This is a genomic window from Pedobacter antarcticus, assembly GCF_900112985.1.
Taxonomy (GTDB): domain Bacteria; phylum Bacteroidota; class Bacteroidia; order Sphingobacteriales; family Sphingobacteriaceae; genus Pedobacter; species Pedobacter antarcticus.
Map to the genome: position 1 here is coordinate 1 of NZ_FONS01000012.1, position 110,268 is coordinate 110,268.

Consider the following 110,268-nt stretch of genomic DNA (forward strand, 5'->3'; position numbering starts at 1 on the left):
CTACTACGTTGATAGGTTATAGATGTAAAGCTGGTGACAGCATAGTCGAGTAATACTAATCATCCGAAGCTTTCAAAAGCAGAATACTGTTGTTTGTTCTTCATACTAACTTCTTTCAATAATATGTCATTGTTTATGCAGCGAATTAATCTATGATTGGTAGCTGTACTAACATTAAAAACATTTAGGTGCCTATATCGGTGGTGTCCACCTCTTCCCATTCCGAACAGAGAAGTTAAGCCCACCAGAGCCGATGGTACTGCGGTAACACGTGGGAGAGTAGGTCGGTGCCAAATCTTAAAGAAAGCCTGTAGTGAAAACTACAGGCTTTTCTTGTTTATCAGGTTTTTTTCTGATGAAGCATATTCATGCTACAGTTCTTCAGATACGTCGTTTTAGTCTTATCAAAAAGATTAGCCTCTGTTTATTTCTGTCAATTTCAATGAGCACCTGTTTCCCGTCAGACGATTTCAATAGCTCCGCAAGATCACTTAATGTATAAGCATTTACTGACTTCAGGTCTACGCTCAATAACTGATCGTTGGTTTGTATGCCAGCAATATCTGCAGGTGATCCTGGTTCTATCCTTCCAACGTAAAAGACAGTATTCACATCTGACACTGTGTAAATCTCAATGCCGGACATATCATGGTCGAATTTTGTGTTCAGCCTTTCACTGGGTTTCAGGTATATCTTATTATTGTTATAATCAAAGGTCACCAGATAATGCCTGAGGATTTCTGCACCTAAGGTACCATTTCTGTCAATCCCCTCCATTTCAGTTCTTTTTGGATTAAATTCTGGAAAACCCGTTAAGACATCTTTGAAATTATCGTTACCAATTCGCAGTGAATTTATTCTGCCCATAACCCCGTTAATAACCCCATTAATTCCAACACCCAAATTTGCTGGTATATGTTTGTCAGGAAGCGGGAAAATTCCTTTATGCAATGACTCCAGCAGAAGTGGATGACTTGAGCCATTGTCTACGAGAAGTCTTACAGAATCTGTTTCATTTTCGCCCGTTTGAACAGTGGCTAATATATAAGGCTTAGCTTTAACAATTCGCATAGGATATGGTCTCCCTTTATACTTGAACTTCGAACCTGGTGTATAAAAAGTTAGTCTGTTACTTTTATAGTTTATTCTAACTACAAAGCTATTGAAGAAGTAGTAGCCAAGAACCCCGTGTATTTTAAGGCCCAGGTAACCGGAGAGGTCGAAAAGGTCGTCTTTGAATATTGCGGTAGGGATAGCGGAAATTGTTGCTTTGCCCACTTTTGCAGTGATATTTCTCGTCATATATGCAGAGATACCTTCCCCGATTCCATAGCCTTGTATTTGTACAGGTTTGTGTTGGCTGACATCTACGTATTTAAGTAATGCGGTGTCAGTAATAATCATTTGCCCGACTCCGGTGTCGAGTAGGAAATTATAGGGGCCCTGCCCGTTAATGATTACGGGAATGACCACCAAATTTTTGACCTGTTTAAAACTAATGGTCTGACGGGTTGTGTTGCCCTCAAAAGTAAATACCTGTGCGGCAGATAATCTGGGATTAGCCAGTATCAGATACACGGAAGCGATGATAATATGATATAGTCTAATTCTCATGAATTCTATCATCATTATTGCGGCCGTTTTAGCCCCCGTTTAAATAATATGGTGTTTATATTGGTGTATTAATATACGTAATTATTAGGTTATCAACTGCTTAACAATTATATATTATTCCGACTCGTAAACACGTAATTTTTCGTATGTTTGTACCATCCAATAGAGACAATTTAACAGCCGCTTAATTAGCTGTTTCAAAATATTCAGGTGTCTATATCGGCGGTGTCCACCTCTTCCCATTCCGAACAGAGAAGTTAAGCCCGCCAGAGCTGATGGTACTGCGGTAACACGTGGGAGAGTAAGTCGATGCCAGATCTTAAATGAAAGCCCGTACAAATTGTATGGGCTTTCTTTATTTTAGCCCTTTTGGAAATCTAACCGCCTGGCATTCAGTTTCTATTTCATTCGACTTTAGAATCAGTATAATATGACCTTTATAACACAAGATTATAATTAGTTTTGTGGCACAAGACAAAATTAGAATGATTTTAGCAATTAATGGATTTGGCAGGATCGGTCGTACATTTCTACGTGCCGCACTGGAAAAAAACATCAATATAGTGGCTGTTAATGATCTTACAGATCCTGCCACACTCGCTCATTTATTTAAATACGATACAGTGCACCGCGGATTTAAAGGAACCGTGGAACATACAAGTGATGCCTTGATTATAAATGGAAAGAAAATCCAGGTATTCAGGGAAACTGATCCTTTGAATTTGCCCTGGGCAGAATTAGGTATTGACCTTGTAATAGAATGCACTGGTAAATTTACCTCGCGCGTAACCGCAGGTAAACACCTGGAAGCGGGTGCAGGGCAGGTCTTGATTTCTGCGCCTGCAGATAAGGACATACCTATGTATGTAATGGGTGTAAATGATAAAGATATTGATCTCACTGCACCTTTGATATCCAACGCCTCCTGCACGACTAATAATGTTGCCCCTATGGTGCGTATTCTCGATGATAACTGGGGTATACTCGATGGGTATATTACCACTATACATTCGATGACGGGTGACCAGAGTTTACATGATGCTCCGCATAAAGATCTGCGTCGCGCAAGGGCGGCATCAGCTTCAATTATTCCCACGACTACTGGCGCCGCAAAAGCAATTACGAGTATCTTTCCGCATTTGGAAGGGAAACTTGGCGGGGCGGGAATCAGAGTGCCTGTTTTGAATGGATCTTTGACTGATTTTACATGCATCTTAAAGAGACCTGCGACAATTGAAGAAATCAACGCAGCATTTCGTCATGCATCCAATGAAAGCATGAAAGATATATTAGAGTATACAGAAGACCCTATCGTCTCTGTTGATATATTAGATAATCCGCATTCTTGTATATTCGATGCGCAGTTAACATCCATAGTCGGAGATCTTGTTAAAGTTGTTGGTTGGTATGACAATGAATCGGGCTATAGTGCCAGGTTAGCTGATCTGGTACTTAAAATCCAAAACTTAAAGGATAAAGAGGTTTAAGTGTTGGAATTGGCGGGTGACAGGTTACTACGGACAACTTATAAATTTTGCATTAGATGAACTAAAATATTCAAGAGCTGCTTATATTTGGTGTAGTACCTGAACGAAGCAAGTGGTTTTCAGCGCAAGCTGTTCCACAATAATATGTATTTGCTGTTCTGATAGCGTCTGCTATTGGGCTACCTTAACCATAAATAAAAATTAATACGAATGAGAACAATTGACCAATGCGATTTTAAAGATAAAAAAGCGCTAATCCGCGTGGATTTTAATGTGCCTTTGGATAAAGACTTTAATATTACGGACGACAAACGTATGCGAGCAGCATTACCAACGATCACTAAAATTTTAAACGACGGTGGTGCGGTAATATTAATGTCTCACCTAGGACGCCCTAAAGGCGGGCCGGAGAATAAATATTCATTGAAACACATCTTAGGTGATTTATCTAGAATGCTGGATCTGGAAGTGAAATTTTCAGCTGATTGTATTGGCGATGACGCGGTTAAACAAGCAAAGAATTTAGAGCCGGGACAAGTTTTGTTATTGGAGAATCTGCGTTTTTACCCTGAAGAAGAAAAAGGTGACCGTGCCTTTGCTGAGAAGCTGGCCCGGTTAGGTGATGTATATGTGAATGATGCTTTTGGGACTGCACACCGTGCGCATGCCTCTACATCAATTATTGCAGAGTTTTTCCCTCAGGAAAAATACTTCGGATACCTGATGGCTGAAGAACTAACGAATGCTGAAAAGATTAATCACCATGCGGAGCGTCCATTTACCGCTATTATGGGAGGAGCAAAAGTATCTGACAAGATTCTCTTAATTGAAAGTCTGCTTGATAAAGTAGATAATCTGATTATCGGAGGCGGTATGGCTTATACCTTCTCTAAAGCTCAAGGCGGTGAAATCGGCACTTCATTATTGGAAGCAGATCGTATGGAACTTTGTCTTGAATTATTAGAAAAAGCAAAGGCAAAAGGCGTTAACCTTGTTTTACCAGTTGATACAGTTGTTGCCGACCGTTTTGCTAATGATGCAGATAAAAAAGCCGTTCAGGCAGGAAATATTCCGGCTGACTGGATGGGATTGGATATTGGTCCTGAAACCGCAGAATTATTTGCTGGTATTATTAAAGGGTCTAAAACTTTACTTTGGAACGGACCTATGGGTGTTTTCGAAATGGAGAACTTCGAAATAGGTACGCGTGCTGTAGCTGAGGCAGTTGTAACTGCTACTAAGGAAAATGGTGCATTTTCTCTGATCGGTGGCGGAGATTCTGCTGCTGCCATTGCAAAATTTAATATGGAAGATGAAGTGAGCTATGTTTCTACCGGTGGTGGTGCGTTGCTGGAATATATGGAAGGCAAGGAACTCCCAGGAGTTAAAGCGATTAATAACTAAAAATAATTCTTCATTTTGGGAGATTCTCCCACCTTAAAGCCGCTTGTTCAAGCGGCTTTTTGCGTCTCAAAAGGCTTAAAACACAGCTTCTTCGATGTTGAAAACTTTTTTGTGGTAGATTGTGGTAAAAAGTGGTATAAGTGTCTATTTTTACACTACATAAAAAGTGCAGATATCAGAATGGTTCAGCTACTAGGAGAATTTGATTGTAAACTAGATGCAAAAGGACGGCTTATGGTCCCTTCAAATCTGAAAAAGCAATTGCCAAACGTTGAGCAAGAGGGACTTGTAGTGAACAGAGGTTTTGAGAAACATTTGGTCATTTACCCTAAAAAAGTCTGGGAAGGAATCGTTGAAGAGTTAAGTAAGTTGAATCAATATGAGAAAAAGAATCGTGAATTTGTCCGGTTTTTTACTCGCGGTGCAACTGAATTGACACTGGATGCGTCCGGGAGAGTTAATCTTCCTAAATCTTTGATGGAATTTGCTGGTATTGAATCTGAAGTAGTTCTGGCCTGTCAGTTTGATAAAATTGAGTTATGGTCTAAAGATGCTTACGATAATCTGCTTGATTATGAGCCGGAAGATTTTGCTAATCTGGCGGAAGAAGTGATGGGTAATAAAAATAGGGGGGAAGATGGAAAATAATTATCATGTACCGGTTCTTTTACAGGAATGTATAGACGGTTTGAATATCAAACCTGATGGCGTATATGTAGATGTTACTTTTGGCGGTGGGGGACATTCCCGGGAAATTCTAAGTAAGCTTGGTAAAGATGGTGTCTTAATTGCATTTGATCAGGATCCTGATGCTCAGCGTAATAAAATTGATGATCCGAGATTTCTATTCGTTGATCAGAATTTTGCATTTCTAAAAAATAACCTTCGTTTATTGGGGTATCGTCAAGTTGATGGAATTCTCGCCGATCTTGGTGTTTCTTCTCATCAGTTCAATGAGCCGGAGAGAGGCTTCTCTACGCGTTTTGAATCGACACTTGATATGCGGATGGATAAGCAGCGCAAACTGACAGCAGCAGATGTTCTGAATACTTACGCGGAAGATCAGCTGCATAAAATTTTCGGTATTTACGGAGAGGTGAAAAATGCTAAATCACTAGCCAGAGCAGTTGTGACTTTCCGTGCCGGCCAGCCGCTATTAACCCTTGCTGATTTTAAAACAGCAGCGGCAGCGCATATCCCAAAAGGAAAAGAAAATAAATATATGGCTCAGGTATTTCAAGCACTCAGAATAGAGGTGAATGCAGAAATAGAGGTCCTTGAGAATTTTTTAGCACAGAGTGCTGAGGTATTGAAGACAGGGGGGCGATTAGTCGTTATGTCTTATCATAGTCTGGAAGACCGGCCTGTGAAAAATTATATTAATAAAGGAAAGTTCAGAGGTGAAGCAGATAAGGATTTCTTTGGAAACGAAGAGAAACCTTTTAAAGCAATTACCCGTAAAGCCGTTATAGCTGAAGGGGAGGAGCTGATTAGAAACAGCCGTTCCAGAAGTGCCAAATTAAGAATTGGAGAGAAATTATGAGCAACCAGTTCCGGGAAGACTTAGAAGAAGAAGATGACGAGTTACAGGAGCCTGTAATCCGGATCAAAAAACCTAAAAAGGAGAAGGAACCGGAAGCAGCAGGAATTTTCTTTAAAAAGCTTTTTCTGGATGGCGTGGTAACTAAAGAGTCGGCTACTGCTTTACTTCCGTTCTTGATTTTTTTATCGTTGCTGACTATGCTATATATCGCAAACAGTCATATGGCAGTTAAGAATATCAGGGACATTGATAAGTTAAACAAAGAGGTTAAAGAGCTAAGTTGGGAATATAAGTCGCTTAAAGCAGATCTTATGTTCAAAAGCAAACTTACAGAAGTAGCAAAAAAAGTTGATACACTTGGAATAAAGGAGTTAGTTGAACCTCCTAAAAAAATTATTATCAGTAGTAATGAACATTAGAGCTAATATATTATTACGTGTTTATCTGGCCTTCGGAATGATTGTACTGCTTGCCGTGGCGGTATTAGTCAGATTAGGCGATGTACAATTTGTAGAGGGGAATAAATGGCGTGCCATGGCCGATAGCCTCTCTACAAAGTATATCAATGTAGAGGCTGCGCGTGGAAATATTTACTCTAATGACGGGAGTTTGCTGGCAACCTCAGTTCCGGAGTATGAGCTTCGGATGGATTTGTACGCTGGTGGGATTGTAGAAAACAAAGTGTTCTATAGTAAAGTAGATAGTCTGGCAATGAAGTTGTCAGAATTCTTTGGCGATAAAACAGCGAAAGAGTATTCAAGGCAGCTCCGGACTGCGCGCGCAGATAGTGCAAGGTACATGCTGCTGAAACGTAAGATAAATTATCAGGACCTGAAAATGATCAGGTCTTTCCCATTATATAATATTGGGAAATACAGCGGTGGCTTAATCGCTATTCAGCAGAACAAAAGAATTTTGCCATTTAAATCTTTGGCGGCAAGGACTATTGGTTATAAAAATGTTAACGTAGACAACGGTGTTGGTCTTGAAGGTGCGTATGGCTCCTATATTAACGGAGAAAGCGGTAAGCGGTTGGTACAAAGAATTGCAGGAGGGGTTTGGATGCCTGTAAATGACGAGGCTGAAATCGCACCAAAAGAGGGTGCTGATATTATATCTACAATTGATATTAATATGCAGGATCTGGCGCAAAGTGCATTGGAAAAACAACTTATCGCAAGTAACGCTGATCATGGTACTGTGATTTTGATGGAAGTTCAGACCGGAGAAGTAAGAGCGGTTGCAAATTATACAAGGGAGAGTGAAGGGGTTTACAAGGAAAAGTTCAATTACGCTATTGGCGGCAGCCAGGATCCGGGATCTACTTTCAAACTCGCATCTTATATGGCATTGCTTGAAGATAATAAGGTCGATACAAATTCAATGGTGGAAACTGGAAACGGGGAATACAAAGTTTTCAGACATACCATCAGGGATTCGCATGGTGGGATAGGAACGGTAACCGTGAAAAAAGCATTTGAGCAATCGGCAAATACAGCTATTGCAAAATTGGTTTACACAAATTATAAAGATAACCCAAGGCAGTTTACAGACCATTTGTATAAAATTCATATGAATGAGCGTCTTGGTCTGCAGATTCCAGGTGAAACTAAACCGGTAATTAAAAATCCGTCGTTTAAATCCTGGAGCGGACTTTCTTTAGCCCAAATGGCTTATGGTTACGAAATGCAGATTACCCCACTCCAGATTCTTGCATTTTATAATGCTATAGCTAATGATGGGAAATATATCGCGCCGATCTTTGTGAAAGAGATCAGAAGACTCGGTAATCCGATTGAACAGTTCCATGCCAGGGTAATCAGTGAACAGGTTGCTTCACCCAAGACGGTTAAAAAATTACAGGAGATGCTGGAGTCGGTAGTTACGCAAGGAACAGGAAGGTTAATGGGATCTCCTTTCTACCGTGTCGCTGGTAAGACAGGAACCGCGCAAGTCGCGGATGGTAATAAAGGTTATAAAGCTAAACGAAGTTATCAGGCATCGTTCTGCGGTTATTTTCCGGCAGACAAACCGAAATATGCGATTATGGTGTCTATCAACGGGCCTAAAAATGGGTATTATGGTGCCACTGTCGCCGGTCCGGTTTTCAAAGAAATCGCAGATCGTATTTATGCAAGTGATATACAGATGTATAATAATGTAACAGACCGTCTTGTAGGGAATACAAAAAGTCCTGAAGCTAAGGCAGGACAAAGTAAGGCAGTGAGAAACGTATATAATGCGTTAGGTATAAAAACATTATATGCTGCAAAGTCAGCTTACTTTAATACAGTAGACACCAGTAATGGTATTGTTTACGAAGAATATAGTTCGGTTAAAGGGATGATGCCAAACGTTAAGGGTATGGGTTTAAAAGATGCCTTATACCTGTTGGGTAATGCCGGATTAAAAACACAGGTAAAGGGAAGTGGTAAGGTTTATAGTCAGTCAATTCCTTCCGGAATGAAAATCGGTAATGGATTGATAGTACAATTAGAATTGAAATAGATGCATTTGCAGGATATATTATATGGCGTTAGTATTCAGAACCTTGCAGGTAATACCGGCAGGGAAGTTTCTGCGCTGAATTTTGACTCCAGAAAAGTTGGGAAAGGTGATATCTTTTTCGCTGTTTCCGGTACACATACTGATGGTCATCTTTATATTGACCAGGTTTTAGCCGCAGGGGCAGCAGTAATCGTCTGCGAAAGAATGCCTGCTGATTTACAGCAGGAAGTTACTTACATACAAGTTGAAAGCACTGCTGAGGCTTTAGGCCAAATGGCTGCTAATTATTATGGGAATCCATCGTCCGCGTTAAAATTAGTCGGAATAACCGGCACAAATGGTAAAACGACGATTGCGACGATATTATTTAACCTGTTTCAGGCATTGGGCTACCACACTGGACTGATTTCTACGGTGCAGAATCAGATAGATGAACAGATTATTCCGTCGACACATACAACTCCAGATCCATTGGTGTTGAACGAGTTACTACGTAAGATGGTTGACGCTGGCTGCAGTTACTGCTTTATGGAGGTCAGTTCGCATGCTGTTGTGCAGCATAGAATTGCCGGACTGGAATTTAAAGGTGGTGTGTTTTCAAATATTACACATGACCATTTAGATTTCCACCACACATTCGATAATTATATCAAGGCAAAAAAAGCATTTTTTGATATGCTTCCTAAAAATGCCTTTGCATTAACCAATGCCGACGATAAAAACGGGCACGTTATGCTGCAAAATACAAAGGCGCAAAAGAAAACCTATGCTTTAAAACAAATAGCAGATTTTCATGCGCGAATTGTGGAGAATAGATTTAGTGGGCTCCATCTGGAAGTTGACCTTACAGATGTGTTTTTTAAACTGGTCGGTTCCTTTAATGCTTACAATTTATTGGCAGTATACGGAACGGCTTTACTACTTGGGCAGGACAAACTCGAAGTGCTCACACTTCTAAGTAATCTGAATGGTGCAGAAGGCCGTTTCGAAGATGTACCTAACCAGGCACATATTACAGGTATTGTAGATTATGCACATACGCCCGATGCTGTTCAGAATGTATTAACGACTATCCATGACATCCGCAAAGGGAATGAACAGGTTATCACTGTAATTGGATGTGGCGGAGATCGTGACAAAGGTAAAAGACCTGTTATGGCTCAGGTGGCCTGTGACTGGAGTGATAAAGTCATTCTCACATCGGACAACCCCAGAACAGAGGATCCCCTCGCGATTTTAAAAGATATGGAGGCTGGCGTATCTCCTTCCAATCTGCGTAAAACATTAATTATAGCAGATAGAAGAGAAGCTATCAAGACCGCCTGCCACCTTGCCAACCCTGGAGATATTATTCTTATCGCAGGAAAAGGGCATGAGAAATATCAGGAAGTTAATGGTGTAAAACATCATTTTGATGATAAAGAAGTATTAAGGGAACAATTAAATCTGATAGGCTAATGTTGTATCACCTGTTTGAATATTTAAGTGCACATTACGAATTTCCCGGACTGAGGTTATTCCAGTATATCACGTTCAGAACTTCCCTGGCTATCATCATCTCTTTGATTATTACTACAGTATATGGCAGGAGAATTATTAATTATCTGCATAAAAAGCAAGTAGGAGAAACTGTAAGAAATTTGGGCCTGGAAGGACAAATGCAAAAGCAAGGTACGCCAACAATGGGGGGTATTATGATTTTACTGGGAATTCTGATCCCTACGTTATTGCTGGCTAATCTTACAAATGTTTATGTATTACTCATGATCGTCACTACGGTATGGATGGGAGCTGTTGGGTTCGTTGATGATTATATTAAAGTATTTAAGAAAAATAAGGAAGGACTGGCCGGAAGGTTTAAAATCGTAGGGCAGGTTGGTTTAGCGCTGATTATCGGTTGGACAATGTACTTTAACCCGAATATTGTTGTAAGACAGACTGTTGATGAGTCAGGTGCGACAAAGAATGCAACGCCTATGGTATTGCGTCAGAAGGGAGAGAAGTTTTATTATACACAGGATGTGAAGTCAACTATCACCAATATTCCTTTTTATAAGAATAATGAATTTGATTATGCTAAGGTGCTCAAGTTTATCGGGCCAGGTTACGAAAAGTATGCTGTCTTTATTTTTATACTTTTTGTGGTTTTTATTGTTACCGCAGTTTCTAATGGGGCTAATATAACGGACGGGATAGATGGACTTGCAACCGGTACCTCTGCTATTATCGGAATAACACTTGGATTGCTGGCTTATGTATCAGGTAATACGGTGATCGCCGATTACCTCAATATTATTTATATCCCCAATTCCGGGGAGCTGATGATTTTTGCGGGTGCTTTTGTTGGTGCCTGTGTTGGTTTCCTTTGGTACAATTCGTACCCTGCCCAGGTCTTTATGGGAGATACCGGAAGTCTTGCAATTGGCGGTATCATCGCCGCGCTGGCGATTATGATCAGAAAGGAACTATTGATTCCTATTCTGTGCGGTGTTTTCGTAATTGAGCTGATGTCGGTAATGATTCAGGTTTCTTATTTTAAGTATACAAAGAAACGCTTTGGCGAGGGGAGAAGAGTTTTTCTGATGTCACCGCTGCATCACCATTATCAAAAGAAAGGATATCATGAGGCGAAGATTGTAACCCGGTTCTGGATTATCAGTATTCTGCTGGCTATTATTACTATTATCACTTTAAAACTACGCTAATGGAAAAGAAAAGAATTGTGATTCTTGGAGCGGGAGAAAGTGGTGTAGGTGCAGCAATGCTCGCTCAGAAAGAAGGTTTTGATGTCTTTGTATCTGATTTTGGTACTATTGCGGGTCAATATAAACAACACCTTGAAGATCTGGGTATTCGGTATGAAGAGGCTGGCCATACGGATGGGTTAATTCTGAATGCTGACGAAGTTATCAAAAGTCCCGGCATTCCTGAAAAAGCACCGGTTGTACAGGCTCTGCGTGAAATTGGTATCCCTATAATCTCAGAGATTGAATTTGCGAGCCGTTATACTTCGGCTAAAACGATCTGTATTACTGGTTCTAATGGTAAGACTACTACAACTTCACTAGTATACCATATTCTAAAGAATGCAGGTATTAACGTCGGGCTGGCAGGCAATATTGGTTTTAGCTTCGCTGCGCAGGTGGCAACCGGTAATTTTGATTTGTTTGTTCTGGAGATATCAAGTTTTATGCTTGATGATATGTATGATTTTAGGGCTGATATCGCAGTTTTGCTTAATATCACACCTGATCATCTGGATAGGTATGACTATAAATTGGCCAATTATGCGGCATCTAAAATGAAAATTACTAATAATCAGCGTAGCGTTGATTATTTTATATACTGTGACGATGACGAAGAGACACTGAAAGCAATGCAGCTAACAGCTATCAAAGCCATCAAATGTCCTTTTTCTATCCAGCATGAAGTAGAAAACGGGGCTTATCTGGATGGCAGCCAGATCGTATTCAATCTTCAATCTAAAGACCCACTTACTATGTCAATTTCAGAGTTAGCCCTACAGGGAAAACACAATATCTATAACAGTATGGCTTCGGGTATCGTAGCTAACGTTCTGGAGATCCGTAACGATATGATCCGGGAAAGTATGGGGGATATGAAGAACATTGAGCATAGGCTTGAGCATGTAGCCAGGATATCCGGGGTGGATTATATCAATGACTCAAAGGCAACTAACGTGAATTCTACCTGGTATGCACTAGAGAGTGTAAATACAGATGTGATCCTGATTATGGGTGGCGTGGATAAAGGTAATGATTATAATATGCTGAAAGATCTGGTTAAACAGAAGGTAAGAGCGATCGTCTGCCTGGGTAAAAACAATAAAAGAATTCATGAAGCTTTTGAGGACGATGTAGAAATTATAGTAAATACACACTCTGCATATGAAGCAGTTCAGGTAGCTTATCACCTGGCGAAAAAGGGAAATACTGTGTTGCTTTCTCCTGCTTGCGCCAGCTTTGATTTATTCCAAAATTATGAGGATCGGGGCAACCAATTTAAGGTTGCTGTAAAAGAATTATAGATAATGGGTACAGTACAGGTATTATTAGAAAAAACCAAAGGTGACCGCTGGATATGGTTAATTATTATCCTGCTTTCATTGATTTCTATTCTTGCCGTTTATAGCGCTACAGGCACTTTAGCTTATAAACAGGGTAAGGCAGTGGAGAAGCTCCTGCTGACGAAGCATTTAATTTTCGTTGTCATGGGGATAGGGATGATCTATGTATCACATTTACTGGACTATAAATATTATGCAGGGATCTCTAAGATTTTGATGATCATTACGATTCCTTTGCTCTTCTATACACTGGTTTTTGGAACCAACCTGAATGATGCGTCACGGTGGGTGAAGATACCAATTATTGGATTGACTTTTCAGACGTCCGATTTAGCGAAATTGGCGTTAATTACCTTTTTAGCCCGGATGCTTACTAGAAAGCAAGAGAATATTAAAGATGTTAAAACTTCTTTTATTCCAATTATGGGATCAGTTTGTATCGTATTCGTATTAATTGCATTGGCGAATTTGTCTACAGCGTTAATGTTGTTTGGTGTAAGTATTCTGCTTCTGATCATCGGCAGGATTAGTATTAAACAAATTTTGATTGTTTGTGCAGGCGGATTTTTTTTACTGTTGATTGTCGTGTTGCTGGGACCTAGGAGGGAAACGTATAAATCGCGGATTGATTCTTATCTGCATCCTGAATCACAGCACTCTGATAAGACTTATCAGGCAGATCAGGCAAAAATTGCATTGGCTTCAGGTGGCTTCTTTGGTAAGGGTCCGGGAAATAGTACGCAACGGAATTTTCTGCCGCATCCTTATTCCGATTTTATCTTCGCCATTATTGTTGAGGAATATGGTGCATTTGGAGCACTGATTATTATAGTTCTGTATCTGGTGCTGTTATATCGATGTGTCCGAATTGTGACGCAGAGCCCCAAGGCATTTGGGGCATTGCTTGCTGCTGGATTGAGTTTCAGCCTGACGATACAAGCTTTTGCGAACATGGCCGTTGCCGTGGGACTGGGGCCTGTTACAGGTGTTCCGCTTCCTCTGGTAAGTATGGGAGGTACATCAATGATTTTTACCAGTATAGCCTTCGGTATTATTCTAAGTGTGAGCCGTGATGTAGAAGAGAATGGGAAAAAACTACCAAATGATCCTACCGAGAGTAGTGCTCAGAAAAGTAATAAAGTAATTGTTGGTGAAATACCAGCAATGATATAAATAGAAAAAATGAGACCAACAAGAATAATCATATCGGGAGGTGGAACAGGCGGACATATTTTTCCGGCAATTTCTATTGCTAATGCGTTGAGACGTATGGAGCCAGGGTGTGAAATCTTGTTTGTCGGCGCTGAAGGCCGTATGGAAATGGAAAAAGTTCCAGCAGCCGGTTATGAAATAGTCGGGCTAAATATTAGCGGAATTCAGCGTGGCTCACTCCTGAAAAACCTGGGGCTGCCAATGAAACTTGCGGGCAGTCTTGTTAAGGCAGCTCAGGTGATTAGTAGCTTTCGTCCCGATGTCGTTGTTGGGGTGGGTGGATATGCTTCTGGTCCGTTGCTTATGGCTGCTTCCTGGAAGAATGTACCTTACCTGATTCAGGAGCAGAACTCCTACGCAGGTGTAACGAATAAGTGGCTAGGGAAAAATGCAGCTAAAATTTGTGTTGCTTTTGATGATATGGCTTCATTTTTTCCAGCTGAAAAGCTCTTAAAGACAGGCAACCCTGTTCGCAAAGAGGTTGTTGATATTTATAATAAACGGTTTCATGGCGCAGAGTTACTAAAGCTAGACCCACTTAAGAAAACAGTCCTGGTTACAGGTGGAAGCCTCGGTGCCGGAACATTGAATAAAAGTATCGAAAAGCATATACAGGAATTTATTAAACAGGATGTGCAGCTGATCTGGCAGACAGGTAAATATTATTACCAGGGTATTATGGAAAGACTGGGACAAGCTTTTCACCCTAACATTAGGATAATGGAATTTCTAAATCAGATGGATCTTGCCTATGCAGCTGCTGATGTAATTATTTCAAGAGCAGGTGCAGGTACCATAGCAGAATTATGCCTCATTAAAAAGCCTGTAATTTTAGTGCCTTCGCCCAATGTGGCTGAAGATCATCAGACTAAAAATGCATTGGCATTGGTTACTAAAAACGCTGCTTTAATGATAGCAGATCGTTCTGCTGAGGATACGCTGGTGCAATCGGCGCTTGAGTTATTAAACAATGAGGCTCGTTGCGAAGAGCTCTCGGAAAATATTGGTAAGATGGCTTTACGGGAATCAGACGATCTGATTGCGTATGAAGTCATGAAACTTGCAGCTAAAAGTTAATTGATATGGAACTGGATTTGATTAAGCGTGTGTATTTTATGGGAGCCGGTGGTATCGGAATGAGCGCACTTGCACGCTATTTCAAGAACCGCGGATGTACAGTGTATGGGTATGATAAAACGCGTACCACACTGACTATTGCGCTTGAGAATGAAGGAATCCTATTGAATTATAACGATGATTTGTCGGCGCTTCCCGAAGGCATGGAAGAGCCTGCTGAAGATCTACTGGTCGTTTATACACCAGCTATCCCTAAGACATCCGTGTTATTGAATTTTTTCAAAGATCGTGGGTTTGACTTGCAAAAACGCTCACAGGTTCTTGGATTAATCAGTAAAGGACAATTCTGTATCGCAGTTGCTGGAACGCATGGCAAAACGACAACCTCCTCTGTGATTGCGCATATCTTAACTGATAGTGGGTTTGGCTGTACAGCATTTCTTGGCGGTATAGCGACGAATTATCAAACTAATTTTCTTCTTGGAGATAATCATGTAGTTGTCGTCGAGGCAGATGAATATGATCGATCTTTCCTGACTCTTCATCCGGATATTGCGGTAATCACATCAATGGATGCAGATCATTTGGATATTTATGGTGATGCTGCACAGTTACATGAATCTTTTTACCTGTTTGCAGGACAGTTAAAAGAGAAAGGTCAGCTCTATTACAGGGAAGGATTGCCTTTAAGTAGCGGAGAAACTTACGCCGCTAGTGATACCGCTGATATCTGTGCTAAAAATATTCATGTTCAGAACGGTCGTTTTGTTTTTGATTATCAGCAGGGAGAATTTAAGATTGAACGGATTGAAATCCAACTTCCCGGACGGCATAATGTTGAAAATATTACTGCTTCTATCGCAGTTGCATTAAAACTGGGAATAAGCGCCGCGTTAATTAAACATGCGTTGGGTAATTTTAAGGGGGTTAAACGCAGATTTGAAACTATAGTCCGAACCGACTCACACGTGTATATAGACGATTACGCGCATCACCCCGAGGAGTTAAGGGCATGTTTTCATGCGGTGAGGGAATTATATCCGGGACAGAAGCTTACGGTTATTTTTCAGCCGCATTTATTTACCCGGACCAGGGACTTTGCAGCCGGATTTGCAGAAGTTTTAAGTTCAGTTGATGAATTGTTATTACTGGATATCTATCCGGCTCGTGAGTTGCCGCTGGAAGGGATTAATTCTGCATATTTATTAGCTAAAATAACGCTTGAAAATAGTGCCGTATATACCATGGCGGAAGTGCTAAATTATGTGGAGAATGAAAAACCAGGACTTCTGCTTACTGTTGGAGCCGGTAATATAGATACGTTGATACAACCACTTAAAAAAATAATGGAAAATGCTTAAACAGATAAAATGGAGGTTGGTGTTCAAATGTTTTGCCTGGGTAATTACCCTTGGTGGAATTGCTGCGCTGATGAGTTTTGTCTCAGTTAAGAAACAGTCTGTTAAATGTACCAATATCAAAATTCTGATACCTGGTGCGGACAATTTTATCGAGCGTGAAGAGATTGACGCAATTTTAAAGCAGAATGAAGGACAGTTAATCGGAAGGCATCTCACCAGTATCAATCTGCATGCTATAGAAGAAAAAATTAAGGCCAATCCCTATATCGCATTGTCTACTGTTTACGCCGATATGGATGGTGTCATTCATATTGAAATTAACCAGCGTCAACCACTTTTAAGAATTATTAATATGACTGGGCAAGACTTCTATATTGATAAATATGGATTGAAAATGCCTGTGTCTTCGAACTTTACGGCAAATGTCCTTGTGGCAAATGGCCGTATCATGGAGCACTTTACTGGTAAGGTTGATACACTGATCACAAAGATGGCTTCGGATTTGTATAAAACGGCACTGTTTTTGAAAAAAGACAGTTTATGGGACTCACAAATTGAACAGATTTTTGTTAATGATAAAGACGATATTGAATTCATTCCCAGGGTCGGTAACCAGCGGATCATATTGGGTAATGCAGATTCCTTGGAAACTAAAATGAGTAATCTGCTTACATTCTATAAAAAGGCGATGCCTAAAGTAGGCTGGGACACCTATAAAACAATTAATATTAAGTACACCAATCAGATTGTTTGTGAGAAAAACAACCTTGATTCTGTATCTTCCAGATTGTCGGGGGCAAATGTGCCAAGGCCAACACCGCTGACTGTCAGAAAGGTTATGGATTCTATTGTCAAAGCTGAAATCGCAGCTGAACTCAGAAATAACCCTGAATTTAAACCGGCTCCGGTTAAACCTCCCGCAGAGGTAAAACCTAAGACTGAGGTCAAAGTTGTAAAAAAGCCTGCAGCTAAGCCGGAAAAGGCTCCAGCAGTAGCAAAACCTAAGGCTGAGGTCAAAGTTGTAAAAAAGCCTGTAGCTAAGCCGGAAAAAGCTCCACAGGCAAAGAAAACAGATAAGAAGTAAAACAGATACCTGGAAAACAAATAGTATATAATTCGACAAATTAATATAGTTATGGGCAAAGAAAAATCTACCGCTCAATCCCCGATAGTAGTGGGGTTGGATATTGGTACCACAAAAATCTGTGTGATAGTTGGTCGCAGAACACAGCATGGTAAAATAGAAGTTCTGGGCATTGGTAAAGCTGAATCCGCTGGTGTCACCCGTGGTGTGGTTTCCAATATTCAGAAAACAGTTCAGGGAATCTCACAGGCCGTAGAACTGGCCAGCGGACAGTCCAACGTTGAAGTGCGTGTGGTGAACGTTGGTATAGCCGGGCAGCATATCAAAAGTTTGCAGCATCGTGGTATTCTGACAAGAAGAGAACTGAATAATGAAATCAGTAAAAAAGATCTGGATAAGTTAATTGATGATATGTTCAAACTGGTTATGCCCCCGGGAGAAGAAATTATTCATGTACTGCCCCAGGAATTTACTGTAGATAATGAACCAGGAGTAAAAGATCCGATTGGTATGGCAGGCGTACGCCTGGAAGCGAATTTCCATATCATCTCAGGTCAGGTTACTGCGGTTAAAAATATTATGCGTTGCGTGACCAATGCAGGGCTGCAAACTCAGGAGTTGATACTTGAGCCTCTCGCTTCGTCAGAATCTGTTTTGAGTGAAGAGGAGAAAGAAGCAGGTATCGCCTTAGTGGATATTGGAGGTGGTACCACCGATATCGCTATATTCCACGAGGGAATTATCCGTCATACTGCAGTGATCCCTTTTGGTGGTAACAGTGTGACTGAAGATATTCGTGAAGGATGTTCTGTAATGCGAAATCAGGCAGAATTGTTGAAGACCCGATTTGGTTCTGCCCTTGCTGAAGAAAACAAGGAAAATGAGATAATCTGTGTTCCTGGTCTGCGTGGCCGTGAACCGAAAGAGATTTCAGTTAAAAATTTAGCTTATGTGATCCAGGCCCGTATGGAAGAAATCATTGAGCATGTTTATTACGAAATCAAATCCTCAGGTTATGAAAAGAAACTGATCGGTGGTGTTGTGATTACCGGTGGTGGTGCGTTGTTGAAACACCTGGCGCAGTTAGTTGAGTATGTAACAGGACTTGACTGTCGTGTAGGTTATCCTAATGAACATTTGTCGAAATATGAGGATATGCCAAAAACGATCTATGATGATCTGAAAAGTCCAATGTATGCTACCAGCGTAGGTTTGCTGATCAAAGGGATTCAGAAAGCAGAAGAATTAATGGAAGAACTGAAACAGCCTGGTGTGTATGTTGAGAAACCGGCAGCTGTTAAAGATAAAGTAAAACGAAGCGGAGGTGGATTGTTTGATAAGTTGCTGGCGAAGACCAAAGACTTTATTAAAGATGATATGAACGTTAGTGATGAAGATTATATCAAACCGTAATGTTATCAACATCAAACAATTTTTCCACATTTTTAACAGTTGTGGAAAACCTATGTTGAAAAAGTGTTAATATTACGTTGAGAGATGAACAGGTAAAACCAATTTTTAAGTAACTGATTCATAAATATATGTATTTTGAAATGTTAAAAGATAAGTCATCAATCATCAAGGTAATTGGTGTTGGTGGCGGTGGTGGTAATGCGGTTAACCATATGTACCGTCAGGGAATTGCAGGAGTAGACTTTATTATTTGTAATACTGATGCGCAAGCATTGGAGTTTAGTCCTATCCCTAATAAGGTGCAACTTGGCGCTAGTTTAACCGAAGGAATGGGCGCAGGCTCAATCCCTGAAGTAGGAAAAAATTCGGCTATTGAAAATATAGACGATATCAAAAGCATGTTAGGCAGTACAACAAAAATGCTGTTCATCACTGCTGGTATGGGTGGTGGTACCGGTACAGGTGCTAGTCCTATTATAGCCCAGGCGGCTAAAGAACTTGACATTTTAACTGTAGCTATCATTACCACGCCTTTTTCTTTCGAAGGTAAAAGACGTAAGATGCAGGCAGAAGACGGTCTTGATGAGCTTAAAAAATATGTTGACTCTTATCTGGTTATTTCTAACGACCGTCTGCGGGAAATATTTGGTAACCTTACATTGGGTTCTGCATTTGCGCAGGCTGATGATATCTTAACAACAGCTGCCAAAGGAATCGCAGAGATTATTACCGTGCCGGGTTATATTAACGTGGATTTCAAGGATGTACGTACCGTAATGAAAGACAGTGGTGTCTCCATTATGGGTAGTTTTGCTTGTGAAGGTGAAAATAGAGCATTAAATGCAGTCGAAGGCGCATTGGCTTCTCCATTGCTTAAAGACAATGAGATTGAAGGTGCAAGATATATACTTTTAAATATCAGCTCAGGTGTCCAGGAGGTAACGATGGATGAAGTCGCCATTATTACTGATTATATTCAGGATAAAGCTGGATTAACTGCAGACTTAATCTGGGGTAACTGTATCGATGAGAATCTGGGTGAAAAAATCTCGGTTACTATTATCGCTACAGGATTTCAGACGACTGAACAAAGAGCTCAGGATAAAAAGAATGTACAGAAGAAAATATCTTTATTAACTCCTGAAGAAGCTCCTTTGGTAAAACCACTGGAACCAGCAAATTCATTTATCGAGCCAAGGAATAATATTTATTCCAATGAGCCGGTTATGAAGCTTAAGGACGATAAAAAGCAAAATGATCTGTTCGGTGACATGTATAGCGGTAATATGAGCCGCAGAAATGAAGACACTGAGAATGGAATCATCAGACATACTCTTGTCGAAGAGGAAACTCCTGTTACAGAGAACAGACAAGAAAATGGAGCAGATTTTGAACTCAAGGTTTCTGAAACTGATTTTGTATTCGAAAAACCTAAATCTTCATTTGCAGACCCATCTGCATCTTATCAGGAAGAAAGAACCGAACCAGGGCTTGATGATGATAAAAGCGATGAGTCCATCGAAGATCAGCTTAAAAAATCTAAAGAACGCATAATGCGCCTGAAGGATTTAAGTATGAAACTTCGTACGACTAATGGATTACAGGAATTAGAGAATGAGCCTGCTTATAAACGTAAGCAAACACAATTGCAACAGGTTCAGCACTCCTCGGAGTCACAAGTTTCGCGCTTCACATTGAGTACCGATAGTGAAGGTGGGACTGAGATAAGACCTAACAACTCATTCCTGCATGATAATGTAGATTAACATAGAACAAACTTATAAAAAGCCTTAACAGAATACTGTTAAGGCTTTTTTTTGAACTAAATGGTTGATAAGGTTGACTATTACGTAGCGTATCACCTTGTATTTAAGCGCTAGAAAGCTTAAATTTGCAACATTAATTAGAACTTAATACACATCACATTGGATATTTTTGAAAAGATAGCAAAACATATGGGCCCGCTCGGGCAGCATCAAAAATGGTCGCATGGATATTTCTCCTTTCCTAAACTTGAAGGAGCAATTGCACCTCATATGAACTTTCGCGGAAAAGAACATTTGGTTTGGAGTTTAAATAACTACCTAGGTTTAGCGAATCATCCTGAGGTTAGAGAGGCAGATATGAAAGGTGCGGCAGAATTTGGTATGGCTTATCCTATGGGAGCACGTATGATGTCAGGTAACTCCAAATATCACGAGCAACTGGAACAGGAATTGGCAGCGTTTGTCGGTAAACCTGATGCTTTCCTGCTTAATTTTGGTTATCAGGGCATGTTGTCTATTATTGACTGTCTTGTAGACAGAAATGATGTTATCGTTTACGATGGAGAATCTCACGCCTGTATTATCGACGGTTTACGATTACATCTGGGCAAACGTTTTGTTTACAAGCATAATGATATCGAAAGTGCGAGAAAACAACTGGAGCGTGCTACTAAATTAGTAGAGCAGTCGGGTGGTGGAATTCTCGTGATTACTGAAGGCGTGTTCGGTATGTCAGGTGCACAGGGAAAACTTAAAGAAATCATCGAACTTAAAAAGGATTTTAACTTCCGTTTATTAATCGATGATGCGCATGGGTTTGGTACAATGGGTAAAACCGGAGCAGGTACTCATGAAGAACAAAATTGTATAGAAGGAGTAGATATTTATTTTGCAACTTTTGCGAAGTCTATGGCTGGAATTGGCGCGTTTGTTGCCTCTACAGAAGAGATGACTAACTTCTTCCGTTATAATATGCGGTCTCAGACCTTTGCTAAGGCTTTGCCTATGCCAATGGTTGTTGGGCTTTTAAAGCGTTTAGAGTTGCTTAAAAACAATCCAGAGCTAAGAGAGCGTTTATGGCATATTGCCACTTCCCTGCAGAAAGGGCTAAGATCACGCGGATTTGACCTGGGGATCACAAATACCATGGTTACACCGGTTTTTCTTAAAGGTGAGTTACTGGAAGCAACAGCATTAACAATGGATCTAAGAGAGAATTATAGTATCTTTTGTTCAATTGTTGTTTATCCGGTAATCCCTAAGGGTCTAATCGAATTGCGTTTAATTCCTACTGCTATGCATACGATTGATGATGTAGAGCGAACCCTTGAAGCATTTAGTGCAATAGCAGAGAGATTGAACAGTGGTTATTATAGAGATAACAAATTAAATATTGAAGCTTAATATTTATTGTCCCGGATAAGGGAATACTTATTTTACCTAAAAAAGAGCCTGAATCACACATCAATGATACAGGCTCTTTTTTTAAATGAATTTTTGAATTGGGTTTCCATATTTATCGAGGATGTCTTTTTCTTGATTTATTGTGGAAAAAAAACTGGATATAGTAATTATATTTCGCACGCTAATTTCATTAAATTAGATTAAAGAACTAAATTAGTGTAAGTGTTATAATAAATCCTAAACCAAACCAAAAAATATCTAGAAATGAAAAAATTTGACGAATTGAAGAATCTCTTGGCTTCCATCGAAGCCGATGCTGATAAGTTTTACAATAAGGCGAACAGTGCTGCGGGAACGCGATTACGGAAAGGCATGCAGGACCTTAAAAACCTGGCTCAGGAAATAAGGTTGGAAATTCAGGAGTCTAAAAACAAAGCTTAACAAAAAGCGCATTGTAGTTATACAATGCGCTTTTTGCTTTTATAAAACACTTCAATTGCTGTCTTTTCTAGCTGATTCTGTTCAGCTCAGCAATTATTTGCTCATTTAATCCAGTCGTCGCAGAAACTAATGGCAGACGTACCTGGTCTCCACACACGTTAAAATGCTTTAATGCAGCTTTTATGCCTGCAGGGTTACCTTCCGCAAACGCCAGCCTGGTTAACTCAATTAAGCGCAGATGCAGGGGCAGGGCCGAACTAAAATCTCCCTGAAGACATAGACGTACCAATTGCGATACTGCAGCAGGCAAAGCATTCCCAACCACAGAGATCAAACCGGAGGCACCTAAAGCAATCATCGGAAGTGTGATAGGATCGTCACCTGAAATTAAGAGGAAATCTGCCGGTTTATCTCTCATAATCTGGTTGAACTGTTCGAAGTTCCCGGAAGCTTCTTTAATGCCTATTATATTCTTAAAGTCTGCCGCTAATCTGCATGTAGTTTCTGCACTCATATTACTTGCCGTTCTGCCAGGTACGTTATACAAAAGTATTGGAAGATGGCTAACGTCACTAATCGCTTTGTAATGCTGGTATATACCTTCCTGCGAAGGTTTATTATAATATGGGCTTGCTGAAAGGATACAATCATATCCTGCTGTATCAAAATTCTTAATGGTATCTACCACTGACGCAGTATCATTTCCGCCAATTCCAGCGATAAGAGGTAATCTTCCGTTATTAATTTCTGCAGTATATGCCCAGATTTTTTTCTTCTCTTCCTTATTAAGTGTGGCCGACTCACCTGTTGTTCCTAAAGACACCAGATACTCTACCTGGCCTTCGATCTGGTAATTGATCAGGTTTTTAAGCCCTGTGTAATCTACCGATCCATCTGCATTAAATGGTGTAACCAATGCTACACCCGTTCCATGAAATCTGTTCATTTTTTTGTATTTACTTCAATAGCTTTAATAACTCTTCCACTGTAAGAAATGGAATGTTTAGTTTCTGTGCTTTTTCTAGTTTAGAAGGACCCATATTATCGCCGGCCAGCAGATAATTCAGTTTGGCGGATATGCTGCTCAGGATCTTTCCACCATGCTTTTCAATCAATTGTTTGAGTTCCTCCCTGCTGTGCTGTTCAAAAACTCCCGAAATTACGAATGTTTTTCCAGTAAGTTTGTCACTTTCCAGTATCACAGCAACATCTTCCGCTACAAATTGTAATCCATGCGTTCTAAGCAGCTCAATTTGCTGAATATGTGCGGGATCACCAAAATATTCAAGAATACTTTCTGCTATTCGTTGCCCGATTTCGTCAATGGCAGTAAGTTGCTCGGCATTCAGGCCCATTAAGGTGTCAATATTACCGGTAGCGATAGCAAGTTTCCTCGCGACTGTTTCTCCTACATAGCGTATCCCCAGACCAAATAATACCTTTTCAAAAGGCATCTGTTTGGAAAGCTCAATCCCCTTGAGCATATTGGTGATTGATTTTTCACCAAAACGTTCCATTGTCTTAAGCTCATCCTGATGATCTTTTAGTGTATACAGGTCGCTAATATGCTTTACCAGGCCCTTTTGGTAGAAAGCAACAATAGTTTCATCACCCAGGCCATCTATATTCATCGCTTTGCGGGAGATAAAATGCTGTATTTTACCAACAATCTGTGGCCCGCAACCCTCATCATTCGGGCAATAAAACGCCACTTCACCTTCTTTACGGATCAATTCCGTTCCACATTCCGGGCAGTTCTGCGGATAAATAACCGGTAAAGCACCCGGTTGGCGGGCTGAGAAATTCACCCTTATGATTTTTGGAATGATTTCACCTCCTTTTTCCACAGCCACACGATCACCGATATGTAGGTCTAACCGTTGAATTTCATTAGCATTATGCAAAGTTGCGCGTTTAACAGTTGTTCCTGCAAGCAGTATCGGCACCAGATTAGCAACCGGTGTTACTGCACCAGTTCGGCCGACCTGGTAACTCACGCTGTTTAAAACAGTTTCAACTTCCTCCGCTTTGTATTTATAGGAAATTGCCCATCTCGGTGATTTAGCCGTAAAGCCCAATTCCTGCTGCTGATTGAAGCTATTAACTTTAATCACAATACCGTCGATATCGTAGCCGAGTTCATAACGGCGTTTCTCCCAATAATGGATGAATTCCAGAACAGACTCTATATCATTGCAGAGTTTGGTGTCCTGAGAAATATGAAAACCCCATTTTTTCAATTCCTGCAGGCTTTCATAATGTGTTTTAAAATACTCTTTTTCTGTATTCAGACTATAAAAAAATGCATCCAGAGGTCTTTTTGCCACCTCTTTTGGGTCCTGCATTTTAATCGTACCGGAAGCGAAGTTTCTTGGGTTAGCATAGGTAATTTCACCTAGTTCTTCCCTTTCGATATTTAACCTGTTAAATGCAGCTTTATGCATAAATATTTCGCCTCTTATTTCAAATAATTCTGGCGCTTCCGCTGACTTCAATTTATGCGGGATATTACTTATTGTCTTGACATTCGCAGTGACATCATCACCTTTTGTTCCATCGCCACGTGTCACAGCCCGAACCAGCCGGCTGTTTTCGTAGGTCAGGCTGATAGAAAGCCCATCAAATTTTAACTCGCAGACATATTCGAAATTGCTGCCGAGTGCCTTTGTGATACGTTCATCAAAATCCCTTAAATCCTGCTCATTATACGTGTTTCCCAGAGACATCATTGGCCAGCGGTGCTTCACTGTAGTGAAATTTTTGGTAATATCACCGCCAACTTTCTGAGTAGGAGAGTCGGGATCTGCATATTCCGGATGTGCCAACTCCATACGGTTTAACTCAGCCAGCTTCTGATCAAATTCGTAATCAGCAATGGTTGGCATGGCAAGAACATAATAATTATAGGTATGCTGATTAAGCTCGTTAACCAGTGCATCCATCGTGTCTTTAATAGCAGTTGATGACATAATATGCGAAGTTAGGAAATCAGTCTGAAAATAGAGGGCTATTACCTCTTGACGGTAATAATTGTTCTATCTCAGAGAAGATCTCCATAGAAAGGTCGGCAGTATGCTCATGGTAGGAATTTAATCCGTCTATGAGCAATTGACTTTGGTCCGCGGTGAAAGGATCCTTCCATATCCTTTTGCAGATCTGAGTAAGCGCATAACCCACATTTTTAGTTTCATTATAGCTGAACAGGTAACGGCTTGATATAAACTTTTGATAAAAATTGTCAAATTTTCCAATATCAGGAATTCCCGCTTTCCGGAGGAAATCATGAAGCATTGGGGTGTTTGCTTCCTGTAACTGATCATAGAAACGGGACGTATTTATTTTTTGATGATGAAGCAGTTGTTGATCCAGCATTAGTTCCACGCCGATATGTGCCAGAAAGAAAGGCTTTACGGGGCTGTCCTTTAAAGCTGGAAGTAGAAATTTTTTAAGATTAGCTGTCTGGAGGGTGAAATAGCTGGAGTTATGAAACAGCCTGTCTACTTCAAGATGTGTATTCCATCCAGTAAGCAAGCTCAGGTCAGTAAAAGACTGGTTAAACAGATATTCATGCTTTTCAGGATGTGGGTTCCAGGTTTTATCGGCGTTTCTGATCAGATCCGGTAATACCATTCCCAGGACAATGTAAGGATTATCAGTATGTCTCTCGAAGTAATAGTGGGAAAGGAAATTCATCATTTAAAAGTAGAAATTTTTTAACAAGGCTTTTCTTATCTTTGGCGAAAAGTATAGAACGATGACCAATTTTGTTGAAGAATTAAGATGGAGAGGCATGTTACATGATATCATGCCTAATGCAGAAGAAAAACTAAATGAAGGCATGTGCTCCGGATATATTGGCTTTGACCCTACAGCAGATTCTTTACACGTTGGTCACCTTACTCAGATTATGACCCTGATCCATTTTCAGAGAGCTGGACACAAGCCGTTTGCGCTTGTTGGCGGGGCGACAGGAATGGTTGGAGACCCTTCAGGTAAATCTGACGAGAGGAACCTGCTGACTGAAGAGGTGCTGGAAGTAAATCTTGCCGGTATTAAACAGCAACTGAACCGTTTTTTAAAGTTCAGTGACGAAGGTAATGGTGCGGTTATGGTAAATAATGCTGACTGGTTCCGTGAATTCAGCTTTCTGGATTTTATTCGTGATGTTGGAAAACATATCACTGTTAATTATATGATGGCAAAAGACAGCGTTAAAAAACGTTTGACGGGAGATTCCGGTTTGTCATTTACCGAGTTCAGTTACCAGCTTATTCAGGGTTATGATTTCTATTATTTGTGGAAAAATCACAATTGCTCCATTCAAATGGGTGGATCAGATCAATGGGGAAATATTGTAACCGGTACTGAATTCATCAGAAGGAAAGACAGCGGTACAGCTTATGGATTAACAACGCAGTTAATTAAAAAAGCTGACGGTACTAAATTTGGTAAAACAGAGAGCGGTGCAATCTGGCTTGATCCAGAGAAAACATCTCCTTATAAATATTACCAGTTCTGGTTAAATGCGACAGATGCAGATGCCAAATCGTGGATACGCATTTTTACCCTTTTAGGTAAAGATGAGTTGGACAAACTCGAAGCAGAACATGATGCAGCTCCTCATTTAAGGATACTTCAGAAAGCGCTGGCGACGGATATTACAATCAGAACGCATAGTGAAGCAGCACTGGAAACTGCAGTAAAAACATCAGAGTTTCTTTTTGGCAATGGTTCAGTTGCGTTTCTGGAGAGTCTAAGTCCGGCACATGTACTGGAAATCTTTGAAGGTGTTCCTCAGTATACAATCAGCAAAGCTGAACTGAATGCAGGTGTTGATGTTGCTACTCTTCTAGCCGAGAAATCTTCCGTATTCCCGTCAAAAGGAGAAGTTAAGAAGACAATACAAGGTGGAGGGTTAAGTATCAATAAAACTAAAGTCCCGGAACTTACAGCTCAGTATAACACGGCTGATTTAATTAATGATCAATATATAATTGTGCAAAAAGGCAAGAAGAACTATTTCCTGCTGATCGCAGAATAAAAATGGATTAGAAAAAGATCCGGCCTGTTTTCCAGTGCCGGATCTTTTTATTTTAGCAGGATTTGAAATCCTTACTGTATAAGTAAATTACAACCTCTGATATCTGCATTGTCAAAACGACCCAGAACTTCGAAGGTTCCGTTTGAATAAACCCGGCCTAAATCCTGGGTAGCTATAAAAGCACAGGAGTTTATATTGGCGAGGTCAATTATATTGATACCTCCGGTTTGATTACCATGTACTAAAGAAAGTGGGTCGTTTGTGTCTCTGAGTACGATTTTCATCCACTGGGGACATTCGAAGATTCCTTCCCCAAGAGAATAAGCCTGTGAGAGCAATTCAGTCATTCCATATTCACTGTGAATCGCTGGAACGCCGAATCCTTGCTTGAGTACCGCGTGCAGCTCTTCCCTGACCATTTCTTTCCTTTTTCCTTTCATTCCGCCCGTTTCCATAATAATCAGTTCAGGGAAATCGATCTGATATTTTTCCAGAAAATCAAGTAAAGCGTAGGTAACTCCGATTAGAATTGTTTGCTGACGGGCATTTTTAAGCGCTATGAGCTGCTCATATAATTCCTGATGATTGTGTAAAAAATAACCACTTGCAGGATGTTTGCTTTGACTCAGCAGTGAATCGACCATATAGATTAAAGAAGATCCTTCTCTTTCCATATAAGACGGGAGTAACGCCAGGATACAAAAGTCGCCAGGGTTGCCGTAGAACTGTTCAAAGGCCAGATTAAAACTTTTTTCATACAGAGATAAATCCGTTACATAATGGCGGCTCTGTTGTTGCCCGGTAGTACCTGAACTAGTGAAGATACGAACAGGATCGATCGCCGTGCTAACAATTTTATGTGTTTTGAAAAAACTGATAGGTAAGTATGGAATCTTGGCGAGACAGTCAATCTTTTCTGGGGACACCCCTAGATTTTTTATAAACTGAGCATATGGATTACAGTTCTTAGCCTGAAACCTGAAAATATCCAGAGCTATCTGCTCAAACTGGTCACTGTTTGAAATAGAGAAAATTGAGTCAATTAACATATCAGCGGCAAAAATACATAAACAATCAATTTTTTAAAGCTGAAGAAGAAATGAATCTGCCGGTTTGCGGCAGATTCATTAATTATTAACCGAGCTATGACTTACGTGCACTTTGGTTAGGATTGTTTTACGGAATTTGTATCCGCAGATGCCACTGACGGCGACAATGAAACCACCCGTTAAAGCAGTAACAAACAAAATAAGCCACCAGGTTTGCAAGCCGAACATTTCGGCAACCCTGTCTGCCAGAATATGCTGATTCTGCAGGCTATAAGATAGAGCCACTCCTGTCCATAAAAGGAAGATGGCGAAAAAAGGTTCCCATATAGACTTTTTTGGAGTCTTGCCTATCAGACAACAAGTTATAAAAGACACCGGAACGATGATCCACCAGGGAAGTACCATCTGAAGCAGGAAAGATGCTATAAGCACAACTATAAAGACCATATTATTTTTTTTTGATTGTCAACTGATTTAAAACTTTTGCACGTTCGTCCTGAGGGGAATTCATCAGGTAAAGATCGTACAGTTCACCTTTGGTCCAAGTGCCTATCATATCTCTGTAGAAAGGACTGCCTGGGTTTCCGGATTGCCCTCCAGGATAAACTCCCTTTGCTACCGGACCTTTTTTACCCAGCTCCACAACCATTCTCCAGGATGGGCCGTTGCTTTCACTCAATGCATTGATCGTACTCTTTCCGCCACCATTCCATAAAATTTCAGATCCGAAGCCCGGAATATTGGCTAGGTGAGGGACGTGAGTGCCCTTCACATTTCCCCACTTCCAGTCTTTGCCGATAGGACCGTATTTACGCTCCAGGCTGTCACAAGTATAGGTTAATGCCTCAAAAACGAGGTCTGGCAAAGTTTCCTTTTCGGGCGTACGAACATTGTCGAACCATTTGGATCCCGGATCTTTCAGAATCAGTTCCACTGTTCTGTCACGGGAAGGATAGCGCATTGGTATATTTTCAATTGTAAAGTCGTCGTCCCAGATATTAAAGAACAGTCTTTTTGTCCACAGTTCGAATATAGAAGGGGCAATTGCATCAGCACCGTAAGACTTGTTCCATTTGTACATGACCTGTAATGCTTCTTTCTGTGTTGCATTCAGTTTTGCGGGGTCTAAGGCTTTGATTAGTGCTGGGAGTATATTTTCCGCGAAAACACTGTAGCTGTCAGACTGCATGATCCGCATGCTGTCCAATGTGATGTTTTCCATGCTTTTCAGCCTGTCGTTTATTCTTTTGCCTCTTTCATAGGGTGCAAATTCCCAGTTGATGTAATAAGGATAATCAGACGCAGTTGAACTTTGATTTGCAGAACTCACGAAGTTCCTTTCAGGATTTTTGACTGTTGGATTTTGTGCAGCAGGTATCCATCCTTTCCAGTCATTTGCAGGATTCGAACCATCCAATATAAATTTCCCCTGATTTTTCCATTTTAAAGGGAACTTTCCATTTGCAGTTATCGCAATATCATCAGTTGCGGAGGCAAATACAAAATTCTGGGCCGGGGCTGTATAGTACGTTAGTGCCTTTCTGTAGTCTTGATAGCTTTTGCCACGGTTCAGGTAATAAAAAGTCAGGAGTTCGTTAGAACGGTCATGGGCGATCCAGCGTAAGGCACTTCCGGTAGGAACGTTATTCGCCATTTTAAGGTCATCAGGCTTTTTAAAATAGACAACAGGGCCGTGGTGTGTGTAAATTACTGTGTCGGTTTCTGTCTTTTCACCCCTTATTTTTATCTTTTCCAACCGGCTGGTTGTGTTCTTCCAGCCATTGTTATATTGATACTGACTATGTGTGTCATCTTTAAATTTGACCTGGTAGAAGTCCAGGACATCCGCTGCAACATTAGTTACGCCCCAGGCTATATGCGCATTAAAACCAATTATAATTCCAGGAGCTCCAGGCAGGGAAACCCCGTAGCTGTTCATTCCAGGAGCATGAAGCTGAATCTGGTACCAGATAGAAGGCAAAGTTAGATTAAGATGGGGGTCATTTGCCAGTATTGGGTTCCCGGAGGCTGTTTTCGCTCCTGATACTGCCCAGTTATTACTGCCAATACCCTCTTCCAGTTGTTTGGTTTTTATCTGACTGGTCTGAATCACAGAATTAGCTTGCGGAGCCGAAGGAACCTGCAATGGTTTAAAGTCCCATTTGGTGCCTACGGGAATGATAGGGTCTTCTCGAAATGGATAATCCGGGAAAAGGTCTGCGGTAACAGCAGAACCAAATTTCTGCAGAATATTGGTCATGTAAAATTCGTCTGAGCCCATTGCCAGTACGGCAGACATCTGTTTTAGTAAAAGGGCACATTTTAACGGCGTCCAGTCCTCCGGTTTAAAATCCAGAATTTTGTATTCTACCGGTAATGTGCCGGAATTTAGAGAATGAATATAATCGTTAATTCCTGCGGTGTAGGCCAAGACCATTTCTCTGGACTTGGGATTCTCCATCATACCCTTCAGCGAATTCTCAGCACCATAGACCATACCCATTCTTCTCTGATAACGGTCGAGTTCAAGTGCTTTAACACCAACGACCTCCGATAAACGACCAGCTGCGTATCGTGTTTGAAAATCCATCTGCCAGAGGCGGTCACGTGCAGTAATATATCCCTGGGCGTAATAGGCATCATGGTCATTTTGAGCGAAAATATGAGGGATCATCCTGTCATCGAAAACAACCTCCACGGTTTCCTTCGTGTTTCGGAGAACCAATTTGCTTTTTTTAGGTTGTTTAATTGCGACCGAATTTTTCCAGAAACCTGTAAAAGGATTTAAGAACTTTAATATTGGGGGGACACTACCAAACTTAGTGTTCAGTGAGTAAGCGAGCAATATGGGTATAACGAGGTATATAGCAGCCTTAAATTTGTTCCTCATAGAATTAGATTCGCTTTGTCAATTTTTCCGTAAAGTCGGTTTGCTGCAATTTAATACAATTGTAACATCCTTACTAATCTATTTTGTAAAACAACATAGCGCTGATCCGGATCCAAAAATAAAGGCATAAATACGACGTAATTAAATATAAAAAATCTTGGGTTTTGATATAATAATTAACACTTTAGCTAGTATATCAATACTAATCAACAGAAATGTTGATACAGAAAACGTTTTATGGAAGAACCAGGAAAAGAAATAGAGAACAAAGAAAATATTAATGAGATTGTGGAAGAGTCTGTACAGCATCTCAATAATCCTGTACTTGCGCTCAAACCAATAGTAAAAAAATATCTGACACCGGTACAGAAAGTGGAGCAGGAAGATAATCGGTTTTATTTTTCTGACGGGGAAGCTAAAGTAGAAATCAGAGTCGTCAGCAATGAAATTATACGGGTGAGACTGGCGCCACACGGTGTTTTTTTGGAAGATTTTTCTTATGCTGTTCCAGTCGTAGACCAGAAGGTAAGTACTTTTAATCTGGAAGAACTGGAGGAGAGTTATGTAATTTCTACCAATACCGTAAGTTGCCATGTGCGGAAGGCCGATTTTCATATCTCTTTTGTAGATAACCAGACACACATGATCATGAGTGAGGATGCATCGCCAATGCACTGGGAAGAAAATGCCGACTTCGGCGGGTATTACGTATTTGCTACTAAGAAGTGCAATCCGGAAGAGAACTTTTTTGGGTTGGGAGATAAGTCGGGCAATATGAACCTCAGAGGCAGGCATTTCCAGAACTGGAATACAGATGCTTATTCTTTTGGCTGGGATCAGGACCCTTTGTACCGGACCATTCCATTTTATACCGGCGTGCATCAATCTGCAGCTTACGGAATCTTTTTTGATAATACATTCCGATCCTATTTTGATTTTGGAAGAGAAGATAATGATAAAACAAGCTTCTGGGCTGACGGCGGGGAACTGCAGTACTATTATATTCACGGCCCGCATATGATGGATGTAGTTAAACGTTATCAGTCTTTAACCGGAACGCATCCTATGCCGCCAAAATGGGCATTAGGGTATCATCAGTGTCGTTGGAGCTATTATCCGGAAAGCAAAGTAAAAGCTATTGCAGAAGGATTCCGGTCAAGATCTATTCCATGTGATGCGATTTATTTCGATATAGACTATATGGATGGATACCGTTGTTTTACCTGGAATAAAAAACACTTTCCCGACCCCCGTAAAATGATTAAGGAATTGGCAGATGATGGATTTAAGACCGTTGTAATGATAGATCCGGGAATTAAAGTAGACGATAATTACTGGGTTTTTAAAGAAGGTAAAGCCAATAATTACTTCTGCCGCAGGAGTGACGATTACTTTATGGAAGGCCATGTCTGGCCGGGCAGATGTCAGTTCCCAGATTTTACTAACCCTGTTGTTCGGGATTGGTGGGGTGGTCTGTATAAAGAGCTCGTAGAAATGGGAGTAGCAGGCGTGTGGAATGATATGAATGAACCTGCAGTATTTGGAGCAGGAACTTTTCCAAATGATGTAAGACACAATTACGATGGATTCAGAGGGTCACACCGTAAGGCCCATAATATTTATGGGATGCAGATGGTACGGTCTACTTACGATGGGTTGAAAAAACTCATGCGCAATAAAAGACCGTTTACTATTACCAGAGCTGGTTATTCCGGAATGCAACGTTATGGCTGCGTCTGGACAGGTGATAACGTCGCCAGCTGGGAACATCTGAAGATGGGTAATATCCAGTGTCAGCGTATGTCTGTATCAGGAGTACCCTTTTGCGGAACCGATATCGGAGGTTTCAGTGAGGAGCCGGATGGTGAATTATTTACCAGGTGGATTCAGCTCGGTACATTCTCGCCGTTTATGCGTGCGCACTCGGCCGGTGATACTTCAGAAAGAGAGCCATGGAGTTTCGGAGAGCCCTTTACCAGCATTAATAAGAAATTTATAGAACTTCGTTACCGTTTAATGCCATATCTGTATTCTGTTTTCTGGGAACATCACAGATACGGATTCCCGATTTTGCGCCCATTGGTAATGCTTGAGCAGGAAAACATCAGTAATCACTTCCGTCAGGACGAATTTGCTTATGGAGATAAGATTTTGGTTTGTCCTATTTTGGAGCAGGGTGCAGTTTCCAGAACGGTATATCTGCCGAAAGGGGAGTGGTATAACTTCTGGTCTCATGACCTGTTAAACGGAGATGCCGAGCATCATATTGAAGCACCGTTGGAAACAATGCCGATTTTTGTTAAAGCGGGAGCGGTGATACCAGAATATCCGGTTATGCAATATGTAGGTGAAAAACATATAGAGGAGGTTATGCTCAACGTCTATTTCACAACTCATGAAGTGAACTCCTTCTTCTTCGAAGATCATGGCGACACATTTGCCTATGAACAGGATATCTATTCCGAAAAGAAATTTACAGTCAAAGGCTCTGCTAATCATCTTGACATCTATCAGCAACTGGAAGGTTTATATACGCCGAATTATGAGTGGTATAATTTTAACTTCATTGGTATTCCGTTTGAAGTTAACAAAGTGTATGTAGATGGTGTGGAGGTCAAAGATTTTCAAGTCGACGAGCATAATTGCTTCAGATTCAAGACCAATAAGAATTTTAGTGAGATACAAATCAGGTAAGGCTAATTAATTAATCTATCAGCCTGCTGAATAATAAGAAAATAAATATGGCAAAGAAGACTCAAGGCAAACCAGTAAATACTACACCAGTTGCAGATCGCCAGGCACCCGTCTGGATTTATAGTTTGCTGACAGATTTTGATATTTCGCTTTTTATTTCAGGGAAGCACTTCAGGCTTTATGAAAAGATGGGGGCTCACCCCCTGAAGGTCGACGGTGATAAAGGAACATATTTCGCTGTTTGGGCACCAAATGCACATGACGTTTATGTCACTGGAAATTTTAATGACTGGCATAAAACCAGTCACAGATTATACCGGAGACTGGATTCCTCCGGTATCTGGGAGGGGTTTATACCGGGTGTAGAAAAAGGAACAGTTTATAAGTATTTTATTCATGGGTATGATGGCCATAATTACGAGAAAGGCGATCCTTTCGCAACACGGTGGGAGCATCCTCCACAGACCGCTTCAGTAGTTTGGGATACTGAGCATGACTGGAAAGACCAGCGCTGGATAAAAGTCAGGGAAAAGCTAAACGCAATAGATCAGCCGATGTCCGTATATGAAGTACATTTGGGCTCCTGGCAGCGCGATCCTGCGGACCATACCAGAATTCTTACCTATAAAGAAGTTGCCACCTCGCTGGTTCCTTATTTAAAAGAGATGGAGTTTACGCATGTAGAGCTGATGCCGGTGATGGAATATCCTTATTATCCATCCTGGGGGTATCAGATCACAGGCTATTTTGCCGCTTCATCCAGGCATGGTACGCCTCAGGAACTGATGGAACTGATTGAGGAGTTGCATGCAAATGATATTGCTGTAATACTGGACTGGGTACCTTCACACTTCCCCGGAGATGCCCATGGACTATTTAAGTTTGATGGTACACATCTTTATGAGCATGCGGACATGCGAAAAGGCTTTCATCCGGACTGGAAATCTTATATTTTCAATTACGATCGGAATGAGGTGAGATCTTTCCTCATCAGCAATGCGGTTTACTGGATTGATCAGTTCCATGCAGACGGACTGCGGGTAGATGCAGTAGCTTCTATGCTTTATTACGATTTTTCGAGAAAAGAAGGAGAGGCGGGGACCAATATTTATGGAGGAAGAGAAAATCTCGGAGCTATCCAGTTCCTGCAGGATTTAAATGAATATGTGTACGGTAATTTTCAGGGCGTACACACCATAGCAGAAGAGAGCAGCACTTATCCCGGCGTAACCAGGGCGGTAGAGGAAGGAGGATTAGGATTTGGTATGAAGTGGATGATGGGTTGGATGAATGATACACTACAATACTTCAAGACTGATCCCATTGACCGGAAATTCAAACATCATCAGCTCACCTTCAGTACAACTTATGCTTTTACCGAGCGGTTTATGCTTCCTTTTTCCCATGATGAAGTTGTGCACGGTAAATCATCTATGATTTATAAAATGCCGGGAGATGAATGGCGTAAACACGCTAACTTGAGATTGCTCTACGCCTACATGTTTACACAACCAGGTACTAAACTGTTGTTTATGGGGAATGAGTTTGCACAGAATGGCGAATGGAATTTTACCAGAAGCCTGGAGTGGGACCTGTTGCAGTTTGCCCCCCATAAAGGAATGCAGCGGTACGTGAAGGCATTAAATCATTTATACAGAGCAGAGCCGGCGCTATATCACTTTGGATTTTCGCATGAAGGATTTGAATGGCTGAGTGCAGACGATGCAGACCATTCCGTCTATGTGTATACGCGTAAAGGAGCTGCTGCCGAAGATACTTTAATTATTATACTCAATATGACCCCGGTTTACAGAGAAAACTACCGTGTAGGTCTTCCTTTTGAGGCAGAATGGGAGGAGATCTTTAATAGCGATGAAGAGATTTACTTTGGAAGCGGAAAGCTTAACAAGCAAACATTTAAACCCGAATCCTTCCAATATGGAGAGCGCGCGTTCTCCATTCAGCTGAATATTGCGCCTTTAGCGGCGATGGTTCTTAAACAGCCTGATAAACTGCATAAAAAAAGGATGGCTAAATAAGCCATCCTTTTTTTATAAATGAAAATATAATCTTATTTCAGGTTACCGTAGTACTCTACGAATTTAGCTAAAGCAGAAGAATATCCCCACTCGTTATCATACCATGAAACAACTTTAACGAAGTTATCATTCAATGCGATACCAGCATTTGCATCAAAAATAGACGCGTGGTCATCACCAATAAAGTCAGAAGAAACAACCTCATCTTCAGTATAACCCAGAACACCTTTTAAAGCACCTTCAGAAGCAGCTTTCATGGCATCTTTAATTTCCTGATAAGTAGCTGGTTTTTCCAGACGTACAGTTAAATCAACAACAGAAACGTCAGCAACCGGTACACGGAAAGCCATACCTGTCAATTTACCTTTTAGTGCAGGAATAACTTTAGTTACAGCTTTAGCTGCACCAGTAGCAGAAGGGATAATGTTAGAGAATCCACCACGTCCGCCTCTCCAGTCTTTCGCAGAAGGACCATCAACAGTTTTTTGAGTTGCAGTAACAGCGTGAACAGTACTCATCAGACCTTCAGCAATACCCCAGTTATCATGTAATACTTTAGCAATCGGAGCAAGACAGTTTGTTGTGCAAGATGCATTAGAAACTACAGTCTGGTCAGCAGTTAACTGATCGTGGTTAACACCCATTACGTAAGTAGGGATGCTGTCATCTTTCGCCGGAGCAGAAAGAACAACTCTTTTTGCACCTGCAGTAATGTGTTTCTCTGCATCAGCCTGAGTCAGGAATAAACCTGTAGACTCGATAACAGTTTCCACACCAACTTCATTCCATTTTAAGTTAGCCGGATCTCTTTCAGCAGTGATACGGATAGTTTTTCCGTTAACTACTAAATGACCGTCAACTACTTCAATAGTACCGTCAAAACGGCCATGTGTAGAATCATATTTTAACATATAAGCCATGTAATCCGGCTCAACAAGGTCATTGATTGCAACGATATCTAAACCTCTCTTTAAAGCAGCTCTGAATACTAATCTGCCGATACGGCCAAAGCCGTTAATTCCAATCTTTGTCATTATTATTAATTTGAATAGTAATTAAGTAAATTATATATTGGTTCTTTGGTAATCGAATTAATTGTTATCCCGTTTTTTTCGGCAACGAGTTTAAGCCTGTCTGGAAAATTACCGGCTACTATGCCGACAAAATGAACATCCTGTCCAGGGTGTTGTTTGATCATCGGCAACAGGTAGGTATCCATATAACGCTGAAATGCCTCGTCAATAATACGCTGTATATAGACGTGTTCCTGGTTTTCTATGTAAAAGTCCAGAAAACTACTCAAAAAATGCTGAGCCATAGATTTCTGGTAAACTCTTTCTAAAATCTGCGAGCGGTTCAGGTCGTATCTTTTTCGGAATTTTTTTAATAGTTCCGGGGGAAGTTTTTCCTGAAGATAGTGCTTCAGGATTATTTTACCCAGATAATTTGAAGAACCCTCGTCTCCCAGAACATATCCCAGTCCGAAATTGTTCTCCTCTGGCGCCAGGCCATTAAAGTAGGCACAGTTGGATCCGCTCCCCAGAATACCGACAATGCCAGTCTTCTGGTAACATGCCGCAATTGCCGCACCATAAATATCATCCTGCACAGTGATTTTACTAAACTTAAAAAAGGAGGCCAGCGTTTCCGTTAGCTCCTTACGTCTTGCCGGAGAATTAGCACCGGCAGAAAACACATAAATCTTTTTGATCCGCTCTGCATAATTGATCAGCGTGATTTTTTTATTCAGCTGCTGAAGCACCGTTTTGGCTTCTACAAAACAAGGATTAAGCCCGGGCATGCTACATTCTGCAATAAGCTTACCTTCATTGGCTATTTTCCATGCCGCTGTTTTAGAACCACTATAGACCACCGCTATCATATCAGATTGATAACACTTTAGTCATTTCCAGCAGGTCACTTTCCAGTTTAAAACTGTGTGCAGTTAATGCCTCGTCTAAACTTGTCAGCTGGATATCGTTTCCACGAAGACCAACCATCTGGCGTGAACTGCCTTTCAGTAACTCATTTACTGCTGCATACCCGAGTCTGCTACCTAAAATACGGTCAAAACTACTCGGGCTGCCCCCGCGTTGTAAATGGCCGAGTATAGTTACTTTAGTATCATAATGATTAAAGCGTTCCTTTACATGTTTAGCAATATCGTATGCGCCGCCCTGCTTATGGCCTTCAGATACAATAACGATGCTGGAAGATTTTTTAGTGGCAGCACCAATTTCCAGTGTTCTGATCAGTTCCTCCAGGCTGGTTGCTTTTTCCGGCAATAATACTGCTTCAGCTCCGCAGGCTATTGCGCTGCGTAAAGCAATACAGCCAGAATCCCGGCCCATCACCTCGACAAAGAAAAGCCGGTCATGTGAGTCAGCTGTATCACGTATCTTATCAATCGCTTCAATAACAGTATTGATAGCGGTATCATAGCCCAGTGTAAAATCTGAACCATATAAATCATTATCAATTGTACCAGGGATACCAATTACACTTACCGGGTGTCTTTCAGAAAAACGCCTTGCACCTGTAAAAGTACCATCTCCACCTATTACAACCAGCGCATCAATATTATGCGCCTTCATGTTGGCATAAGCCTGATCCATTCCTTCATCAGTTTTAAACTCCAGACAGCGGGCAGTTTTAAGCACCGTTCCACCCAGATGAATTATATTACTAACGGAGCGGGCGTCCATAGGGATAATATTATTATTAATAAGTCCCTGGTAACCTTGAAGAACACCAAACATGTTGATGCCATTATATATTCCTGTCCGGACAACTGCCCGGATGCATGCGTTCATTCCAGGAGCATCTCCTCCTGAAGTTAGTACTGCTATATTTTTAATATTTGGTCTCATCTGATACTACGAATATACTGTGTAGAAGTTACACTAAGTAATTTATTTTGTTTTTTTACCTAAATACCATATAAAGAATGAATTTATTCAGGTGTTTAATTAGGAAATGCGGGGTGATCAAAATTCTTGATGCCCATCGTGTTTTTCAGGGCATAAGTTAATATAAATTTATTAAACTAGTAAACCCCGACAATTCGCGTTAGGTGTGTTTGATGCCGGTAAAGTCTGATATTTGAAAAAATTGACATACATTTACGACAATCCGGTTAAGCAATAGAGATTTATGATCAGACAAAACCGGATAAGAAATATTATTATAATATTTGTAGAATTGTCCTGACCACCAGTAAACCTGTTTAATCTGTATTAAATGAGGTTTTTTTGTTTTAAGGGGAAAATGTTCAGTGTAGATTTATAAATTAAAAGAAATCGTTTTGAAAGAAGTATTACCACAGTTTAATTCAACCTTCTCCATTGACTGTATCCTATTCGGTTTTGATGAAGGTGAATTGAAAATTTTGCTGATTGAGAGAAATGAAGAGCCGTTTAAAGATTGGTGGGCACTACCTGGAAACCTGGTAAGTGAAAATGAAAGCCTTGACCAGTCTGCTTCAAGAATTTTGCATGAGCTTACAGGGATAGAAAATGTCTACATGGAGCAGTTTTATACTTTTGGAGATGTCGGACGTCACCCGCAGGGGCGTATTATTTCTGTTGCTTATTATGCAATGCTCCGGCTAGGGGGAGATAAAGCACTGAAACCAGTTAGCACCTACGCGAAACAGGCTTATTGGATCAATGTTAAAGACCTGCCGAAGCTAGCCTTTGATCATCAGAAAATATTTGACCAGGGACTGGAGAAAATTAAGCGACGGATTAAGCATCAGCCGATTGCATTTGAGCTGCTGCCTGAAAAATTTACACTTACACAACTTCAGAATGTATATGAGGTTATTCTGGGTAAGAAGCTTGATAAAAGAAATTTCAGGAAAAAGATGTTAAGTTTTAATGTACTGAAAGACCTCAATGAAAAACAAAAAGGAGTTTCCTTCCGTGCAGCAACCTTATACCGCTTCGATAAGCGGAAGTACGGTAAACTGTTTGGCAAAGAAATATCTTTCTAAATCAGCGGAGCCGCCGCCGGAATATATAACGCTGAATTTCTGACATAAAAAAACCGCTATCTTTTACAGACAGCGGTTTTTTTATGTCAGAAATTCTCCTGAATTATTTAATCAAAGATTTAGAATGCGCCATATGGTATTCAACCAGGTCATCTATAGGTGAGCGGATAATTTTTCCAACACCCATTTCGTAACGGTCAGCAACAATGCTCAGAATATCTCTGAAGCTGTAACCAACAGAACCTACACAGTTTAGTGAGAAATCTTTATAGTTCGGGTAGTGAATAACAAGGTTCTCAAAGAATGCCGTGAATGCATATTCAACAGTGGAGAATGTATAATCTTCATAGCTATCTTTGTAATCGTACAGGAATTTACTGAAACCTGCGCAAAAACGGTTAGGAAGCGGTTTATTGTAGATATTATCAAAGATGTCCTCGTTGGTCAGCGCGAAATTGTCGTAGAAACTTTCTCTCAGACCTTTAGGCATATAACCTTTCATATAGTCACTCAGAATTCTTTTTCCGATAAAGCATCCGCTACCTTCATCACCAAGGAAATAACCCAGCGAGTCAATGTTTAGCGAAATATCTTTACCATCGTAAAGGCAAGAATTAGTACCAGTACCTAAAATAGCGGCAAAACCAGGTTGGTCACCAAGTACGGCACGGCATGAAGCCAGTAAATCATGGCCTATATTAATTTGTGCGTTCACAAATACTTGAGCCATTGCCTCTTCGACGATTTTTCTTTTGCTATCTGTAGAGCAGCCAGCACCATAATAATATACTTCTGTAAGTTTGTCTGCTTCCAGGTGATCTGGTAAAGACTTTTTTAGCGAGCCAACAATATATTCAGTACTTGAAAAGTACGGGTTGTAACCTTCGGTGTTGAAATGAATTTTTCTACCAGCTTCATTAATTAAGCACCAATTGGTTTTGGTTGATCCACCGTCTGCAATAACTATCATCTTAATTTGTTTTATGGGGGGTAAAAGTAAATATTCCTGAACACTCGAACTGTATTTTTTCCATTTTATGTTTTTTATGCCGTTTAGGAATTTATTAATTTGGTTTTTTTCTCTGTTTAATAATTTTAAGTAACTCTTTTTCTGGTTTTTAATGTACTTGAAAACAATACATATTTATCTCAAATTAAGATATTGTTAAAATAACACTAAGCTAAAATTACACTTGTTATTTTAAATTCCAAATTTTAAAATAATTACTCAGGATCTAAATGTCCTTTTATTCTACGATAATAGCAAATCATTCCTTTTTAAATAGGGCCTATTTGGTTATAAAAGAACTCCATACCGTTAATGTAACGTTTTGGCGAATTATAAATGTTTTTATAAACAGTCTTTATGACAATTATCATATTGAATTCGATTAGTCGAATTTTTTAAAGAAATAGAAGAAATGCTCAGGTATAACCCGGGCTAAATTAATAAATTTGCTTTTGCAGTATTTTCATGCTGCAGAGCGGATAAAATAAAAAGATATGTTTACAGGTATAATAGAAACATCAGGAACCGTTACCGGACGCAGATCCGAAGGAACGAATATTCATCTGACAATTGCTTCAGCAATCACTGCTGAACTGAAAATAGATCAGAGCATTTCACATAATGGTGTTTGTCTTACGGTCGTTGCACTGGATGACAAGACACATACGGTAACTGCAATTCAGGAAACGCTGGAGAAGTCAAACCTCGGTGATCTCCGGGAAGGCAGCATTGTAAATCTGGAACGCTGTATGCAGATGAACGGGAGACTTGACGGCCATATCGTTCAGGGCCATGTCGACCAGACTGGTGTTTGTATTTTAAGAAGGGAAATTGATGGAAGCTGGGAATACAGATTCCGTTACGATGCCGCTCCAGGCAACGTCACTGTAGAAAAAGGCTCTGTTTGTGTCAATGGTATTAGTCTTACAGTTGTTAATTCAGCCGCTGATGAATTTTCTGTATTTATTATTCCCTACACTTTTGAGCATACTAATCTGAAAGAAGTAACAGAAGGAAATACGGTTAATCTGGAATTTGATATTATTGGTAAATACGTGGCCAGACTAATGCCTTTGAACCGCGCATAATTGATTGTTCTAAAGAATGTCCAGCTTCTTTTTTCTGGCACGTGCCAGTTATTTTAAGATTATTGGCAAGGTAATTGGTTGATTGACATTGTAATTAATCAGGTGTTAAACCATAAAGAAGCAGATATGAATACTTTAGAGAAGTTTGAGTTGATGGAGAAAATTGTCAGAGAGTTAGAAGATCTTCAACATTCTCAGCAAGCCATCATACAGAAAATAGGAAAAATAGAAGTTGATAATATAGAACTGGGTGATAAAAGATTGGAGCAGGATCTTCCCGATATGCACCAGCGTGTAGCAGACAATCTGGATACTATTGTTGGTATATTGGATTACTTCGCTGATAAGACTCAGAACTTTGGTAATAAAAATAATGTTGATGCGCTTAAAGAACAGCAAATCATTAAAGATGCTACCGGATAATAACACATAATCCGGAATTGAGAGAGAGCTCCTCTAGTATACTACCTCCAAAATTTAACACTATTTTTGGGACAGCATATTAGGGGGGCTTTTTTTATGCTTCGGGCTTTGGTATTTTTAATGAAAATGTAGTCCCTTCATCTCGTTTACTATCAATTCTGATACTTCCGCCGTTTTTGGCCATAAAGTCCCAGCAAACCATTAATCCGATGCCTGTTCCCTTTTCATTGCGGGTACCCCGGCTGGAGATATTTTCCTGATTGCGTATTTTCTCCAGGTTGTCGCTGTCAATCCCAATACCATTATCTATAATATGCAGGGCGATGAACTGCACTTCGTTCGCTGCGGATATTCGGATCGTACATCCGGAAGAACAGAATTTAATCGCATTGGCTATCAGGTTTCGGATTACAATCTGCATCATTAGTAAGTCGGCAAAAACTACAAGATCTCCGGCAACGTCCGTTAAAATTGTAATCTCCTTGAGGTTTGCTGCTTTCTGATGGTAGTTTCTTTCGGAATCGATGAGCCTTTTCAGGTTAAAACATTCCCGGTTAATCCCGTAACCATTAAGCTGGCTTCTGGACCAGTGGAGTATATTATCAAGAAGATCTGTTGTATACACAATATCTCTGGCCAATGCCGGAGAAAGGCTTTTGAATTCCTCCGGGCTAATCAGCTCATCATTATTCATTTTCAGGACTTCAGAAAGATTCAGTAAAGGTCCGCGCAGATCATGTGCCATAATAGAAAAGATTCTGTCCTTCAGCTGATTGAGTTTTTGAAGTTCGTTAGCCTGTCTTACCGTTTTCAACGCTTCCAGACGCAAAGTAGTGATGTCCTGAAAACGGATAATAGTAAAGTGCCGGTTAAGCTTATTTTCATTTAATATCCGCAGGTCTGCCTCCATGTATTGAATCCTTTGATTAACCAATATCTGGATTTCCTGTTTACCAGGAACACTCACCCTTAGTTTTTCCAGAAGCTCCGGCTGGTCACTTAGTACCGTAGAAAGAAGCTTCCCGCTTAACCGCATCTCTGAAGGCATGCCGAAATGCTTTTTAAATGAATTATTATAATCGATAATGGTGAGGTTGTCATCGAAAACCACAAATCCATCTTGCATCAGTTCGAGTATTTTTTCCCTGGCAATAGGTTGAATATCAAATAACCTGAATTTATAAATTGAAATAGTGATCAGTAAAGTGGAAATCAGAAAGGCAAATGGCGTTAAATCCAGGCCATATAAAGGAACTAAATTGAATACATAAATAATATTTGTTATCCAGGGTAAAGCTGCACCGATTAGTATCGTTTGATTTTGTTTCCGGTATATGGGGTCAGATTTACTGAATTTTCTGATTAGAAAGAAATTACTCAGCAGGAGTAAAGCATAAAAATAGGCTACAAAGAAATAATAGGAGATTCCTCTTTCTATGTGTAAAACAGAGTATGGCGGGCCTGGAACCAGGTAAGTTGACTTATAGTGCAAATGGTGAAAATCATTTGTCCAGACCAGTACAAGTGTAATTATAGGCACGATAGATGCGAGGAATAAATTACCGCGGTTGCGGATCCACTTTTCGTGTCCGGCCACGTCCATGCTAAATAGAAACCAGGATAATGGAAGACTTGTGATTCCCAGATATTGTACACCGGTAAGCCAGCTAATTTGGGATGTACTTGCTAGTTCCAGACCATAGCTTACCGACCAGATTGAATTTGAAAGAATAAGAAACCCAATCCACCGAAGTGTGCCGGGTTTATTACTTAAGATCAAACACGAAATTAAGAACGTAAAACTGCCGAGGATAATTAAAACCAGCGCGTAAAAATTAAAATCAAAATTCATTTAACAGTTTAGTCAGCCTTGAAGACAGACTCCGCGGCAAATTTATAATTAATCATCTTTGTAAAACTATGTTTAGCAGACAAATAAATAAATTTTAAACAGGCTCTGAAAATATTTCTAAATTTACATTTCAATAATCAATCTAAAATTAGTCTATCATGAAAAAAATTATTTTATCGGCAATATTTCTTTGCTTCAGTTCTGTTGCATTCAGTCAGTTGCTGCCTAGCTTTCAGTTCGGTTTGAAAGGTGGTGCAAACTTGTCTAAATTATCTACTGAAAACACTTTTAGCAGTGATAATAAAGCAGGTTATTATGCAGGTCTGTGGGCAAGAATCGGTGCCGCCGGCATTCATTTTCAACCCGAGCTTTACCTGAGTGGTAAAAACACTACACTGGTTAGTAATGTTGACCCTGTGGGCGTAGAAAACAAAGTAAGGTTCACCAGTCTGGATGTTCCTTTGCTTATTGGTACCAAGATTGGCGCAGCGGGTGTAGGACTTCGTTTAAATACAGGCCCTGTCGTTTCGTTTCTGTTGGATGACAAACAATCTTTTGGACAGGCAACAGGAAATGTATTCAATGGCAGATTTAAAAATCAGTCAGTTGGATGGCAGTTTGGTGCAGGACTGGATATCGGAAGCCTGGGTGTTGACCTGAGATATGAAGCTGGAATTTCTAAAATAGGAAAAGAAGGTTACAGCGATACTAGAATGAATCTTTTCACTTTAGGACTTGCGTATAGATTATTCTAGAATTTTTACTCCATCCGGAACACTTCAACGATTTAGTAGAAGAAGGAAGGATGACCATAAAAAAAGCAGATGTACCTCCGGGGCATCTGCTTTTTTTGTGCCTTTTGTATACGTCATCATTTTTATCTATATCTCTGATTCAGAACACTAAAAGAGATAGTTCTGGCGTTAAATTTGTATTCTTCCATTTCCAAATTTAAAATCTAATATCATGACGAGTGTAAAAGAATTGTTAATGAACGGTAGCAGCTTTCTATTGCTTTTAAAACAGTACGCAATTGATATTGCCGATGTTAGGATCAAAGATGAACAGGTTTTAAATGACCAGTTTTTACAACATCCCGAACAACATCAGGAGAGCGTGTGGATTGAAGGTAAAACTAAGGACGGGGTGATCAGCTTTTTTGGTACACTGCATTATAACTTACTGGAGAAACTCGCCGTATTTGAAATGCAGGGATTGGAGAGAACTCCGACTTCGGAATTAAATTAAGAAGCCGGTTGTCTTACTTCCTTGATTTCGTAGTTAAACGCACCTTTAATGGGGCGTATAGGATTGTTATAGGTTTCGCTCAGTACTTTAACATAACAGGCGCCGAAATAAAAGATCAGGGAAGAGTAAAATACGAATAACATAATCAGTACGATGGAACCGGATGCACCATAGATATTTCCAATGTTGCTCCATGGCAATGCAATCCGAAGGATATACTTACCGAGGGTGAATAATACTCCGGTAAGTAGTCCTCCCATTCTAGCATCTTTCCAAGATGGCCTTCCATTCGTCAGGAAACGGAAAAGAACTGTAAACCATATGGTTACAATTATCATAAATAAAAACTGATTGAGCAGGCTGAGCAGGAAATTTCCAAAATCTGGAGAAGCCGCGTTAATATAGGCGGCGAGAAATGTTTGGAAACTATCGGTCAGAATTCCTACAAAGAACAAAATACCAGCCAGCATAATGATAACCATAGATCTGCCCCGGTTTTTCATTTGGAAAACAAAACTGCTATTCTCCTTAAGCCCGATAGACCAGATCTGATCCATCGAATTCTTGATCACAGCAAATAAAGTTGTTGCTACGAAGAGAAAGAAAACGAAGCTGATCAAAGTGGCATACCATTTATGGTCAATCCCCCTTATATTTTTAAGTACCTCACGCATTTGCTGGATACTACTGTCTTCCAATATACTCGATAGCCTGTCGAATAGTTGGTTAAGCATGATCTTTCTGTCGATGAAAAATCCGAAGATCCGGATTAGGATCAGCAGAATGGGTGGTAATGCGAAATTAGCAAAGAAGGCGGTAGCACCGGCGAGCCTTAAAGGGTCATTTTTCTGGAATAAGCGGAATGCCGAAAGCAGATGAGTACTGAATATTTGAATGCTGTTGCTGATCTTTCTGAACATAATTCCTTTTACCGGATAAAGAGCCTGTTTCAAATATGTCCGGCGCCCTTTTTTTTGCAGCTAAGATAAACTTGAGCCAGCCAGGAGCGAACACAATTGAATTCGAAAGTACTTAATATTTTTAATACGGGGTAATATTCAAACAAAAAGCCGGTCTTTTGGACCGGCCTTCGGGCATTAATCTAAAAATTACAAGTTCCCTCTTTTCTCCTGCTCACGTTCCAGAGATTCGAATAAAGCTTTAAAGTTACCTGCCCCGAAAGACTGAGCACCCTTACGCTGAATGATCTCAAAAAATAACGTTGGCCTGTCCTGTACCGGCTTGGTAAATATCTGCAGCAGATAACCTTCCTCGTCATAATCTACAAGAATGCCCAGTTCCTGCAAAGGAGCAATGTCCTCATCTATTTTACCAACCCGTTCCAGTAAATTGTCGTAATAAGCAGCTGGAGGTGCGCTTAGAAACTCTACGCCACGCGCCTTCATCGCTCTGACGGTTTTAATAATATCATGCGTGGCAACGGCAATATGCTGTACACCTTCACCTTCATAAAATTCCAGGTATTCTTCAATTTGCGACTTTTTCTTTCCTTCAGCGGGCTCATTGATTGGAAATTTAACATAGCCGTTCTGGTTACTCATCACTTTACTCATCAATGCCGAATATTCAGTATTAATCTGTTTATCATCAAATGAAAGAATATTACGGAAGCCCATTACTTCCTCGTACCAGCGGACTGCTTCGTTCATCCGGTTCCAACCCACATTACCAACACAGTGGTCAATGTAAAGCAGCCCTGTATCCCCGGGGATGTAGTCACTATCCAGTGCCATATAGCCCGGCATGAAAGCACCTGTATAGTTTTTACGTTCTACAAACAGATGTATAGTTTCTCCATAAGTATAAATTCCGGCGGTACGCACTTCTCCGAATTCATCTTTTATGGTTTTTGGTTCCTGATAGGATATGGCGCCGCGTCGAATAGTTTCTTCGTAAGACTGGTAAGCATCGTCTACCCAGAGCGCCAGAATTTTTACGCCGTCTCCATGCTTGCGGACATGCTCCATGATTGGACTGTCAGAATGTAGTGGGGTTGTTAAAACCAATCTGATTTTGCCCTGCTGCAATACATAAGACGCACGATCCCGTATGCCGGTTTCGGGCCCTGCATAAGCAACAGTGGTGAAACCGAACGCTGTTTTATAATAATGGGCAGATTGCTTAGCATTACCTACGTAAAGTTCCAGATGATCTGTCCCATTTAAGGGAAGGAAATCTGTTGCTGCCGTTTTCTTTTCTACAACTAATGATTGCATTTTGGTTGAGTTTACAGGTTAAATTTTTAAGATTTATTCAATATTGATCTGCCAGCTTTTATGATAATTTTCATCTTCAATTGCCAGCGCGTCTTTTGTTAACATCAATGGACGGAACGGATCAATCATAACTGCCAGTTCTTCCGTCTTTTCTTTACCGATAGATTTTTCCACGGTGCCCGGATGCGGGCCATGCGGTATGCCTCCGGGGTGTAATGTGATTTGGCCCCGCTCTACACTTTTGCGACTCATAAAATCTCCGTCTACATAATAAAGCACCTCGTCGCTATCTACATTACTGTGGTTATAAGGAGCGGGAATGGATAGCGGGTGGTAATCGTATTTACGTGGAACAAAAGAGCAGATTACAAAGTTGTGGCCTTCAAAAGTCTGGTGTACGGGCGGCGGTTGGTGGAGCCTGCCGGTTATGGGTTCAAAATCATGAATAGAGAATGCCCAGGGATAATGAAATCCATCCCAGCCGACGAAGTCAAAAGGATGCGTTCCGTAGGTATAAGGGTACATAATACCCTGCTTTTTAATCAGGACTTTAAAATCTCCATAAACATCATTAGTTTCCAGATTTTCCGGTTTCCGGATGTCCCGTTCACAATAAGGGGAGTGTTCCATGAGCTGTCCGTACTCATTCCTATAACGTTTGGGCGTACGGATAGGGCTAAAGCTTTCTACAATAAAAAGTCTGTTCTTTTCATCTGTAAATTCCATCTGGTAAATAGTGCCTCTTGGAATAACCAGGTAGTCGCCGTAAGCGAATTTAATCTGGCCAAAGCCCGTTTTCAGCTTGCCGCTGCCTTCATGAATAAAAATAACCTCGTCTGCCTGGGAGTTCTTATAGAAATAATCTGTCATAGATTTCCTGGGCGCTGCCAGTGAAATATGCAGATCGCTGTTCACCAGAACAGGTTTGCGACTTTTCAGATAATCATCTTCCGGCGATATTTTAAAGCCAAGCAACGAAGTATGTTTCAGGTGTTTTTCCCTTGCAATTTCAGGCTCGACACTATATGGTTCGCCCAGAGATTTAACTATCGTTGGCGGATGACAGTGATAAACAAGTGAATATAAGCTTGAAAATCCTTCTGTGGAAACCAGTTCCTCTGCATACAGCTCACCATCTGGTTTACGGAAAACAGTATGCCTTTTAGGCGGAATGGTTCCTAGAGTATGATAAATAGGCATATCAATAGGTTTTATTATGGTTAGAAAAGGGGGAGAGCATGCTGCTTTAGAAAAACGCAGACATAGATTGCCTTAACAGGCAGGACTTAAATGGAATATTGAGCAAAAATGAGAACCGAGAGCATACCATACCTGAAGCCTGCCAGAACCTGGCTGGCTATACGATCCTGATATTTAAGTTTTCTCTTCGTCATTGTTGCTTAAGCTAAGTTAAGAATTATATAATCAGCATTCAAATTTATGCAGTAGATAATTTGGTGAATATTTAACTATATGAATGTATTGGTTGTTTATAGTATAAAAAGAAAACGTTTATTACCCCCCGCTTGTTTTAAATTTTCTAGCTTTGATAGCAGAGAACCATCTTTTCAACCAAATTTAAAATGTTATGAAATTAGTATCCTATAAAACTGAAGAGCAGGAACACCTTGGTGTATTTGTAGACGGACATATCTATAACCTGAATTCATGTGATAAACAGCTTCCTGATGATATGAATTCATTTTTGAAGGATTCGGAAGTTTTGATGGAACGCGCCATGAAGATCGACAGGCAAATTAAAAACGGCGAAATAGAGCCTAAAGAAGAAGCTTTTTATGAAGTGATCGCTCCGGTTCCACATCCGACTTCATGTAGAGACGGATATGCATTTCGTCAGCATGTTGCTGCCGCACGCAGAAACAGGAAACTGGACATGATCGCCGAATTTGATCAGTATCCGATTTTCTATTTTACCAACCATAACGCTATACAGGGACCCGGCGAAATAACCTGTATGCCTGATCATTTTCAGAAACTGGATTTTGAACTGGAAGTTGCCGTTGTAATCGGGAAGAAAGGACGAAATATAACTGCTGCGGAAGCAGATCAGTACATTGCCGGCTATATGATCATGAACGATATGAGTGCCAGGACTTTACAGATGGAAGAGATGCTGCTTAACCTCGGGCCGGCAAAAGGTAAGGACTTTTCAACTGTAATTGGTCCATGGTTGGTTACACCAGATGAACTCGAAGCTTATAAAGTTGCAGCCAAACCGGGACATACCGGTACTAATTACAATTTGGAAATGACTTGTACCGTTAACGGAAAACAAGTGTCTGCAGGGAATATGGCCGATATGGACTGGACATTTGCGGAGATTATTGAGCGTTGTGCTTACGGTGTTGATATACTTCCTGGAGACGTAATTGGATCCGGAACAGTGGGCACCGGCTGTTTGCTTGAACTGAATGGTACAGGTTTGCTAAATAATCCTGACTATCCGGTTCAGTGGTTACAGCAGGGAGACATCGTTGAGATGGAGATTACAGGTTTAGGAATTCTGAGTAATATTATTCGTAAAGCAGATACAGATTTTTCTATTTTAAACCTTAAAAAATAATGCTGAGTCTTTCTACAGCCGATTTAAGCCCGGTTGACTTACAACAATATCTACAGTACGCTATTGCGCCCAGACCAATCTGTTTTGCTTCGACGATTGACAAAGCCGGGCAGGTTAACCTGAGCCCTTTTAGTTTTTTTAACCTTTTCAGTACCAATCCTCCGCTTTGTATTTTTTCACCTGCAAGAAGGGTCAGAGATAATACGACTAAACATACACTGGAAAATATTCTGGAAGTCCCGGAATGTGTAATTAATATAGTCAATTATGCGATGGTACAGCAGGTTAGTCTGGCAAGTACCGAATACGATAAAAATGTCAATGAATTTGAGAAGGCCGGCTTTACAATGCTAAAGTCGGAATTGGTTTTACCACCAAGGGTAGCAGAGGCCCCGGTACAGCTCGAATGCACAGTCAGGGAAGTAATTGGCCTGGGAGAAAATCCTGGTGCAGGTAACCTGGTTCTGGCGGAAATTAAAAAAATTCATATCCGTAAAGACATTCTTGACTCAGAAGGAAAAATAGATCAGGCTAAAATAGATCTGGTAGCGAGATTGGGTGGAGACTGGTATTGCCGCGTGACTCCCGAAAGTCTCTTTCAAGTCAAAAAGCCATTAGTCAGTAAAGGGATAGGCGTGGATGCTTTGCCTGCTGGCGTTAGAAACTCCTATGTTTTAACGGGAAATGATTTGGGAATGCTGGGTAATATAGAACAGATGCCTGCTGAGGAAGAGATTGAAGACATCAGGTTTCATCCCGGAGTAAAAGAAATCCTGGATGCAACTATTGGTGACACCATTAACCGGCAAAGGGAGTTGCACGAACTGGCCCATGAATTACTCGGAAGAGGTCAGGCAGCCGATGCGCTGAAAATAGTACTGCTGGAAATATGGTAATTGATCAGAGCACACTTACAGCTTTCATAAAGCGCCGCTTATAATAGGTGTCCATCGTCGTAATAGTAACGCCTTTAGCTTTACCTGAACTGGAGTGGATAAATTCAATTTCGTCACCATCTACTTTATAGACAATACCTACATGACCTATCTTCCTGTTTTTAGGATTTGAGCCGGTAAAAATGAGAATATCGCCAACTTTGGCATTTTCCAGTTTTACCGGTCTTCCTGCTGCAACGAATTCAGGGGAAGAACGCGGAACGCTGAACCCAAAGTTCTTAAAGACATAACTCACAAAACCAGAGCAGTCAAACCCGATATTAGGATTACTGCTGGCATAGCGGTAAGGAATCCCGATCATTGTTTTTGCAAAACTGATTAATTTTGCGCCTGCACCTTCCTGTGGAGCATTTTCTACCGTTTTAGGCTGTACTTGTTTCTCGCCGGAAGTCTGGGCAATGGCTGTGCTGGTGTAAAGCATGCCAATCAGACTGCATAAAACAAAGGCTTTCTTCATTAGAATGATGTGTTTTCTGAACAATCAGGATCAGCAGCCTCTTAGAAAAGAAGCTGCCTTCAACCCGGGTTTTTTTAAAGATATAAAAAATTATGGTGTTGTCACTGCGACAGGAATAATCTTTCCATTAAAAAAACGATGACCTGTTCTGGCAAAGTCTGCGACGTACTTACCCATTTCAAAAGCCATAACAGGAGACTGATATCCAGGGAAAGCCTGCTCCAGCATTTCTGTTTGCGCAGATCCCAGTGCAAGGCAATTAATTTTAATCCCTGTTTCTGCAAGCTCAAATGCAAGGCACTCTGTTAAAGTATGCAGGGCAGATTTACTTGAGGAATAAGCGGCAAGGCCTGGAAATTTGACACTTCCCTGGAAACCACCCATGCTGCCAATATTCAGGATATGACCACCGCTTTTCATGAGCGGCAATAAATTCTGAATCATTTTAAAATGACCGGTTACATTGGAACGGAACATGTCATGGAGATCATCGGCAGAAGTTTCCAGAAAAGGCTTGTTAATTAAAGCACCTGCATTATTGATCAGGATGTCTACATGGCCTAACCTTTCCTTTAAGAAAGGGACCAGTGCTGCATAGTCATCATTTACGATGTCAAATTCTACCGGCAGCAAAGTACAATCAGGAGTTATGCTCTTTGCTATTTCCAGCAGTTTACGCAGTTTATCGGCCGATCTTGCGATACACACCACTTTGTTGGCACTTTGCAGGGTAAATTCTAAAGCGGCTTCGAAGCCTATGCCACTGCTGGCACCAGTTAGTACAATATTCATGTTATGTTAATCTTCTTCAGTAATTAATTGGGTAACAGGATTAGCGATTACATGCAGGCCATCCTGAATCAGTTTTTGATGCCCGGGTTCACTATCCTTTTTGAGCTCCAGATAGGCTTTAACTTTTCCTTTCAGGTCTGGATTGATCGCATTATAATGCAATATCTCTAAAATTTCCATTGCACAAAGCCAGTCTGCAGGATAATTTTCTGCCAGCTCTGTAAACAGGCGATCCAGCATTTCTGCTCCATGCTGCTCTTCGCGTATAATTCTTACCGTCTGGTATATCCTGTGCAGGTTGGCAGTATGATCATCGTATTGAATTTTTTCGGTCGGAATAAAGCTGATCGGAGAAATTTCTTCAAAAGCATCTTTATCTGCAGCACCATTAAATACGGAAATAATTTTCTCACCAACAGCCATGTCGTATGTACCCCATTCCGGCTGGAAAAGAATGTGTCCGCTGGATTCTTTGACTGTGGCATTCTCCAATACGATCAGGATAATTTTATCTGCAGCACGGGTTATTCTTTTTATAGTTCCGGATACGGTAATGCCGTTTTCGAATTCAAAATTAGTTTCATGGCCTTCGATCAGGTTAATTTCTTTCAGGTCTTCTGCACTGAAGTCTTCCAGTGGTTTGCGGCTGTTCTTTAACCTTCCCACAGGAGAAGAAAAACCATCCTTATGATAAATTTTACCGTGTCCCGCCAGTTCCTTATCCGCAAATGCGAGTGCAGAAGGACCAGTAGTTTTAATAAAGCTGAGCTCACCAGATTCCATTTTACCCATGTCTGTAAAAACACCAGTCACCTGCAGACCTGAGCTGTAAACCGCTGTCGCCGGATTACGGGAGTCAATCGCTTTGGCAATACTTTCCACTCCGCCACGTCTGAACGACATGGTGTCGGCAAACTGTTCGAGTACGTCGATCAGATTTTCGAAAGTTGGTGTCACAAACAACTGCGGCTGTGTTTTAGTGATGTCGTAAGCGTAATTTACGGTATCAATGGTATATGGAATCTTTTTAACGTTTTCGGACATGCAGCTTGAGCTTTCCCCGATAGAAGACAAAAGACCGGCCCCGTAGATTTTTGGATTGTCGAGACTTCCAATCAAGCCATATTCTACCGTCCACCAATGTAAACGGCTTAATAAGGCCATTTCGGATGGTTCGCCCATGTGCGCAGAAATATGACTGAGTTTTTCTTCCGCCCGCTGGATTTCGAATTCCGGTATGTTCTGTGCCTCTTTCAGGATAGATAAATTTCTGATGGCTTCATAGAGTTCAAAATCACGTGCTGAAAACATCGCTTTAGCCCCGATTGAACCTATATAGCTCAGGTAGGAATTGTAAGCTTCGTCTGCAATAATCGGCGCGTGTCCGGCAGACTCATGTATAATATCTGGTGCCGGTGTATATTCAATATGATTTATCTGGCGGATATCGGCGGCAATGACCAGCACTTTAAATGCCTGGTATTCCATAAAGGCAGCGGGAGGGATAAATCCATCAACTGTTACTGCACCCCAGCCCATTTTGCCCAGATTATCGTTCATTGTCTGCAGATCTGGAATATATTCAATACTCAACCCTGCGCGCTGAAGACCTTTGATATAAGGATAATAAGCAACATCTTTCAGGTAACTGTAATTCTGACGCATTACATAGCGCCATACGGCCTGATCCACCGGGGTATATTTCTCGTAATGCTGATCTACGATAAATTGCCTTAAATGTTTGGGTAAACCGGCTACCTGCGGATTATTAAAGTTGTTAAAGTCGCTCATTGCCATTTTTTATTTGTATTCTGCCTAAGATAAGTCTGTCGGAACGATTTATCAAGCGAAAGATCAGCTATGACTTCATTATGATCTACTTTTTGACTTTGAAAGAGAAGTGTTTCTGTATAAAATAACTGAAAAATGCTAATATTATTGTGGTAATGATTTTTGCAATCGTCGGATAAAAATGAAACGTTTCGACCATAACCTTTAACATGGCAAAGTTGAGCAGGATATTAGTGGCTACTACAGTGCCGTAGCGAAAGAGCTGTATTCTGCCTTTTAATTCACTTTGTGTAAAGACAAGATATTTATTGAGTACAAAACCAATAATAAATGTGATGAAAGACTCAATGATCAGTGCAGCTACCGGTGCGGTAATCATTCCGGGAGGGAAAGGGAGCAGAACGTGTTGCTGTTTCAGTATAAAGTTATAGACGATATAATAGACAACAATTCCACTGGCTGCTGTCGTACCACCGGAAACGATGTATCGGAAAGTATGCACCGTAAACCATCTTGAAAATGGAGGATAGAAAAAATCAATAAAACGGATAACGGCTTTACGCATATATAATGTGGGTACGCTTAAAAGCGGCAATTTAGGGAATGAGAATCACTTACCGAAAATTCCGTTTTATTTAATCTGCCGGCCCCGATATAAAATCCATTACAGCGCAGTATCTGTATCCGGGGTGGGTACCGATAGTTACACCCGTATATTTCAAATTGTTCTTTGTACTTAAAATCGTTTTTCTGTGGCCCAGATCATTTACATTCTTGTCCAGCAGCAGCATACAGATATTTGCAAATCCTTTTGAAAATCCGAAAGCAAGGTTCTCGGCCATTGCCCTGTTTGGATAATATGGGGTTATCCGGTCCTTAACCGATCTGCCATCACTTGAGTTATGTCCGGCCTTATTCGTTTTTTTAAGGTCTTTGGCGTGTTGCTGTGCAACCCAGGTTAAAGTTTCATCTGGTTCGAATAGGGGGAGGTTTCTAACATCTTTCAGGTCTTTTTCCAGCCCGCGGTAGTACTTGTCTTTCCGGTTTACCCGCAGGTCATTGTAGTTTCGGTATTGCTGCATCTCCTGGTTATATGCATTAGTAAAATCCTGAAAGTAGGTGTTGAAAAACTTCTCGCCATTGGTCCGGACCAGATTCATATAAAAGATTAGTTTTTTCTCTTCGTCATTTAGATACGGCGCATCTTTGGCAGTATCTGCGTTTTTAAGTTCTAATGCAGTCCAGGTATTCGCTGAAGACCGGCTTTGTGCGCAGAGTGTGTTTGATAGTCCAATCTGTATGAGCAGGAGAAGGAGCAGCCTGGTCAATAGGGTGTAGCTTAAGTTTTTCATCCAGCATTTGTTAGCAAAGAGTATTCCGCTTATTCCGGCTTAATTTTTTATTACTTTTTATTTGCTATTCTTCGGGGTTGATATACCGTTGGGATACCCTTGGTATACCCTTCCTTTACCCAAAGGGTATACCAAGGGTATCCCAACGGTATAGCAAGGGTATAGCAAGGGTATACCAAGGGTAATGCAACCCCGAAGAAAAGTGGTCGAAAAACTGGAATTACCTAAAATTTATTACAATTCATATAACTTCCCGCTATACACAGCCAGGGAAGTAATGTGATTTGCTAAGGCACAAAAAAGCCCGGTCATTTAATGACCGGGCGCGTTATTTCTATTTTATAATTTTCTCAGCAGGTTTTTCCAGCTTACTTTGCTTGAGATCAGTTCCTCCAGATCTTTAATTTCGATACGCTGCTGTTCCATGCTGTCACGGTGACGGATGGTTACAGTCTGATCTTCCAGGGTCTGATGATCGATTGTAAGACAGAATGGGGTACCTATAGCATCTTGTCTGCGGTAACGTTTACCAATAGAGTCTTTTTCCTCATAAACGACGCTATGATCGAATTTAAGCAAGTCCATGATTTCTTTCGCTTTTTCTGGTAAACCATCTTTTTTAGTTAGAGGCAGAATTGCAACTTTAATAGGGGCCAGGCAAGGGTGCAGGTGTAAAACAATGCGGCTGTCGGTTTTCTCGCCTTCAGAAAGATCCTGCTCTTCGAAAGCACCAATCATAGTGAGCAAGAACATTCTGTCCAGACCGATAGAAGTTTCGATGACATAAGGAATATAGTTTCCGTATGGCTTTCCTTCTTCATTCAGGTCATTATCAAAATATTGCATTTTTTTACCTGAAAACTCCTGGTGCTGACTTAGATCAAAATCAGTACGGCTGTGAATACCTTCTACTTCTTTAAAGCCAAATGGGAATTCAAATTCTATATCAACTGCAGCATTTGCGTAATGCGCAAGTTTTGCATGGTCGTGGTATTTATATTTTGCAGGATCTGTACCCAATGCTGTATGCCATTTTAAACGTGCTTCTTTCCAGTAAGCATACCATTTCATTTCTTCTCCCGGACGAACAAAGAATTGCATTTCCATTTGTTCGAACTCACGCATACGCATAATGAACTGTCTGGCAATAACTTCATTCCGGAAAGCTTTTCCGATCTGGGCAATCCCAAAAGGAATTTTCATCCGGCCGGATTTCTGAACGTTCAGGAAGTTCACAAAGATTCCCTGAGCCGTTTCCGGACGCAGGTAAACTTCTTCGGCACCTTCTGCCATTGCACCGAACTGGGTACTGAACATCAGGTTAAACTGACGTACATCTGTCCAGTTTTTTGTACCGCTGACCGGGCAGGCGATTTCATGCTGTTCAATCAGGACTTTAAGCTGTGGCAGATTCTCATCTTTCAAAGCCTGATCCATATCTGCCTGCAGCTGCGCAGCCTTATCTGTTTTGCCGTCCTTTTCATAACGGGCAATTTTATCTTCCAGTAACTGGTCTGCACGATAACGTTTTTTCGAATCTTTATTGTCGATCATAGGATCGCTGAAGCCGTCTACGTGACCACTTGCTTTCCATACTTTAGGATGCATAAATATTGCAGAATCAATTCCGACAATATTTTCATGTAGCTGAACCATCGATTTCCACCAATAGGTTTTAATATTATTTTTTAGTTCAGCACCTAACTGGCCGTAGTCATATACGGCACTTAATCCATCATAAATTTCGCTGCTTTGAAATACGAAACCATATTCCTTGGCATGAGAGATCACATTTTTAAATTGTTCGTCGTTATTCGTTTTGGCCATAATACTGCAAATATAGAATTTGAAGAGTAATTTAAAATATGAATAAACACCAATTTGTCGCTGGGTATGAATAGACTGCATGGAAAAACCAACATAAAACTGACTCTTTGTAAGATATATTCAGTAAATTAAATACTTGACTGTTAGTGTTTTGTGATGGTTATATCTGAATTGGCCGGCTTTTTGATTTAATCACATCAGCGTAAAAGCGCTACTAAACTTAAATACACATATTATGAAAAAGATCTTTTTACTTACCGCTCTTGCAGGAATGTTCGCTTGGTCAACCGCATCCGCTCAGGTACGTGACCCGGCTATGTCAGGCGCTAAGTTAGGTATCGGGGCCGATTTTGCTTTTCCAACTGGAAATACCGGTGACGTTTATAAATTAGGGTATGGAGGTTCGCTTGAATTCCAGACACCTATAGCAGATCGGTTGAATTTCACAGCAAGTGCAGGTTACCTGACTTTTACAGGTAAAGAATATGGTTTTGGCGGTATCACTATTAAAGCGCGTGATTTTAGCGCTGTTCCGGTAAAAGTGGGGATTAAATATTTCCTTGCGGAGAATTTTTATGCAGGCGGACAGGTGGGTGCGTCATTTGGAACCAGTGATGGTGCAGGTACGGCGTTTGCCTATACTCCTGGCATTGGTGTAGAATTTCCAGTTGCTGATAAAGGTTCAATCGACCTTGGTGCACGCTATGAAGGCTGGTCTGCAAAAAACGAGAATCAATTTGTACCAGTTAAAAATTTCGTAGGATTAAGACTGGCATATAACTTTGGTTTATAATAAATCAATTCATAAAAAAAGGGCATCTTCAGATGCCCTTTTTTTATGAATTGATTTTTATATCGCCGTCTTATTTTGTTTGATAACTGCCAAATAAACGGATAAGCCTATCTGGATAATTCGAAATGATTCCGTCTACACCCAGTTTTCCCAGTTCGACCATGTCTTTTTCTTCGTCCACAGTCCAGGGTAAAATCAACATTTTATTTTCATGTGCTTTTTTTACCATTCCGGCATCTACTGAAGAGAAGTGTGGGCTGTAAATATCAGGAGTAAAACCTAGTTTTTTAAGATCTTCATCGATACCACCTTTACCATAGGCCAGAATAGCCTGTTTTACTTTTTCCTGGTTTTCTTTATCAAGGCCAGCTTTTTTTAATTCAGAAGACAGATCCATTTTTCCAAAAGCCAGCAGAGAGAGTTTTAACTTGGGTTCGGTTTTATGCAGGATCTGTAAAGTTCTTACGTCGAATGACTGTATTGTAATGCGGTTATTGATGTTTTTAGGGTTTAATACCTTCATTAACGTAGTCACGAACACTTCTGGTGATGGATTATATACCCCGTCTCCTGCAGGAGAGATTTTTGTTTCAATATTATAATAAACAGGTTTCAGCTGATTCTTTTTTACATAATTTTCCACGCTGTCAATCAGTTCAGAAAGCAGTGGCTTATGTGTTTTCATTTTTACCTGCTGCGGGAACATCGGATGAGGTTTGAGCCCGGCATCAAAATGACTTATACTATCGTAGCTCATCTGGAAAAGTGCTATGCCGGCCTGTTCCTTTTTTGTAATTTCAGAACCATCAGGTTTAAGCATGAAATCCGCTGACATATATGGGTCATGGGACACTACCACTTTGCCATCACTGGATATAACAACATCCAGTTCGAGGGTTTTTACCCCTAGCTTTACACCGTTTAGCATTGCCGCAATAGTGTTTTCCGGCATTAAACCCATACCGCCACGGTGGCCCTGGACGTCTAATTTTTGTTGTCCGAATGCAGCGCCTGTCAAACAAACTGCTGCTGTTAGTATCATTAGTTTTTTCACGTCGCTAAACTAATCAACTTCCTTTCTGCTCAAGTTAAGGCAATATTAAATCATCATCGACGCTATGGTTTTTCGAGGTATTTCCAGTTCCTGATCTTTCCATCCGCTAGCCATTCTACGGCGGTCTGCATCCTTTTTTCACGCGTTGCTTTTGTTTTCGCTTCGGTAATCCATTGCAGGTATTCTTTCCTCTGAGAATAACTGAAGTTTTCGAAATGGTTTTTAGCCGCTATTGCCTGCGCCAAAAGGTTTGCAAAGTCTTCAGGAATTAGCAGTTCGGTCTTTGGAGATGCAGGTTTCTTTTTGAGTTTAACGCCTTCTTCGTTAAGCTGAACTGCAAACTTAATACTGGAAATCAACAGGTCGTCGGTAGGCAAATCGTTCAGTGAACATATCTTGCCCAGCTGTCCCATGGCATTTGCGGAAGCGCTGCTTCTTAATTCTTGCGTTGCCGGGGGAAGGAGTGCCGCTTTCCAGAAACCGAAAGCACAGTGCTGTTTAAAAGCCGCCATACTGCAGACAGTTCCCTTATATTCGAAATGAGGAAAACTCCATTTCATGGTCTCTTTCATTTCGGGACATGCCTGGTGAACCAGCGTTCTGAGATGGTTCAAAATTGGTTTGGCAAATTCTGCTGCATCATCTATATATTTATCTATTCTGGGATCGTATTTTTCCATAGGTCGATTTTGTATGACGATTAAAATAAGAAAACAAATAAATCATAATATTGATTTGTTTTCCAAAAAATCAGATAATAATGGCGGCGATTTTTCAACATTATTACAGCGAGTATAAGTATGCGAGGTAATTTTTATATTTTTGAGAACTTGACAAGATCATATTATGAGATTTATTGTATCCACATCAACGCTTTTAAAACATTTACAAACGGTTAATGGTGCCTCAAGCAGCAGCACTGTTTTACCGATATTGGAAAATTTCCTTTTTGAGATTAAAGAGGGTAATTTAACGATTTCGGCAACTGACCTTCAAACCAGTATGACTACGTCATTACCGGTTGAATCTAAAGAAGGGGGTAAAGTAGCCGTTCCTGCAAGAATTCTGCTGGATACTTTAAAAACGCTTCCTGACCAGCCAATTTCATTTAATATCGACGATTCGACTTTCTCCATTGAGATCAGCGCCGGTGATGGAAAATATAAACTGAGCGGTGAAAACGGAGATGACTTCCCAAAAATACCTGTAGTTGAAAACGCATCTTCAGTGAACCTGCCTGCAGCTGTACTGACAGAAGCGATTACCAAAACTATTTTTGCAGTAAGCAACGATGAGCTTCGTCCTGCAATGACCGGTGTATTCTGCCAGTTGTCAGATCAGTTCATCACGTTTGTGGCAACAGATGCACATAAACTGGTCAGATATAGAAGAATGGATAGCAAAGCTGAAAAAACAGCTTCCTTTATTCTTCCTAAAAAAGCTTTGACCCTGTTAAAAGCTGCACTTCCTTCAACTGATATCAATGTATCGGTCGATTATAATGCAACAAGCGCATTTTTTAAATTTGAAAATATTAACCTGGTATGCCGTCTGATTGATGAGCGTTATCCGGATTACGAAGCTGTAATTCCAGCGAATAACCCTAACAAACTGATTATCGACCGCGCTTTGTTTTTGAATACACTGCGTCGTGTGGTAATTTTTGCTAATAAAACCACACATCAGGTTAGGTTGAAAATCAACGGAAGTGAATTAAATATTTCTTCAGAAGATCTGGACTTTGCAAATGAGGCCCACGAACGTCTGAGTTGCCAATATGAGGGTGAAGACCTTGAAATTGGTTTCAATGCACGTTTCCTGATTGAAATGTTAAGTAACTTATCTGGTGAGGAAGTTACGCTGGAACTGTCTACACCAAACCGTGCAGGCTTGCTGATTCCTCAGACTAATAATGAAAATGAGGATGTGCTAATGCTGGTTATGCCGGTTATGCTAAACAGTTACAACTAAAATTTTTTACGATTTTTTCTAAAATGTCAAATGCGCTGGAATTTTATGCTGCATTTGACGTTTTAATACCAGACCTATGGATATCATCAATCAGCTTATACAATTTATTCTGCATACAGATGTAGAATTGGTAAAACTGGTCAGTAACTACCAGACTTGGACTTACCTGATCTTGTTTATAATAATTTTCGCGGAAACGGGTTTTGTTGTAACTCCATTTTTACCCGGCGATTCTATGCTTTTTGCAGTCGGAGCGCTTATTGCAAAGGGAAATACAGGCCTGGATATCTGGATTATGTTTTTCTTGCTTACTGCAGCCGGTATTTTGGGAAACAGCTTGAATTACAGACTGGGAAGTTTCTTTGGGGTTAAGGTGTTTAAACCGCAAAACAGGATACTGAAACTAGAATATTATAACAAATCACACGAGTTTTTCGAGAAACATGGTGGTAAGGCGATTATTTTCAGTCGTTTCCTGCCTATTTTCAGAACTATCGCACCGTTTGTAGCTGGTGTGGCTAAAATGCCTTTCGGCAGATTTACATACTACAATATTGTAGGTGGTATTGCTTGGATCGCAAGTTTACTATTTGCAGGTTACTTGTTAGGACAAATTCCGCTGATCCGTGATAATTTCTCTCTTGTTATCGCTTTCATCGCTATTGTGACTTTTGCACCGGTGGTCTTTGCCGCTCTAAAGTCAATGTTCAAGCCGAAAGAAACCATAGACTAATTAAATTATTCCAGCATGGGCTGACCCGCGTCAACCCATGCTGAATACCATAGTGACCCGGTCATGGCCACTGCACCACGCATTTGCCTTTCTACCATCCCGTTAAGTCTCTGGTCATATGCTTTTGCGTATTCAGGTGAATAATTTCTGGTCAGAAGCCCTTTTCTTTTCGTGAAGCTATATTTACGGTAGGCTGGAAATTCTCCGCTGAGCCTGGCTTCTATACGTAATACACTATCGGCCAATTCATAGCTTGTGGCTATTATACGCCACGCTTCTGCTAAAGGGGAAGCTACATATACGGCTGGCCCGGTTATCAAATCAAACTGTTTATCAAATAACTCAGGGAGCAAGCTTTCCCACAAAGCATGGATACCAGTCTGTCCGGTGTATTGTCCATTATGATTTCGGGTAGCATGTAAAGGAACATGAGCATCAGAAACATAATGTGCGAGATGGGCAGAAATGCGCAGGATACGACGTTTATTCTGTTCGCGAAAAGCGGCAACCAATTGCAGATAACTTTTTTGTATATGCCATGGGAGGATCCCGTTTTGCTGTAAATGTTCCAGGCCGTATTTTTCCAGCGCGTGTTCCCACCGGCGGGGAATACTGTCAATGCAATGATGGTAATTTTCCGTATCCAGGAAATGCCTTGGACCTTCTTGCGGATCAGTATATCTCCGCTTGTCAGGATCTATAGCATGCGCAGATAAATAACCGATATGGCTTTTATAAAAACGGATCATGCCTTCAGGTAAGGTGAGTACGGCAAGGTAGTTGATCCTCGTGTGTGCGTGAAAACCCCAGGAGCAAAAAAAAAGCAGGCAGAAGATGAGTGCTGCGAAGATGAATAAACTTTTCATTTTCGTAAAACTACTTCAGGCCTGCCGATATCAGTTAAGAATTTCTGTTTTGCTTTTTATTCTATTGATTTACCTTTCATGGCTTGAGAAACCGCAATGTCCATTAACCTTTCTGCAAAGGGACGTGTAAATTCATTGAGCTCATCAGCTTTTTTCAGGATCAGGTCTTTATCTCCATCTGCAAGTGCATCAGCAAGGTGCTGAATATAGTTTTTAGTATGGCTAATTTCTTCTGCAGTGAGTACATATCCGTTCTTCTCTACAAAACGTTCCGCGGTATAAAGTAATTGCTCACCTTCAGATTTTGCTTCGATTCGCATTCTCTCTGCAACATCTGCCTCTGCATGAGTAATGCTGTCCACCAGCATTTTCTCAACTGTATCGTCAGTTAGTCCATAACTTGGGGTAATGTCAATTTCCTGTTTTACACCCGAACGAAGTTCGATCGCCTGAACAGTAAGGATTCCGTCGGCATTAAGCAGAAAGTTAATATCTACTTTTGGAAGACCAGCCGGCATAGCGGGAATTCCTTTCAGTTCAAATTCTGCCAGTTTACGGTTTTCTTTAACCAGGTCACGTTCGCCCTGATAAACAGAAATTTTCATATTAACCTGTCCGTCTACAGAAGTTGTATACTGCCTGCCGCCTTTAGTCGGAACTTTGGCATTTCTGGGAATAATGACGTCCATAAGTCCACCCATGGTTTCAATACCCAGGGAAAGCGGTGTAACGTCAAGCAGCAAAATATCAGACCGGTTTCCGGCAAGAATGTCTGCCTGAATAGCTGCACCCAATGCAACGACCTCATCTGGGTTAAGCTGATCGTGGGGAGCTTTACCAAAGAAGGCTGCAACCTGCGCTTTAACGTACGGTGTACGTGTCGATCCGCCTACAAGGACCACTTCATCTATAGCACTCACCGAAATTCCCGCATCTTCAATAGCTTGTTTACAAGAGAGCATGGTTTCTGCTACTTTCGGTGCGATCAAGTCTTCAAAAGTTTGTTTATTAATCGTGCACCAGATCTTACCGGCAGATTCATCAGGGCTGAGGCCTGAAAATGAAGATATATCCAGGGTCTCGTTAAACAGGTTCTGTGTAGTCAATGCTTTTTTCGCTTCTTCCGCTTTCAGACGTAATTGCTGCATTAAGCCCGAATTTTTCTGTAATGCCTGCACATCTATTTTATTTTTTTCGATCCAGTAATGTACAATAGCTCTATCGAAATCGTCTCCGCCTAGAAATGTGTTGCCATGCGTAGACAATACTTCAAAAATCCCATGCTGTATAGCCAGAATGGATACATCAAATGTGCCTCCGCCAAGATCGTATACAGCAATTGTTTTATGTTCCAGCGGATCCAGTCCGATTCCATAGGCGAGACTGGCAGCAGTGGGCTCATTCACGATTCTCAGTACATCGATACCTGCCAGTTTTCCGGCATCGCGTGTTGCCTGACGCTGCGTATCATTAAAGTAAGCCGGGACAGTTATTACCGCACGGTTAACTGGTGTTTTTAAAGCGTGTTCTGCTCTGGTTTTGAGTTCTTTTAAAATGGCTGCTGAAAGATCTACTGGTGTATAAAAGCGCCCGCCAGATTGAATTTTAACCAGGGAGTCACTATCATCGTCAATGATTTTATAGCTAAAAGTATCCTGGTGGGCTGCAACATCTTTATAAGATCTGCCCAGCAAGCGTTTTACAGAAAATATAGTGTTGGCAGGGTCAGATATCAGAAACTCCCTTGCATCATGACCGACAACAGTTTCCCCTGCAGTATTGAAATGCACAATTGAAGGAACAAGTAAGCCCTTGCCTGTATCATTAATAACTTTTGGGTTTTTGTCAGGATCAATAAATGCGACCAGACTATTGGTTGTGCCCAGGTCTATCCCTACAATAATCTCTTCTTTTTGTAAAGAACCTGTAGCCAGGTTGATGGATATCTTTGCCATAATACAGGCAAATTTAGGAATGTTTACTGGTTTTTATGTCTGTAACCCGTACTATTTTCAAAGGCAGGAAACAGGGCAGGAGCGTGCTCAAGTTGCAGATTATAAACCCAGATCACAATATCCTGATAACTGTCAACGCCTTTAGTCTGATTGTTTATTTTCAGGAACTGATCCAGTGCAGTACCCATATAAGCAGACATATCGCCATTGTATTTTTGCCAGAACTCCTGTTCAGCCCGGTAATCGGCCTGAGTGGCTGGATTAATCTGGTCACGGAGCTTCTCTAATTTCTCCGGAGCGATCAGGCGGATTTCAAAAAGTACATTTCGAAGAATTGAATAGACCCCGGCATAGCGGAAATTCAGATCAGGACTGTTCAGGCAGGCAAGATATCCGGCCAGATTAGCTTCGTCTTCCCTTGCGATTCCCAGCTGATGGGAGATTTCATGACAGGTTACAAAAGGAAGGGATACCGGCGGGAGCCCCATATTAACATTGGCTTCTCCGGATACCGGACAATAATAACCTTCCAGACCGATTCTATTGATCAGGGCTTGTGAAAGCACAGCTTTAACAACCGGGTTCTTGTAGGTAAATAATGGATTTCTGCCAGCCAGATTTTTATACGCGATGGTTGCTCCATACTGGAGTTCCTTAATTGTATAGGATTTTCTGGCTTTTTGTTGATCAAGCTCAGCAGATAAGGTATTTACCTCTCTGATTAACTGTTCTCCGAGCGTGGTGAGCTGCTCTGCTGTATAGCTCTTTTTACTGATACCAAGGGTAGTGGCAACAGATGGGCGACTGTAATTGAGTCCCCAAAGAATCTTAAATACAATATATAACCAGAGAATAAGTTTTAATGCTTTGAACGGGGCTTTGTATAAAAGGGTTCTGTCGGGCAGACTCCGCCAGGCTTTTCTGGTAAAACGAAAGAGCGAAACACAAAGGATTCCAACTAAAATTAGATAGATAAAGTCTCCGGCCGCAAAATTAAACTGGCCGCTTAGCCAGCGTAAGATTGCTGAGAGCCCGGGATAGAATCCCAGGCTATAAAATTGTTCCGTCAGACTGCTGTTCAAGCCTATACACCAGATGATTGCAGAAAGCAATACCGGAAGCGCAAGCCAGCGCAGTTCATACCGGACCCGGCTCGGCATTAGCGGTTAAATGCCATGCGCTGGCCAGTTTTATTGGTTAGAAATTTACCTTTCATATAGGCCAGGTTTCCTGAAATAATCGTGTGGGTTATTTCAGACTGAAAAGTCTGTCCCTCGAAAGGAGACCATCCACATTTATAGAGAATATTGGCCTTGGTTACTTTAACCGGATCGTTTAGGTTTACCAGTACTAAATCTGCCCAGTAACCTTCGCGGATATAACCTCTGCGGTCTATCTGAAAACATACTGCCACATTATGGGCTGTTTTCTCAGCAATTTTTTCCAGTGTTATTTTTCCCTGATGATACATTTCCAGCAGGGCCGATAAAGCATGTTGTACAAGAGGACCGCCTGAAGGTGCTTGTATATAGGGTTGCAATTTTTCTTCCAACGTATGTGGAGCATGATCGGTAGCGATGATATCGATATGGTTATCCAGTACGCCTTGTAGCACCGCATCCCGGTCTGCACTGGTTTTAACTGCAGGATTCCATTTGATCAGATTACCTTTTTCGGCATAATCCTGGTCATCGAACCATAAATGGTGAACACAGGCTTCTGCTGTGATCCTTTTTTCGGCGAGTGGTGTGACCGCATCAAAAAGGCCAACTTCGGCTGCAGTGGAAATATGCAGGATATGTAATCTTGTATTGTGTTTTTTTGCGAGTTCCACCGCCATGGATGAAGAAAGATAACAAGCTTCTGCACTGCGGATGAGCGGGTGCATAGAAATGGTCAGCTGGTCTCCGTATTTTTCTTTATATACCGCCAGATTACGTTGTATTGTCATTTCGTCTTCGCAATGCGTGGCTACCAGTATCGGTGCTTTAGAAAAGATGTTCTCCAGCACAGTGGCATTATCAACCAGCATATTCCCTGTAGAGGAGCCCATGAATACTTTAATTCCGCAGACATTGGCCGGGTCAGTACGCAGCACTTCATCCAGGTTGTCATTCGAAGCGCCCATGAAAAAGGAATAGTTGGCCAGTGACATCTCAGCAGCAATCTGATATTTATCTGCCAGTAGTTCTTGTGTCAATGTATTGGGTACAGTATTAGGCATCTCCATAAAAGAAGTAATTCCACCTGCAACAGCAGCCATGCTTTCTGAAAAAATATCTGCTTTATGGGTCAGCCCCGGCTCTCTGAAATGGACCTGGTCATCGATCATTCCGGGGAATAGGTGGAGACCTTCCGCATTGATTTCCTGATCTGCTTTTTTATTGATTTCTGTGCCGATTTCTGCAATGAAACCATTTTCGATATACACATCTGCAACAAATACCCGGCCTTCATTAACCAGCGTTGCGCCTTTAATTAGGATGCTCTTCATAGGGCCAAATCTATTAAAAAATGAATTAGCCTTCCTATTATTTATAGTATCTTTGCAAAATGCCAAAATCATTTGAAGAGTTTAACCTGAACAGACAGATCCTTAATGCTGTTGCCGACGCAGGCTTTACTGTAGCGACACCTATTCAAGAAAAAGCAATTGCCCCGGTTTTATCGGGACAGGATATTTTTGGAATTGCTGAAACAGGAACAGGAAAAACTGCTGCATACGTATTACCTATATTAATGCAGCTTAAGTATGCACAGTTTGATGCTGCAAGGGCATTAATTCTGGCGCCCACACGTGAACTTGCCATGCAGATTGCAGAGCACGTTAAAATTTTCTCTAAATACACAGATCTGAGATCGGTTGTTGTTTTTGGCGGAATCGGACCAAAAACTCAGATTGAACAAATAAAAGCAGGGGTAGATATCATTATCGCCACACCAGGACGTTTCCTGGATATTTACCTGGCCGGACATATTAACACGCAATATCTTAAATTTCTGGTACTGGACGAAGCAGACAAGATGATGGATATGGGCTTTATCGGCTCTATCCACCGGATTCTTGAGATCGTGCCCCGCAGAAGACAGAACCTTCTGTTCTCTGCTACCATGAGCGAACTGGTACATAAAATTGCCGGAGATTTCCTGAAAAACCCAACTATCATAGAAGCGGGAGAGCAGGCTACACCAGCACAGACCGTTACGCAGATTCTTTACGAGGTACCTAATTTTAAGACAAAAATTAACCTGCTGCAGCATTTGTTAAAGAATGAAATCGATTTTAAAAGGTTGATTATCTTCTGCAAAACGAAAACAGTAGCAGATAATATTTTTAGTTTTATAGAACGCCGTTACGGAGCAGATGCAGTTCGTGTAATCCATGCGAATAAAGGACAAAACACACGTATCAACTCGATTAATTCTTTTAAAGAGGGTAGTATCAGGGTTCTTGTAGCTACCGATGTTGCTTCCAGAGGGATAGATGTTTCGGAAGTAAGTCATGTGATCAATTTCGATGTTCCTATTATCATAGAAGATTATGTGCACCGTATCGGGCGTACAGGCCGTGCTTATGCTAAAGGCGATGCAATTACGCTTTGTACAGAGGCCGAAAAGTATTATGTGACTAAGATTGAGAAACTGATGCGTCAGTCTATTCCCGTAATGCCACTTCCGGAGGAGGTCTTCATTGAAGAAACTCCTTATGAAGAACGTCAGTTCCTTGCCCGGGAAATTGATAACCAGAAAAGAAAGGATGATCCGGACTTTAAAGGCGCTTTCCATGAGAAGAAACATGCTGCAGCGATTGCGGCAAGAGCAGTCGAGTCGGCTAAAAAGAAAATGAACAAAACACCGGCCTGGAAGAAACGTAAATTTAAAAAGACCTAAATTGAAGCTTACACCGCTGAATATTGTGACTTCCGGATGTCTGGTCATGGGCGTGTTTTCGGGTATGACCGGTCTTTATATTTTAGGGGCAATTATTGCTTTTATTTCAGATTTGATTTTCCGGAAGTTTATACCTTTGACCCGCAATTTGTGGGTAGTAGAATGTGCCTTTCTGATTTTTAGTCTGGTGCTGATGATTATTTTTAAAATGGTTATCGGCTAAAGCCCGCGTGTAATTCAAATAAATGCTGTATAAAACAATTATATCTAAATGAAGACTGCTGAAATTAAAATAACTGTAGAGCTGGACGACAATAATGTACCGGAAAATTTAACCTGGGAATCTACTGATGCCGAAACTAAAGAAAAAGTTCCTGTGAAGTCGATGATGCTCGCTTTGTGGGATCATAATTATAAAAACTCCATGCGTATCGACCTGTGGACAAAGGATATGCCTGTGGATGAAATGAAACGTTTTTTCTATGAAACCCTGCAGACTATGGGTGATAGCTTCCTGAAAGCTACGGGTGAAAAATTGATTGTAGAAGACCTGAGAGATTATTGCGCGCATTTTGCAGATAAAATGGGAATCGACCAGCGTAAATAAATGAAACTTCAAGCTGTAACAGGAGTCCTTCTGCTCACCGCAGGGGGACTTTGCCCTTTAATCCGGGTTCCGATTATGGGTACATGGAATTATTTTGGTATAGACCCTTTTTTGGGAGGGGTCTATTATTTTTTCGTCCTGCTCGCTTTCTGGGCAATCTGGAAAAATAAACCGGGTACAATCCGTTTTGCAGGATGGGCCGCGCTGATCTGGGTAATCTTAAGCCTGGCTGCAGTGTGGTTTAAATCGCATGATCTTTTCGGCTTTATTCATTTTCGAAAGCTAATTAATCTGGCTGCCGGAATGGTTAAATATAAGTGGGGCTGGCTGGTAATAATTGCAGGTTCAGGTATATTGATTACAATGCGCAGACCTGTAAAACCAATTGCAGGATTATCTTTGTCACCGGATGCAGTTAATTAAAGAAGTTAAATTCCTGATTGGAAAAGAGCTCCTGCTGGAATGGAGATCTAAATACGCACTCAATGGCGTCGTTCTATACGTCGTTTCCACGATTTTCGTATGTTTTCTTTCTTTTGTATCGTTATCTGGAGTTACCTGGAATGCCTTATTCTGGATTATTATGCTTTTTGCCTCAATTAATGCAGTATCCAAGAGTTTTTTGCAAGAAAGTAAGGGCAGACAGCTCTATATTTATACTATAGCAAGTCCGTTGGCACTTATTATTTCCAAAACAATTTATAATGTGCTGTTAATGCTGCTGCTTACGTTAATTGCGCTGGCTTTCTATACGCTCGTATTTGATTATGTGCCACAGGATATGCTGTTGTATATAATTGCAACTATTTTAGGCAGCATCAGCTTTTCGATGATATTTACTATGGTATCGGCAATAGCGTCCAAGGCAGGAAATGGCGGAATGCTCATGTCTATCCTAAGCTTCCCGGTAATTATTCCGGTAATTACCGTACTGATTAAATTAAGTAAAAATGCAATAGACGGCTTAGACAGAAGTGTCAGTCTGGATGAAATTGGAATACTGTTGACTATAAATGTGTTGGTTGCCGCTTTTTCATTACTGCTTTTTCCTTATTTGTGGAAAGATTAAATAAGGGAATTAAGAGCCTGTTTAAATTTAGATGATCAGATGAATTTTAAACAAGCTCTAAGCTTATTCCTGAAGTTTTTAGTAGTTTTAAAGGTTCAATCCAGCGCGTTAGGCGGGGTTCATCCAATTGTACAATAATTTAAACTGAAAATAATAATTTTATATAAATGAATATTTCTCAATCCTGGTGGAAAATTTTAGGGGCGGTCCTTGTCATCTATTCAACGGTATACGGATTCCTGTCCACTGTTCCGGCATTGCCCATTTTACATCAAAGTATTAGAAACCTGTACTTTCATGTGCCTATGTGGTTCGCCATGATCGTTTTATTTTCGATCTCTGTTTTTCACAGTATTAAGTTCTTAAATAACGGGAATGAGGATAGTGATCTTAAAGCTGTACAAAGTGTAAACGCCGGTATTGTATTTGGTATTCTGGGCATTGTTACCGGAGCAATCTGGGCACGTTTCACCTGGGGACAGGCCTGGAGTTTTGATGTAAAGCAGAATTTCGCAGCAATTGCGCTGTTATTATATTTCGCTTATTTGATTTTACGGAATGCCATCGATGAAGAGCAGAAAAGAGCCAAGATCTCTGCAATCTATAATATTTTCGCTTTCCCGATGATGGTCGTGTTGTTATTTGTCCTGCCGCGTATTGGTGATAGTCTGCACCCCGGAAACGGCGGTAACCCTGGTTTTAACGCCTACGATCTGGACAGCAGAATGCGGATGGTCTTTTATCCTGCCTGTGCGGGCTGGATCATGATCGGTTACTGGATCTATACCTTGCTGGCCAGGGTAGCCAAACTTGAAAAAAAGAAGACGCTTTAATCAGCAGATCAAATTATCAAATCAAAATTGAAAATATTTAATTCTATATACATGAAATCTTTAACTACTACTTTTGTTTTACTGCTGGTCTCTATGCAGTTGTTCGCTCAGCCTCAGGAATCTGCGGTTGTGGATACACTGGCCGGATCGGAAAAAATCTATGTAGTTGCAGCATGCGCACTGTTGATTTTACTTGCGTTGTTGTTTTTATTGTTCTCTGTTGACCGCAGAGTAAAAAAACTCGAAAAAAAATCTGAAGGAAAATAATTTATTTAAATCCTTTAACACAGCTTTTTGGCTGATTTTTAAGCGTGTGTTTGTCTTACACTAAGCAATTATTTATTTGCATTAATCGTTTTTTTTAGTGCAATTTTGCGCTAACGAATAAGAACAATAATTCAAATTCTTAAAAAATCAATAATGGCTAATACAGCAAACGACACAAATTTTTTTACAGACGTCTGTAAAAATTTTGACGACGCAGCACAATTTACCGGTCACCCAGAAGGTCTGTTATCACAGATCAAAGCATGTAACAGTGTTTACCGCTTTCAGTTCCCGATCAGAAGAGGGAACGGATTTGAAGTCATTGATGCCTGGCGCGTAGAACATTCTCACCACATGAGTCCTACCAAAGGTGGGATCCGCTACAGTGAAATGGTCAATGAAGATGAAGTCATGGCACTTGCCGCTTTAATGACTTATAAATGTGCAATTGTAAACGTTCCGTTTGGTGGTGCAAAAGGAGGGATTAAAATTACTCCTAAAAACTACACTACCGGAGAACTGGAAAACATTACCCGCCGTTATACTACAGAATTAATCAAGAAAAATTTTATTGGTCCCGGTATCGACGTTCCTGCTCCTGATTATGGTTCAGGAGAACGTGAGATGAGTTGGATTGCCGATACTTATATGACTATGAATCCGGGTCAGCTGGACGCATTGGGTTGTGTAACCGGAAAACCTATTGCACTCCACGGTATCCGCGGACGTAAAGAAGCTACTGGACGTGGAGTTGCCTACGCAATCCGCGAATGTGTAAGAGTTACAGAAGACATGCAGAAAATTGGATTAACTGCTGGTCTTGGTGATAAAAGAGTTATCGTTCAGGGTTTGGGTAATGTAGGTTACCACTCTGCGAAATTCCTTACTGAATTTGGTGCTACGATTGTCGGTCTTTGTGAATACGAAGGTGCAATCTATAATGCAAATGGTCTGAATGTAGACGAAGTTTTTGCACACCGCAAATTAACAGGATCTATCCTGGGTTTCCCGGGAGCCACTGAATTTAAAAATTCAATGGAAGGTCTGGAGCAACCATGTGATATTTTAGTTCCTGCAGCTCTGGAGAACCAGATTACAGTGGAAAACATAAAAAATATCAAAGCTAAAATTATTGCAGAAGGTGCAAATGGTCCATGTACACCTGAAGCAGAAGATATCTTTACGCAAATGGGTGGTATTATCATTCCTGATATGTACTGTAATGCCGGTGGTGTAACTGTATCTTATTTTGAGTGGTTAAAAAACCTTTCTCACGTCGCTTTTGGCCGTATGGAAAAACGTTATGCAGAGAATTCAAATGCAAATCTAATCAATACACTGGAAAGTCTAACCGGACAAAGCATTCCTTCTGAGCATCGTTTAATGATCATTAAAGGTGCGTCTGAATTGGAACTGGTTAATTCAGGACTGGAAGATACAATGATCCATTCTTACCATGAGATCAGAGAAACACTATTAAGCAAGCCTGGAATTCAGACGCTAAGAACTGCAGCTTTTGTTGGTTCAATCGATAAGATCGCTGTATCTTATATGAATCTGGGTATCTGGCCATAGAGCTGGTATTTAGCATAAACTTGATCCGCCTGTGTTCTCACAGGCGGATTTTTTTTTAACAAAACTGATACAGTTCGCTTCATTTGTCAGACTACTATCAATATTTGGCCTTCTGGCTGATTAGATGGACAGTCCAGGTCTTTAGGTGCTTATATTTTTTATCTTTGTGTGTTGAAAAACTAATTATACTCACATGAAAAAAAGTGCAATTATTGGCTTGATTACAATCGCTATCTGCGTTGGTTTCCTGGTTAGCTTAAACGCAGACACCAGCAATTATTCGACCTTTACGGAAGCAGCCAAAGATTCCCGTGAATTTCACGTGATGGGCCATTGGGAAAAAGAAAAAGGAACTTATTACGATGCCCTGAAAGATGCCAATCACTTTGCTTTCTATATGAGAGATGAAAAAGGTGAAGTTAAAAAAGTTATTTACAGCGGCACCAAACCGCAGGATTTTGAACGTTCTGAAAAACTCGTTCTGATTGGTAAGATGAATAAAGATGTCTTCCATGCCTCCAAGATTTTAATGAAATGCCCTTCTAAATATAACAATGACCTTGTAGAGATACAGCAGGACGGACAGGTTAAACAATACAAATAATTTTAATGGACATACAATTTACAGGAGAGACCCTTCTTCCCGGCAAGGTTGGGCAGTTTTTTATTGTTTTAGCTTTTGCTGCAGCACTTTTATCTACTATTTCTTACTTTTTTGCTACCCGCAGTAAAGACCAGGCCGATCAGTCTTCCTGGACCCGTATGGGAAGAATCTCATATGGAATTAATGTACTGAGTATCATTGGAATCGGTGCTACACTGTTTTACCTGATTCTAAACCATTACAACGAGTATTATTACGTTTATTCCCATTCTTCCAAAGCGCTTCCTGTATACTATATTATTTCAGCTTTCTGGGAAGGCCAGGAAGGTAGTTTTTGGCTTTGGGCATTCTGGCAGGCCGTACTCGGTATTGTATTAATCAGAACCTGTAAATCATGGGAGAGTGGTGTGATGACTGTAGTTGGTCTTTCACAGGTGTTTTTAACCTCGATGTTGCTGGGCGTACAGATTTTTGGTGAACGGATAGGAAGTTCTCCTTTTATTTTATTACGTGATGCAGTGAACTTGCAGGAAATGGCTCCGGTTGTCTTCGCAGATCCTGAAAACTTTAAAAACTACCTTAAGTTTATAACTGACGGCCGTGGTCTGAATCCACTGTTGCAGAATTACTGGATGGTTATTCACCCGCCAACTCTTTTCCTGGGCTTTGCAAGTATGATCGTGCCTTTTGCGTATGTGATTACCGGTCTTTGGCAAAAAAGATATAAAGAATGGGTAAAACCAGCTATGCCCTGGGCATTGTTTGCTGTAATGATATTGGGTACAGGTATTATCATGGGGTCTTTCTGGGCATACGAAGCTTTAAATTTTGGTGGATTCTGGGCTTGGGACCCGGTGGAGAATGCCTCACTGATTCCATGGCTTACTTTAATTGGTGCAGTTCACGTAATGATCGCTTTTAAAAATACAGGTCATGCGTTCTTTACATCTATTGCGCTGGTTCTGGTCAGTTTTATTTTGGTACTGTATGCATCTTTTCTAACCAGAAGTGGTATTCTGGGTGAAACTTCGGTTCACTCTTTTACAGACCTGGGAATGTTTGGTCATCTGATCCTTTACAATGTTGTTTTTCTATTTATACCAGTTGTATTAATCATATGCCGCTGGAAAGAATTGCCTATTACTAATAAGGAAGAAGAAACTTATTCCAGAGAATTCTGGATGTTTATTGGTGCATTGGTGGTTACCGTTGCTTGTATTCAGGTAATCTTCTCTACTTCGGTTCCTGTATTTAACAAGGCTTTCGGTACAAATTTCGCACCTCCGATCGATGCGATCAAATACTATAATCAATGGCAGGCTCCTTTCGCGATTTTGATTACTATGATCTCCGGTTTCTCACAATTCCTTAAATACAAGAGGACAGACACTCGTAAGTTTTACAGCAGTCTGATAGCTACTTTAGTGATCGCTATTGTAGTTACTGGTGCATTCGTATATATCACAGATGTTTATGGAAACTTAATGTACATCCTGCTTTCATTTAGCTGTATGTTTGCGATCTTGTCCAATGCAAGAATCCTGGTGCAAGGGTTTAGTGGTAAAGGAAAACTGGTTGGTGCTGCAGTTGCGCATATAGGTTTCGCTTTATTACTGGTAGGTGCATTGGTTGCAGCTGCGACAAGCAAGCCTGTATCTCTGAATGCTGCGAATTTTATTCCGGTTAAGGATTTCGAAAAGGTAGAAAAACCAGGGGAGAACATGGTGCTGTACAAAAATGAGCCAAAGAAAATGGGCCGTTTTACAGTAACTTATACGAATGATACGACCATTGCCCCGAACACATTTTATACTTTGAACTTTAAGGTTCTTGATGAAAAATCTGGTGCAGTGAAAGAAAATTTTGACTTGAATCCAAGGGTTCAGATCAATGAGAAGATGGGTTTGATTGCGTCTCCTGACACCAAACATTATCTGACTTACGATATGTATACGCATATCACCAGTGCTCCTGATAAAAAAGATTCACATGCAGAAAGTGATGCACAGAGCGATGAAGAAAATTATAAAAAACCAAGAATAGTCAATGTAAGTACGGGTGATACCCTGCACACCAGCAGTGGAATTATTCATATTAAGGATCTGAACTTTAAACCAGTGGCCAAGAGTCTTGCCCTGGCAGAAGGAGATCTTGCTGTAGGATTACCATTGGAGATTGACCTGAATGGTAAAATTTATAAGACGGAGCCAATCTTCCTTGTAAAAGGTAACAATACATTCGACTTCGCAAGAAATATTCCTGAACTGGGCCTGAGATTAAGATTTACAAAAATTCTGCCTGATCAGAAAAAAGTGGAACTGCAGGTCTTTGAAAAACCACAGCAGTCTAAAGACTGGGTTGTATTCAAAGCAATTGAATTTCCTTATATTAACCTTTATTGGGTTGGTTTAATTGTGATGGTGGTCGGCTTCCTTATTTCCATTGTCAGAAGGCAAAAAGAAAACGTAAAAAATTAAGCTAATAAAATCAGAAGCCCGTGTACCCCTGGTGCACGGGCTTCTCATTTTATTGAATATTTTATAAAATATTACAGCGCATGAAACTTGTTTGTATTGGTTCGGGAAATGTTGCTACACATCTCTCTCTTGCTTTTAAAGCTATGGGCGCGGATATCCTGCAGGTCTGGAGCCGCGATGTTAAACGTGCCGGGATCTTAGCTGCCCTGACGGGTTCTCGAGCAACAAGCAACTGGTCAGAGATAGATCGAAATGCGGATTGTTATTTGATCGCCGTAAAAGATGATGCTATTGCCAGCGTAGCCGCCGAATTAAAAGAGGTAAGGGGTATAGTGATCCATACTTCTGGCACAACACCGCTAAGCATCCTGCAAGGAAGTGGGAGCGGATGTGGGGTTCTCTATCCGTTGCAGACTTTCTCTGCATCAAAGGCCGTGGAGATTACTAAAGTTCCTTTTTGTGTTGAAGCAAACAGTCCTCACAACCTGGAACTGGTAACTGCTTTAGCGAGCCTGATCAGTCCGAATGTTTACCCGGTAGATTCAGCCCAGAGAAAAATATTGCACCTTTCGGCAGTTTTCGCGTGTAATTTTACTAATCATCTTTACGCAATTGGGCAGCAGCTTTTGGAAGCGAATGGTCTTAATTTCGATATGCTTCGTCCTTTAATTCAGGAAACCGCACTCAAAGTGCAGTCTTCAAAACCTTCCGAGGTGCAGACCGGTCCAGCCGTCCGGCATGATGAGCAGACTTTAAAGGCTCATAAACAATTGCTTGAGGGCTCCGCTGAATGGAGTCAGATCTACGAAATTTTAAGTAATAGCATTAAAAAGGCACATCCCTAAGGTATTGCGGATTTTGCTGCTTATTTTTGAAAACAATTATGAATATTTATCAATTAAAAGTCAATTTTGAAGAACAGGGGAAACAGCAGGTAATCCTTCCGATAGCGGCGGGCGAATCTGTTCTTGATGTTTGTCTGGATAACGGAATCGAGCTTCAGCACAACTGCGGGGCCGTTTGCGGTTGCAGTACCTGCCATGTTTATGTAAATAAAGGAATGGACAATGTTCAGGATATTTCAGACAAAGAGGAGGATTTTATAGACAGGGCAGTGCGTCCGAGAATTACATCCCGATTGGGTTGCCAGTGTGTGGTCATCAACGGAGATATTGAAGTTACTATCCCTGACCAAAGTGAGTTCCTTGGTCACTAATTATATTTATTTTATTAAGTACAAATCAAACAAACATGCAGGACAAATTTGCTTTACCTATTCACTGGCAGGATCATGAAGATATTGCTCAGGAATTATATGAAAAATTCGGTGATGAGTTTAATGAAGCTAAAATCTACCGCATCCGTTTCACAGAATTGGTAGAATGGGTTCTTGAACTGCCTAATTTTAAAGGTACCAGGGAGCAGAGCACCGAAGGTCATCTGGAGCAAATCCAATCTGCCTGGGTTTATGAATGGCGCGATAACCAGGATTAGATGTTATTGCAGGATCTGGGTAAAATAACCACTTTCATCTTTGATATAGATGGTGTACTGACAAATGGTGAGGTAATGACCAGTACGTCAGGTGAATTGCTGCGTACCTTTCATATTAAAGACGGGTATGCTTTGCAGCTGGCTGTGAAAAAAGGTTATCGTGTCTGTCTGATATCGGGTGGCCGTGGACAGGCGATGCAGCAACGTTTTGAAGCACTCGGGATCCCTGATATCTATTTAGGGGTAGGGGATAAAGTTGAGGTTTTTAATAACTATCTGACTGAAAATAAACTATGTAAAGAAGAAACGCTGTACATGGGGGATGATATTCCTGATTTACAGGTTATGCAACTGGCAGGTATCGCAACTTGTCCGGCCGATGCTTGTGAAGATATAAAAGCAATTTCTGCTTATGTTTCTCCATTCAAAGGTGGTAAAACTGCCGTGAGAGATATCCTGGAGAAAGTTTTGAAGCTTCAGGGTAAATGGTTTGATGCCAATCCTTCTGCTGCTGATGCCAGCAAATAAATATTGCTTTTTCTTAATATTAACTAACGATGTTTAAACCTTCTATACCACTTATACTCGCTTCTAAATCTCCGCGCAGGCAGGAGTTAATTAAACTCATGGGCCTGGAGGTTGAAGTCTTGCTTAAAGATGTTGACGAAAGTTATCCTGACGGTCTTAGCCCGGCAGAAATTGCCAGTTATATCTCTGCGAAAAAAGCGGAAGCATTTCAAACTGAAGCACAAACGCACGTGGTGATTACCGCAGATACTATTGTGGCTTTTGAAGGCGAGATTCTGGGAAAACCCAAAGATGCAGCAGATGCGAAAGCAGTGCTCGAAAAACTATCGGGTAAATCACATCAGGTCTATACTGGTGTGAGCCTTGCTTATCAGGACCGGATCAAAACTTTTTATGATCTTACTGAAGTCACTTTCCGCGAGTTGACCCCAGAAGAGATCGTACATTATATTGCCGTATACCGTCCTTTTGATAAGGCAGGTTCTTATGGTATTCAGGACTGGCTGGGTAGTATAGCCATTGTACAGATTATCGGCTCTTATCCGAACGTGATGGGACTGCCCACGGAAAAACTTTATAAGGAACTCTCGGAGTTTTTAGCTTAGGAAATAACTTTATGTTTTATCATTCTTCGGCGGCAAGCTCATACAGTATTCCCATTTTTAAATCATAGGTAGATAAAGCGATTTGCTTTACAGCAGTATTTTTAAGGATATAACGGCAAAGTAAAGATGCCATAACGATCATGTCGACCCTTAGAGGGATCAATTCAGGAATAGCTTCTCTGGTTGCATGATCTGACAAAATCAGTTTAGTTAATAGGTCTGAAAAATCTTTGTAATCGAGATTTGCGGCTGCTATATTTTTAAGGTCTGTTCCGGGAAGCAGCATTGCAGCATATGTCTCAAAAGCGCCCGCAGAACCAATGAGGCATTGCGGTTGGTAGACATTGCATTTTTCGACCAGTTCATGCAGTTCCTTTTCAAATAAATTGGCAATAGCCTGTTGATCGGCAGCTGATACCGGGTCGGAATGCCAGTATGCTTGTAGTAATCGGGCAGCACCGACAGGGTAGCTTTTTTTCCAGAACTGACCTTCGGGACTGCAGAGAATAAATTCTGTACTGCCACCGCCGATATCCATGATCAGCGATTTCTGCCGGATCAGTCCTGTCGCCTGTACGCCTTTGAAAATATAGCCGGCTTCCTGCTCACCGCTAATTACAGTGATGGTTATTCCCGCTTTTTCAGCGGCTTCCCTGACAAATTCATTTCCATTCGACGCACTGCGTACTGCAGCTGTCGCAGTCGCCTTGATTAAGTCAACGCCATGCTTGTCAATTTCAGTTCTGAAAGTCTTTAATGCATTAATGCCTCTTTCAAAAGCTTCGGGGATAATCTCTCCTTCATTGATCTTTCCCTGGCCAAGCTGGACGGGAATATTAGTTTTATAGAGCACATCTACCTTTCCTGCATGGATGGTGGAAATTACCAGGTGGAAGGTGTTTGTTCCCAGGTCAATTACTGCTGCTTTCATCCCCGAAGATATTAATTCTGAGTTTGTGGCGTTAATTTTTATAAGTAAACCATTTGATCATTTCTTTCAGACTGGTTTTTTTACCGTACATCAGGATGCCGACGCGGTATATTTTTGAGGCGAACCAAACCGTTCCTACAAAACCAATAATAAGCAGAACCATTGATAACCCGAGCTGCCAGTCTGGTACCCCATACGGAAGTCTCACCATCATCGCTATTGGAGAAGTAAATGGAATCATCGACAGCCAAAATGCGATAGGACCATAAGGGTCATTTGATATTACGCTTAAAGACAAAGCGTAGCCTACAAATAAGGGCATCATAACCGGCATTACAAATTGCTGGGTTTCAGTTTCGCTATCTACCGCTGAGCCGATAGCCGCATATAAAGCACTGTAAAAAAGGTATCCGCCAAGGAAGAAAAAGATGAATACCAGGATAATTTTGGTTAAATCCAGGTGGGCCAGGCTTTTCTGAACATAAGCTACTGGTCCGCTTTCGCTCAGTTTATCTTGAATTTTAGCCTTTTTTGTCTGCTGACTATCTGTAATTGCCTGACCTGCTTTTTCTGTGTCTTTGTTATCTAATGTGCTGGCAGATTGCATAGTTTGAGCCGCTTTATCTTTACCTGTGAAAAACTGGACAGCGACAGTAGATATTGCGGTTGTCAGGATAATCCAAAGAATAAACTGTGTTAAGCCGACTAAAGCTATTCCAATTATTTTACCCATCATCAGCTGGAAAGGTTTAACCGAAGAGATCATAACTTCTATAATCCGGCTGGTCTTTTCTTCGATAACACCGCGCATCACCTGGATGCCGTACAAGAGAATAAACATGAACATAAGTATGCCTGCTGCCGATCCGATAATAGTGGTTGCACCGGCACTGGAGTCTTCTTCTTTACCATTTTGGCCTATCTTCATAGTATCAATATCAACACTGGTAGATAGCCTGTCTAAATCCTGCTGTGCAATTCCACTTGCTTTAAGTTGTTGCGTACGCAGTGTTTCTTCTAAATCATTGGCTACTTTGCTATTGAGTGCGAGGCTGGCTTGTTTATCTCCCATGAGTTGTATGCCCTTTGGTGCATCCAGCGTAAATTCTGGCAAATATAGAATATAGTCAAATCCTTCTTTTAGATAGTTCTTTTTCACGTCCTGCAGGCTGGTAGAAAAATAGGTGTAGGAGATGTTTTTACCGGATTTTAGTTTTTCGGTCAGTGCGGAATTATTATTGACAACCGCCACTTTATGGAATGTAGAGGTTGCTCCCTGAAGGGAAAAATAAATCATAATGCCGTAAAAGGCCGCGATAATAACGGGCGTCAGCAAAGTCATCAGGATAAATGATTTTTTCTTTACCCTGGAAAGGTATTCTCGTTGTATAATGAGTAGAATCTTGTTCATGAGTTTAATTTTGAGAGGGTTTAACTTTTTCAATAAAGATGTCATTCATCGTGGCAATAACTTCATCCAGGCGGTGGATATTAACTAAAGGAAGAAGATAATAGAGCAATTGATTGGCAGTCACGTTTGGTTGTAACTGGATTTTCATCCTGATCTTATTTCTGATTTCTTCTTTTTTGATTACCTGATATAGTGTCTCATGTCCTTCTGAAGAGAGTGAGCCATCGTATTCAAGCCAGTAAGTGTTGTTTCGGTATTCTTCTTTAATATCAGCAACTTTTCCATCCAGTATTTTTTTTGACTGATGAATAAGCGCGATGCTATCACACAGTTCTTCTACGGATTCCATTCTGTGTGTTGAAAATATAAATGTCGCTCCCTGCCGGTTAAGTTCCAGAATCTCATTTTTAATGACGTCTGCATTTACCGGATCAAACCCCGAAAAAGGCTCATCCAGGATAATTAGCTCAGGCTGATGCAGCACCGTTGCTACAAACTGCACTTTCTGCTGCATGCCTTTACTCAGGTCTTCGACTTTCTTATTCCACCAGCTGCCCATTTCTAGTTTTTCGAACCAATATTTGACACGCTTGGTAGCCTCAGCTGTACTTAGTCCTTTTAACTTTGCCAGATAAAGCACTTGCTCACCAATTTCCATTTTTTTATACAAGCCTCTCTCCTCGGGCAGATAACCGATCTGTGCGATATGATCGGAGTTAAGGCGCTGCCCGTTGAAAATGACTTCACCACTATCTGGTGCTGTAATTTGCGTGATAATCCGGATCAGGGAAGTCTTTCCTGCTCCATTCGGCCCTAGCAGTCCGAAAATCTGTCCCTGGGCTACTTCCAGGCTGACGTCATTCAGTGCACGGTGTGAGGCATACTGTTTTACAATATTGTGGACACTTAGCATATGTTGAGTTTTAGTTACAGAATTAGACGCAGTTTTCTGAAATCGTTACAGATTATTTACTAACTGGTCAGCCGGTCCTGTCTAATATGCCTGGCCCTGGATTAAGCCTTTTTGAAAATTTGTTTGATTTTATCGGTAAAACCAGACTTGGAAGAAGATTGATTGTCGGTTCCGATCAGAAAACCATAGGGTTGTAAAGCTGGTACATGATCGCAGATAATTTTAACCATACCCAGTAAAGGAATAGCCAGTACCATCCCCGGGATTCCCCATACTAGTTCACCGAGTACAATAACCATGATGGTAAACAGTGGATTAATATTAACTTGTTCGCCCACGACCAGGGGTTCCAAGATATAAGTCTGAATAAACTGAACCAATGCATAAGTGACTAAAACGGTAATAATCATCTTTGAATCTCCCCCCTGTGCAATCACCGCAAGGACCGTAATGGAAGTGCCTGTTAGGTTGCCAATAAACGGGATGATCTCGAGTATGCCGCATAAAACAGCAAAGAATATTGCGCTTTCCACTCCAGCCAGGCTAAAGCCAATTCCATACATAATCCATAAAAGACCAATCATTGCAGCTAATCCACTCAGATAATGCTGAGCTACTTTTCCGGTTTGATGAACAACTTTTGAAGCTTCTTCCCGGTTTTCTGGTGCAATGAGTTTGAGAATGAATTTTTTAATATGATTCCTGTACAGCAAAAACAGAAACATGTAGACGACAACAAGAATGGTGTTAACCGCCATGTTCATTACTCCCGAGGCAAATCCTGCCAGCATGCTTCCCGCACCGCCGCTTTGTTCCCCTTGCTGTTTGACAAGTTCTGATTGCTTACTTAAACTGATTCCTACTTGTTTATTTAGCCATTGCCGCAGACTGGCAAACATATCGGTGACTCTGTGTTTCATGCTATCCAGATTCTCCGTCAAACCGCTTAACTGCCATGACAGGAGTGTAAAAACTAGTGCAATGGCCGCAAGGAACAGAACGACACAGCAAAGGGCACTCATGCCTTTACTAAAACCGTGGTTTTCAAGCCATTTGCTTAAACGAATAAATAACATGGAGAATACTGCCGCTAAGGCTAGTGGAATAAGGAAATCTGCGGCGAAGTAGATGCCTGCGAAGAAAAGAAACAAGATTAATAGAATATAAACGCTGCGTTGAAGTTTTTCCATATCCTGCTATTCAACAAAATCCGGTAAAGAAAGTTTGGTGGATATAGTGCATAAAAAAAGAGGCTATCCGTGCAGATAGCCTCTTTTTAAATAGTTATGTGATAATTATCCTTCCTGGTGTAACCAGGCTTTTTTCTTTAAGAGTTCTTCTTCTGTTTCACGGATGTCTTCATCATCTACACAGCAGTCAACAGGGCAAACCGCAGCACACTGTGGTTCATCATGAAAACCTTTACATTCTGTACACTTATCCGAAACTATATAATATACTTCATCTGACACAGGCTCCTGAGCCGCTCCTGCATCTACTTCCTGATCACCAAAATCAATAATACCGTTTAAATTGGTACCATCGGAAAATCTCCAGGCTGTGCCTGCATCATAAATTGCATTATTTGGGCATTCAGGCTCACATGCTCCGCAATTAATACATTCGTCTGTTATTTTAATAGCCATGTCTTCGTATAAATCTATTGCTAAAGTTACCTTTGCACTGCAAATATAACATTTATACTTTAAAATTTTGTAAACATGTCTACGCTGAACTCCGAGAAGCTAATTATTGCATTTCATAAACTAAGTAATTTCCTGCTATCTCCTGACGAGGATTTTAATTCCGTCATCCGTTCTGCTCCCAATCATAATGCCTGGTTTACAGTGGAAGAAGTGACCCGGTCACTGGCTTCTTTACAAGAAATGCTTCAGTTGCCGGCACTGGAAAAATGGTTTGAAAATATTTCCGTTACCAGCAGTCCCAAAAAAGTGGGTTTAATTCTGGCCGGTAATATTCCAATGGTTGGTTTTCACGATGTGCTATCGGTACTGGCAACGGGTAATATTGCGCTGATTAAGCTGTCTTCTTCAGATAGTCAGCTACTGCCTGCTTTACTAAAAAAACTGGTTTCTTTCGAACCGTTGCTTCAGGATCAGATCGAATATGTAGAAAGACTTACTGGTTTTGATGCCATAATCGCCACCGGCAGTAATAATACTTCGCGTTACTTTGAATATTATTTCGGTAAGGTTCCAAACATAATTCGTAAAAACCGGAATAGTGTTGCCGTTCTGGACGGCCGGGAAAGTGTTGCTGAAATAGCAGCTTTAGGGCACGATATTTTCGACTATTTTGGTCTGGGATGTCGTAATGTTTCTAAGGTCTATCTACCGGAAGGTTATGAAATCAAGAACTTTTTTGAGCCACTGGAGTCTTTTTCTCCGGTGATCAATCACTTTAAATACAATAATAACTACGATTATAACAAGTCTATCTACCTGGTTAACTCTGTAACTCATTTTGATAACGGCTTCCTGCTGGTTAAACAAGATGAGGGGCTGACTTCTCCACTCGCTGTACTGTTTACCGAAACCTATACTGATCTGGATGCACTGTCTCAGCAGCTGGAGCAAAAAGAAGAACAAATTCAATGTGTATTAACACAAACTGAACTAAAATTCAGTAAAGGTACGTTAACACTAGGGCAGGGGCAGCATCCGGCTTTATGGGATTATGCAGATCATGTGGATACGATTGCCTTTCTAAATGGACTGCAGACGGTCTGATAGCTTTTATTTGTATCACAAGGTTTCTTAATTTCTCATTTTGAAACACTATTTTTGAAGAAATGTATATAATCAAAGTAAAAGGCATTGCCAAAATACCGGATTACGTTCAGCTCAGAGATGATAAGTTCACTCTGCTGGCTTATTTCAGGGTAGACCGGCCGGACAAGTCCCTTGATAAATTAGGGCTTGGCGATAAATTGCCCGATATAATGGATGTAGTAAAAAATCTGCCCTTTGGTCAGATTGCCAAATTAGATATTTAAGATATGACAGGAAACGCAGTTATCAATTTAAGAAACGTTGATGTATTTCAGCAAAAACACCTGGTGCTCTCAGATGTAAACCTAACTGTGGATAAAGGTGAATTTGTCTTTTTGATCGGTCAGACAGGATCGGGTAAAAGCAGCTTGCTGAAAATCATATACGGAGAATTGCATATCGGCAATGGAGAGGGCCAGATCGCTGGTTTTGACCTGAAAAAACTTGCAGAAAGGGATGTTCCATTTCTGCGCAGAAAATTAGGGATAGTTTTCCAGGATTTTCAATTACTCACCGATAGGACAATCGAAAAGAATCTGGATTTTGTGTTGAAAGCCACTGGCTGGAAAGACAAAAAGCTGATTGAAGAAAGAATTAAAGATGTACTCGAAAAAGTGGGGCTGCGTTCTAAAATCAGAAAAATGCCACATGAGCTATCTGGTGGTGAACAGCAGAGGGTGGTTATTGCACGCTCGCTTTTAAATAATCCAGATATTATTCTTGCAGATGAACCTACAGGAAATCTGGATCCGGAAACTTCTGAAGAGATAGTAATGCTGCTCAAGCAGATCAGCCAAAGTGGTACCGCAGTACTAATGGCAACTCATGATTACCACATCATTCGTACACTACCTTCGCGTATTATTAAATGTGAAGCTGGTATCGTACACGAAGATGCGACGATAAACTAAACCTTTTCTGACAAAATAATTAATTTTCAGCCATTCTGTACAGTCTTGTTCACACAAAACTGACAGCATGGCTGATATATGCTATTGGCAAACAATTTGCATTTATGACCTAAAATTCTACTATACCATGTTTAGCAAGAAGAAAACGAACGATACCCAAAATCCTGCAACGGAAAATACTGCAGAAGAGCAGTTGAACAAGGAGATTACTAATGAAAATCAGGAAGTTAAAGAAGATGCATCAGCAGAACCTGTAGTGGAAATTTCTGCTGAGGAGCAGTTAAAACTGGATAATGCAGCCTTGAATGATAAATATCTGCGCCTGTTTGCCGAATTTGATAATTATAAAAGACGTACACAGAAAGAACGTGTTGAATTACTGCAGACTGCAGGTAAGGATGTTATTTTAACGCTGTTACCTATTCTGGATGATTTTGACCGTGCTAATAAAGCCGCTGAAAATGCAACAGATATCGCTTCTATCCGTGAAGGTGTTCAGTTGGTTCATACCAAACTAAAAAATACACTTGCACAGAAAGGCCTTAAAGAAATGGAGAGTTTGAATACAGTATTTAACACTGATCTTCATGAAGGAATTACAAATGTTCCTGCTCCTACTGAAGAGTTGAAAGGGAAAGTGATTGATGAATTAGAAAAAGGATACACTTTAAATGACAAAGTTATACGCTTTGCAAAAGTGGTTGTAGGTAGTTAATTATGAGTAAGAGAGATTATTACGATATTCTTGGCGTATCAAAGAGCTCTTCTCCGGAAGAGATCAAAAAAGCTTATAGAAAGCTGGCCATTAAGTATCATCCCGACAAAAACCCGGATGACCATACCGCAGAGGATAAATTTAAAGAAGCCGCTGAGGCTTATGAAGTCCTGAGCAACGCCGAAAAGAAGCAACGTTATGATCATTACGGTCATGCAGGAGTAGGCGGAGCAGCTGGCGGTGGCGGCGGCTACGGTGGTGGCGGTATGAACATGGAAGATATTTTCAGCCAGTTCGGTGATATCTTCGGTGGTGGCGGTGGAAGCCCTTTTGATAGTTTCTTTGGTGGTCAGCAATCTCGTGGAGGTGGTCGTCGCGTCGCGAAGGGATCTAACCTGCGTATCAAGGTAAAATTAACTCTTGAAGAAATTGCGAATGGTGCTGAGAAAAAGATTAAGGTCAACAAGCAGGTAACCTGCAAACCTTGTGACGGAACAGGTGCTAAAGATAAATCGTCTGTTAGTACCTGCAGTACTTGTGGAGGTAGCGGATCTGTACGTCGTGTGACAAACACAATCCTCGGACAGATGCAGACAACTTCTACTTGTCCGACCTGTAATGGTTCCGGTTCACAAATTACCGCTAAATGTACTTCCTGCCATGGCGAAGGTACTGTACGCGGTGAGGAAACCATCAGCATCAATATTCCTGCTGGTGTGAGTGATGGTATGCAGTTGAGCATGAGCGGAAAAGGTAATGCTGCTCCTAATGGCGGTATTCCGGGAGACCTGATCATTCTTATCGAAGAAATTCCGCATGAATTTCTTAAACGTGAAGGTAATAATATAGTATACGATTTACACTTAAGTATTGTTGATGCAGCCCTGGGTTACAGCGCAGAGGTACCAACAATCGACGGTAAAGCTAAGATCAAGATCGAACCGGGTACACAAAGTGGTAAACTGCTTCGTCTGAAGGCCAAAGGTATCCCTGAGGTGAATTCATACCATCGAGGCGATCAGATTATCCATGTAAATATCTGGACACCTAAGATCCTGAGTGGTGAAGAGCGTAGCCTGCTGGAGAAACTCCGCGACTCGCCTAACTTTAAACCTCAGCCGGGTAAAAACGATAAGAGTTTCTTTGAGAAAATGAAAGAATACTTTGAGTAAGCGTTATACAGTATCATAAAAAAAGGTTGTCCCGAAAGAGACAACCTTTTTTGTTATAAATAGATTTTACCTTATACCTCTGCTTTGTTCGGAATAATCAATACCGGGCAGGCAGAATTCCTGGTAACATGCTCTGCAACGCTTCCCATCAAAAAATGATACAGACCTTTTCGGCCGTAAGTACCGATTACAATGAGGTCTGAACCCCATTCATCTGACTGCGCAATAATTCCGTGTGCTGCGCTATCCACTACGCTAAGATAGGTAGTCTTAATTCCCTCCCCATATGTATTTTCAATTTCACGCAATAAGGCCTGGCTGTTTTCTTCACTGTTATCGTAGGATTCAAGGAATACCGGTGCAAGTGTCAGATCCTGATTCATTGTGGCAGGCATCGGTTCAATAACATTAACCAGGGCAATCTCGGCTCCAAAGGTCCTGGCCAATTCATAACCTGTTTTGGCTGCTTTTTCGGAACATGTGCTGTTATCTACAGCTACTAATATTTTTTTGAGATTCATTTTCAGATAATTTAGGATGACGACGATTATAGGAACAACAAACTGAAGCCTCCAATGTTTATTCGGTATTTCATAATTTTAAACAGAACCTCAGGCTATTTATTAATTTAGCTTTATATATACCGGTTATGGAACAGAAATTTGCAGTATGCCGTGTTGCTGTGGCACCTTTAAGAGCCGACGCTTCAGATAAATCAGAGATAAAAACACAATTATTATTTGGCGATGAGGTTGAGGTGCTTGAGCAGGCTGAGCCCTGGTGGAAAATAAGAAATGCCTATGATGAATATGTGGGCTGGATGGATTTCAAACAACTCAAAGTTATCTCAGCATCGGATTATCGTGCTTGCAGTGTTCACAGATTTCTTGCGCCGGTAGCGGTGGTTAATAGGTTAACTGCTGCTGACGGCTCTGTATTTTATTTACCGGCTTCGGCTCAGCTTCCGGCTTATAAGGACGGGAAATGTTATCTGGGAGATGATGTTTATCAAGTGGAATTTGTACCTCATGATGTCGCGCTTTCCGATCCATTGAGAGACCTTGAGCGACTTTCTTTTTTCTTTCTGAATGCACCGTATCTGTGGGGCGGGAAGACGCTATTTGGTATAGATTGTTCGGGTATCACTCAGGCGGTTTTTAAAATGCTCAATATCAGGATAAAAAGAGACGCAATACAGCAGGGGGAGCAGGGAGTCATAGTAGATTTTCTACCGGAAGTGAAAATGGGTGACCTTGCTTTTTTTGATAATGCAGAAGGCAGGATAATTCATGTGGGAATTATGCTTGATGCCAACAGAATTCTGCATGCTTCGGGAAAAATCAGGATAGACCCGATCGATGATCAGGGGATTTATAACCCTGAGCTTGGACGTTATAGTCACAAACTCAGGATCATTAAGCGTTTTTTTTAAGGTATCCATTCCCAAACTATAACCAGCCTATCGTCTCCGGTTGATAGCAGGTACCTGCCATCTGTGCTCCAGATCAGCTTGTTAATAGAATGAGTGTGTCCATGCGTTCCTTTTTCGATACTAAGAATTTTGTAAAGTTTAAGGTCATCACTACCCCACAATTTAATACTCTTATCCTGACTTGCTGTTGCAAAATAGGGGAGTGTAGGATGAAAGGCAATGGCGTAAATGCTATAGAGGTGTGCTGGAATACTGTGCTTCAGCTCATAATCTGCCCGGGACCAGAAATGTAATTGTGCATCTCTGCCGCCTGAAACAAGGTATTTTCCATCAGGTGAATACTGAACTGAGGTGACAGGCCTGTCATGCTTTTGCAGAATATGAAGCAGGCTGTAATCATGCAGGTCATAGATACGGATGGCATGGTCTTTACAGCCAAATGCAAGGTGTCTGCGGTCTGGACTGACAGCGATGGATCTAACCGTCTGCGCCGACACCTGGATGCTGTAAAGGAGCGTAAAATCGGTCAGGGACCAGACTTTAACAGTTCCATCTTCTGAGGCTGTCAGAAATTCATTTTTCTCAGGAACAGGTATAATGTCAAATACTGGTTTTTCATGTGCCTGAATGCTGATTATGATTTCATTTTTCTGCAAATCATAAAGCTGGACTTCCCCGCTGCGCTGACCGTAAAGAAGCAAACTTCCATCGGAACTCATGCAGTAAACAGAGCTCTTTACAGGAATAAGTACTTTTTCAAAATTAAGCTTCTCCAACGACCATTCTACTATGCCTTTGTCGTTCCCGCCAGTGAGAAATATCTCATTCCTGTTTGAATTAGAAAGTGCATAGATGGGGTTTTGATGCCCACTAAGAGATCTGAGGTGCTGCAGCATAACTATTTTTTATGTCTTCCTTCCAGGTTCAGTCCGATATCTGCAAGTGTTTTTCCCTTTTCGCGTAACAGTACGAGCAAGTGGAAAACTAAGTCAGAGCTTTCATTGATAAAGTCTGTATCTGTTTCTGCCAATGCGGCAATGACTGTTTCTACGCCTTCTTCCCCGACTTTCTGTGCAATTTTATTCAGACCTTTCTTCCGGAGTTTATTCACGTAAGATTCCTCTGCTGGATTTGCGTAGCGATCAGCTATAATTTGTTCCAATTCGAATATAAAATTCTGGTTATAGTTGGTCTGAAAACAGCTTCTGCTTCCTGTGTGACAGGTTGGGCCAACCGGACTCGCTTTGATCAGGATCGTATCTTTATCGCAGTCAATATGGCTTTCTTTCACATAAAGGAAATTACCGCTTTCTTCTCCTTTGGTCCATAATCTCTGTTTAGAGCGTGAATAAAAGGTTACTTTTCCCTCCTGCTCTGTTTTAGTCCAGGCTTCCTGGTTCATATAGCCCAGCATGAGTACTTCCAGTGTCTGTACATCCTGTATGATTACGGGTACCAGGCCACCGGTCTTTTCAAAATCTATTTGCATAACCTTACGGGTATATGGTGTTTGTTTAATTCTGTTTTCAGGTCAGGAATAGTGATCTCTCCAAAATGAAAGACTGAAGCTGCGAGTGCTGCGTCAACACCTGTAGTACTGAAAACTTCTGTGAAATGTTCTGTTTTTCCTGCACCACCAGAGGCGATAACAGGGATGTTGATGAGTTTACAAACCTGATCCAGCAATTTGCAGTCAAAGCCTTGTTTGGTGCCGTCATGGTCCATGGAAGTAAGAAGGATCTCCCCGGCACCCAGACTCTCAGCCTGTTTAATCCATTGCAGGGTCTCCAGCTCAGTTAATAGTCTGCCGCCATTCAGGTGAACCATATTTCGTTGCTCCACTAGTTTGGTATCTACTGCTACAACGACAAACTGTACACCGAATACTTTTGCCAGATCTTCGATCAGTGTAGGATTTTTAACTGCTGCAGAATTGATGCTGATCTTGTCTGCACCTGCGCTGAGCAGGGCATCGGCATCAGCTATCGAAGTGATTCCTCCACCGATTGTAAAGGGGATATTAAGCTGTCTTGCTACCGATTTGACCATTTCAATCATGGTTTTGCGGCGTTCATGTGTCGCTGTAATATCTAAAAACACCAGTTCGTCGGCACCTTGCTGTGCATATTGCCAGGCGAGCTCTACCGGATCTCCGGCATCCTTCAAGTCAACAAAGTTTACCCCTTTAACTGTTCTTCCGTCCTTAACGTCCAGGCAGGGAATGATACGTTTGCTCAGCATGATCTATAAAGAAGTCATAGCTTTTAAATTCCATTCCTTAATCTCTTCGATGGTAATTCGGTTCTCATAAATAGCTTTACCAACAACTACAGATCTAATGTCTAATTTAGCCAGTTCCTCGATATCCTGCATAGAACTTACACCTCCTGAGGCTATCAGTTTGATGAATGGTGAATGTTCCAGTAGTTTCTGATAAAGATCTAATGCCGCACCACCTAATTTTCCGTCTTTATTAATATCTGTACACAGGAAACGGAAGAACCCTAACTGAAGGCATTTATCAACGTAATCCATAAGCTTAATAGGGGAGCTTTCCATCCAGCCGGAGTACTTGATGACTTCATCCAGTACATCTATCGCGATGACGATACGGTTAGCGTAATCATATTTTTTACCTACTTCTTTGCTAAGTTCTTCCAAAAAGCTGGGGTTGGTAATAGCTTGTGTGCCGACTATGACGCGGTGAATACCAGCATCCAGCAGGTTAGTAACTTGTTCAATTGTACGGATACCACCACCATATTGAACACGCATATCTGTTTTTTTGATGATATCAAATAGTGCTGCTTGATTACTGAAATCGCCTTTTGCACCATTAAGATCGATGATATGAATAAATTCAGTACCATTAGATCTGTAAGTTTCAATCATTTCAGCGATGGAAACTTCATAAACAGTCTTCTGGTTATAGTCACCCTCTCTTAGTCTGACTACTTTACCATCTAAAATATCAATAGCGGGAATAATGTACATTTTATGATTTTAAGTTTGAAAAATTCAATAATAAACGTTCGCCGGCCTGTCCGGATTTTTCGGGGTGAAATTGTACTCCGAAAAAGTTATCTCTTTGTATAGCAGCGGCATATTTTAAACCGTAGTCTGCAGTTGCTATTCCAAAAATAGGGTTATATTCAATAAAGTAAGAATGAACAAAATAAAACTGCGTCTTGTCTTCAATGCCTGCAAAAAGTGGATTGTCTTTAATTTCTATATTATTCCAACCCATATGCGGAATTTTAATGCCCAGTTTTTTATCAAAAAGTAACGTTCTAACAGGGATAATGTTTGTCAGAACAGCATCTCCTTCCTGGGAATGTGCAGTGAGTAATTGCATGCCGACGCAAATGCCTAGTACGGGTTTGGTAATTAATGGAATAACATCTGCGAGGCCGGACTGCTGCAACTTTTCCATTGCAGCGCCTGCATGGCCCACGCCTGGAATAATGATATGAGAATATTGGTCAAAATCCGATTCGGTATTGATCATTCCGTAATTCAGTTTCAGTCTGTCCAGTGCAGAGGTGAGGGAAAATATATTCCCTGCGCCATAATTTACTATTCCAATCATTTTACAACATGCCTTTTGTACTCGGTAAAACTAATTTCTCTGAATCTCTTTTGACAGCCATTTTAATAGCCTTGGCAAATGCTTTGAAGATAGCTTCGATCTTGTGATGTTCATTATCGCCTTCGGCTTTGATATTCAAATTGCATTTGGCAGCATCGCTAAAAGACTTGAAAAAATGAAAAAACATTTCTGTAGGGACATCGCCTACTTTTTCTCTTTTAAACTCTGCATCCCAGACAATCCAGCTTCTGCCGCCAAAATCTATAGCGACCTGCGCAAGGCAGTCATCCATAGGCAGGCAGAATCCATATCTTTCCAGTCCAAGTTTATTACCGATGGCACCTGCAAATGCTTCACCTAAAGCGATGCCGGTATCCTCAACAGTATGGTGCTCATCAATGTGCAGATCGCCTTTTGCCTGAATATTCAGATCTATACTGCCGTGGCGTGCAATCTGATCTAGCATGTGGTCAAAGAAATGGAGGCCGGTTTGTACTGACGCTTTACCAGTGCCGTCCAGATCCAGGTTAATATCAATATCTGTTTCGTTCGTTTTTCTTTTCAGACTAAACTGCCGGCTGCCGGCTCGGAGAAAAGTATAAATATCCTCCCATTTATTGGTTTCCAATCCGATATAAGGCTTCAACTCTTCTGCTTTTCCAAGCTGTTCGGTTGCGCCAAGCAGGTCATTGTTTCTTAGCCAGATTGCTTTTGCACCAAGATTCTTAGCCAGAACTACATCATTTATCCTGTCGCCGATTACAAAAGATCCTTCCATATCGTACTTGCTGGTCAGGTAATGCTGAAGCAATCCTGTATTCGGTTTGCGTGTATGGGCATTTTCATGAGCAAAAGTACGGTCGATGATAACTTCTGAAAAGTTTACACCTTCACCTGCGAAAGTATCCAGGATCAATTGATGTACCGGCCAGAAATTGGCTTCAGGATGAGAATCGGTTCCTAATCCATCCTGATTAGTTACCATAACTAATTCAAAATCAAGTTCTGAAGCTATTTTGGAAAGGTAGTAAAGTGCCTTCGGGTAAAACTGCAGTTTGGCAAAAGAGTCAATCTGCTCATCGGCAGGTTCTGTAATCAATGTGCCGTCACGATCTATAAATAGTACCTTCTTCATTTTAAATACTTAACGATTTTAAAGTGGATAATAATATTTCGTTCTCTTCTGGTGTACCAACGGTAATCCGCAGGCAGCCTTCGCATAGGGTCACTTTTGCACGGTTACGGACAATGATGCCTTTTTCGACTAGTGCGTCATAGATCTTCTCTGCATGTGTGACTTCAGCCAGAATAAAGTTTGCATCCGAGGGATAAACTTTGATTACTGATGGTATTTGCAGCAGAGATTTACTTAATGCCTCTCTTTCAGCCACAGTAATTTTAATCCATTCATTTACCTGGCCGATTTCCTGCAAAGCCGCAAGAGCAAGGTCCTGAGTGGACTGGCTAATATTGTAAGGCGCTTTTACTTTGTTCAGAATATCTATAACAGTGCTGGAAGAAAAAGCCATTCCCAGTCTCAGGCCTGCAAGACCCCATGCTTTAGAGAAAGTCTGGAGAATAACCAGGTTAGGGTATTCTGTCAGTTCCTGGATAAAGGTCCGCTGCTTAGCGAAATTAATGTAAGCCTCATCAATGATCACCAACCCTTTGAAATTGGCTAAGATCGTCTCTATGTCAGTCCTGATGATGGAATTGCCTGTGGGGTTATTAGGCGAACAGATAAAGATGAGTTTGGTGTGTTCGTCTATCGCTTCGGCAATTCCCTCCAGATCGAGCTGAAAATTCGGGAGCAGGTTTACTTTACGGGTTTCTACATCATTAATATTTGCAGAAACTTCATACATGCCATAAGTAGGTGGGAGCAGGATAACGTTGTCTTTTCCCGGATTGCAAAACGCGCGGTAGAGTAAATCGATAGCTTCATCACTTCCATTACCTAAGAAGGTATTTTCAATAGGCACACCTTTAATCCGGCTCAAGGCGTCCTTCAGATCTAGCTGAAGCGGATCGGGATAACGGTTGAAATTTTCAGGCAATGGTGAGCCGAAACTATTCTCATTGGCATCCAGAAATACACTGGCCTGACCTTTATATTCATCTCTCGCAGTAGAATAGGGGCGAAGATTTTTAATGTTTTCTCTTTGTAAATTCTTAATATCCATCTGTAGATTTTAAACGAATGGTGATTGCATTTTTGTGTGCCTGAAGTCCTTCTGCAGTGGCTAATATTTCTACTGCAGGGCCAATTGCTTTCAGTCCTGAAGGGGTAATATGCTGAAAGGTTATCTTTTTCAGAAAAGAATCCGTGGATACGCCTGAATAAGCTTTTGCAAAACCACTTGTAGGAAGGGTATGATTTGTTCCTGAAGCATAATCGCCCGCACTTTCTGGAGTTAGATTTCCCAGAAAGACAGAACCTGCATTACTGATTTGAGGAATAAGTGCTTCAAACTCTTCTGTCGCAAGGATCAGATGCTCCGGCGCATAAGCGTTGCTAAACGCCATGGCCTGCTGCAGATTCTCACAATGAACTGCGTAGGAGTTTGCAATTGCTGCTGCTGCAACTGTTGCTCTTGGTAAATAACTAATTTGATTATCAATCTCCTGCATCACTTCAGCGATGAGTTCTGTTGAGGTAGAAACAAGAATGGACTGACTATCAGAACCGTGTTCGGCCTGAGCCAGCAGGTCTGCCGCAACAAAGGCGGGTGAAGCGCTCCGGTCAGCTATGATTAGTACCTCGGAAGGTCCTGCAGGCATATCAATGGCTGCAATGCCTGATGCCAAAATCTGCTGTTTGGCCTGAGTTACGTAGCGGTTTCCAGGCCCGAATATCTTGTAAACCTGAGGTACGCTTGTGGTGCCGTAGGCCATTGCGGCGATGGCTTGTGCACCCCCGGCCAGATAGATTTTTTTGATACCAAGCAACTTGGCACAATAAGCCAGGTAGCAATTTGTCTTCCCATCTTTCTGCGGTGGTGAGCAAACGACAATCTCTTCGCATCCAGCAAGCATAGCTGGAATACCAAGCATTAGAAAAGTGCTGGGCAGTACGGCAGATCCACCTGGAATATAAAGGCCTACCCGGCTTATAGGACGTGACTCCCGCCAGCAGCTGACTCCCGGCATAGTCTCTATTTTGTCTTCCGTTTTAAGCTGGGCTGCATGAAACATTCTGATATTCGCATAGGCTGTTTCAATAGCTTCCCTTGCATCCTGCGGGATTTCTGATGCAATAGTTTCAATCTCCTGCTCATCGAGAAAAAGCCGTTCCAGTTTTACGCCGTCGAACTGACCGGCATAGTCAAGCAGCGCTTGATCGCCGGTAGTTTTTACCTGGTTAATGATCTGGCCAACACGTTCCGCGATAGCTGCATCATCCTCCAGTGTTCTCAGGCAGATATCCTCAATTTTCTGTTTAGATAGATTGGTATAACTGTAGATTTTCAATGTGTTATGTTTTTGATTTAACTTTTAGTTAACGGTTGTGGTCGGTTGTTTTATTGTTATGCGATGATTTTTTCGATCGGCATAACGACAATTCCCTCTGCCCCCGCTGCTTTCAATAAGTTAATTTTCTCCCAGAAATCCTGTTCTGTTATCACCGAATGTACAGCAACCCAGTCCGGCTCAAACAGAGGAACTACAGTTGGACTCTTAACACCTGGCAGCAGGTTAACAACTTTTTCGAGGTTTACTTTTGCGACGTTAAGCACGACATACTTATTTTCTTTTGCGCGCAGTACGGAACGGATTCGCTGCAGTAATTCAATAACGTCTTCGTTGAGTTCTGTACCTTTACTGCAGATCATTACTGCTTCGGAATTCATCACTTCGGCGAATGGTTTCAAACCATTACTTTTTAAAGTTCCACCTGTAGAAACGATGTCACAGATTGCATCACTCAGACCAAGTCCCGGACCAATTTCTACAGAACCTGAAATCGTTCTGACTACGGCATTCACCTCGTTGTCCTTTAAATACTTTTCGAGAATTACGGGATAGGAAGTTGCAATAGCTTTGCCTTCCAGCTGACTAATATCAGTCATTTCACTTTCGTTTGGAATGGCGATTTTCAGGGTGCATTTACCGAACCCTAATTTCTGCAGGTAGGTCACATCTGCATTGACTTCATGAATGACATTTTCGCCAACTATACCGAGATCGGCAATGCCGTCCTGCACATATTCGGGGATATCGTCATCACGAAGAAACAAGATTTCCAGAGGGAAATTGGTTACAGTTGATATAAGGGAGCTTTTGTAGTTCTCAAATGAAAGGCCACAATTTTTAAGAATTTCTACAGATTTTTCGTTTAGTCTACCAGATTTCTGGATAGCAATTTTAAGTGTTTTCAATGGATTGAAATTATTGAATGAGACAGGAAGTTAAAATTCGGAAACAAGTCTTGAAGTACAAAACATTACATATATATCGCCACTACTGGCGATGATGCAAATGTAAATGATTGTTCAAGTGTTTGTTCATAATTTTTTAGTCCTTATCCAATAATGCGTTGCACGCTGGGGAACACAAATATAACCATCAGGAGCACTTTTCAAAAATATATGGCATTTTATTTGATAAAATAATCTAAAATTCCTCAATTGAAAAGAATACTTACTGTTGTTTTTCCCTTTGTTTTATTAATTTCTTCATGTACCTGGTTCAAAACCACACCTGAAGTAGGGATTATACTTGCCGATCATTTTAAGAATAAAATCTATAAAAACTTCGATACCGCTGCCTATAATCAGGTTTTCAGGAAAACCCTAGACTCACTTAAGCCTAAGTTAAGTAACCCGAATACATTAGGTAAATTTTACGAGAGTGAGGACATGAATACGACCTTGGTTACACGCTTTTTCGTTGATGGTCAGCTGGATACACTTGCTGCTTATGTCGGGAATAGTAAACTACATGGATACAAACCTTCCTTATTTGGTTATACCCGACTCACAGATTTGTTGGAAGAGTTACGCGGGAACCAGTTTAAAAATATAGAAGAGGCTTATCCTGTGATCGCTGAATTGGAGCTGTTCAGTGCTTCTGCCTTGCTGAAGTATGACACTTTTGTCGGTTTTGGCAGCATTAACCCGAGGAAAGTGCTGAACAGGTATTATGTGACGACAACCCGCCCTGACTCCGTTTATCTGTCGGGTCTGTTGAAAGTTGAGAATTTGGAGAAACATCTTCAGCAAATACAACCCCGCAGTGCTAATTATCTCGCATTGCAGCGCAGTCTTGGGGATCTGGAAAAAAGCAGCAACCCCAATTCGGAATTAATTAAAACTACGCTGGTCAATATGGAGAGGCTGCGATGGAAGATTCCGGGGATCGGAAATGAATATGTCGAAGTGAATATACCTGATTACAGTCTGACCTGGTATAAAGATAATGATACACTCTCCTATATGAAAGTATGCGTGGGGTCCCGGAGGGAGCTTGCTTATGAGGAGAAGATCAAAGCGTACAATCGTACAGGAAAGCTGGATGATAAACCAAAAAATCATCAGACGCCTATCTTGCTTAGTAAATTTAACTCCATACAGGTGAATCCAATCTGGAATATTCCGGTAAGCATTGCCCAGAATGAGATTTATTATAACGCCGCGCGTGATCCTTATTATCTTTCCAACAACAATATGCGTGTTTATTATAAAGGCAAACTGGTTGCAGACCCAGATACGATTCAATGGAGTAAGTATTCCCGTGAACGTCTTCCTTTTCAATTTAAACAAGGTTCCGGAAGTGGAAATGCACTAGGTAAATTCAAATTTATTTTCGAGAATGGCTCGAGCATTTATCTGCACGATACAAATAATAAGTCTGCATTCAACCGCTCAGTTCGCGCGGTTAGTCATGGTTGTGTGAGGGTGGAGAAACCGCTGGAGTTTGCAGAAAACCTACTTAAGAGCAAAGCAGAATATGATCAGCTTCGCATGGAAGTAAATTTACCTCCCCTAGATACGACCAAAATGAAGGTTTATCAGAAGATTCTCCAGAAAAAGGCGGACACAGTGAATGCATTTCAACTCAAGCCTAAATGGTTTGGTACACGGAAAGGAATATCTATTTTCCTGAATTACAGAACCGCCTGGGTACAAAACGGCAAAATGGTTTACAGGAATGATGTTTACGGATTGGATGATGCTCTTTATAACGCTATGAAAAAATACAGATAATATTTCTACATTTGTTTTTTAATGAATTTCGTCTGCCCGGTTTATATATTTTCAGTACTGGTACCGGCCATTCCGATGACTATTCTATTCCTTTTTCCTATCTTTTTCATTTATTTCTTTCGCAATAATCCGTTGATAAGTTTTTCGGCTTCCGGGAGTCTTTCGACGTTTTTATTAATTGATTTAACAACGATAGCGTATGAAATGAATATGCAGCCGATGCTTGATGAAAATTACCTAATTTTGCGGGTAGTGCTGTCTAAAGGGAATTCAACTGATTCGAATTTTTTAACCATTAAAAACATAAGAAAACATGAACCTTCTGCTTAAAGGCGTAACCATAGCTGATCCTAACAGCCCTTTCCATGAAAAAAACTGTGATGTTCGCGTGGTACAGGGTAAAATTGCATCTATTCAAGGTAAACTGAGCCCGCAAAAAGGTGAAGAGGTTATCGACGGTAATGGTGCTGTGCTTTCACCTGGTTTTTTTGATCTGAACTGTTTAACAGGAGATCCGGGTTTTGAAGCAAAGGAAGATCTGGATTCTGTAGCTGCAGCAGCGCAGGCCGGTGGATTTACCGGGCTCACCTTAATGCCGCAGACAAAACCAGTCGTACATTCAAAGGCGCAGGTGGCTTATCTGGTCAATAAAGCGGCAGGATATCTGGTCGACATTCATCCTATAGGAGCAATCAGCCAGGATCTGGAAGGTAAAGAACTAGCCGAATTATATGATATGAAGCTTGCAGGTGCAGTTGCGTTCTCGGACGGAGCAAAGCCTGTGGTTGATGATGGATTTATGAGCCGGGCGCTACAATACAGCAAAGGCGTTAACGGCCTTTTAATGGTACACCCCGAGAATAAATCTATTGCTGGTAAATCCCAGATCAATGAAAGTAAAATAAGTGTATTATTGGGCATGAAGGGTGTTCCCGCACTGGCAGAGGAAATGCAGATATCCAGGGATATTTTTCTTGCCACTTATCATGATGCCCCGATTCATATCAGTACCATCTCTACCGCCGGCTCTGTTAGCCTGATTAGAAAAGCGAAGAAAGATGGGATAAAGATTTCCTGTGATGTAGCTGCACATCAGCTGGTCTTTACAGAGGAGCTTTTAAATGACTTTGATAGTAACTATAAGGTGAAACCACCATTACGGGACAAAGCAGATATCAAGGCTTTGCTTGCGGGCTTAAAGGACGGAACTATTGATGCGGTATCTTCACAACACCGCCCTCACGAACCAGAACATAAACAGGTAGAATTTGAAATTGCTGCTTATGGTATTATTGCTTTGCAAACCGTACTGCCTCTGCTATTCAAAGCCGGGCTTACCGTGAATCAGATCGTAGAAAAATTAAGTATCAACCCGCGCAGGCTGCTTGGTCTATCCATTCCGGTGATTGCTGAAGGAGAGCTTGCCAATTTTACGCTCTTTAATCCTTCTCAAACCTGGGTTTATGATCAGGCTCAAAACTATTCTCTTTCATCAAACACACCTTTACTAGGAGAAACATTAACCGGTAAAGTTCAAATGGTTTATAACAATAATCAATTTCAAGTATATGGATAATAAAGTTAACCGCGCATTAGTCGCTTCATTAGATAAATTTGCATCACTTTCTGGTCAGGATTCTTCCACTGTTAAACAAAGTCTAATTGAAGTATTCAGTAAAGAGCAGGGGTTCCTGGAAAAAGTAGAAGCATTTGACGCTGTCTTTGATGAGCATCCATCTTTTGAGGAGCTGAGAGAAGTATTCTTTGATCTGCTCATGATCAACTTCTTTGCAAGTGATATGAAGCGTTTAGAAGAAGATTACCTCGAAACAGAAGAATGGGCAAATATCGAAGAGGAAACAATAGACCGTGGCACTGAGTTGCTAAATCTGTTATTGTATATCAATGAATGCCATGACGAGCAAATCAAGCCTGAACTGGGAGATTTCCTGCGTGAATTCCTTTTAGTGGAAGAAGATGAATTCCAGGACGAGTTTCATATTTATGAAGATCTGATCAGCAATCAGCAGCTGGCAGAAAGCAGTATCGAAGATATTTGCGCCCATAAGGGTATGATCGACCTTGGAGAGGAAATGGAAGAGTTGTTTATACCTTTTATGAGTTTCTTCAATCAGCCAAAAGCGAACGATCAGGCTTACGAGGATTTGTCTAACTTCAGTACAAATAAAGAATTCGATACTGCGGTTTACGAACTGATTACAGTATTTAATCAGAAAAACTAAATTTACAGCTATGGAAACAAATCTGCTGAATCAAAATGGTCTGCTTAGATCTGAAGCAATTAAGAATGGAGTTATCATGGCTGCTGTCAGCCTGGTGATTTTTCTGGCGATCAATTACACTGTGCCTCACTTAATGGGGTCTACTGCATTATCTATTGTAAATATTGTTGTAGGAATTGCGCTGGCTGTATTCTTCTCGCTGGATATGCGCAAAAAAGCCGGTGGTTACTGGACTTTCAGCGAAGCCTTGTTACACATATTTATTATGTTTCTGGTTTCTGCGGCAATTGTTTACGTCTTTACAATCCTTTTTGGAAAGTTCATTGACCCTACTTATCCGGAGAGAATGAAAGAGCTTATCGCAGGTAAAACTGAAGATATGTTAACTAAACTTGGTGTGGATGACAGCAGAATGGAGGAGATGATTGCGACTCAAAATCAGCAGATGGAAAGTCAGTTTAATCCTACACTTTTCCAGGCTATCGTTGGGTTTGGTATTCAGGCAATTATGTATGGAATAGGGGCAATGATTTTTGCTGCGATCTTCAAGAAGGCCAGACCAATGTTCGTTTCTGACGAGAATTAGGCTAATAATTTTTTTTGCGTGCAGGTTTTATCATTATAAATGATAAAATTTGCGCGTTAATTATCAAATACATTTTTATACCTGCATGGATATATCTATTGTCATTCCCTTATATAATGAAGAAGAATCCTTACCTGAACTGACCGACTGGATCTCCAGGGTAATGGACAAAAATGGCTTCTCCTACGAAATTCTTTTCGTAGATGATGGGAGTACAGATACCTCATGGCAGGTTATTGAGAATCTAAAGGTTAGCTATCCATCTGTTAAAGCAATTAAATTCAGACGTAATTACGGGAAATCTGCGGCATTAAATGTAGCATTTGCTGCGGCTTTGGGCGATGTTGTGATTACGATGGATGCCGATTTGCAAGATAGCCCCGACGAGATCCCAGAACTTTACAGGAGAATAAAAGAAGAAAAGCTGGATCTGATCTCCGGTTGGAAGAAAAAACGTTACGATCCGATAACCAAAACCATTCCCACTAAATTATTCAATGCGGCGACCAGGCAGATGTCCGGTATTCAGTTGAATGATTTCAACTGTGGGCTTAAAGCTTATCGCAGTGATGTGATTAAGACTATTGAGGTATATGGTGAAATGCACCGGTATATTCCTGTGATTGCTAAATGGGCAGGATTTAAAAAGATCAGTGAGCAGGTTGTGGAGCACCGTGCAAGAAAATATGGTGTAACCAAATTTGGGTTCAGCCGGTTTATAAATGGCTTTCTTGATTTACTGTCGATCTTTTTTGTCGGAAAATTCGGTAAAAGGCCGATGCACTTTTTCGGTTCGCTGGGCGTATTGAGCTTTTTAATCGGCACAATCATGGCTCTCTGGATTATTGGTGAAAAACTTTATCATATTTCAATGAGCATCCCGATTAAAAGGGAGGTGACAGACCAGCCAGGGTTTTATATAGCACTGGTAGCCATTATCGTTGGATCACAATTATTTCTTACTGGATTTGTAGCCGAGCTGGTCACAAGGAATGCGACAGAACGCAATCAATACCTGATTGAAAAAGAAATTGTCTAATTTATGTTCTTTTCTATAATCATTCCACTATATAACCGGCCGCAGGAAATTGACGAGCTACTCTCAAGCCTGTGCTTTCAGACTTATCAGCAGTTTGAGGTGCTTGTTATTGATGATGGATCTGCTGTACCCGCAAAGGAGATTGTAGAGGCATACGCTGACAAGCTTGATGTGCATTATCACTACAAGCCAAATGCCGGGCAGGGTTTTGCGAGGAACTTTGGATTTGAAAGAGCGAAAGGAGATTACTTCGTTATTTTTGATTCTGACTGCTTGATTCCTGAAGATTATCTGGAAATTGTTTCTTCGTATTTATTTACTCATCAGCTGGACGCTTACGGGGGGCCGGATGCTGCACATGAAAGTTTTACTGCGGTGCAAAAGGCTATCAGTTATGGAATGACTTCTGTATTTACAACAGGGGGTATCCGTGGTAATAAGCAGCACGTAGGCCAGTTTCACCCTAGAAGTTTCAATATGGGGATATCGGCAGAAGTCTGGAGGAAAACGGGTGGTTTTATTTTAACCAGGCTGGGAGAGGATATAGAATTCAGCATTCGTATACATGAATCCGGATTTAAAATCGGGCTCATTCCCGGTGCGAAGGTTTTTCATAAAAGACGGACTAGTATGCTTCAGTTTTATAAACAAATCCATTTTTTCGGTCGTGCAAGAATCAATATCTATAAACACTTTCCCGCTCAATTAAAACCAGTTCACTTTTTTCCTGCACTGTTTACCATTGGAGTAGGTGTTTTAGTTTTGTTGAACCTTTTCGGTGCTCCGCTGGCACATACCGGGAATGTTTTTCTTCTGGTATACTTTATGCTGATATTTTTTCATTCCCTGTATCTAAACCATTCATTTAAAGTTGCTTCGCTGAGTATCGTGTCTTCATTTATACAATTGACAGCTTATGGACTGGGGTTTATTCAGGATTTTTTCAAGAGACTAGTATTTAAACAACTATGATAAATTATCTAAAGGAGAGTACGTTTACCGTTAACGAAGTAATTGGAAAGGCCTGGGAAGTAACCAAGAGAAACTATTTCTCTATCGCGACCCTGTGTTTTCTGATGTTTATTACCTCCAATGCGTCCGGGCTAATGGCCTTTTTAATCAAGGACGTCAACATCTATTTAAGCATACTGATGGCTTTCTTTTTTATGATGATGTATTTCACGCTCAATCTTTCTCTGTTGAAATACATATTTCATTTACTAGACGATGAGGAGAATGATGTCAGCATTGTGAGCACCCTACCTACAAGACAGCAAATTATTAGATTCATGGTAAGTATGCTTTACTTTATGCTGGTTATCGTTGGCGTGTACGCGATCGTTATTCTTGCAGCTTTCCCTTTTATATATACAGGTATAAGAATGGAAGTCATTACTAACATCGCGGTTTCGGTAGGTATAGTTGCGATTTTTATAACCTGGATCAGAATATCTTTCTTTCCTTTTTTTATTATTGACAAAAACCAGAGCCCTTTTGCAGCCATCAAGTTCAGTTTGGCTATTACCAAAGGTAACTTTACAAAAATTCTGTTACTGCTGCTGGTATTGGGCGGTTTTTACGTGATGTGTCTATTACTGATAGCACTCAAATTACCGGTTATCGCATTTTTTGTCAATATCCTAAGCTCATTCATCATTGTTCCGTTGTCAAGTGTGGCATTGACTATTGCTTATCGCTGGATGATGAGTAAATATGATGGCGAGGGAGAACCCGATATTATTCATAACATAGTTTAAATCCAAATGGGATTAAAAGCGGCATTAAGTAAACCCTTTGCAGCCTATGTTGTCTGGCGGATCAATCGCTGGAAGAACAACGCAGTTGCTGCACAGCAAGAGGTTCTCCATCATCTGGTAGCAGAAGCCGGCAATACGGCATTCGGCAAAGACCATCATTTTGAACAGATCCGTAATTATAAAGACTTTAAGAAACACGTTCCTGTAAGGGACTATGAAGAATTGCGCCCTTATATTGACCGCGTGGTGGCGGGAGAAGCAGATGTGCTCTGGAAGGGTAAACCGGCGTATTTTGCGAAAACTTCCGGAACAACTTCTGGTGCCAAATATATTCCGATCTCAAAGGAGTCGATGCCTGAGCATATAAAAGCTGCAAGAAACGCCTTGTTAACTTATATACATGAAACAGGCAATGCGGACTTTGTAAATGGAAAGATGATCTTTTTACAAGGCAGTCCTGTGCTGACGAAAAAGAATGGCATTAATGTAGGACGGTTGTCGGGGATAGTGGCAAATCTGGTACCTGCTTATCTGCAGAAAAATCGCTTGCCTTCTTATCAGACTAATTGCATAGAAGATTGGGAAGAAAAGGTAGATGCAATTGTAGCGGAAACCATCGATCAGAATATGACACTCATTTCTGGAATTCCACCCTGGGTACAAATGTATTTTGACAGGCTGACTGAGAAGTCCGATGGAAAAAAGATTAAAGACATCTTCAAAAACTTTGAGCTCTTCGTATATGGGGGTGTTAATTACGAGCCATATCGCGCAAAAATTGAAAACAGTATTGGGAAAAAGATTGATGCTATTGAGACTTACCCTGCTTCAGAAGGATTTATAGCCTATCAGGATTCCCAGCATGATAAAAGTTTATTACTACTTGTACAGGCAGGGATATTTTATGAATTTATACCAGCTTCGGAATATTACAATGAAAATCCGTCCCGTCTAAGTCTGGAAGAGGTGGAGTTGGATACGAACTATGCCTTGATTTTAAACACGAATGCAGGATTATGGGGATATAGCATTGGGGATACTATAAAGTTTGTTTCTAAAAATCCGTATAAGATTATGGTTACTGGAAGGATTAAGCATTATATTTCCGCTTTCGGTGAACACGTGATCGGGGAGGAGGTCGAACAATCTTTATTGTCGGTTGCGAATGAGCTGGGTGTTGGTATAACAGAATTTACCGTTGCTCCGCAGGTTAATCCTGAAGCAGGTGAATTGCCATATCACGAGTGGTTTATAGAGTTTTCAGCCCCCCCTGCTGATCTGTCTGCTTTTAGTAAAAAAGTTGATCAGGCGCTCCAAAAGAAAAATATTTACTACTTTGACCTGATTGAAGGGAAAATTCTGCAGCCGCTGGTGATCAGATCCCTTCAGAAAGATGCCTTTGTTACCTATATGCGAGCTGAAGGTAAACTAGGCGGGCAAAATAAAGTACCCCGTTTGTCCAATGACAGAAAAATAGCAGACGGGCTTATTCATTTGACCAGAAAGATTTGAAAAATATAGCAATACTTGGTTCTACGGGATCCGTAGGTACCCAGGCTCTGGAGGTAATCAGGGCTAATCCGGATTTGTATAATGTGACAGTTTTAAGTGCACATTCCAATGCAGATCTGCTGATCGCGCAGGCTCTTGAATTTAAACCTGAGCTGGTCGTTATAACTTCCGATGCTAAATATGCAGAGGTTAAAGAAATGCTTGCCGGACATGGCATTGCAGTTCATGCCGGAGAAGAGGCATTGTCAATGGCCGCGGCCTATGAGAATGTAGACCTTGTGCTCACAGCTATAGTGGGCTCCGTCGGACTTCGACCTACCATAGCAGCCATTCGCGCCAGAAAATCAATTGCGCTGGCCAATAAAGAAACTTTAGTGGTCGCCGGAGAATTAATCACAAGACTGGCAGCTGAATACGGCGTAGAGATTTTGCCTGTAGATTCTGAACACTCGGCAATCTACCAATGTCTGGTAGGGGAGAAAATTGATTCTATTGAGAAGATCTACATTACAGCTTCTGGCGGACCTTTCCGTGGGAAGGACAGGAATGATCTGCTTAAGGTAACAAAAGAACAGGCACTTAAACATCCAAATTGGGTAATGGGTGCTAAAATCACAATAGATTCCGCATCCCTGATGAATAAAGGACTGGAAGTTATAGAAGCCAGATGGCTTTTTAACCTCCGTTTGGATCAGATTGATGTAATTGTCCATCCGCAGTCTGTCATACACTCACTAGTGCAGTTCAATGATGGTTCTATCAAAGCCCAGTTAGGTGTCCCAGATATGAAATTGCCAATTCATTATGCAATGGCCTACCCGGACAGAATAGAAACGCAATTTCCACGTTTTAACTTCATGGATTATCCCGAACTTACGTTCTATAAACCTGATATGGAGACATTCCGTAATCTTGGACTTGCTTACACTGCCCTGGAAAAAGGGGGGAATATGCCTTGTATAATTAATGCGGCAAATGAAATTGTGGTTGACGCTTTTCTTCATGACCAGATCGGATTCCTGGAAATGAGTGACGTAATCGCACAATGTATGTCCGACCTGGAATTTATTCAACAACCAGACCTGAACAATTACTTAGAAACAGATCGTCATACCCGTATATTTGCCAGGGAACTGGTTTCTAAAAAACATCTAGCTATCTAAATTTTCAATTAAAAACTCTAAAATAATATATGAACGGATTAATTATGGTTGCCCAGTTATTATTGGGCCTATCAATATTAGTAATCTTACACGAATTAGGTCATTTTCTTGCGGCACGTGCTTTTGGTATTAAAGTTGAAAAATTCTATCTCTTTTTTGATGCGTGGGGATTTAAATTATTTAGCATTAAACGCGGTGGTGTCGAATACGGTATAGGATGGCTTCCCTTGGGCGGTTATGTAAAAATTGCCGGAATGATTGATGAGTCGATGGACAAAGAGCAGATGGCGCTTCCACCTCAACCATGGGAATTCCGGTCTAAGCCAGCATGGCAGCGTTTAATCGTGATGCTGGGTGGTGTTTTTGTCAATATTGTAGTTGGTATCTTTATCTTTTGGATGCTTGCCTTTAAATTTGGTGATACCTACATTCCAAACAGCTCTGTTAAAAATGGAATTAATGTCGGTGTGATCGGAAAGGAAATTGGGCTGAAAGATGGAGATCATGTGCTGGCGATAAACGGAAAGAAAGTGATTCGTTTTGATGAGATCACGAGTTCGAATATACTTTTAAGCCACACGACCTTAACAATTGACCGGAGTGGTAAAACACTGGAAGTTAAAATTCCCGACAATATTCTTAACAAAGTGGCGGATCTGGGTTTGGAGGAATTGATTAGTCGTACTCCGTTGCGTCTGCCTAAACTTGATACCATAATTGCAAACAGGCCTGCTGCTGCTTCTGGATTATTGAAAGGTGATTTAATTACCAGCATAAACGGTAAAGCCGTTAAATACGATGCAGATGTGTCTGACGCTTTAAAAGCCCAAAAGAATAAAGAGGTGCAGATAGATGCGATGCGCGATGGTGTTGCGAAGCAATTTACTGTGAAAACAGACAGTCTGGGAACGATAGGTATTGGTTTTACATTAGGCGATCTGAAGTTAGAAACTATTCAATATGGCTTCTTTCAGGCATTGCCGATTGGTGTGAATCAAGCCTGGGTAACTTTCACTGACAATGCAAAAGGTATTTCAAAAGTGTTAACCGGGAAGATTAAAGCTGATAAAGCATTTTCCGGCCCTGTAGCAATAGCACAGAAGGTTTATGGTGGAGTTTGGGTATGGTCGCATTTCTGGGCTTCTACAGCGCTTATTTCAATCGCACTGGCATTTATGAACCTGCTTCCTATTCCTGCTCTGGATGGTGGGCATGTTGTATTCCTGATTGTAGAGATGATTAAAGGGAAACCGCTTGGAGATAAATTCATGGAGGGCGCGCAAATGGTAGGATTTGTAATTCTGTTATGTCTAATGGTGTTTGTTCTTGGTAATGATATTTTCAAGGCATTTATTAAATAAATAGATGGACTATTTTAGTTTTTACGACTTGCCGGTGTCTTTTCATCCTGATCCTGCAAAAGTTAAACAGCAGTTCTATGCTTTAAGCAAGAAATATCACCCGGATTTCTATATCAATGAGTCTGAAGAGAAACAGGCAGAAGTTTTGGAATTATCTACCTTGAATAATAAGGCGTACCAGTTGTTAAGTGATCCGCAAAAGCGACTGCATTATATCCTGGAACTAAAAGGCATGCTCACTGAGGGAGAGCAATATAATCTTCCTCAGGAGTTTCTTATGGAAATGATGGAAGTTAATGAGGAACTGATGGATCTGCAGTTTGATCCTGATGCTGCTAAATTGGCCGCAATTAAGGCGCAGGTAGCCGAAATATCCTCAACTATGGACACTATGCTGGATAGACTTACAGACGGCTTCGAAGGACAGGATTCTGCTGCTCAGGAGGAGACGCTTAAAGAAGTAAAAGATTTATATTTAAGAAAAAAGTATCTGACCCGTATCAATGATAGTATTGTAAAATTAGATGCTGTAAGATAAGGTGTTAGAATAGTGTAAAAAAGAAAGATAACCGGTCAGAGATGAACCGGTTTTTCTATTTTTGGGACAAACTCAAATTATGAATACACTATCAATCTTTAGAAAAGTAGCCGTTGCAGAAGGTATATCTTATATCGCCTTGCTTTTTATTGCCATGCCGATGAAGTATTATATGGACATGCCTCTGGCTGTTAAGTATACTGGCTGGGCACACGGGTTATTATTTGTACTGTATGCCGCATTAGTAATCATATGTCTGGTAGAGTATAAATGGAGTATTGGTAAGGCTGCTTTGATATTTTTAGGTTCATTGCTGCCTTTCGTGCCATTTTATATAGATAAAAAGCTAAAGGAAGAGCCTGTAGATCAGCCTAAAGCATCTTAATTGTATTTTTATTGAAAATAAGCCTTGGAAATGCTGGTGCGAATATATAGATTTGCGTCCCGCTAATAAGGAAATGCCCGGATGGCGGAATTGGTAGACGCGCTGGTCTCAAACACCTGTGGGAAACCGTGCCGGTTCGACTCCGGCTCCGGGTACGACCCCTCTCTAAATCACTTAGAGAGGGGTTTTTGTTTTTTATCTAATTTACAATTTGCCTGTATTGCGGATCAAGTCAAAAACTTGTGGACTAAGGGTGTTTTTAAGCATAAAGTTGGGTGAGGCGATACAAGAAAAACTCAGTGCTTCTTACTCCTCTAAACTGGCTTCTAAATGCCTTTATCTTTGCATTGAAAGACTCAGCTGAAGCATTCGTGGAACGACTATCAAAGTAGTTTAGGATGGTTTCATAATGGTGCTGAATGGATCTTGAAATCGTATTGAACGACTTAAAGCCTGATTGCCTTACCGCCTCATGCCATTTGGCAAGTCTTGCCAGACCATAAAGTTTGTCGGTGGTTTTCTCGAAGATGTTACTCAGGTTTAGGCTTAAGTTGTAAGCTTGCTTA

General features: G+C 41.0%; 106 protein-coding genes, 1 tRNA gene and 2 rRNA genes. 66 read left to right on the top strand and 43 right to left on the bottom strand.

Annotated elements, in window-relative coordinates:
• Positions 1–184: 184 nt before the first annotated feature.
• Positions 185–296 (top strand): 5S ribosomal RNA (gene rrf, locus BM192_RS17760).
• Positions 297–381: 85 nt separating this feature from the next.
• Here the strand turns inward: rrf (BM192_RS17760) and BM192_RS17765 are convergent.
• On the bottom strand, positions 382–1,629 hold the full coding sequence (locus BM192_RS17765) for an aspartyl protease family protein (protein ID WP_037440604.1): 1,248 nt from the start codon (positions 1,627–1,629) through the stop codon (positions 382–384).
• Positions 1,630–1,820: 191 nt separating this feature from the next.
• Here BM192_RS17765 and rrf (BM192_RS17770) point away from each other — a divergent pair.
• The 18 genes from rrf (BM192_RS17770) (at position 1,821) to BM192_RS17855 (ending at position 22,401) form a co-directional block, all read left to right on the top strand.
• Positions 1,821–1,932 (top strand): 5S ribosomal RNA (gene rrf, locus BM192_RS17770).
• Between the two features lie 167 nt (positions 1,933–2,099).
• Positions 2,100–3,101, top strand: a complete 1,002-nt coding sequence (gene gap / locus BM192_RS17775; RefSeq protein WP_037440603.1) for a type I glyceraldehyde-3-phosphate dehydrogenase — start codon at positions 2,100–2,102, stop codon at positions 3,099–3,101.
• 210 nt (positions 3,102–3,311) lie between these two features.
• Positions 3,312–4,505: a phosphoglycerate kinase gene (locus BM192_RS17780; protein ID WP_037440601.1), complete on the top strand. Its 1,194-nt coding sequence runs from the start codon at positions 3,312–3,314 to the stop codon at positions 4,503–4,505.
• 180 nt (positions 4,506–4,685) lie between these two features.
• On the top strand, positions 4,686–5,153 hold the full coding sequence (gene mraZ, locus BM192_RS17785) for a division/cell wall cluster transcriptional repressor MraZ (protein ID WP_037440598.1): 468 nt from the start codon (positions 4,686–4,688) through the stop codon (positions 5,151–5,153).
• Complete coding sequence (gene rsmH, locus BM192_RS17790; RefSeq protein ID WP_037440596.1) at positions 5,143–6,048, top strand: 16S rRNA (cytosine(1402)-N(4))-methyltransferase RsmH; 906 nt, start codon at positions 5,143–5,145, stop codon at positions 6,046–6,048. Before mraZ ends, rsmH begins: the two co-directional genes overlap by 11 nt.
• Complete coding sequence (locus BM192_RS17795; protein ID WP_037440594.1) at positions 6,045–6,467, top strand: FtsL-like putative cell division protein; 423 nt, start codon at positions 6,045–6,047, stop codon at positions 6,465–6,467. Before rsmH ends, BM192_RS17795 begins: the two co-directional genes overlap by 4 nt.
• A complete protein-coding gene (locus BM192_RS17800) occupies positions 6,457–8,556 on the top strand; it encodes a penicillin-binding protein (protein WP_037440592.1) in 2,100 nt (699 codons plus the stop codon). The genes BM192_RS17795 and BM192_RS17800 overlap by 11 nt, the downstream gene beginning before the upstream one ends.
• Positions 8,557–10,014 carry a UDP-N-acetylmuramoyl-L-alanyl-D-glutamate--2,6-diaminopimelate ligase gene (locus tag BM192_RS17805; protein WP_037440590.1) on the top strand — a complete coding sequence of 486 codons (1,458 nt, stop codon included), beginning with the start codon at positions 8,557–8,559 and terminating at the stop codon, positions 10,012–10,014.
• Positions 10,014–11,261 carry a phospho-N-acetylmuramoyl-pentapeptide-transferase gene (gene mraY / locus BM192_RS17810; RefSeq protein ID WP_037440588.1) on the top strand — a complete coding sequence of 416 codons (1,248 nt, stop codon included), beginning with the start codon at positions 10,014–10,016 and terminating at the stop codon, positions 11,259–11,261. The genes BM192_RS17805 and mraY overlap by 1 nt, the downstream gene beginning before the upstream one ends.
• Positions 11,261–12,604 (top strand): UDP-N-acetylmuramoyl-L-alanine--D-glutamate ligase, encoded by a 1,344-nt coding sequence (murD, locus tag BM192_RS17815; protein ID WP_037440586.1) that lies wholly within the window; start codon positions 11,261–11,263, stop codon positions 12,602–12,604. The genes mraY and murD overlap by 1 nt, the downstream gene beginning before the upstream one ends.
• A 3-nt stretch (positions 12,605–12,607) precedes the next feature.
• A complete protein-coding gene (locus BM192_RS17820) occupies positions 12,608–13,816 on the top strand; it encodes an FtsW/RodA/SpoVE family cell cycle protein (RefSeq protein ID WP_037440584.1) in 1,209 nt (402 codons plus the stop codon).
• A gap of 9 nt (positions 13,817–13,825) precedes the next feature.
• Positions 13,826–14,932: an undecaprenyldiphospho-muramoylpentapeptide beta-N-acetylglucosaminyltransferase gene (gene murG / locus BM192_RS17825; protein WP_037440582.1), complete on the top strand. Its 1,107-nt coding sequence runs from the start codon at positions 13,826–13,828 to the stop codon at positions 14,930–14,932.
• Positions 14,933–14,937: 5 nt separating this feature from the next.
• Entirely contained in the window at positions 14,938–16,293 is a 1,356-nt protein-coding gene (murC, locus tag BM192_RS17830; protein ID WP_037440581.1) for a UDP-N-acetylmuramate--L-alanine ligase, read from the top strand.
• Positions 16,286–17,377: a cell division protein FtsQ/DivIB gene (locus tag BM192_RS17835; protein WP_037440579.1), complete on the top strand. Its 1,092-nt coding sequence runs from the start codon at positions 16,286–16,288 to the stop codon at positions 17,375–17,377. The genes murC and BM192_RS17835 overlap by 8 nt, the downstream gene beginning before the upstream one ends.
• A gap of 51 nt (positions 17,378–17,428) precedes the next feature.
• Positions 17,429–18,790, top strand: a complete 1,362-nt coding sequence (ftsA, locus tag BM192_RS17840) for a cell division protein FtsA (protein ID WP_037440577.1) — start codon at positions 17,429–17,431, stop codon at positions 18,788–18,790.
• Positions 18,791–18,918: 128 nt separating this feature from the next.
• Complete coding sequence (ftsZ, locus tag BM192_RS17845; RefSeq protein ID WP_037440575.1) at positions 18,919–20,556, top strand: cell division protein FtsZ; 1,638 nt, start codon at positions 18,919–18,921, stop codon at positions 20,554–20,556.
• Positions 20,557–20,715: 159 nt separating this feature from the next.
• A complete protein-coding gene (locus BM192_RS17850; RefSeq protein ID WP_037440573.1) occupies positions 20,716–21,960 on the top strand; it encodes an aminotransferase class I/II-fold pyridoxal phosphate-dependent enzyme in 1,245 nt (414 codons plus the stop codon).
• Positions 21,961–22,224: 264 nt separating this feature from the next.
• Positions 22,225–22,401 carry a hypothetical protein gene (locus BM192_RS17855; RefSeq protein WP_037440571.1) on the top strand — a complete coding sequence of 59 codons (177 nt, stop codon included), beginning with the start codon at positions 22,225–22,227 and terminating at the stop codon, positions 22,399–22,401.
• A gap of 67 nt (positions 22,402–22,468) precedes the next feature.
• Here the strand turns inward: BM192_RS17855 and dapA are convergent, their stop codons facing one another.
• From dapA to BM192_RS17870, 3 genes are read right to left on the bottom strand one after another with little or no spacing between them, the layout of a single operon-like run.
• Complete coding sequence (gene dapA / locus BM192_RS17860) at positions 22,469–23,347, bottom strand: 4-hydroxy-tetrahydrodipicolinate synthase (RefSeq protein ID WP_037440570.1); 879 nt, start codon at positions 23,345–23,347, stop codon at positions 22,469–22,471.
• Positions 23,348–23,357: 10 nt separating this feature from the next.
• Positions 23,358–25,370, bottom strand: coding sequence for an NAD-dependent DNA ligase LigA (gene ligA / locus BM192_RS17865; RefSeq protein ID WP_037440567.1), 2,013 nt, complete (start codon positions 25,368–25,370; stop codon positions 23,358–23,360).
• Between the two features lie 19 nt (positions 25,371–25,389).
• A complete protein-coding gene (locus BM192_RS17870; protein ID WP_083401142.1) occupies positions 25,390–26,097 on the bottom strand; it encodes a hypothetical protein in 708 nt (235 codons plus the stop codon).
• 58 nt (positions 26,098–26,155) lie between these two features.
• On the opposite strand from BM192_RS17870, the gene tyrS reads away from it, so the two are divergent.
• Complete coding sequence (gene tyrS / locus BM192_RS17875) at positions 26,156–27,442, top strand: tyrosine--tRNA ligase (protein ID WP_037440564.1); 1,287 nt, start codon at positions 26,156–26,158, stop codon at positions 27,440–27,442.
• A gap of 71 nt (positions 27,443–27,513) precedes the next feature.
• Here the strand turns inward: tyrS and BM192_RS17880 are convergent, their stop codons facing one another.
• The 3 genes from BM192_RS17880 to BM192_RS17890 all read right to left on the bottom strand — a co-directional run bounded on the left by BM192_RS17880 (position 27,514) and on the right by BM192_RS17890 (position 31,381).
• The gene (locus BM192_RS17880; RefSeq protein ID WP_037440563.1) at positions 27,514–28,491 is read right to left on the bottom strand and encodes a LuxE/PaaK family acyltransferase; all 978 of its coding nucleotides are present in this window, start codon (positions 28,489–28,491) and stop codon (positions 27,514–27,516) included.
• A 78-nt stretch (positions 28,492–28,569) separates the two neighbouring features.
• Entirely contained in the window at positions 28,570–28,938 is a 369-nt protein-coding gene (locus BM192_RS17885; RefSeq protein ID WP_037440561.1) for a hypothetical protein, read from the bottom strand.
• 1 nt (position 28,939) lies between these two features.
• A complete protein-coding gene (locus BM192_RS17890) occupies positions 28,940–31,381 on the bottom strand; it encodes a penicillin acylase family protein (protein ID WP_037440558.1) in 2,442 nt (813 codons plus the stop codon).
• 237 nt (positions 31,382–31,618) lie between these two features.
• On the opposite strand from BM192_RS17890, the gene BM192_RS17895 reads away from it, so the two are divergent.
• Both BM192_RS17895 and glgB read left to right on the top strand, forming a co-directional pair.
• The gene (locus tag BM192_RS17895; RefSeq protein WP_074591443.1) at positions 31,619–34,075 is read left to right on the top strand and encodes a glycoside hydrolase family 31 protein; all 2,457 of its coding nucleotides are present in this window, start codon (positions 31,619–31,621) and stop codon (positions 34,073–34,075) included.
• A gap of 47 nt (positions 34,076–34,122) precedes the next feature.
• Positions 34,123–36,114, top strand: coding sequence for a 1,4-alpha-glucan branching protein GlgB (gene glgB / locus BM192_RS17900; RefSeq protein WP_074591441.1), 1,992 nt, complete (start codon positions 34,123–34,125; stop codon positions 36,112–36,114).
• A 32-nt stretch (positions 36,115–36,146) separates the two neighbouring features.
• Here the strand turns inward: glgB and gap (BM192_RS17905) are convergent, their stop codons facing one another.
• The 3 genes from gap (BM192_RS17905) to pfkA are packed head-to-tail and all read right to left on the bottom strand — an operon-like array spanning position 36,147 to position 38,984.
• Complete coding sequence (gene gap, locus BM192_RS17905; protein ID WP_037440556.1) at positions 36,147–37,148, bottom strand: type I glyceraldehyde-3-phosphate dehydrogenase; 1,002 nt, start codon at positions 37,146–37,148, stop codon at positions 36,147–36,149.
• Positions 37,149–37,153: 5 nt separating this feature from the next.
• The gene (locus tag BM192_RS17910; RefSeq protein WP_037440554.1) at positions 37,154–37,996 is read right to left on the bottom strand and encodes a hypothetical protein; all 843 of its coding nucleotides are present in this window, start codon (positions 37,994–37,996) and stop codon (positions 37,154–37,156) included.
• A gap of 1 nt (position 37,997) precedes the next feature.
• On the bottom strand, positions 37,998–38,984 hold the full coding sequence (pfkA, locus tag BM192_RS17915; protein ID WP_037440552.1) for a 6-phosphofructokinase: 987 nt from the start codon (positions 38,982–38,984) through the stop codon (positions 37,998–38,000).
• 434 nt (positions 38,985–39,418) lie between these two features.
• Between pfkA and BM192_RS17920 the strand changes: the two genes are divergently transcribed.
• Positions 39,419–40,108, top strand: a complete 690-nt coding sequence (locus BM192_RS17920; protein ID WP_037440550.1) for an NUDIX hydrolase — start codon at positions 39,419–39,421, stop codon at positions 40,106–40,108.
• 103 nt (positions 40,109–40,211) lie between these two features.
• On the opposite strand, the gene BM192_RS17925 is transcribed toward BM192_RS17920, so the two are convergent.
• Positions 40,212–41,078: an N-acetylglucosamine kinase gene (locus BM192_RS17925; protein WP_037440548.1), complete on the bottom strand. Its 867-nt coding sequence runs from the start codon at positions 41,076–41,078 to the stop codon at positions 40,212–40,214.
• A 533-nt stretch (positions 41,079–41,611) separates the two neighbouring features.
• Between BM192_RS17925 and BM192_RS17930 the strand changes: the two genes are divergently transcribed.
• Positions 41,612–42,205, top strand: coding sequence for a riboflavin synthase (locus BM192_RS17930; protein ID WP_037440546.1), 594 nt, complete (start codon positions 41,612–41,614; stop codon positions 42,203–42,205).
• Between the two features lie 126 nt (positions 42,206–42,331).
• Positions 42,332–42,628, top strand: a complete 297-nt coding sequence (locus BM192_RS17935; protein WP_037440614.1) for a hypothetical protein — start codon at positions 42,332–42,334, stop codon at positions 42,626–42,628.
• A 94-nt stretch (positions 42,629–42,722) separates the two neighbouring features.
• On the opposite strand, the gene BM192_RS17940 is transcribed toward BM192_RS17935, so the two are convergent.
• Positions 42,723–44,480: a sensor histidine kinase gene (locus BM192_RS17940; protein WP_037440544.1), complete on the bottom strand. Its 1,758-nt coding sequence runs from the start codon at positions 44,478–44,480 to the stop codon at positions 42,723–42,725.
• A 158-nt stretch (positions 44,481–44,638) separates the two neighbouring features.
• Here BM192_RS17940 and BM192_RS17945 point away from each other — a divergent pair, with 158 nt between their 5' ends.
• On the top strand, positions 44,639–45,235 hold the full coding sequence (locus BM192_RS17945) for a porin family protein (RefSeq protein WP_037440542.1): 597 nt from the start codon (positions 44,639–44,641) through the stop codon (positions 45,233–45,235).
• 211 nt (positions 45,236–45,446) lie between these two features.
• The gene (locus BM192_RS17950; protein WP_037440539.1) at positions 45,447–45,728 is read left to right on the top strand and encodes a hypothetical protein; all 282 of its coding nucleotides are present in this window, start codon (positions 45,447–45,449) and stop codon (positions 45,726–45,728) included.
• Here the strand turns inward: BM192_RS17950 and BM192_RS17955 are convergent.
• From BM192_RS17955 to BM192_RS17965, 3 genes are all read right to left on the bottom strand, one after another.
• Positions 45,725–46,648 (bottom strand): YihY/virulence factor BrkB family protein, encoded by a 924-nt coding sequence (locus BM192_RS17955; protein ID WP_037440612.1) that lies wholly within the window; start codon positions 46,646–46,648, stop codon positions 45,725–45,727. The genes BM192_RS17950 and BM192_RS17955 overlap by 4 nt on opposite strands.
• Positions 46,649–46,837: 189 nt before the next feature.
• Positions 46,838–47,965: a 4-hydroxyphenylpyruvate dioxygenase gene (gene hppD / locus BM192_RS17960; RefSeq protein ID WP_037440536.1), complete on the bottom strand. Its 1,128-nt coding sequence runs from the start codon at positions 47,963–47,965 to the stop codon at positions 46,838–46,840.
• A gap of 33 nt (positions 47,966–47,998) precedes the next feature.
• Positions 47,999–49,165, bottom strand: coding sequence for a homogentisate 1,2-dioxygenase (locus BM192_RS17965; RefSeq protein WP_037440535.1), 1,167 nt, complete (start codon positions 49,163–49,165; stop codon positions 47,999–48,001).
• Positions 49,166–49,553: 388 nt separating this feature from the next.
• On the opposite strand from BM192_RS17965, the gene BM192_RS17970 reads away from it, so the two are divergent.
• Both BM192_RS17970 and BM192_RS17975 read left to right on the top strand, forming a co-directional pair.
• Positions 49,554–50,549 (top strand): fumarylacetoacetate hydrolase family protein, encoded by a 996-nt coding sequence (locus BM192_RS17970; protein WP_037440533.1) that lies wholly within the window; start codon positions 49,554–49,556, stop codon positions 50,547–50,549.
• Complete coding sequence (locus tag BM192_RS17975; protein WP_037440531.1) at positions 50,549–51,445, top strand: flavin reductase family protein; 897 nt, start codon at positions 50,549–50,551, stop codon at positions 51,443–51,445. The genes BM192_RS17970 and BM192_RS17975 overlap by 1 nt, the downstream gene beginning before the upstream one ends.
• A 4-nt stretch (positions 51,446–51,449) precedes the next feature.
• Here BM192_RS17975 and BM192_RS17980 read toward each other — a convergent pair whose 3' ends face one another.
• The 6 genes from BM192_RS17980 to BM192_RS18005 all read right to left on the bottom strand — a co-directional run bounded on the left by BM192_RS17980 (position 51,450) and on the right by BM192_RS18005 (position 57,724).
• Complete coding sequence (locus tag BM192_RS17980; protein ID WP_037440529.1) at positions 51,450–51,962, bottom strand: C40 family peptidase; 513 nt, start codon at positions 51,960–51,962, stop codon at positions 51,450–51,452.
• A gap of 90 nt (positions 51,963–52,052) precedes the next feature.
• Positions 52,053–52,754 carry an SDR family oxidoreductase gene (locus tag BM192_RS17985; RefSeq protein ID WP_037440527.1) on the bottom strand — a complete coding sequence of 234 codons (702 nt, stop codon included), beginning with the start codon at positions 52,752–52,754 and terminating at the stop codon, positions 52,053–52,055.
• Positions 52,755–52,760: 6 nt separating this feature from the next.
• Positions 52,761–54,545, bottom strand: a complete 1,785-nt coding sequence (locus BM192_RS17990; protein WP_037440609.1) for an aromatic amino acid hydroxylase — start codon at positions 54,543–54,545, stop codon at positions 52,761–52,763.
• Between the two features lie 85 nt (positions 54,546–54,630).
• Positions 54,631–55,110 (bottom strand): GtrA family protein, encoded by a 480-nt coding sequence (locus BM192_RS17995; RefSeq protein WP_037440526.1) that lies wholly within the window; start codon positions 55,108–55,110, stop codon positions 54,631–54,633.
• A 70-nt stretch (positions 55,111–55,180) separates the two neighbouring features.
• The gene (locus tag BM192_RS18000) at positions 55,181–55,897 is read right to left on the bottom strand and encodes a CAP domain-containing protein (RefSeq protein WP_037440522.1); all 717 of its coding nucleotides are present in this window, start codon (positions 55,895–55,897) and stop codon (positions 55,181–55,183) included.
• Positions 55,898–56,236: 339 nt separating this feature from the next.
• Entirely contained in the window at positions 56,237–57,724 is a 1,488-nt protein-coding gene (locus BM192_RS18005; RefSeq protein ID WP_037440520.1) for a glycine--tRNA ligase, read from the bottom strand.
• 235 nt (positions 57,725–57,959) lie between these two features.
• Here BM192_RS18005 and BM192_RS18010 point away from each other — a divergent pair, with 235 nt between their 5' ends.
• Entirely contained in the window at positions 57,960–58,517 is a 558-nt protein-coding gene (locus BM192_RS18010; protein WP_074591428.1) for an outer membrane beta-barrel protein, read from the top strand.
• A 70-nt stretch (positions 58,518–58,587) separates the two neighbouring features.
• On the opposite strand, the gene BM192_RS18015 is transcribed toward BM192_RS18010, so the two are convergent.
• Positions 58,588–59,559, bottom strand: coding sequence for a glycerophosphodiester phosphodiesterase family protein (locus BM192_RS18015; RefSeq protein WP_070808213.1), 972 nt, complete (start codon positions 59,557–59,559; stop codon positions 58,588–58,590).
• 74 nt (positions 59,560–59,633) lie between these two features.
• Entirely contained in the window at positions 59,634–60,251 is a 618-nt protein-coding gene (locus BM192_RS18020; RefSeq protein ID WP_037442192.1) for a YdeI/OmpD-associated family protein, read from the bottom strand.
• A 166-nt stretch (positions 60,252–60,417) separates the two neighbouring features.
• On the opposite strand from BM192_RS18020, the gene dnaN reads away from it, so the two are divergent.
• Positions 60,418–61,542, top strand: a complete 1,125-nt coding sequence (gene dnaN, locus BM192_RS18025) for a DNA polymerase III subunit beta (RefSeq protein ID WP_037442190.1) — start codon at positions 60,418–60,420, stop codon at positions 61,540–61,542.
• A 76-nt stretch (positions 61,543–61,618) separates the two neighbouring features.
• A complete protein-coding gene (locus BM192_RS18030) occupies positions 61,619–62,275 on the top strand; it encodes a VTT domain-containing protein (protein ID WP_037442188.1) in 657 nt (218 codons plus the stop codon).
• 5 nt (positions 62,276–62,280) lie between these two features.
• Here BM192_RS18030 and BM192_RS18035 read toward each other — a convergent pair whose 3' ends face one another.
• The 4 genes from BM192_RS18035 to BM192_RS18050 are packed head-to-tail and all read right to left on the bottom strand — an operon-like array spanning position 62,281 to position 67,590.
• The gene (locus BM192_RS18035; protein WP_074964066.1) at positions 62,281–63,141 is read right to left on the bottom strand and encodes a zinc dependent phospholipase C family protein; all 861 of its coding nucleotides are present in this window, start codon (positions 63,139–63,141) and stop codon (positions 62,281–62,283) included.
• Positions 63,142–63,197: 56 nt separating this feature from the next.
• Positions 63,198–65,096, bottom strand: a complete 1,899-nt coding sequence (hscA, locus tag BM192_RS18040) for a Fe-S protein assembly chaperone HscA (RefSeq protein WP_037442186.1) — start codon at positions 65,094–65,096, stop codon at positions 63,198–63,200.
• A 23-nt stretch (positions 65,097–65,119) separates the two neighbouring features.
• Positions 65,120–66,256, bottom strand: coding sequence for a DUF3810 domain-containing protein (locus BM192_RS18045; RefSeq protein WP_051760017.1), 1,137 nt, complete (start codon positions 66,254–66,256; stop codon positions 65,120–65,122).
• Positions 66,256–67,590, bottom strand: coding sequence for a dihydroorotase (locus BM192_RS18050; RefSeq protein ID WP_037442202.1), 1,335 nt, complete (start codon positions 67,588–67,590; stop codon positions 66,256–66,258). The genes BM192_RS18045 and BM192_RS18050 overlap by 1 nt, the downstream gene beginning before the upstream one ends.
• A gap of 59 nt (positions 67,591–67,649) precedes the next feature.
• Between BM192_RS18050 and BM192_RS18055 the strand changes: the two genes are divergently transcribed.
• The 15 genes from BM192_RS18055 (at position 67,650) to BM192_RS18125 (ending at position 79,046) form a co-directional block, all read left to right on the top strand.
• Positions 67,650–68,987, top strand: a complete 1,338-nt coding sequence (locus BM192_RS18055) for a DEAD/DEAH box helicase (protein WP_037442184.1) — start codon at positions 67,650–67,652, stop codon at positions 68,985–68,987.
• Position 68,988: 1 nt separating this feature from the next.
• The gene (locus BM192_RS18060; protein ID WP_037442182.1) at positions 68,989–69,210 is read left to right on the top strand and encodes a hypothetical protein; all 222 of its coding nucleotides are present in this window, start codon (positions 68,989–68,991) and stop codon (positions 69,208–69,210) included.
• A 48-nt stretch (positions 69,211–69,258) separates the two neighbouring features.
• Complete coding sequence (gldC, locus tag BM192_RS18065; RefSeq protein WP_037442181.1) at positions 69,259–69,594, top strand: gliding motility protein GldC; 336 nt, start codon at positions 69,259–69,261, stop codon at positions 69,592–69,594.
• Positions 69,595–70,017 carry a hypothetical protein gene (locus BM192_RS18070; RefSeq protein WP_037442179.1) on the top strand — a complete coding sequence of 141 codons (423 nt, stop codon included), beginning with the start codon at positions 69,595–69,597 and terminating at the stop codon, positions 70,015–70,017.
• Entirely contained in the window at positions 70,004–70,663 is a 660-nt protein-coding gene (locus BM192_RS18075) for a heme exporter protein CcmB (RefSeq protein WP_037442177.1), read from the top strand. The genes BM192_RS18070 and BM192_RS18075 overlap by 14 nt, the downstream gene beginning before the upstream one ends.
• A gap of 173 nt (positions 70,664–70,836) precedes the next feature.
• Positions 70,837–71,496 carry a cytochrome c biogenesis protein CcsA gene (gene ccsA / locus BM192_RS18080; RefSeq protein ID WP_037442200.1) on the top strand — a complete coding sequence of 220 codons (660 nt, stop codon included), beginning with the start codon at positions 70,837–70,839 and terminating at the stop codon, positions 71,494–71,496.
• A 51-nt stretch (positions 71,497–71,547) separates the two neighbouring features.
• On the top strand, positions 71,548–71,763 hold the full coding sequence (locus BM192_RS18085) for a CcmD family protein (protein ID WP_037442175.1): 216 nt from the start codon (positions 71,548–71,550) through the stop codon (positions 71,761–71,763).
• 153 nt (positions 71,764–71,916) lie between these two features.
• Positions 71,917–73,338: a Glu/Leu/Phe/Val family dehydrogenase gene (locus tag BM192_RS18090; protein WP_037442173.1), complete on the top strand. Its 1,422-nt coding sequence runs from the start codon at positions 71,917–71,919 to the stop codon at positions 73,336–73,338.
• 193 nt (positions 73,339–73,531) lie between these two features.
• Positions 73,532–73,942, top strand: coding sequence for a cytochrome c maturation protein CcmE domain-containing protein (locus BM192_RS18095; RefSeq protein ID WP_037442171.1), 411 nt, complete (start codon positions 73,532–73,534; stop codon positions 73,940–73,942).
• A gap of 5 nt (positions 73,943–73,947) precedes the next feature.
• The gene (locus BM192_RS18100) at positions 73,948–76,419 is read left to right on the top strand and encodes a heme lyase CcmF/NrfE family subunit (protein WP_037442168.1); all 2,472 of its coding nucleotides are present in this window, start codon (positions 73,948–73,950) and stop codon (positions 76,417–76,419) included.
• Positions 76,420–76,499: 80 nt separating this feature from the next.
• Positions 76,500–77,264 (top strand): Rossmann-like and DUF2520 domain-containing protein, encoded by a 765-nt coding sequence (locus tag BM192_RS18105; protein ID WP_037442166.1) that lies wholly within the window; start codon positions 76,500–76,502, stop codon positions 77,262–77,264.
• Between the two features lie 38 nt (positions 77,265–77,302).
• Entirely contained in the window at positions 77,303–77,635 is a 333-nt protein-coding gene (locus BM192_RS18110) for a 2Fe-2S iron-sulfur cluster-binding protein (protein WP_037442164.1), read from the top strand.
• Between the two features lie 35 nt (positions 77,636–77,670).
• Positions 77,671–77,913 carry a Fe-S cluster assembly protein IscX gene (gene iscX / locus BM192_RS18115; protein ID WP_037442162.1) on the top strand — a complete coding sequence of 81 codons (243 nt, stop codon included), beginning with the start codon at positions 77,671–77,673 and terminating at the stop codon, positions 77,911–77,913.
• A complete protein-coding gene (locus BM192_RS18120) occupies positions 77,914–78,441 on the top strand; it encodes a KdsC family phosphatase (RefSeq protein WP_037442160.1) in 528 nt (175 codons plus the stop codon).
• 29 nt (positions 78,442–78,470) lie between these two features.
• Complete coding sequence (locus BM192_RS18125; protein WP_037442158.1) at positions 78,471–79,046, top strand: Maf family protein; 576 nt, start codon at positions 78,471–78,473, stop codon at positions 79,044–79,046.
• A gap of 19 nt (positions 79,047–79,065) precedes the next feature.
• On the opposite strand, the gene BM192_RS18130 is transcribed toward BM192_RS18125, so the two are convergent.
• From BM192_RS18130 to BM192_RS18150, 5 genes are all read right to left on the bottom strand, one after another.
• A complete protein-coding gene (locus BM192_RS18130; RefSeq protein ID WP_037442156.1) occupies positions 79,066–79,977 on the bottom strand; it encodes a Ppx/GppA phosphatase family protein in 912 nt (303 codons plus the stop codon).
• Between the two features lie 31 nt (positions 79,978–80,008).
• Positions 80,009–81,388 carry an ABC transporter permease gene (locus BM192_RS18135; RefSeq protein ID WP_037442198.1) on the bottom strand — a complete coding sequence of 460 codons (1,380 nt, stop codon included), beginning with the start codon at positions 81,386–81,388 and terminating at the stop codon, positions 80,009–80,011.
• 4 nt (positions 81,389–81,392) lie between these two features.
• Positions 81,393–82,301, bottom strand: a complete 909-nt coding sequence (locus BM192_RS18140; RefSeq protein WP_037442154.1) for an ABC transporter ATP-binding protein — start codon at positions 82,299–82,301, stop codon at positions 81,393–81,395.
• Between the two features lie 101 nt (positions 82,302–82,402).
• Complete coding sequence (locus BM192_RS18145) at positions 82,403–83,491, bottom strand: AI-2E family transporter (protein WP_037442152.1); 1,089 nt, start codon at positions 83,489–83,491, stop codon at positions 82,403–82,405.
• 105 nt (positions 83,492–83,596) lie between these two features.
• Positions 83,597–83,947, bottom strand: a complete 351-nt coding sequence (locus tag BM192_RS18150) for a 4Fe-4S dicluster domain-containing protein (protein ID WP_037442150.1) — start codon at positions 83,945–83,947, stop codon at positions 83,597–83,599.
• A 75-nt stretch (positions 83,948–84,022) separates the two neighbouring features.
• Here BM192_RS18150 and BM192_RS18155 point away from each other — a divergent pair, with 75 nt between their 5' ends.
• The 5 genes from BM192_RS18155 to dnaJ all read left to right on the top strand — a co-directional run bounded on the left by BM192_RS18155 (position 84,023) and on the right by dnaJ (position 87,891).
• On the top strand, positions 84,023–85,051 hold the full coding sequence (locus BM192_RS18155) for an acyl-CoA reductase (protein WP_037442148.1): 1,029 nt from the start codon (positions 84,023–84,025) through the stop codon (positions 85,049–85,051).
• A gap of 62 nt (positions 85,052–85,113) precedes the next feature.
• On the top strand, positions 85,114–85,317 hold the full coding sequence (locus BM192_RS18160; RefSeq protein WP_037442146.1) for a hypothetical protein: 204 nt from the start codon (positions 85,114–85,116) through the stop codon (positions 85,315–85,317).
• A 3-nt stretch (positions 85,318–85,320) separates the two neighbouring features.
• Positions 85,321–86,004 (top strand): cell division ATP-binding protein FtsE, encoded by a 684-nt coding sequence (locus tag BM192_RS18165; protein WP_037442144.1) that lies wholly within the window; start codon positions 85,321–85,323, stop codon positions 86,002–86,004.
• A 127-nt stretch (positions 86,005–86,131) separates the two neighbouring features.
• Complete coding sequence (locus tag BM192_RS18170; RefSeq protein WP_037442142.1) at positions 86,132–86,719, top strand: nucleotide exchange factor GrpE; 588 nt, start codon at positions 86,132–86,134, stop codon at positions 86,717–86,719.
• Positions 86,720–86,721: 2 nt separating this feature from the next.
• Positions 86,722–87,891 (top strand): molecular chaperone DnaJ, encoded by a 1,170-nt coding sequence (gene dnaJ, locus BM192_RS18175; protein WP_037442140.1) that lies wholly within the window; start codon positions 86,722–86,724, stop codon positions 87,889–87,891.
• A gap of 71 nt (positions 87,892–87,962) precedes the next feature.
• Here the strand turns inward: dnaJ and BM192_RS18180 are convergent, their stop codons facing one another.
• Entirely contained in the window at positions 87,963–88,412 is a 450-nt protein-coding gene (locus tag BM192_RS18180; protein WP_037442138.1) for a universal stress protein, read from the bottom strand.
• A 128-nt stretch (positions 88,413–88,540) separates the two neighbouring features.
• On the opposite strand from BM192_RS18180, the gene BM192_RS18185 reads away from it, so the two are divergent.
• Entirely contained in the window at positions 88,541–89,323 is a 783-nt protein-coding gene (locus tag BM192_RS18185) for a C40 family peptidase (protein ID WP_037442136.1), read from the top strand.
• Here BM192_RS18185 and BM192_RS18190 read toward each other — a convergent pair.
• The 9 genes from BM192_RS18190 to hisG are packed head-to-tail and all read right to left on the bottom strand — an operon-like array spanning position 89,320 to position 97,291.
• A complete protein-coding gene (locus BM192_RS18190) occupies positions 89,320–90,219 on the bottom strand; it encodes a WD40 repeat domain-containing protein (RefSeq protein WP_037442134.1) in 900 nt (299 codons plus the stop codon). The two genes, BM192_RS18185 and BM192_RS18190, sit on opposite strands and share 4 nt — an antisense overlap.
• Positions 90,220–90,221: 2 nt before the next feature.
• Positions 90,222–90,812 carry a bifunctional phosphoribosyl-AMP cyclohydrolase/phosphoribosyl-ATP diphosphatase HisIE gene (gene hisIE / locus BM192_RS18195; RefSeq protein WP_037442132.1) on the bottom strand — a complete coding sequence of 197 codons (591 nt, stop codon included), beginning with the start codon at positions 90,810–90,812 and terminating at the stop codon, positions 90,222–90,224.
• Positions 90,803–91,564, bottom strand: a complete 762-nt coding sequence (gene hisF / locus BM192_RS18200) for an imidazole glycerol phosphate synthase subunit HisF (RefSeq protein ID WP_074964067.1) — start codon at positions 91,562–91,564, stop codon at positions 90,803–90,805. The genes hisIE and hisF overlap by 10 nt, the downstream gene beginning before the upstream one ends.
• A gap of 3 nt (positions 91,565–91,567) precedes the next feature.
• Positions 91,568–92,317, bottom strand: a complete 750-nt coding sequence (hisA, locus tag BM192_RS18205) for a 1-(5-phosphoribosyl)-5-[(5-phosphoribosylamino)methylideneamino]imidazole-4-carboxamide isomerase (protein ID WP_037442131.1) — start codon at positions 92,315–92,317, stop codon at positions 91,568–91,570.
• Position 92,318: 1 nt separating this feature from the next.
• A complete protein-coding gene (hisH, locus tag BM192_RS18210; protein WP_037442129.1) occupies positions 92,319–92,912 on the bottom strand; it encodes an imidazole glycerol phosphate synthase subunit HisH in 594 nt (197 codons plus the stop codon).
• A gap of 1 nt (position 92,913) precedes the next feature.
• Positions 92,914–94,047 carry a bifunctional histidinol-phosphatase/imidazoleglycerol-phosphate dehydratase HisB gene (hisB, locus tag BM192_RS18215; RefSeq protein WP_037442127.1) on the bottom strand — a complete coding sequence of 378 codons (1,134 nt, stop codon included), beginning with the start codon at positions 94,045–94,047 and terminating at the stop codon, positions 92,914–92,916.
• Between the two features lies 1 nt (position 94,048).
• Positions 94,049–95,095 carry a histidinol-phosphate transaminase gene (hisC, locus tag BM192_RS18220; RefSeq protein ID WP_037442125.1) on the bottom strand — a complete coding sequence of 349 codons (1,047 nt, stop codon included), beginning with the start codon at positions 95,093–95,095 and terminating at the stop codon, positions 94,049–94,051.
• Complete coding sequence (hisD, locus tag BM192_RS18225) at positions 95,085–96,383, bottom strand: histidinol dehydrogenase (protein ID WP_037442123.1); 1,299 nt, start codon at positions 96,381–96,383, stop codon at positions 95,085–95,087. Before hisD ends, hisC begins: the two co-directional genes overlap by 11 nt.
• Before the next feature lie 56 nt (positions 96,384–96,439).
• The gene (hisG, locus tag BM192_RS18230) at positions 96,440–97,291 is read right to left on the bottom strand and encodes an ATP phosphoribosyltransferase (RefSeq protein WP_037442121.1); all 852 of its coding nucleotides are present in this window, start codon (positions 97,289–97,291) and stop codon (positions 96,440–96,442) included.
• 249 nt (positions 97,292–97,540) lie between these two features.
• Here hisG and BM192_RS18235 point away from each other — a divergent pair, with 249 nt between their 5' ends.
• From BM192_RS18235 to BM192_RS18300, 13 genes are all read left to right on the top strand, one after another.
• Positions 97,541–99,118: a L,D-transpeptidase family protein gene (locus tag BM192_RS18235; protein ID WP_051760006.1), complete on the top strand. Its 1,578-nt coding sequence runs from the start codon at positions 97,541–97,543 to the stop codon at positions 99,116–99,118.
• Positions 99,119–99,431: 313 nt separating this feature from the next.
• Positions 99,432–100,694: a dihydroorotase gene (locus BM192_RS18245; protein WP_037442117.1), complete on the top strand. Its 1,263-nt coding sequence runs from the start codon at positions 99,432–99,434 to the stop codon at positions 100,692–100,694.
• The gene (locus BM192_RS18250; RefSeq protein ID WP_037442116.1) at positions 100,687–101,361 is read left to right on the top strand and encodes a hypothetical protein; all 675 of its coding nucleotides are present in this window, start codon (positions 100,687–100,689) and stop codon (positions 101,359–101,361) included. The genes BM192_RS18245 and BM192_RS18250 overlap by 8 nt, the downstream gene beginning before the upstream one ends.
• Before the next feature lie 10 nt (positions 101,362–101,371).
• A complete protein-coding gene (locus tag BM192_RS18255; protein WP_037442114.1) occupies positions 101,372–101,947 on the top strand; it encodes a DUF4199 domain-containing protein in 576 nt (191 codons plus the stop codon).
• An 85-nt stretch (positions 101,948–102,032) separates the two neighbouring features.
• Positions 102,033–102,986 carry a glycosyltransferase family 2 protein gene (locus BM192_RS18260; protein ID WP_074591387.1) on the top strand — a complete coding sequence of 318 codons (954 nt, stop codon included), beginning with the start codon at positions 102,033–102,035 and terminating at the stop codon, positions 102,984–102,986.
• Between the two features lie 3 nt (positions 102,987–102,989).
• A complete protein-coding gene (locus tag BM192_RS18265; RefSeq protein ID WP_037442112.1) occupies positions 102,990–103,958 on the top strand; it encodes a glycosyltransferase family 2 protein in 969 nt (322 codons plus the stop codon).
• Entirely contained in the window at positions 103,955–104,743 is a 789-nt protein-coding gene (locus BM192_RS18270; RefSeq protein WP_037442110.1) for a hypothetical protein, read from the top strand. The genes BM192_RS18265 and BM192_RS18270 overlap by 4 nt, the downstream gene beginning before the upstream one ends.
• 6 nt (positions 104,744–104,749) lie before the next feature.
• Positions 104,750–106,255: a GH3 auxin-responsive promoter family protein gene (locus BM192_RS18275; RefSeq protein WP_037442108.1), complete on the top strand. Its 1,506-nt coding sequence runs from the start codon at positions 104,750–104,752 to the stop codon at positions 106,253–106,255.
• Positions 106,252–107,418 carry a 1-deoxy-D-xylulose-5-phosphate reductoisomerase gene (locus BM192_RS18280; RefSeq protein ID WP_037442106.1) on the top strand — a complete coding sequence of 389 codons (1,167 nt, stop codon included), beginning with the start codon at positions 106,252–106,254 and terminating at the stop codon, positions 107,416–107,418. Before BM192_RS18275 ends, BM192_RS18280 begins: the two co-directional genes overlap by 4 nt.
• A gap of 29 nt (positions 107,419–107,447) precedes the next feature.
• The gene (gene rseP / locus BM192_RS18285) at positions 107,448–108,779 is read left to right on the top strand and encodes an RIP metalloprotease RseP (RefSeq protein ID WP_037442094.1); all 1,332 of its coding nucleotides are present in this window, start codon (positions 107,448–107,450) and stop codon (positions 108,777–108,779) included.
• Between the two features lie 4 nt (positions 108,780–108,783).
• Positions 108,784–109,317 carry a Fe-S protein assembly co-chaperone HscB gene (gene hscB / locus BM192_RS18290; RefSeq protein ID WP_037442092.1) on the top strand — a complete coding sequence of 178 codons (534 nt, stop codon included), beginning with the start codon at positions 108,784–108,786 and terminating at the stop codon, positions 109,315–109,317.
• 79 nt (positions 109,318–109,396) lie between these two features.
• Complete coding sequence (locus BM192_RS18295) at positions 109,397–109,702, top strand: DUF3817 domain-containing protein (protein WP_037442090.1); 306 nt, start codon at positions 109,397–109,399, stop codon at positions 109,700–109,702.
• A 75-nt stretch (positions 109,703–109,777) separates the two neighbouring features.
• Positions 109,778–109,857: transfer RNA gene (locus BM192_RS18300), tRNA-Leu, on the top strand.
• Positions 109,858–109,961: 104 nt separating this feature from the next.
• On the opposite strand, the gene BM192_RS18305 is transcribed toward BM192_RS18300, so the two are convergent.
• Positions 109,962–110,268: transposase (locus BM192_RS18305; protein ID WP_139218460.1), on the bottom strand; the 307-nt coding region annotated here is incomplete at its 5' end.

Excerpts from the sequence above, each read along its gene's own strand:
- BM192_RS17990 (WP_037440609.1), bottom strand. The coding sequence starts at position 54,545 with ATGAGCGACTTTAACAACTTTAATAATCCGCAGGTAGCCGGTTTACCC.
- BM192_RS18145 (WP_037442152.1), bottom strand. The coding sequence starts at position 83,491 with ATGGAAAAACTTCAACGCAGCGTTTATATTCTATTAATCTTGTTTCTT.
- BM192_RS18030 (WP_037442188.1), top strand. The coding sequence starts at position 61,619 with ATGGATATCATCAATCAGCTTATACAATTTATTCTGCATACAGATGTA.
- BM192_RS18125 (WP_037442158.1), top strand. The coding sequence starts at position 78,471 with ATGTTTAAACCTTCTATACCACTTATACTCGCTTCTAAATCTCCGCGC.
- rseP (WP_037442094.1), top strand. The coding sequence starts at position 107,448 with ATGAACGGATTAATTATGGTTGCCCAGTTATTATTGGGCCTATCAATA.
- BM192_RS18295 (WP_037442090.1), top strand. The coding sequence starts at position 109,397 with ATGAATACACTATCAATCTTTAGAAAAGTAGCCGTTGCAGAAGGTATA.
- glgB (WP_074591441.1), top strand. The coding sequence starts at position 34,123 with ATGGCAAAGAAGACTCAAGGCAAACCAGTAAATACTACACCAGTTGCA.
- hisF (WP_074964067.1), bottom strand. The coding sequence starts at position 91,564 with ATGCTGAGCAAACGTATCATTCCCTGCCTGGACGTTAAGGACGGAAGA.
- BM192_RS17880 (WP_037440563.1), bottom strand. The coding sequence starts at position 28,491 with ATGTTAATTGACTCAATTTTCTCTATTTCAAACAGTGACCAGTTTGAG.
- BM192_RS18105 (WP_037442166.1), top strand. The coding sequence starts at position 76,500 with ATGAAACTTGTTTGTATTGGTTCGGGAAATGTTGCTACACATCTCTCT.
- gap (WP_037440556.1), bottom strand. The coding sequence starts at position 37,148 with ATGACAAAGATTGGAATTAACGGCTTTGGCCGTATCGGCAGATTAGTA.
- BM192_RS18015 (WP_070808213.1), bottom strand. The coding sequence starts at position 59,559 with ATGATACTAACAGCAGCAGTTTGTTTGACAGGCGCTGCATTCGGACAA.
- BM192_RS17945 (WP_037440542.1), top strand. The coding sequence starts at position 44,639 with ATGAAAAAAATTATTTTATCGGCAATATTTCTTTGCTTCAGTTCTGTT.
- ligA (WP_037440567.1), bottom strand. The coding sequence starts at position 25,370 with ATGTCATCAACTGCTATTAAAGACACGATGGATGCACTGGTTAACGAG.
- ftsZ (WP_037440575.1), top strand. The coding sequence starts at position 18,919 with ATGTATTTTGAAATGTTAAAAGATAAGTCATCAATCATCAAGGTAATT.
- BM192_RS18255 (WP_037442114.1), top strand. The coding sequence starts at position 101,372 with ATGGAAACAAATCTGCTGAATCAAAATGGTCTGCTTAGATCTGAAGCA.
- BM192_RS17795 (WP_037440594.1), top strand. The coding sequence starts at position 6,045 with ATGAGCAACCAGTTCCGGGAAGACTTAGAAGAAGAAGATGACGAGTTA.
- BM192_RS17885 (WP_037440561.1), bottom strand. The coding sequence starts at position 28,938 with ATGGTCTTTATAGTTGTGCTTATAGCATCTTTCCTGCTTCAGATGGTA.
- BM192_RS17780 (WP_037440601.1), top strand. The coding sequence starts at position 3,312 with ATGAGAACAATTGACCAATGCGATTTTAAAGATAAAAAAGCGCTAATC.
- BM192_RS17765 (WP_037440604.1), bottom strand. The coding sequence starts at position 1,629 with ATGATGATAGAATTCATGAGAATTAGACTATATCATATTATCATCGCT.
- BM192_RS18250 (WP_037442116.1), top strand. The coding sequence starts at position 100,687 with ATGGATAATAAAGTTAACCGCGCATTAGTCGCTTCATTAGATAAATTT.
- tyrS (WP_037440564.1), top strand. The coding sequence starts at position 26,156 with ATGACCAATTTTGTTGAAGAATTAAGATGGAGAGGCATGTTACATGAT.
- hisH (WP_037442129.1), bottom strand. The coding sequence starts at position 92,912 with ATGATTGGAATAGTAAATTATGGCGCAGGGAATATATTTTCCCTCACC.
- BM192_RS18010 (WP_074591428.1), top strand. The coding sequence starts at position 57,960 with ATGAAAAAGATCTTTTTACTTACCGCTCTTGCAGGAATGTTCGCTTGG.
- murG (WP_037440582.1), top strand. The coding sequence starts at position 13,826 with ATGAGACCAACAAGAATAATCATATCGGGAGGTGGAACAGGCGGACAT.
- hppD (WP_037440536.1), bottom strand. The coding sequence starts at position 47,965 with ATGCAATCATTAGTTGTAGAAAAGAAAACGGCAGCAACAGATTTCCTT.
- BM192_RS18035 (WP_074964066.1), bottom strand. The coding sequence starts at position 63,141 with ATGAAAAGTTTATTCATCTTCGCAGCACTCATCTTCTGCCTGCTTTTT.
- BM192_RS17800 (WP_037440592.1), top strand. The coding sequence starts at position 6,457 with ATGAACATTAGAGCTAATATATTATTACGTGTTTATCTGGCCTTCGGA.
- BM192_RS17835 (WP_037440579.1), top strand. The coding sequence starts at position 16,286 with ATGCTTAAACAGATAAAATGGAGGTTGGTGTTCAAATGTTTTGCCTGG.
- BM192_RS18135 (WP_037442198.1), bottom strand. The coding sequence starts at position 81,388 with ATGAACAAGATTCTACTCATTATACAACGAGAATACCTTTCCAGGGTA.
- BM192_RS18055 (WP_037442184.1), top strand. The coding sequence starts at position 67,650 with ATGCCAAAATCATTTGAAGAGTTTAACCTGAACAGACAGATCCTTAAT.
- BM192_RS18170 (WP_037442142.1), top strand. The coding sequence starts at position 86,132 with ATGTTTAGCAAGAAGAAAACGAACGATACCCAAAATCCTGCAACGGAA.
- dapA (WP_037440570.1), bottom strand. The coding sequence starts at position 23,347 with ATGAACAGATTTCATGGAACGGGTGTAGCATTGGTTACACCATTTAAT.
- BM192_RS17970 (WP_037440533.1), top strand. The coding sequence starts at position 49,554 with ATGAAATTAGTATCCTATAAAACTGAAGAGCAGGAACACCTTGGTGTA.
- BM192_RS18120 (WP_037442160.1), top strand. The coding sequence starts at position 77,914 with ATGTTATTGCAGGATCTGGGTAAAATAACCACTTTCATCTTTGATATA.
- BM192_RS17805 (WP_037440590.1), top strand. The coding sequence starts at position 8,557 with ATGCATTTGCAGGATATATTATATGGCGTTAGTATTCAGAACCTTGCA.
- BM192_RS18270 (WP_037442110.1), top strand. The coding sequence starts at position 103,955 with ATGATAAATTATCTAAAGGAGAGTACGTTTACCGTTAACGAAGTAATT.
- BM192_RS18190 (WP_037442134.1), bottom strand. The coding sequence starts at position 90,219 with ATGCTGCAGCACCTCAGATCTCTTAGTGGGCATCAAAACCCCATCTAT.
- pfkA (WP_037440552.1), bottom strand. The coding sequence starts at position 38,984 with ATGAGACCAAATATTAAAAATATAGCAGTACTAACTTCAGGAGGAGAT.
- hscB (WP_037442092.1), top strand. The coding sequence starts at position 108,784 with ATGGACTATTTTAGTTTTTACGACTTGCCGGTGTCTTTTCATCCTGAT.
- hisA (WP_037442131.1), bottom strand. The coding sequence starts at position 92,317 with ATGTACATTATTCCCGCTATTGATATTTTAGATGGTAAAGTAGTCAGA.
- mraY (WP_037440588.1), top strand. The coding sequence starts at position 10,014 with ATGTTGTATCACCTGTTTGAATATTTAAGTGCACATTACGAATTTCCC.
- BM192_RS17890 (WP_037440558.1), bottom strand. The coding sequence starts at position 31,381 with ATGAGGAACAAATTTAAGGCTGCTATATACCTCGTTATACCCATATTG.
- BM192_RS18260 (WP_074591387.1), top strand. The coding sequence starts at position 102,033 with ATGGATATATCTATTGTCATTCCCTTATATAATGAAGAAGAATCCTTA.
- BM192_RS18185 (WP_037442136.1), top strand. The coding sequence starts at position 88,541 with ATGGAACAGAAATTTGCAGTATGCCGTGTTGCTGTGGCACCTTTAAGA.
- BM192_RS18090 (WP_037442173.1), top strand. The coding sequence starts at position 71,917 with ATGGCTAATACAGCAAACGACACAAATTTTTTTACAGACGTCTGTAAA.
- BM192_RS17975 (WP_037440531.1), top strand. The coding sequence starts at position 50,549 with ATGCTGAGTCTTTCTACAGCCGATTTAAGCCCGGTTGACTTACAACAA.
- BM192_RS18020 (WP_037442192.1), bottom strand. The coding sequence starts at position 60,251 with ATGGAAAAATACGATCCCAGAATAGATAAATATATAGATGATGCAGCA.
- BM192_RS18130 (WP_037442156.1), bottom strand. The coding sequence starts at position 79,977 with ATGAAAGCAGCAGTAATTGACCTGGGAACAAACACCTTCCACCTGGTA.
- BM192_RS18005 (WP_037440520.1), bottom strand. The coding sequence starts at position 57,724 with ATGGCCAAAACGAATAACGACGAACAATTTAAAAATGTGATCTCTCAT.
- BM192_RS18165 (WP_037442144.1), top strand. The coding sequence starts at position 85,321 with ATGACAGGAAACGCAGTTATCAATTTAAGAAACGTTGATGTATTTCAG.
- BM192_RS18095 (WP_037442171.1), top strand. The coding sequence starts at position 73,532 with ATGAAAAAAAGTGCAATTATTGGCTTGATTACAATCGCTATCTGCGTT.
- hisB (WP_037442127.1), bottom strand. The coding sequence starts at position 94,047 with ATGAAGAAGGTACTATTTATAGATCGTGACGGCACATTGATTACAGAA.
- ftsA (WP_037440577.1), top strand. The coding sequence starts at position 17,429 with ATGGGCAAAGAAAAATCTACCGCTCAATCCCCGATAGTAGTGGGGTTG.
- gldC (WP_037442181.1), top strand. The coding sequence starts at position 69,259 with ATGAAGACTGCTGAAATTAAAATAACTGTAGAGCTGGACGACAATAAT.
- mraZ (WP_037440598.1), top strand. The coding sequence starts at position 4,686 with ATGGTTCAGCTACTAGGAGAATTTGATTGTAAACTAGATGCAAAAGGA.
- gap (WP_037440603.1), top strand. The coding sequence starts at position 2,100 with ATGATTTTAGCAATTAATGGATTTGGCAGGATCGGTCGTACATTTCTA.
- BM192_RS17925 (WP_037440548.1), bottom strand. The coding sequence starts at position 41,078 with ATGATAGTTATTGCAGACGGTGGATCAACCAAAACCAATTGGTGCTTA.
- murD (WP_037440586.1), top strand. The coding sequence starts at position 11,261 with ATGGAAAAGAAAAGAATTGTGATTCTTGGAGCGGGAGAAAGTGGTGTA.
- BM192_RS18045 (WP_051760017.1), bottom strand. The coding sequence starts at position 66,256 with ATGCCGAGCCGGGTCCGGTATGAACTGCGCTGGCTTGCGCTTCCGGTA.
- BM192_RS18180 (WP_037442138.1), bottom strand. The coding sequence starts at position 88,412 with ATGAATCTCAAAAAAATATTAGTAGCTGTAGATAACAGCACATGTTCC.
- BM192_RS18085 (WP_037442175.1), top strand. The coding sequence starts at position 71,548 with ATGAAATCTTTAACTACTACTTTTGTTTTACTGCTGGTCTCTATGCAG.
- murC (WP_037440581.1), top strand. The coding sequence starts at position 14,938 with ATGGAACTGGATTTGATTAAGCGTGTGTATTTTATGGGAGCCGGTGGT.
- BM192_RS18050 (WP_037442202.1), bottom strand. The coding sequence starts at position 67,590 with ATGAAGAGCATCCTAATTAAAGGCGCAACGCTGGTTAATGAAGGCCGG.
- BM192_RS17950 (WP_037440539.1), top strand. The coding sequence starts at position 45,447 with ATGACGAGTGTAAAAGAATTGTTAATGAACGGTAGCAGCTTTCTATTG.
- BM192_RS18265 (WP_037442112.1), top strand. The coding sequence starts at position 102,990 with ATGTTCTTTTCTATAATCATTCCACTATATAACCGGCCGCAGGAAATT.
- BM192_RS18000 (WP_037440522.1), bottom strand. The coding sequence starts at position 55,897 with ATGAAAAACTTAAGCTACACCCTATTGACCAGGCTGCTCCTTCTCCTG.
- BM192_RS17820 (WP_037440584.1), top strand. The coding sequence starts at position 12,608 with ATGGGTACAGTACAGGTATTATTAGAAAAAACCAAAGGTGACCGCTGG.
- dnaJ (WP_037442140.1), top strand. The coding sequence starts at position 86,722 with ATGAGTAAGAGAGATTATTACGATATTCTTGGCGTATCAAAGAGCTCT.
- BM192_RS17995 (WP_037440526.1), bottom strand. The coding sequence starts at position 55,110 with ATGCGTAAAGCCGTTATCCGTTTTATTGATTTTTTCTATCCTCCATTT.
- BM192_RS18070 (WP_037442179.1), top strand. The coding sequence starts at position 69,595 with ATGAAACTTCAAGCTGTAACAGGAGTCCTTCTGCTCACCGCAGGGGGA.
- hisC (WP_037442125.1), bottom strand. The coding sequence starts at position 95,095 with ATGGATATTAAGAATTTACAAAGAGAAAACATTAAAAATCTTCGCCCC.
- dnaN (WP_037442190.1), top strand. The coding sequence starts at position 60,418 with ATGAGATTTATTGTATCCACATCAACGCTTTTAAAACATTTACAAACG.
- BM192_RS17910 (WP_037440554.1), bottom strand. The coding sequence starts at position 37,996 with ATGATAGCGGTGGTCTATAGTGGTTCTAAAACAGCGGCATGGAAAATA.
- BM192_RS17895 (WP_074591443.1), top strand. The coding sequence starts at position 31,619 with ATGGAAGAACCAGGAAAAGAAATAGAGAACAAAGAAAATATTAATGAG.
- BM192_RS17940 (WP_037440544.1), bottom strand. The coding sequence starts at position 44,480 with ATGAATTTTGATTTTAATTTTTACGCGCTGGTTTTAATTATCCTCGGC.
- BM192_RS18160 (WP_037442146.1), top strand. The coding sequence starts at position 85,114 with ATGTATATAATCAAAGTAAAAGGCATTGCCAAAATACCGGATTACGTT.
- BM192_RS17855 (WP_037440571.1), top strand. The coding sequence starts at position 22,225 with ATGAAAAAATTTGACGAATTGAAGAATCTCTTGGCTTCCATCGAAGCC.
- BM192_RS17870 (WP_083401142.1), bottom strand. The coding sequence starts at position 26,097 with ATGATGAATTTCCTTTCCCACTATTACTTCGAGAGACATACTGATAAT.
- iscX (WP_037442162.1), top strand. The coding sequence starts at position 77,671 with ATGCAGGACAAATTTGCTTTACCTATTCACTGGCAGGATCATGAAGAT.
- BM192_RS18275 (WP_037442108.1), top strand. The coding sequence starts at position 104,750 with ATGGGATTAAAAGCGGCATTAAGTAAACCCTTTGCAGCCTATGTTGTC.
- hisIE (WP_037442132.1), bottom strand. The coding sequence starts at position 90,812 with ATGCAAATAGATTTTGAAAAGACCGGTGGCCTGGTACCCGTAATCATA.
- BM192_RS18245 (WP_037442117.1), top strand. The coding sequence starts at position 99,432 with ATGAACCTTCTGCTTAAAGGCGTAACCATAGCTGATCCTAACAGCCCT.
- BM192_RS18100 (WP_037442168.1), top strand. The coding sequence starts at position 73,948 with ATGGACATACAATTTACAGGAGAGACCCTTCTTCCCGGCAAGGTTGGG.
- BM192_RS18155 (WP_037442148.1), top strand. The coding sequence starts at position 84,023 with ATGTCTACGCTGAACTCCGAGAAGCTAATTATTGCATTTCATAAACTA.
- BM192_RS18140 (WP_037442154.1), bottom strand. The coding sequence starts at position 82,301 with ATGCTAAGTGTCCACAATATTGTAAAACAGTATGCCTCACACCGTGCA.
- BM192_RS17935 (WP_037440614.1), top strand. The coding sequence starts at position 42,332 with ATGAATACTTTAGAGAAGTTTGAGTTGATGGAGAAAATTGTCAGAGAG.
- BM192_RS18110 (WP_037442164.1), top strand. The coding sequence starts at position 77,303 with ATGAATATTTATCAATTAAAAGTCAATTTTGAAGAACAGGGGAAACAG.
- BM192_RS17965 (WP_037440535.1), bottom strand. The coding sequence starts at position 49,165 with ATGCCTATTTATCATACTCTAGGAACCATTCCGCCTAAAAGGCATACT.
- BM192_RS17985 (WP_037440527.1), bottom strand. The coding sequence starts at position 52,754 with ATGAATATTGTACTAACTGGTGCCAGCAGTGGCATAGGCTTCGAAGCC.
- BM192_RS18150 (WP_037442150.1), bottom strand. The coding sequence starts at position 83,947 with ATGGCTATTAAAATAACAGACGAATGTATTAATTGCGGAGCATGTGAG.
- hscA (WP_037442186.1), bottom strand. The coding sequence starts at position 65,096 with ATGGCAAAGATATCCATCAACCTGGCTACAGGTTCTTTACAAAAAGAA.
- BM192_RS18075 (WP_037442177.1), top strand. The coding sequence starts at position 70,004 with ATGCAGTTAATTAAAGAAGTTAAATTCCTGATTGGAAAAGAGCTCCTG.
- BM192_RS17955 (WP_037440612.1), bottom strand. The coding sequence starts at position 46,648 with ATGTTCAGAAAGATCAGCAACAGCATTCAAATATTCAGTACTCATCTG.
- rsmH (WP_037440596.1), top strand. The coding sequence starts at position 5,143 with ATGGAAAATAATTATCATGTACCGGTTCTTTTACAGGAATGTATAGAC.
- BM192_RS17980 (WP_037440529.1), bottom strand. The coding sequence starts at position 51,962 with ATGAAGAAAGCCTTTGTTTTATGCAGTCTGATTGGCATGCTTTACACC.
- BM192_RS17930 (WP_037440546.1), top strand. The coding sequence starts at position 41,612 with ATGTTTACAGGTATAATAGAAACATCAGGAACCGTTACCGGACGCAGA.